General features: G+C 61.7%; 102 protein-coding genes, 3 tRNA genes and 3 pseudogenes (2 of these 108 only partly in view). 61 read left to right on the top strand and 47 right to left on the bottom strand.

Features of this window, described 5'->3' with window-relative positions:
* Both ACF8E5_RS03890 and ACF8E5_RS03885 read right to left on the bottom strand, forming a co-directional pair.
* On the bottom strand, nucleotides 1–402 hold the start of the coding sequence (locus ACF8E5_RS03890; RefSeq protein WP_058637810.1) for an ATPase domain-containing protein. Its footprint begins 1,044 nt before the window's first position; only the first 402 of its 1,446 coding nucleotides appear in the window; its start codon is at nucleotides 400–402; its stop codon lies off the left edge, out of view.
* Nucleotides 403–412: 10 nt separating this feature from the next.
* A complete protein-coding gene (locus tag ACF8E5_RS03885; RefSeq protein ID WP_058637811.1) occupies nucleotides 413–1,567 on the bottom strand; it encodes a nitrogen regulation protein NR(II) in 1,155 nt (384 codons plus the stop codon).
* Nucleotides 1,568–1,858: 291 nt separating this feature from the next.
* On the opposite strand from ACF8E5_RS03885, the gene ACF8E5_RS03880 reads away from it, so the two are divergent.
* Nucleotides 1,859–1,943 (top strand) — tRNA-Leu (locus ACF8E5_RS03880).
* 59 nt (nucleotides 1,944–2,002) lie between these two features.
* Here the strand turns inward: ACF8E5_RS03880 and ACF8E5_RS03875 are convergent.
* A complete protein-coding gene (locus ACF8E5_RS03875; RefSeq protein WP_078478384.1) occupies nucleotides 2,003–2,194 on the bottom strand; it encodes a hypothetical protein in 192 nt (63 codons plus the stop codon).
* A gap of 435 nt (nucleotides 2,195–2,629) precedes the next feature.
* Between ACF8E5_RS03875 and adhP the strand changes: the two genes are divergently transcribed.
* On the top strand, nucleotides 2,630–3,640 hold the full coding sequence (adhP, locus tag ACF8E5_RS03870; protein ID WP_058637813.1) for an alcohol dehydrogenase AdhP: 1,011 nt from the start codon (nucleotides 2,630–2,632) through the stop codon (nucleotides 3,638–3,640).
* Nucleotides 3,641–3,741: 101 nt separating this feature from the next.
* Here the strand turns inward: adhP and ACF8E5_RS03865 are convergent, their stop codons facing one another.
* Nucleotides 3,742–3,975, bottom strand: coding sequence for a hypothetical protein (locus ACF8E5_RS03865; protein ID WP_058637814.1), 234 nt, complete (start codon nucleotides 3,973–3,975; stop codon nucleotides 3,742–3,744).
* Nucleotides 3,976–4,340: 365 nt separating this feature from the next.
* Between ACF8E5_RS03865 and ACF8E5_RS03860 the strand changes: the two genes are divergently transcribed.
* The 5 genes from ACF8E5_RS03860 to ACF8E5_RS03840 all read left to right on the top strand — a co-directional run bounded on the left by ACF8E5_RS03860 (nucleotide 4,341) and on the right by ACF8E5_RS03840 (nucleotide 7,523).
* Nucleotides 4,341–4,562, top strand: coding sequence for a hypothetical protein (locus tag ACF8E5_RS03860; RefSeq protein ID WP_144964533.1), 222 nt, complete (start codon nucleotides 4,341–4,343; stop codon nucleotides 4,560–4,562).
* 36 nt (nucleotides 4,563–4,598) lie between these two features.
* Nucleotides 4,599–4,835 carry a hypothetical protein gene (locus ACF8E5_RS03855; RefSeq protein ID WP_392474930.1) on the top strand — a complete coding sequence of 79 codons (237 nt, stop codon included), beginning with the start codon at nucleotides 4,599–4,601 and terminating at the stop codon, nucleotides 4,833–4,835.
* A gap of 129 nt (nucleotides 4,836–4,964) precedes the next feature.
* Nucleotides 4,965–5,951, top strand: a complete 987-nt coding sequence (locus ACF8E5_RS03850) for a DUF1852 domain-containing protein (RefSeq protein WP_197843822.1) — start codon at nucleotides 4,965–4,967, stop codon at nucleotides 5,949–5,951.
* Nucleotides 5,952–5,978: 27 nt separating this feature from the next.
* Nucleotides 5,979–7,016 carry a methionine synthase gene (locus ACF8E5_RS03845; RefSeq protein WP_182138774.1) on the top strand — a complete coding sequence of 346 codons (1,038 nt, stop codon included), beginning with the start codon at nucleotides 5,979–5,981 and terminating at the stop codon, nucleotides 7,014–7,016.
* Nucleotides 7,017–7,088: 72 nt separating this feature from the next.
* The gene (locus ACF8E5_RS03840) at nucleotides 7,089–7,523 is read left to right on the top strand and encodes an N-acetyltransferase (protein ID WP_145254811.1); all 435 of its coding nucleotides are present in this window, start codon (nucleotides 7,089–7,091) and stop codon (nucleotides 7,521–7,523) included.
* 124 nt (nucleotides 7,524–7,647) lie between these two features.
* Here ACF8E5_RS03840 and hcnC read toward each other — a convergent pair whose 3' ends face one another.
* From hcnC to ACF8E5_RS03810, 6 genes are all read right to left on the bottom strand, one after another.
* On the bottom strand, nucleotides 7,648–8,886 hold the full coding sequence (gene hcnC, locus ACF8E5_RS03835) for a cyanide-forming glycine dehydrogenase subunit HcnC (protein WP_392474929.1): 1,239 nt from the start codon (nucleotides 8,884–8,886) through the stop codon (nucleotides 7,648–7,650).
* Between the two features lies 1 nt (nucleotide 8,887).
* Nucleotides 8,888–10,282 (bottom strand): cyanide-forming glycine dehydrogenase subunit HcnB, encoded by a 1,395-nt coding sequence (hcnB, locus tag ACF8E5_RS03830; protein ID WP_058637821.1) that lies wholly within the window; start codon nucleotides 10,280–10,282, stop codon nucleotides 8,888–8,890.
* On the bottom strand, nucleotides 10,279–10,584 hold the full coding sequence (locus ACF8E5_RS03825) for a (2Fe-2S)-binding protein (RefSeq protein ID WP_058637822.1): 306 nt from the start codon (nucleotides 10,582–10,584) through the stop codon (nucleotides 10,279–10,281). Before ACF8E5_RS03825 ends, hcnB begins: the two co-directional genes overlap by 4 nt.
* Before the next feature lie 184 nt (nucleotides 10,585–10,768).
* The gene (locus tag ACF8E5_RS03820) at nucleotides 10,769–11,464 is read right to left on the bottom strand and encodes a lipopolysaccharide kinase InaA family protein (RefSeq protein ID WP_078478381.1); all 696 of its coding nucleotides are present in this window, start codon (nucleotides 11,462–11,464) and stop codon (nucleotides 10,769–10,771) included.
* A gap of 207 nt (nucleotides 11,465–11,671) precedes the next feature.
* Nucleotides 11,672–12,946, bottom strand: coding sequence for a translesion error-prone DNA polymerase V subunit UmuC (gene umuC / locus ACF8E5_RS03815; RefSeq protein WP_392474928.1), 1,275 nt, complete (start codon nucleotides 12,944–12,946; stop codon nucleotides 11,672–11,674).
* Nucleotides 12,936–13,364 carry a LexA family transcriptional regulator gene (locus ACF8E5_RS03810; protein WP_058603391.1) on the bottom strand — a complete coding sequence of 143 codons (429 nt, stop codon included), beginning with the start codon at nucleotides 13,362–13,364 and terminating at the stop codon, nucleotides 12,936–12,938. Before ACF8E5_RS03810 ends, umuC begins: the two co-directional genes overlap by 11 nt.
* A gap of 103 nt (nucleotides 13,365–13,467) precedes the next feature.
* Between ACF8E5_RS03810 and ACF8E5_RS03805 the strand changes: the two genes are divergently transcribed.
* The gene (locus tag ACF8E5_RS03805; RefSeq protein WP_392474927.1) at nucleotides 13,468–14,199 is read left to right on the top strand and encodes an SOS response-associated peptidase family protein; all 732 of its coding nucleotides are present in this window, start codon (nucleotides 13,468–13,470) and stop codon (nucleotides 14,197–14,199) included.
* Nucleotides 14,200–14,310: 111 nt separating this feature from the next.
* Nucleotides 14,311–14,556, top strand: a complete 246-nt coding sequence (gene trbK / locus ACF8E5_RS03800; protein WP_392474926.1) for an entry exclusion lipoprotein TrbK — start codon at nucleotides 14,311–14,313, stop codon at nucleotides 14,554–14,556.
* Between the two features lie 226 nt (nucleotides 14,557–14,782).
* Here trbK and ACF8E5_RS03795 read toward each other — a convergent pair whose 3' ends face one another.
* Nucleotides 14,783–16,042: an MFS transporter gene (locus tag ACF8E5_RS03795; protein WP_058637827.1), complete on the bottom strand. Its 1,260-nt coding sequence runs from the start codon at nucleotides 16,040–16,042 to the stop codon at nucleotides 14,783–14,785.
* Nucleotides 16,043–16,398: 356 nt separating this feature from the next.
* On the opposite strand from ACF8E5_RS03795, the gene ACF8E5_RS03790 reads away from it, so the two are divergent.
* Both ACF8E5_RS03790 and ACF8E5_RS03785 read left to right on the top strand, forming a co-directional pair.
* Nucleotides 16,399–17,781, top strand: a complete 1,383-nt coding sequence (locus tag ACF8E5_RS03790) for a VOC family protein (protein ID WP_078478379.1) — start codon at nucleotides 16,399–16,401, stop codon at nucleotides 17,779–17,781.
* 81 nt (nucleotides 17,782–17,862) lie between these two features.
* Nucleotides 17,863–18,750, top strand: coding sequence for a LysR family transcriptional regulator (locus tag ACF8E5_RS03785; protein ID WP_058637829.1), 888 nt, complete (start codon nucleotides 17,863–17,865; stop codon nucleotides 18,748–18,750).
* 70 nt (nucleotides 18,751–18,820) lie between these two features.
* On the opposite strand, the gene ACF8E5_RS03780 is transcribed toward ACF8E5_RS03785, so the two are convergent.
* The 3 genes from ACF8E5_RS03780 to sohB form a co-directional block, all read right to left on the bottom strand.
* The gene (locus ACF8E5_RS03780; protein ID WP_058637830.1) at nucleotides 18,821–19,021 is read right to left on the bottom strand and encodes a hypothetical protein; all 201 of its coding nucleotides are present in this window, start codon (nucleotides 19,019–19,021) and stop codon (nucleotides 18,821–18,823) included.
* A gap of 492 nt (nucleotides 19,022–19,513) precedes the next feature.
* Nucleotides 19,514–19,587: transfer RNA gene (locus ACF8E5_RS03775), tRNA-Cys, on the bottom strand.
* A gap of 151 nt (nucleotides 19,588–19,738) precedes the next feature.
* The gene (gene sohB, locus ACF8E5_RS03770) at nucleotides 19,739–20,758 is read right to left on the bottom strand and encodes a protease SohB (RefSeq protein ID WP_196126547.1); all 1,020 of its coding nucleotides are present in this window, start codon (nucleotides 20,756–20,758) and stop codon (nucleotides 19,739–19,741) included.
* A 199-nt stretch (nucleotides 20,759–20,957) separates the two neighbouring features.
* Between sohB and ACF8E5_RS03765 the strand changes: the two genes are divergently transcribed.
* From ACF8E5_RS03765 to ACF8E5_RS03750, 4 genes are all read left to right on the top strand, one after another.
* Nucleotides 20,958–21,668, top strand: coding sequence for a histidine phosphatase family protein (locus tag ACF8E5_RS03765; protein ID WP_078479408.1), 711 nt, complete (start codon nucleotides 20,958–20,960; stop codon nucleotides 21,666–21,668).
* Between the two features lie 56 nt (nucleotides 21,669–21,724).
* Nucleotides 21,725–22,042 carry an SCP2 sterol-binding domain-containing protein gene (locus tag ACF8E5_RS03760; protein ID WP_058637884.1) on the top strand — a complete coding sequence of 106 codons (318 nt, stop codon included), beginning with the start codon at nucleotides 21,725–21,727 and terminating at the stop codon, nucleotides 22,040–22,042.
* A 200-nt stretch (nucleotides 22,043–22,242) separates the two neighbouring features.
* Nucleotides 22,243–23,310 (top strand): phosphotransferase family protein, encoded by a 1,068-nt coding sequence (locus tag ACF8E5_RS03755; RefSeq protein WP_058637885.1) that lies wholly within the window; start codon nucleotides 22,243–22,245, stop codon nucleotides 23,308–23,310.
* Nucleotides 23,311–23,347: 37 nt separating this feature from the next.
* A complete protein-coding gene (locus ACF8E5_RS03750; RefSeq protein WP_058637886.1) occupies nucleotides 23,348–24,115 on the top strand; it encodes an SDR family oxidoreductase in 768 nt (255 codons plus the stop codon).
* Here the strand turns inward: ACF8E5_RS03750 and ACF8E5_RS03745 are convergent, their stop codons facing one another.
* A complete protein-coding gene (locus ACF8E5_RS03745) occupies nucleotides 24,116–24,937 on the bottom strand; it encodes a bifunctional 2-polyprenyl-6-hydroxyphenol methylase/3-demethylubiquinol 3-O-methyltransferase UbiG (protein ID WP_145254792.1) in 822 nt (273 codons plus the stop codon).
* Between the two features lie 104 nt (nucleotides 24,938–25,041).
* On the bottom strand, nucleotides 25,042–25,392 hold the full coding sequence (locus ACF8E5_RS03740) for a hypothetical protein (RefSeq protein WP_058637888.1): 351 nt from the start codon (nucleotides 25,390–25,392) through the stop codon (nucleotides 25,042–25,044).
* 116 nt (nucleotides 25,393–25,508) lie between these two features.
* Here ACF8E5_RS03740 and ACF8E5_RS03735 point away from each other — a divergent pair, with 116 nt between their 5' ends.
* From ACF8E5_RS03735 to ACF8E5_RS03725, 3 genes are all read left to right on the top strand, one after another.
* Nucleotides 25,509–25,799 carry an RcnB family protein gene (locus tag ACF8E5_RS03735; RefSeq protein ID WP_058603420.1) on the top strand — a complete coding sequence of 97 codons (291 nt, stop codon included), beginning with the start codon at nucleotides 25,509–25,511 and terminating at the stop codon, nucleotides 25,797–25,799.
* Nucleotides 25,800–25,952: 153 nt separating this feature from the next.
* On the top strand, nucleotides 25,953–27,782 hold the full coding sequence (locus ACF8E5_RS03730) for an SLC13 family permease (RefSeq protein WP_392474925.1): 1,830 nt from the start codon (nucleotides 25,953–25,955) through the stop codon (nucleotides 27,780–27,782).
* Between the two features lie 119 nt (nucleotides 27,783–27,901).
* Entirely contained in the window at nucleotides 27,902–29,323 is a 1,422-nt protein-coding gene (locus ACF8E5_RS03725) for a diguanylate cyclase (protein ID WP_326383521.1), read from the top strand.
* 657 nt (nucleotides 29,324–29,980) lie between these two features.
* Here ACF8E5_RS03725 and ACF8E5_RS03720 read toward each other — a convergent pair.
* A complete protein-coding gene (locus tag ACF8E5_RS03720; protein WP_058637891.1) occupies nucleotides 29,981–30,334 on the bottom strand; it encodes an SH3 domain-containing protein in 354 nt (117 codons plus the stop codon).
* A 212-nt stretch (nucleotides 30,335–30,546) separates the two neighbouring features.
* Between ACF8E5_RS03720 and ACF8E5_RS03715 the strand changes: the two genes are divergently transcribed.
* From ACF8E5_RS03715 to ACF8E5_RS03700, 4 genes and pseudogenes are all read left to right on the top strand, one after another.
* The gene (locus ACF8E5_RS03715) at nucleotides 30,547–30,732 is read left to right on the top strand and encodes a hypothetical protein (protein WP_145254783.1); all 186 of its coding nucleotides are present in this window, start codon (nucleotides 30,547–30,549) and stop codon (nucleotides 30,730–30,732) included.
* A gap of 407 nt (nucleotides 30,733–31,139) precedes the next feature.
* A pseudogene (locus ACF8E5_RS03710) lies at nucleotides 31,140–31,625 on the top strand (MCP four helix bundle domain-containing protein); the annotation flags it as partial.
* 138 nt (nucleotides 31,626–31,763) lie between these two features.
* Nucleotides 31,764–32,765, top strand: a pseudogene (locus ACF8E5_RS03705) (methyl-accepting chemotaxis protein); the annotation flags it as partial.
* Nucleotides 32,766–32,985: 220 nt separating this feature from the next.
* Nucleotides 32,986–33,513: a ProQ/FINO family protein gene (locus ACF8E5_RS03700; protein ID WP_078478373.1), complete on the top strand. Its 528-nt coding sequence runs from the start codon at nucleotides 32,986–32,988 to the stop codon at nucleotides 33,511–33,513.
* A 76-nt stretch (nucleotides 33,514–33,589) separates the two neighbouring features.
* On the opposite strand, the gene ACF8E5_RS03695 is transcribed toward ACF8E5_RS03700, so the two are convergent.
* From ACF8E5_RS03695 to nicC, 7 genes are all read right to left on the bottom strand, one after another.
* On the bottom strand, nucleotides 33,590–35,806 hold the full coding sequence (locus ACF8E5_RS03695; RefSeq protein WP_196125765.1) for a TonB-dependent siderophore receptor: 2,217 nt from the start codon (nucleotides 35,804–35,806) through the stop codon (nucleotides 33,590–33,592).
* Between the two features lie 195 nt (nucleotides 35,807–36,001).
* A complete protein-coding gene (locus ACF8E5_RS03690) occupies nucleotides 36,002–37,294 on the bottom strand; it encodes an OprD family porin (protein WP_196127698.1) in 1,293 nt (430 codons plus the stop codon).
* A 137-nt stretch (nucleotides 37,295–37,431) separates the two neighbouring features.
* A complete protein-coding gene (locus ACF8E5_RS03685; protein ID WP_058637896.1) occupies nucleotides 37,432–38,745 on the bottom strand; it encodes an MFS transporter in 1,314 nt (437 codons plus the stop codon).
* A gap of 211 nt (nucleotides 38,746–38,956) precedes the next feature.
* Nucleotides 38,957–39,598, bottom strand: coding sequence for an N-carbamoylsarcosine amidohydrolase (locus tag ACF8E5_RS03680; RefSeq protein WP_058603430.1), 642 nt, complete (start codon nucleotides 39,596–39,598; stop codon nucleotides 38,957–38,959).
* A 15-nt stretch (nucleotides 39,599–39,613) separates the two neighbouring features.
* Nucleotides 39,614–40,366, bottom strand: coding sequence for an Asp/Glu racemase (locus ACF8E5_RS03675; protein ID WP_058603431.1), 753 nt, complete (start codon nucleotides 40,364–40,366; stop codon nucleotides 39,614–39,616).
* 13 nt (nucleotides 40,367–40,379) lie between these two features.
* Nucleotides 40,380–41,186: an N-formylmaleamate deformylase gene (gene nicD, locus ACF8E5_RS03670; RefSeq protein ID WP_392474924.1), complete on the bottom strand. Its 807-nt coding sequence runs from the start codon at nucleotides 41,184–41,186 to the stop codon at nucleotides 40,380–40,382.
* Nucleotides 41,183–42,331, bottom strand: coding sequence for a 6-hydroxynicotinate 3-monooxygenase (gene nicC, locus ACF8E5_RS03665; protein ID WP_392474923.1), 1,149 nt, complete (start codon nucleotides 42,329–42,331; stop codon nucleotides 41,183–41,185). The genes nicD and nicC overlap by 4 nt, the downstream gene beginning before the upstream one ends.
* Nucleotides 42,332–42,657: 326 nt before the next feature.
* On the opposite strand from nicC, the gene ACF8E5_RS03660 reads away from it, so the two are divergent.
* The 4 genes from ACF8E5_RS03660 (at nucleotide 42,658) to ACF8E5_RS03645 (ending at nucleotide 48,489) form a co-directional block, all read left to right on the top strand.
* Nucleotides 42,658–43,710: a 2,5-dihydroxypyridine 5,6-dioxygenase gene (locus tag ACF8E5_RS03660; protein ID WP_058603434.1), complete on the top strand. Its 1,053-nt coding sequence runs from the start codon at nucleotides 42,658–42,660 to the stop codon at nucleotides 43,708–43,710.
* Between the two features lie 69 nt (nucleotides 43,711–43,779).
* On the top strand, nucleotides 43,780–44,256 hold the full coding sequence (locus tag ACF8E5_RS03655) for a MarR family winged helix-turn-helix transcriptional regulator (RefSeq protein WP_196185309.1): 477 nt from the start codon (nucleotides 43,780–43,782) through the stop codon (nucleotides 44,254–44,256).
* A gap of 199 nt (nucleotides 44,257–44,455) precedes the next feature.
* A complete protein-coding gene (locus ACF8E5_RS03650) occupies nucleotides 44,456–44,929 on the top strand; it encodes a (2Fe-2S)-binding protein (RefSeq protein ID WP_392474921.1) in 474 nt (157 codons plus the stop codon).
* Nucleotides 44,926–48,489 carry a molybdopterin cofactor-binding domain-containing protein gene (locus ACF8E5_RS03645; protein WP_392474920.1) on the top strand — a complete coding sequence of 1,188 codons (3,564 nt, stop codon included), beginning with the start codon at nucleotides 44,926–44,928 and terminating at the stop codon, nucleotides 48,487–48,489. Before ACF8E5_RS03650 ends, ACF8E5_RS03645 begins: the two co-directional genes overlap by 4 nt.
* 2 nt (nucleotides 48,490–48,491) lie before the next feature.
* Here ACF8E5_RS03645 and ACF8E5_RS03640 read toward each other — a convergent pair whose 3' ends face one another.
* Nucleotides 48,492–49,130 carry a TetR family transcriptional regulator gene (locus ACF8E5_RS03640; protein ID WP_058637905.1) on the bottom strand — a complete coding sequence of 213 codons (639 nt, stop codon included), beginning with the start codon at nucleotides 49,128–49,130 and terminating at the stop codon, nucleotides 48,492–48,494.
* Nucleotides 49,131–49,346: 216 nt separating this feature from the next.
* Nucleotides 49,347–49,434 (bottom strand) — tRNA-Ser (locus tag ACF8E5_RS03635).
* Nucleotides 49,435–49,567: 133 nt separating this feature from the next.
* Here ACF8E5_RS03635 and ACF8E5_RS03630 point away from each other — a divergent pair.
* From ACF8E5_RS03630 to ACF8E5_RS03595, 8 genes are all read left to right on the top strand, one after another.
* Nucleotides 49,568–50,239 (top strand): Bax inhibitor-1/YccA family protein, encoded by a 672-nt coding sequence (locus tag ACF8E5_RS03630; protein ID WP_023534840.1) that lies wholly within the window; start codon nucleotides 49,568–49,570, stop codon nucleotides 50,237–50,239.
* 225 nt (nucleotides 50,240–50,464) lie between these two features.
* On the top strand, nucleotides 50,465–51,844 hold the full coding sequence (locus tag ACF8E5_RS03625) for a nucleobase:cation symporter-2 family protein (protein WP_392474919.1): 1,380 nt from the start codon (nucleotides 50,465–50,467) through the stop codon (nucleotides 51,842–51,844).
* A gap of 68 nt (nucleotides 51,845–51,912) precedes the next feature.
* Nucleotides 51,913–52,305: a sulfurtransferase complex subunit TusD gene (gene tusD / locus ACF8E5_RS03620; protein WP_058637907.1), complete on the top strand. Its 393-nt coding sequence runs from the start codon at nucleotides 51,913–51,915 to the stop codon at nucleotides 52,303–52,305.
* A complete protein-coding gene (tusC, locus tag ACF8E5_RS03615) occupies nucleotides 52,306–52,665 on the top strand; it encodes a sulfurtransferase complex subunit TusC (RefSeq protein WP_100851859.1) in 360 nt (119 codons plus the stop codon).
* Nucleotides 52,665–52,961: a sulfurtransferase complex subunit TusB gene (tusB, locus tag ACF8E5_RS03610; protein WP_058603446.1), complete on the top strand. Its 297-nt coding sequence runs from the start codon at nucleotides 52,665–52,667 to the stop codon at nucleotides 52,959–52,961. The genes tusC and tusB overlap by 1 nt, the downstream gene beginning before the upstream one ends.
* Nucleotides 52,958–53,293, top strand: a complete 336-nt coding sequence (locus ACF8E5_RS03605; protein WP_058637910.1) for a TusE/DsrC/DsvC family sulfur relay protein — start codon at nucleotides 52,958–52,960, stop codon at nucleotides 53,291–53,293. The genes tusB and ACF8E5_RS03605 overlap by 4 nt, the downstream gene beginning before the upstream one ends.
* Complete coding sequence (locus ACF8E5_RS03600) at nucleotides 53,290–54,291, top strand: glycosyl transferase family protein (protein ID WP_392474917.1); 1,002 nt, start codon at nucleotides 53,290–53,292, stop codon at nucleotides 54,289–54,291. The genes ACF8E5_RS03605 and ACF8E5_RS03600 overlap by 4 nt, the downstream gene beginning before the upstream one ends.
* Before the next feature lie 94 nt (nucleotides 54,292–54,385).
* Nucleotides 54,386–55,348: a glutathione S-transferase family protein gene (locus ACF8E5_RS03595; RefSeq protein ID WP_058637912.1), complete on the top strand. Its 963-nt coding sequence runs from the start codon at nucleotides 54,386–54,388 to the stop codon at nucleotides 55,346–55,348.
* Nucleotides 55,349–55,375: 27 nt separating this feature from the next.
* Here the strand turns inward: ACF8E5_RS03595 and ACF8E5_RS03590 are convergent, their stop codons facing one another.
* Nucleotides 55,376–56,158, bottom strand: coding sequence for an SDR family NAD(P)-dependent oxidoreductase (locus ACF8E5_RS03590; protein ID WP_058603450.1), 783 nt, complete (start codon nucleotides 56,156–56,158; stop codon nucleotides 55,376–55,378).
* A gap of 87 nt (nucleotides 56,159–56,245) precedes the next feature.
* A complete protein-coding gene (locus tag ACF8E5_RS03585; protein WP_100851862.1) occupies nucleotides 56,246–57,277 on the bottom strand; it encodes a sigma-54-dependent Fis family transcriptional regulator in 1,032 nt (343 codons plus the stop codon).
* A gap of 158 nt (nucleotides 57,278–57,435) precedes the next feature.
* Between ACF8E5_RS03585 and ACF8E5_RS03580 the strand changes: the two genes are divergently transcribed.
* A complete protein-coding gene (locus tag ACF8E5_RS03580) occupies nucleotides 57,436–58,359 on the top strand; it encodes a LysR family transcriptional regulator (RefSeq protein ID WP_058637914.1) in 924 nt (307 codons plus the stop codon).
* Between the two features lie 276 nt (nucleotides 58,360–58,635).
* Here ACF8E5_RS03580 and ACF8E5_RS03575 read toward each other — a convergent pair whose 3' ends face one another.
* The 3 genes from ACF8E5_RS03575 to ACF8E5_RS03565 are packed head-to-tail and all read right to left on the bottom strand — an operon-like array spanning nucleotide 58,636 to nucleotide 62,351.
* On the bottom strand, nucleotides 58,636–59,427 hold the full coding sequence (locus ACF8E5_RS03575; protein WP_058603452.1) for an SDR family NAD(P)-dependent oxidoreductase: 792 nt from the start codon (nucleotides 59,425–59,427) through the stop codon (nucleotides 58,636–58,638).
* A 12-nt stretch (nucleotides 59,428–59,439) separates the two neighbouring features.
* Nucleotides 59,440–61,320 (bottom strand): TRAP transporter large permease subunit, encoded by a 1,881-nt coding sequence (locus ACF8E5_RS03570; protein WP_058603453.1) that lies wholly within the window; start codon nucleotides 61,318–61,320, stop codon nucleotides 59,440–59,442.
* Nucleotides 61,320–62,351 carry a TRAP transporter substrate-binding protein gene (locus ACF8E5_RS03565; RefSeq protein ID WP_196125899.1) on the bottom strand — a complete coding sequence of 344 codons (1,032 nt, stop codon included), beginning with the start codon at nucleotides 62,349–62,351 and terminating at the stop codon, nucleotides 61,320–61,322. The genes ACF8E5_RS03570 and ACF8E5_RS03565 overlap by 1 nt, the downstream gene beginning before the upstream one ends.
* Before the next feature lie 388 nt (nucleotides 62,352–62,739).
* Between ACF8E5_RS03565 and ACF8E5_RS03560 the strand changes: the two genes are divergently transcribed.
* From ACF8E5_RS03560 to ACF8E5_RS03540, 5 genes are all read left to right on the top strand, one after another.
* Nucleotides 62,740–63,909: an acetyl-CoA acetyltransferase gene (locus ACF8E5_RS03560; RefSeq protein WP_058637917.1), complete on the top strand. Its 1,170-nt coding sequence runs from the start codon at nucleotides 62,740–62,742 to the stop codon at nucleotides 63,907–63,909.
* Nucleotides 63,906–65,486 carry an acyl-CoA synthetase gene (locus ACF8E5_RS03555; RefSeq protein WP_230384526.1) on the top strand — a complete coding sequence of 527 codons (1,581 nt, stop codon included), beginning with the start codon at nucleotides 63,906–63,908 and terminating at the stop codon, nucleotides 65,484–65,486. Before ACF8E5_RS03560 ends, ACF8E5_RS03555 begins: the two co-directional genes overlap by 4 nt.
* Nucleotides 65,483–66,034: a hypothetical protein gene (locus ACF8E5_RS03550; protein ID WP_058603456.1), complete on the top strand. Its 552-nt coding sequence runs from the start codon at nucleotides 65,483–65,485 to the stop codon at nucleotides 66,032–66,034. The genes ACF8E5_RS03555 and ACF8E5_RS03550 overlap by 4 nt, the downstream gene beginning before the upstream one ends.
* Entirely contained in the window at nucleotides 66,031–66,429 is a 399-nt protein-coding gene (locus tag ACF8E5_RS03545) for a PPC domain-containing DNA-binding protein (RefSeq protein WP_078478347.1), read from the top strand. The genes ACF8E5_RS03550 and ACF8E5_RS03545 overlap by 4 nt, the downstream gene beginning before the upstream one ends.
* Nucleotides 66,430–66,494: 65 nt before the next feature.
* Nucleotides 66,495–67,820, top strand: coding sequence for an OprD family porin (locus ACF8E5_RS03540; protein ID WP_058603458.1), 1,326 nt, complete (start codon nucleotides 66,495–66,497; stop codon nucleotides 67,818–67,820).
* Nucleotides 67,821–68,063: 243 nt separating this feature from the next.
* Here the strand turns inward: ACF8E5_RS03540 and cysG are convergent, their stop codons facing one another.
* From cysG to ACF8E5_RS03510, 6 genes are all read right to left on the bottom strand, one after another.
* Entirely contained in the window at nucleotides 68,064–69,455 is a 1,392-nt protein-coding gene (gene cysG / locus ACF8E5_RS03535; protein ID WP_196186772.1) for a siroheme synthase CysG, read from the bottom strand.
* Nucleotides 69,456–70,736 (bottom strand): serine--tRNA ligase, encoded by a 1,281-nt coding sequence (serS, locus tag ACF8E5_RS03530; protein WP_058637921.1) that lies wholly within the window; start codon nucleotides 70,734–70,736, stop codon nucleotides 69,456–69,458.
* A gap of 29 nt (nucleotides 70,737–70,765) precedes the next feature.
* Nucleotides 70,766–71,140, bottom strand: a complete 375-nt coding sequence (gene crcB, locus ACF8E5_RS03525; protein ID WP_196132549.1) for a fluoride efflux transporter CrcB — start codon at nucleotides 71,138–71,140, stop codon at nucleotides 70,766–70,768.
* On the bottom strand, nucleotides 71,137–72,462 hold the full coding sequence (locus ACF8E5_RS03520; RefSeq protein ID WP_197843840.1) for a replication-associated recombination protein A: 1,326 nt from the start codon (nucleotides 72,460–72,462) through the stop codon (nucleotides 71,137–71,139). The genes crcB and ACF8E5_RS03520 overlap by 4 nt, the downstream gene beginning before the upstream one ends.
* A 12-nt stretch (nucleotides 72,463–72,474) precedes the next feature.
* A complete protein-coding gene (gene lolA, locus ACF8E5_RS03515; RefSeq protein WP_058603462.1) occupies nucleotides 72,475–73,098 on the bottom strand; it encodes an outer membrane lipoprotein chaperone LolA in 624 nt (207 codons plus the stop codon).
* Nucleotides 73,099–73,159: 61 nt separating this feature from the next.
* Nucleotides 73,160–75,724 carry a DNA translocase FtsK gene (locus ACF8E5_RS03510; RefSeq protein WP_392474916.1) on the bottom strand — a complete coding sequence of 855 codons (2,565 nt, stop codon included), beginning with the start codon at nucleotides 75,722–75,724 and terminating at the stop codon, nucleotides 73,160–73,162.
* 423 nt (nucleotides 75,725–76,147) lie between these two features.
* On the opposite strand from ACF8E5_RS03510, the gene aat reads away from it, so the two are divergent.
* From aat to infA, 3 genes are all read left to right on the top strand, one after another.
* Nucleotides 76,148–76,828 (top strand): leucyl/phenylalanyl-tRNA--protein transferase, encoded by a 681-nt coding sequence (aat, locus tag ACF8E5_RS03505; RefSeq protein WP_078478344.1) that lies wholly within the window; start codon nucleotides 76,148–76,150, stop codon nucleotides 76,826–76,828.
* A 56-nt stretch (nucleotides 76,829–76,884) separates the two neighbouring features.
* A complete protein-coding gene (locus ACF8E5_RS03500; RefSeq protein ID WP_058603464.1) occupies nucleotides 76,885–77,592 on the top strand; it encodes an arginyltransferase in 708 nt (235 codons plus the stop codon).
* Nucleotides 77,593–77,693: 101 nt separating this feature from the next.
* Nucleotides 77,694–77,912, top strand: coding sequence for a translation initiation factor IF-1 (gene infA, locus ACF8E5_RS03495; RefSeq protein ID WP_002553999.1), 219 nt, complete (start codon nucleotides 77,694–77,696; stop codon nucleotides 77,910–77,912).
* A gap of 85 nt (nucleotides 77,913–77,997) precedes the next feature.
* Here infA and clpA read toward each other — a convergent pair whose 3' ends face one another.
* Both clpA and clpS read right to left on the bottom strand, forming a co-directional pair.
* Nucleotides 77,998–80,268 carry an ATP-dependent Clp protease ATP-binding subunit ClpA gene (gene clpA / locus ACF8E5_RS03490; protein ID WP_058637924.1) on the bottom strand — a complete coding sequence of 757 codons (2,271 nt, stop codon included), beginning with the start codon at nucleotides 80,266–80,268 and terminating at the stop codon, nucleotides 77,998–78,000.
* A gap of 30 nt (nucleotides 80,269–80,298) precedes the next feature.
* Entirely contained in the window at nucleotides 80,299–80,661 is a 363-nt protein-coding gene (gene clpS, locus ACF8E5_RS03485) for an ATP-dependent Clp protease adapter ClpS (protein WP_023534830.1), read from the bottom strand.
* A gap of 230 nt (nucleotides 80,662–80,891) precedes the next feature.
* On the opposite strand from clpS, the gene cspD reads away from it, so the two are divergent.
* The 11 genes from cspD to ACF8E5_RS03430 all read left to right on the top strand — a co-directional run bounded on the left by cspD (nucleotide 80,892) and on the right by ACF8E5_RS03430 (nucleotide 94,137).
* Nucleotides 80,892–81,152, top strand: coding sequence for a cold shock domain-containing protein CspD (gene cspD, locus ACF8E5_RS03480; protein ID WP_145254748.1), 261 nt, complete (start codon nucleotides 80,892–80,894; stop codon nucleotides 81,150–81,152).
* Between the two features lie 462 nt (nucleotides 81,153–81,614).
* The gene (locus ACF8E5_RS03475; RefSeq protein ID WP_392474915.1) at nucleotides 81,615–83,840 is read left to right on the top strand and encodes an NADP-dependent isocitrate dehydrogenase; all 2,226 of its coding nucleotides are present in this window, start codon (nucleotides 81,615–81,617) and stop codon (nucleotides 83,838–83,840) included.
* Between the two features lie 95 nt (nucleotides 83,841–83,935).
* Complete coding sequence (locus ACF8E5_RS03470; protein WP_058603468.1) at nucleotides 83,936–84,376, top strand: NUDIX hydrolase; 441 nt, start codon at nucleotides 83,936–83,938, stop codon at nucleotides 84,374–84,376.
* A gap of 58 nt (nucleotides 84,377–84,434) precedes the next feature.
* Entirely contained in the window at nucleotides 84,435–85,559 is a 1,125-nt protein-coding gene (gene mnmA / locus ACF8E5_RS03465) for a tRNA 2-thiouridine(34) synthase MnmA (protein ID WP_058603469.1), read from the top strand.
* On the top strand, nucleotides 85,556–86,182 hold the full coding sequence (gene hflD, locus ACF8E5_RS03460) for a high frequency lysogenization protein HflD (RefSeq protein ID WP_058637928.1): 627 nt from the start codon (nucleotides 85,556–85,558) through the stop codon (nucleotides 86,180–86,182). Before mnmA ends, hflD begins: the two co-directional genes overlap by 4 nt.
* A gap of 271 nt (nucleotides 86,183–86,453) precedes the next feature.
* Entirely contained in the window at nucleotides 86,454–87,824 is a 1,371-nt protein-coding gene (gene purB, locus ACF8E5_RS03455; RefSeq protein ID WP_058637929.1) for an adenylosuccinate lyase, read from the top strand.
* Between the two features lie 81 nt (nucleotides 87,825–87,905).
* Nucleotides 87,906–89,072, top strand: a complete 1,167-nt coding sequence (locus ACF8E5_RS03450) for a cupin domain-containing protein (protein WP_145254738.1) — start codon at nucleotides 87,906–87,908, stop codon at nucleotides 89,070–89,072.
* Nucleotides 89,065–89,499, top strand: a complete 435-nt coding sequence (locus tag ACF8E5_RS03445) for a GNAT family N-acetyltransferase (protein ID WP_058603472.1) — start codon at nucleotides 89,065–89,067, stop codon at nucleotides 89,497–89,499. The genes ACF8E5_RS03450 and ACF8E5_RS03445 overlap by 8 nt, the downstream gene beginning before the upstream one ends.
* A 299-nt stretch (nucleotides 89,500–89,798) precedes the next feature.
* Nucleotides 89,799–91,769, top strand: coding sequence for a DNA topoisomerase III (locus ACF8E5_RS03440; protein ID WP_167339611.1), 1,971 nt, complete (start codon nucleotides 89,799–89,801; stop codon nucleotides 91,767–91,769).
* Between the two features lie 81 nt (nucleotides 91,770–91,850).
* Entirely contained in the window at nucleotides 91,851–93,224 is a 1,374-nt protein-coding gene (locus tag ACF8E5_RS03435; RefSeq protein WP_326383504.1) for a glutamine synthetase family protein, read from the top strand.
* A gap of 133 nt (nucleotides 93,225–93,357) precedes the next feature.
* Nucleotides 93,358–94,137, top strand: a complete 780-nt coding sequence (locus ACF8E5_RS03430) for a TSUP family transporter (protein WP_058603474.1) — start codon at nucleotides 93,358–93,360, stop codon at nucleotides 94,135–94,137.
* 66 nt (nucleotides 94,138–94,203) lie between these two features.
* On the opposite strand, the gene nudC is transcribed toward ACF8E5_RS03430, so the two are convergent.
* Both nudC and ACF8E5_RS03420 read right to left on the bottom strand, forming a co-directional pair.
* Nucleotides 94,204–95,037 carry an NAD(+) diphosphatase gene (nudC, locus tag ACF8E5_RS03425; protein WP_145254729.1) on the bottom strand — a complete coding sequence of 278 codons (834 nt, stop codon included), beginning with the start codon at nucleotides 95,035–95,037 and terminating at the stop codon, nucleotides 94,204–94,206.
* A gap of 35 nt (nucleotides 95,038–95,072) precedes the next feature.
* Nucleotides 95,073–95,885, bottom strand: coding sequence for a crotonase/enoyl-CoA hydratase family protein (locus tag ACF8E5_RS03420; RefSeq protein WP_145254726.1), 813 nt, complete (start codon nucleotides 95,883–95,885; stop codon nucleotides 95,073–95,075).
* Between the two features lie 184 nt (nucleotides 95,886–96,069).
* Here ACF8E5_RS03420 and ACF8E5_RS03415 point away from each other — a divergent pair, with 184 nt between their 5' ends.
* Both ACF8E5_RS03415 and ACF8E5_RS03410 read left to right on the top strand, forming a co-directional pair.
* Complete coding sequence (locus ACF8E5_RS03415) at nucleotides 96,070–96,630, top strand: lipocalin family protein (RefSeq protein WP_058603477.1); 561 nt, start codon at nucleotides 96,070–96,072, stop codon at nucleotides 96,628–96,630.
* A 30-nt stretch (nucleotides 96,631–96,660) separates the two neighbouring features.
* Nucleotides 96,661–97,620, top strand: coding sequence for an MBL fold metallo-hydrolase (locus ACF8E5_RS03410; protein ID WP_392474914.1), 960 nt, complete (start codon nucleotides 96,661–96,663; stop codon nucleotides 97,618–97,620).
* Between the two features lie 334 nt (nucleotides 97,621–97,954).
* Here the strand turns inward: ACF8E5_RS03410 and ACF8E5_RS03405 are convergent, their stop codons facing one another.
* On the bottom strand, nucleotides 97,955–99,238 hold the full coding sequence (locus ACF8E5_RS03405) for a Zn-dependent hydrolase (RefSeq protein ID WP_058637934.1): 1,284 nt from the start codon (nucleotides 99,236–99,238) through the stop codon (nucleotides 97,955–97,957).
* A gap of 77 nt (nucleotides 99,239–99,315) precedes the next feature.
* Nucleotides 99,316–100,806 carry an NCS1 family nucleobase:cation symporter-1 gene (locus ACF8E5_RS03400; protein WP_058637935.1) on the bottom strand — a complete coding sequence of 497 codons (1,491 nt, stop codon included), beginning with the start codon at nucleotides 100,804–100,806 and terminating at the stop codon, nucleotides 99,316–99,318.
* 336 nt (nucleotides 100,807–101,142) lie between these two features.
* Between ACF8E5_RS03400 and hydA the strand changes: the two genes are divergently transcribed.
* The 3 genes from hydA to preA all read left to right on the top strand — a co-directional run bounded on the left by hydA (nucleotide 101,143) and on the right by preA (nucleotide 105,364).
* Entirely contained in the window at nucleotides 101,143–102,582 is a 1,440-nt protein-coding gene (gene hydA, locus ACF8E5_RS03395) for a dihydropyrimidinase (RefSeq protein ID WP_078478334.1), read from the top strand.
* Between the two features lie 139 nt (nucleotides 102,583–102,721).
* Nucleotides 102,722–104,089: an NAD(P)-dependent oxidoreductase gene (locus tag ACF8E5_RS03390; protein WP_392474913.1), complete on the top strand. Its 1,368-nt coding sequence runs from the start codon at nucleotides 102,722–102,724 to the stop codon at nucleotides 104,087–104,089.
* Nucleotides 104,090–105,364: an NAD-dependent dihydropyrimidine dehydrogenase subunit PreA gene (gene preA, locus ACF8E5_RS03385; RefSeq protein ID WP_392474912.1), complete on the top strand. Its 1,275-nt coding sequence runs from the start codon at nucleotides 104,090–104,092 to the stop codon at nucleotides 105,362–105,364. It begins immediately after the preceding gene.
* Nucleotides 105,365–105,663: 299 nt separating this feature from the next.
* Here the strand turns inward: preA and ACF8E5_RS03380 are convergent, their stop codons facing one another.
* From ACF8E5_RS03380 to gnd, 4 genes are all read right to left on the bottom strand, one after another.
* Nucleotides 105,664–106,284, bottom strand: a complete 621-nt coding sequence (locus tag ACF8E5_RS03380) for a TetR/AcrR family transcriptional regulator (protein ID WP_078478331.1) — start codon at nucleotides 106,282–106,284, stop codon at nucleotides 105,664–105,666.
* A gap of 147 nt (nucleotides 106,285–106,431) precedes the next feature.
* Nucleotides 106,432–108,225, bottom strand: coding sequence for a glycoside hydrolase family 15 protein (locus ACF8E5_RS03375; RefSeq protein WP_058639580.1), 1,794 nt, complete (start codon nucleotides 108,223–108,225; stop codon nucleotides 106,432–106,434).
* A 91-nt stretch (nucleotides 108,226–108,316) separates the two neighbouring features.
* On the bottom strand, nucleotides 108,317–109,825 hold the full coding sequence (gene zwf, locus ACF8E5_RS03370) for a glucose-6-phosphate dehydrogenase (protein WP_196127881.1): 1,509 nt from the start codon (nucleotides 109,823–109,825) through the stop codon (nucleotides 108,317–108,319).
* Complete coding sequence (gene gnd / locus ACF8E5_RS03365; RefSeq protein ID WP_058639578.1) at nucleotides 109,822–110,805, bottom strand: phosphogluconate dehydrogenase (NAD(+)-dependent, decarboxylating); 984 nt, start codon at nucleotides 110,803–110,805, stop codon at nucleotides 109,822–109,824. Before gnd ends, zwf begins: the two co-directional genes overlap by 4 nt.
* A 662-nt stretch (nucleotides 110,806–111,467) precedes the next feature.
* Here gnd and glgA point away from each other — a divergent pair.
* Nucleotides 111,468–113,027 carry a glycogen synthase GlgA gene (gene glgA / locus ACF8E5_RS03360; RefSeq protein WP_392474910.1) on the top strand — a complete coding sequence of 520 codons (1,560 nt, stop codon included), beginning with the start codon at nucleotides 111,468–111,470 and terminating at the stop codon, nucleotides 113,025–113,027.
* A 13-nt stretch (nucleotides 113,028–113,040) separates the two neighbouring features.
* Nucleotides 113,041–113,185: pseudogene (gene treZ / locus ACF8E5_RS03355) on the top strand (malto-oligosyltrehalose trehalohydrolase); its annotated part runs 1,589 nt beyond the window's last position; the annotation flags it as partial.

The raw sequence follows: 113,185 nt of genomic DNA, 5'->3' as shown, positions 1-113,185 counted from the left end.
GGCATGTACGCGAGCATTGAGTACGCCATCGACGATCAGCAGGCTGGCCTTGTGTCGACTGATCTCCTGCCTGAGCAACCGGACCACGGCATCAAGGCCATCCTGTTCCAGGGTATCGAAAGCGCTAACGAACTGAATCTGGTCGCCGACCATCGAAGGGTCGAAGAAGTCCAGCGTGCCCAGGTACTGAAATAACCGCTCATGGGACTCGCTGAGCAAGGTTGCCACCAGCGCCCGCCCTCCCTTGCGCACATGCTCGCAGGCCATCTGGTTGGCCAGGATGGTCTTGCCTGCCCCAGGTGGGCCCTGCACGATATACGACGCCCCTGTCACCAACCCACCTTTGAGCAGGGCATCGAGCCCGTCGATACCTGTCAGCAATCGCTTGAGTGTCTGAGTCATGCTGCGCCCCTTACGGTTCGATACCTGGCTGGCTTGAATGGACGGGCAAATATAGCCGCATGCGGGTGCCGACCCTCAGCTCGCTGTGCACACTGATGGCACCGCCGCTTTGCCTGGCAAATCCGTACACCTGGCTCAGGCCCAGGCCGGTGCCCTTGCCGAACGGCTTGGTGGTGAAGAAGGGTTCGAAAATACGTGGCAGCACATCCACCGCCATGCCCTCGCCGCTGTCCTGCACCTCGAAGCACACGAAGCGGCCATGCAGGCCGTCGACCTCGCCTGTCAGCAACACCGCTTCGACGGTCAGGACGATGTGGCCTTCCTCGGCAATGGCATCCCGGGCATTGAACAGCAAGTTGAGCAGCACCATTTGTAACTGACCAGCATCCACTTCAATGCTGGGTAGATCAGGCTGCACCCGCGCATCCAGTGTGACCGAACTGGGCAGTGCATGAACAAGCAATCCATGGGTAGCGTCGATCAATTTGGCCGGCTCGATACAGGTCACCTCAAACTTGCGATGACGGGCAAAGCTGAGCAGTTGACGGGTCAGGTCGGTGCCGCGTTGGCCAGCCTCGAGAATATTGTGCAGCATGCGCTGAGCGCGTTCTGGGTCGGGTGCAGCAAGGGCCAAGCGCGCAGAGCTGAGAATGATGGTCAGCAGGTTGTTGAAATCATGTGCCAGCCCCCCGGTCAGCTGACCCAGCGCCTCGAGCTTCTGGGCCTCGAACAATTGCGCTCTAACGGCGTCCAGCTGCATCGCCGACTCGCGCCGATCGGTAATGTCCCGCGTGACCTTGGCAAGCCCGACGATCTGGCCTTGATCATCGCGCACCACATCGAGGGCCACCAGTGCCCAGAAGCGCGTGCCGTCTTTGCGCTGGCGCCACCCTTCATGCCGCGACACGCCGTGTTCAAGCGCTTGACGCAGCAATTGCTCCGGCTTGCCTTCGGCGCAGTCTTCAGGCGTGAAGAACAGAGAAAAATGACGGCCCACCACTTCATCGGCGCTATAGCCCTTGATTCTCTGGGCGCCAGCATTCCACGAGGCGATATGACCGGTGGTATCCAGCATGTAGATGGCATAGTCCACCACGGACTGGACCAATTGCTCGTAACGATGAGCAGGCATTTCTGAATTGACCTGGCAATCAGTTGAAACCATGCGAGCTCCACCGGTACGGCAGGTAAACATAATCCAAACGACTACATCTCAGGCATTGACACACGCTGTTCACCGTCGTTGCGCAGTCGTCAGCCCGACCATCACATCCAGTGACTTGGCTAACATTGGGCCAAGCTCATGCCACTGTCAATCGGCTGCTCGCGATGGGATGTGATGTGCGGAATACGTCAGCCAAGGTTGACTCTGCTATAACGGTGGGTTATAAAGCCGCCTTGATTGCACAGCCCTTCTGTCTGAAGCGAGCCGGCCACCCGTGGCCCTTTCAAGCGTGCGAGTGTGGTGGAATTGGTATACACAGCAGACTTAAAATCTGTCGGCGTGAGCCTTGCGGGTTCGAGTCCCGCCACTCGCACCACATCCTGAAGAAGGCGCCTAGGGCGCCTTTTTTGCTGCCTGCCTTTTGCTAGCCTGCCACTACTCATCATCGCAGTCGTCGAACCACGCAGGATGATTGCGCTCGTCCTCTTCGAGTTCCTCAAACGACGGCTCCTCGATCTCGTCTTGCGCCCCATGAGCATCCGGCTCGAACGCGTCTTGTTCGTCATGAAGAAACTCATGATCCAGCAAATGATCATGCTCAGGTTCGTGCAGTTCGTCGTCGTGCATATGGGCCTCAATTCAAGTGGCACGCTTGTATAGGCTCAACTGCCTCTGAGGTCAACGCCGCAGTGATTTAATTCCAGGTTAATTCCACGCGTCCAATGTAGCGGCTCTCCCTTCAAAACGTCCTTGGCCCGCTGATTCCTGGCGGGCGTTTTTTTGTCGGTCGCTCAGCAGGGCCCGTCACCGCCGTCTCGTACATTTTCTTGGCGCACGACGCATCCATCACCTTCCCTTCACGAAATGATGACATTCACCTTGGCAATCTGAACCTGCTCCGTATGTTCTTGCAGCCCGCCGCATTCTTGCCGCGGGCTTTTCTTTTTGTCCCCGCCCTCCACGCCCCTGACTTTCTATGACCTGCGGCAGTTTCCCACATGCACGGTGGCGCTATTGTGCGTGGGCTATTTTCAAGTCAACCGGATAGACACGGAGGTTCACATGAAAGCTGCTGTCGTAGCCCCAGGCGGTCGCGTTGAGGTGGTCGAAAAAAGTATTCGCCCACTCGAATACGGCGAGGCGTTGTTGAAAATGCAGTGTTGCGGCGTTTGCCACACTGACTTGCACGTCAAGAACGGCGACTTCGGCGACAAGACGGGTGTTGTGCTGGGCCATGAAGGCATTGGCGTGGTGCAAGAAGTCGGTCCTGGCGTAAGCTCCCTCAAACGAGGCGACCGCGCCAGCGTGGCCTGGTTTTATGAGGGCTGCGGTCACTGCGAGTATTGCACCAGCGGCAATGAGACGCTGTGCCGACAGGTCAAGAACGCCGGTTACACCGTAGACGGTGGCATGGCCGAAGCCTGCATCGTCAAGGCCGACTACTCGGTAAAGGTACCGGAGGGGCTAGGGTCCGCCGCGGCCAGCAGCATTACCTGCGCAGGCGTGACGACTTACAAGGCAGTAAAGACATCCAATATCCGTCCCGGCCAATGGATCGCGATCTACGGGCTTGGCGGACTGGGCAACCTGGCACTGCAATACGCCAAGAATGTTTTCAATGCCAAGGTCATTGCGGTCGATGTCAACGAAGAACAACTGCGCTTTGCGACAGAAATGGGTGCCGATCTTGCCATAAACCCTTCCAGCCAGGATGCCGCGAAGGTCATCCAGGCACAGACCGGTGGCGCCCATGCCGCTGTGGTTACCGCCGTGGCCAAGGGCGCTTTCGATTCGGCCGTTGACGCGCTGCGTGCCGGTGGGCGACTGGTTGCCGTAGGGCTACCATCGGAAGCGATGAACCTGAACATCCCCCGCCTGGTACTCGATGGCATTGAGGTCATCGGTTCGCTGGTGGGGACGCGCCAGGACCTGCAAGAGGCCTTCCAATTTGCTGCCGAAGGCAAGGTGGTGCCAAAAGTCAGCTTGCGTCCCATCGAGGACATCAACCAGATTTTCGAAGAGATGCTCGATGGGCGCATCAAGGGCCGAATGGTGATTCAGTTCGAGGGTTGAACCAGGGGCACTTCACTCGAGCTCTGCGCAATAGGCAGCGGCCCTGCCCGTCAGGGCCGCAGGCCACTGCGGTGGCGGTTGTAGACTGATGAGCGCCGCGCTCAACGACCATGACTTCGAACCGCGTAGGCTGATGTGGGAGCTTTACGGCTGCGCCCCTCATATACCCACACTTGAGATACTGGCAGCTGTGCCATGACCTCGGCATCCTCCGCTTCGGTATGCGGCTTTTTACCTGTGTCCTTGGCCTTTACACACGCCTGCACACGCTCACGCTCGTCCGATGCCGCCTCGAGCATCTTGTTCAAAGATTCGACCATGCTGGAATAGTCCATTGCCTGACTCCTTTGCGGAAGGTGTTCACCTGATGAGCCTGATCATAGCGAGCCAACCTTTCAGAAACTGGCAACGCAAAACGCAATAAATCGTGGGTCTCCTACTTGATGACCCCTACTGCCGCGCGAGGTTCAGCCAAAGCGATCAACAGGTACCTTGAGACTAGCAGCCCTTGCTGTGTTTATCTGTCCCGACATCACATCAGCCCTGATCTACGCCGGCCTTGAACAGCTATCAGGTCTGTTACGTTCGTCGGAGAAGGTCACCAAGGGCCACATACTGCGCTCTACTTAAACAGGCATCCCCGTTTCCGGTCCAGAATCCACGGAACGTGGACGTCTCTGATTCAACAGGAGCCATTGTCATGACAGAAGAAGAAGCGCGCGATGTTGTAGAACGAATCCAACATGAACTCAGCCACCAGGCGCGGGTTGCCACGCGCATTGAAATACATGATTTGGGCCTGTGGGCGCGTCTGGAGAAGGCGCACTTCACAACAAGCACTCACGGCAACCTGTTGTTCGAAAAACCGGTCGTAATCGTACCCAAGTGTGATGCGTCCTACACCATCCTCTACACCTGTTGAGCCCACTCATTCAACCGTTCAATACAGGAGTCTCGGATGAGTATCCGTAGCCTTACGAGGAACCTGCCTGCCGATCCTTACAATCCAGGGTGGGTACTGGGGTGGGGCGTATTGAGAGACCGTCATCCGTGGCACTTTGTCGACGTTTACGCTGATCAGCTTACGGCCTATATCGAAGCCCAGCGCCGAGGGACGGGGTATGTGGTGGAATATGGCGCTCATCGCCTGGGCTCGAACGAATTTGTCTGTGGTGTCAGCCTTCCTGAAGGCTGACACGTGCGCCTGGCTTCATGAGCAGTCTTGATCCTGTGCTGAAATCAATTCAGTAGGGACACGGGTGCGCTCACTCTAAGATGGTCCCAACTTTACAGGGACAGACTCGACGAGTGGACCTCAATACTCATGACGCCTCAGAACATTACCTACTCGCTCAAACGCACGCGCTTTGACGAACATTATTGCCCGTGCCAAAACACGCGGCTGACCACAAACTTTGCCAACCTGGCCAGGGGTTCTCGCCGCGAACAGAACCTTCGCCAAACACTGGACATGATCAATAATCGCTTCAACGCGCTGGCGCACTGGGATAACCCTGCCGGTGACCGCTACACCGTGGAACTGGATATCGTATCGGTGCACATGCATTTCACAGCCGGGGTCACGAATACGCTGCTGCCCTTGATCGAAATACTGTCCACTACGGTGATCGATCATCATGCAGGCAAGCGTTTACCGGGTGTAGTCGGCAACAACTTTTCGTCCTACGTGCGCGATTATGATTTCAGTATTGTGCTGCCCGCCTATAACGCTCATCGCCCAAACTTCAGTGCCCCTGCCGATTTTGGAGCGCTCCACGGCAAACTTTTCAAAGGGTTTGTGGGCTCAACCGTTTACCAACAAACCTTCATCAAGCCGCCGGTCATTTGCCTGAGCGTGTCAAGTAGCAGAACCTATGAGCGCACGGGGCATTACCACCCCGTATTAGGGTACGAATACCGGCAAGACGAATATTCTTTGACCGATGCGTATTTCCAGAAAATGGGCTTGCGTGTTCGTTATTTCATGCCTGCCGGCAACAGGGCGCCGCTGGCCTTGTACTTTTCCGGCGACTTGCTCAATGACTACACCCCCTTGGAGCTGATCAGCAGCCTGAGCACGATGGAGACTTTTCAGAAAATCTATCGCCCCGAGATTTATAACGCCAATGCAACGGCTGGCGCCACCTATCAGCCCAGCTTGCAACACGAAGACTACTCCTTGACGCGCATTGTTTACGACCGTGAAGAGCGCAGCCGTTTGGCCATTGAACAAGGAACGTTTGCTGAAGCCCACTTCATCAAGCCTTATCACATGCTGCTCGAACAATGGTCTGCACACTTCGCAGACTGATCGCCTCTTCGCACAAGGTCGAATTTCATGAACAAATTGCTTCCCACCTCTACCGCTGGCAGCCTGCCTAAGCCGACCTGGCTCGCTCAGCCCGAAACCCTCTGGTCGCCTTGGAAACTGCACGGCGATGCCCTGCTAGAAGGCAAGCAGGACGCACTGTGCCTGGCGCTGCAGGAGCAGTCGAGCGCTGGGATAGACATCGTCAGTGACGGCGAACAGACGCGCCAACATTTCGTGACCACCTTCATCGAACACTTGAGCGGCGTGGACTTCGAGAATCGGCAGACTGTACGCATTCGTGATCGCTACGACGCCAGCGTCCCGACAGTGGTGGGTACGGTCGCCAGGCGCAAGTCAGTATTCGTCGACGATGCCAGGTTCCTGCGTAAGCAGACTCGACAGCCCATCAAGTGGGCGCTCCCAGGGCCCATGACCATGATCGACACGCTGTACGACAGCCACTACAAGAGTCGCGAGAAGCTCGCGTGGGAGTTTGCCGTACTGCTCAACCAGGAAGCCAGAGAGTTGGAAGCTGCGGGTGTCGACATCATCCAGTTCGACGAGCCCGCCTTCAACGTGTTCTTCGATGAAGTGAACGACTGGGGCATTGCCACGCTCGAGCGGGCATTGGAAGGCCTGAAGTGCGAGACAGCCGTGCATATCTGCTACGGCTACGGGATCAAGGCCAACACTGACTGGAAGAAAACGCTGGGTGCCGAGTGGCGCCAGTATGAAAAGGCATTTCCCAAACTCCAGAAATCCAGCATCGACATCGTGTCGTTGGAATGCCAGAACTCGCGCGTGCCCATGGACCTTATCGAGTTGATCCGTGGCAAGAAAGTCATGGTCGGCGCAATCGATGTGGCCACGCACATTGTCGAAACACCCGAGGCCGTTGCCGATACATTGCGCAAGGCGCTGGCATTCGTTGACGCCGACAAGCTCTACCCCTGCACCAATTGCGGCATGGCGCCCCTGCCCCGCTCGGTTGCCCAAGGCAAGTTGCGGGCCCTAAGTGCGGGTGCTGCAATCGTGCGGCAGGAATTGTCAGGTGCAGATCAGTAATAGGCGCACGTCAACTTGCGTTTGACGTTAGGGTCGCTTAGGGTCCTGCGGCGTCAAACAGGAGGTCATGACATGCTACGCCCCTATGTACTGCCGGATACCGATGCGGTACTGCAGATCTGGCTCGATGCATCGGTCCAAGCTCACCACTTCGTGCCTCGCGCCTTCTGGGAGGGCCAGCTCGAAGCGATGCGGACCGTTTACCTGCCCGCTTCGGAGACGTTCGTCTTCGAGCAGCACGCAACCGTCGAGGGCTTCATTTCTCTACTCGGGGAAACGGTAGCTGCGCTGTTCGTCGCGCCTGCGTCACAAGGCATGGGCATCGGTAGCCGCCTGCTCGACTACGCCAAGCAGCGCTCGGCACGCCTGGAATTGAAGGTGTACAGCGCTAATGAAAGCGCGGTCGCGTTCTACCAACGTTCTGGCTTTTCAATCGTGGCCCATGGTGAAGATGAACACACCGGTGCCACTGAGCTGACCCTTCAGTGGCTGGCGGCGACCTCTTGAATCCATAGCTTGCGCTTCACTGCCTGCCGCACCCTTTGCCATGGGTCAACCGAGTAGCCACATTTTAATGCATTGCCTGACGCACAGCCTGGCGAGCCGCTTTCACACGACCCGCCAGCCCCTCTCATGCCGGCATTGCCGCCTTGCTGAACCGCTCCGCCAGAAACGGGGTGATGTCCAATGGCAACGCCTCCTCGTGGATCACCTTGTCCAGCATTACCCCCGTGATCGCCGAGGTCAGCACCCCGGTGCGGAAATGCCCGCAGGCGTTGAAGTAACCCTGCATGTCATCCACGGGCCCGAGGATGGGTAGCTCATCGGGCGAGCCTGGCCGCAGGCCGGCCCAGGTACGCTTGAGGTTGACCTGTTCGAGTGCCGGCACGCAGCGTATGGCGCCCTGGACCAGGCTGCTTATCTCCGGGAAGGTCGTGGTGACATCGAAACCTTTCTCCTCGGTAGTGCTCCCGATGAGAATCTCCCCATTGTCCTTCTGCGCCATGTAGCAGTCACTGGTGGTGATGCAGCCATCAAGCAGCTTGGGTAGGCGCTCGGTCAATACGATCTGCCCCTTGACGGGTTTGACGGGGATGGACGTGCCCGTGGCCCACTCACTCAATTCGGCGGCCCAGGCGCCAGCCGCATTGATCAGTGTGTCGCAGTGGAAGTCACCAGCCTGTTCGGTACGAACTCCTTTGATACGTCCGCCCTGGTGCAACACGTCGGTGACACGTGTGTTGAGATACAGATCGACCCCGTTCTGCCGCGCGCCTTCCATGTACGCGTCGCCCAGGCGAAACGGGCTGAGCTGGTGGTCGCAGAGAAACTCCAGCGCACCGTGCGCGCTTTCGGTGATCGATGGCTCCGCCTTGCGAAGTGCCTGGCGGTCAAGCCAACGGATCTGCGACTGCAGGTGAGGGATGTGCTTGACGATGTGCTCGGCGTAAAGCTGATCTTCATCGTCCTGGATTACGTACTTGAGCCCAGTGCGTTCGAACTTGAAGTCCATCCCATGGCGCTCGATCAACTCCTGGTGCAGTTGCGGGTAAAGCGCGTTGGACTCAAGCGCCAGATCGAAGAAGCATTGCGGCAGGATATGCGGTGTGCTCGAGTCCACGGCCACCGCCGCGCCATGGGCCTGGCGCTTGGCCAGGGAAGACAGCATGCGAAAGAAAATCACCCCACAGCCCAGGCCCACCGATTCGCCGATGGCCCACAGCCCACCTGCCGAGGCACGCGTGGCATTGCCGGGGCGCTTGTCGTCGATCAGGGCGATGCGCAGGTTGCCGCGCTTGGACAACTGGTACGCGCAGGACGCGCCAATTACACCGGCACCGGCAATCACGATGTCATAGGTCTTGTTCATGTCAGGCCTCCGTGCCCACGTGCTTGAATGCCGAAAACGGTACCGGGTCTACTGGGAATCGAGGACGCAACCAACCTACGTCAGCGCGGCCTGTGGCGGCGCGCAGTCGATCGCTGCAATAGCCCACGCACATGCGCCCTTGGCAATCCCCCATGCTCACCCGCGTGCGCATCTTCAGCCCGGCCATGTCTTGAACCCCCTGCTCCAATGCCAGATCGATGGCGTCGCGCGTCACCTGCTCACAGCGGCAAATCACTGTGTCAGCCTGTGGCAACTCGACCTGCGCTGGCCCCCGCGCGGTATAGCGCTCGACGCCGGAGCGGAAACGCTTGATGCCTGCCAACTGGCCCAGGTAACGCTCGCGCCGTTCAATGGCCTGCGCGGCGTTCAGCACGCCACGCTGCTGCAGAATTGACACAGCCGCGATACGCCCGGTCAGCATGGCCGCCTCCCCGCCGCGGATGCCGGCCATGTCGCCTGCCAGGTGAATATGTTCCAGGCTGCTTTGCTGCCATACGTTGCACTCGGCGCGCAGATAGCCATCGGTGCTGTAGCCATGGGCAAGGCCCAATTGCTGGCTGAGCTGCGTACGCGGAATGAAGCCGTAGCCTACCGCCAGCGTCTGCACCGACTCGCGGCGCACCTGGGTCATGTCCGCCCTCCAGGCATCGTCGTAGGGCGCCACGCTGACTTCGGCCAACTCACCTTCGCCCCGCGCCTGGACCACGCCCCAGCCGTAGTGCATGGGAATGCCGTGCAACTTCAGGTAGGCCAGCATGCTCAGGCCGTCGAGGAACAGCTGGGGCTTGTTCATCAGCGCCAGGCTCTGGCGCGCGATACGGTTGAACGCACAGGCCTCGTACACACCCGCCACCTTGGCACCGGCGGCGTGCAACTGACAGGCAACCAACGGCAGTAAAGGGCCTGTGCCAGCGATCAGGGTCGTGCCCAGTGGCTTGACCACGTTACTTTTGATCTGCAGTTGCAACCCGCCGAGCAGAATGACGCCCGGCAGGGTCCAGCCTGGAAACGGCACATTGCGCTCATGGCAACCGGCTGCCAGGATCAGCTGCTCGAAGGCCAGCGGCTGCAACTGCTCCTGCTCGTCGAGCACTACCAGGCTACGGTCATCACCGCCCACGACGCGGCTATTGAGCCGCAGGTCGATAGACTGCGCACGGGCGGCGAAGTCGGTGTGCAGTTTACCCAGGGCCTTGCTGTAACGAGCGCCCAGGTAGCCCAGGTCGACACCTGCGCGCAGCGGGCCACGATAGACCACCCCGCCGGGGCGCGATGCCTCGTCGATCAGCGTGCAGCGCACGCCCGCGTCCGCCAGCTCGATGGCGGCAGCCATCCCCGCCGAGCCCCCTCCGACAATGACTGGATGCCCACTCATACCCGCGCCTCCCCGACAACCGCATTGACCTGGGTTTCGATGCGCATGCCAGCCCGCACCAGCGTCTGACAAGCGCGCCGCTTGGGGCGTCCGTCGATAGCGACCAGACAGCAATGGCACACCCCCATGCCGCAGAAGGCGCCACTGACTTGGCCATGGTCGTTGAGGGCGAGCTGACGCACGCCCACGGCATTGAGCACACTCAGAACCGTTTCGCCAGGGGCGGCAGTCACGGCAGTGCCATTGATGGAAAGGGGGATTTGTTCAGCCGGGAGTGGCTGTATATCGAGGGTTCGTTCCATGAAATGTCGTCTGCCTTCCGTGATTGAAAGACAGACAGACTACGGGAGGCGTCAGGCCGAAAAATTGACCTGGGACGGGGTTTTACGACGCAACCTTGCCACTTGGTGAGAAACGTCTGTAAGCGAAGTCGCCTTCTACCAGTGGAATCAGCGCTTCAAAACCCCTGACACTTCTAACATGGCGTCAGAGAAATCGCTCCACATCCATGCCGAACACTTGCCGATACCCCCTGCAAAATGCCTCCCATTCGGTCGGTGCCCAGTCAGACCTGCGCTTGACCTGTCGTAAGTCGTGACGGCTAGCTTTCATCGCGGTCAGCCGCTGCCTGGCCTTTTCGAAATCCAGCAGCGCGATCTTGATGCCAGACTCGTCGAAGGCGACGAACACATGCTTCAAATACAGGCAACCATGCTGCCAACGCCCGAGATTCAGCGTGGCCAGCGCACGCCCATACGCTTCGAGAATATCGTGGTGCAGCTTGGGCTCGATGGTCTTGTCCAGGCCTTGGAGGTAGAAGTCTTCAAGCGATACATACCCGTCCAGCCCTGCCGTGACCATCACCGCACGCCACTCACCGTCCTGCTTGTGGACGTCACTGTGCAGCAGTAGCGGCGTAGCGACGCCCAGCGCGGCAGCGGCACGCAGCGCCTTGGCCTCACGGGCCACCGTAGGATAGCCGAATGGGTGGACCAGGCTGCGGTAGATATGGCCGACCTGCTGCTTCTTGTAGAACGTGAAGCCGTCGAGCTCGACCTTCAATACACCGCTCTCGCCGCCCCTGCGGATATTTGGCGGCTCTACCCACATCCCAGGAGCACTCAGAATGGCTTGTACCGGCGGATGAGAGGCCTCAAGGCCAGACGCGCTAACGTGTTTCATTAAAACCTGCTGAATATTGAGCCACACTGCGGCAAGGGGCGAAATATATCAGTCAAATCTGAAAGAAAGCGATTACTGCGACACGGCGTTGATCGTTTTTTTCAGGCATGAACGGACAAAACTGCGGGCGCAATCGCCATTGTCAGACAATCCGGCAGCCGTAAGCTTAAGTTTGCGCCAGTTCGCCGAAGTCGAGCCACCTCCCGCTCACCCCCTGACAGTCCATAGCTGATCGATTCGGGTGGTGTAGGACTGGCTCATCATCTCCCGTTTCATGCCCCAGTCCGGTGCGGCTGGCACGCTGGCCGCACGGACCGTTCCCCTGCCCCAACGCTCATTGATACTGTCCATTACTTCCATGAGCCGATCGCGCGCCACCGATTGCCTGGGGGCGAACAAGTCACCCGAAAAATCACCTGGTTGACGCAGGTCCATCAGCAACACCTCCGCCTTGCTGTAACGAAGCCCCGGCCGGAAGATCCGCTCCACGGCATCGGTAGCCAATCGGGTCAGCAGCAGCGTGTCACAGGTCGGATAGGGAAGCTCCACCCAGGCGCCTTGGGCATGGTGCACTTCGTTCGGGTTGAACATGCCCGTGCGGATGCTCACCCGCATGCGCTTGCACACCGACCCCTGGGCCCTGAGCTTTTCGGCAGCACGGCCGACATAGGTGGCCACCGCCTGCTTGATCGGCGCCAGCTCGCTCAGGCGCATGCCGAACATTCGGCTGCTGCAGATTTCCTGCTTGGGCGGTTCGACATCGTCCAGTTCCAGGCAAGGAGTGCCCGCCAGCTCCCTGGCCGTTTTTTCCACCACCACGTTGAAGCGTTGTCGCAACGTCCAGGCATCGGCGCGGGCCAAATCCATTGCCGTACGAATGCCCATGCCCTCCAGGTGCGCGGTCATCTTGCGCCCGATGCCCCACACCTCCTTGACCGCGGTATTGCGCAGCACCCAGTCCCGTTTGACCGGGTCGGTGATGTCCACCACGCCGCCCGTGTGGCTCTGTAGCCGCTTGGCAGTGTGGTTGGCCAGCTTGGCCAGGGTCTTGGTGCGTGCGATACCCACACCGACAGGAATGCCGGTGCACTGGGCGATGCGCAAGCGCAGCCGGTGCCCGAACAGCGTCAGGTCCTGGGCCATGCCAGTGAGCTCAGCAAAACATTCGTCGATGCTGTAGACCTCGGTAGCAGGCACCATCGATTCGATCAGCGTCATCACCCGCTCACTCATGTCGCCATACAACGCGTAATTGCTACTGAATGCCACGACACCGTGCCGGCGGAGTTTTTCCCGCGCCTGAAAATAAGGCTCGCCCATTTTCACGAATGGCTTGGCGTCATAGGACCGGGCAATGACGCAACCGTCGTTGTTGCTCAGCACCACGATCGGCGTCTTCGCCAGATCGGGCCGGAACACGCGCTCACAGCTGGCGTAGAACGCGTTGCAGTCGATCAGCGCAAATATCGGCTCACTGTGCATGGTCGCGGACGCTATAGCGCACCACGCCCCAAATGAGCAGATCATCACCCTCCATGACATAGCGCGGCGGGTAAGCTCGGTTCTCAGACTTCAAGATCACCACACCGTCACGTCGGTGCAGGCGTTTGCACACCGGCTCACAGTTGATGGCCGCAATCACGATATCCCCGTGCTCGGCCTCGCGCCCCCGGTCCACCACCACGATATCGCCCGAATAGATGCCAGCGCCTTGCATGCTGTCACCCTCCACTTTCACCAGATACACATGCGGTGCGCGGATGTCGAATAGCTCATCAAGGGATATGTGGCCTTCAAGATGATCCGCGGCAGGCGATGGAAAACCGGCCGGAACGTAGTACGAATAAATCGGGAGTGGTTCAGAGCTGCCACATGGCGCGCCCAGGAAGGTGATGGTCATGAGAGAAAGTCCAATGCAAACTGTATGCATATACAGTTAAACTGGCTTCGGCGAATGGGTCAATCCTGAACGTGTGAATTTCTGACGGACGAGAGGTGGATACATGTGCGGACGCTACTCGATCTACGAGTCGATGGATCACTACTTGCGACAACTGGCGCTGGATCTGGTCGTGATCAACGGCTATGACCATGAACCGATTGATCGCTATAACGTGGCGCCTTCTACCCGTGTCGAAGTTATACGCCAGGCTGAGGATGGCCTGCATGTAGACAAAGTGAAGTGGGGATGGTCGCCTCACTGGGCCAAAGGCAAGCGACTCGACCCCATCAATGCCCGGGCCGAAACCGTAACCACGGGCAAGTTCTTCAAGAGTCTCTGGCCACATGCACGAGCGCTCGCCCCCGCCAATGGCTGGTTTGAATGGCTGCCAGATGCGCAAAACCCCAAGCGCAAGCAACCCTACTACATCACCAGTGCCGACGGTGCACCGCTCTACTTTGCCGCGCTTGCCGAAGTTCACCAGACCCTTGAACCGGACGAGCGCGATGGTTTCGTGATCATCACGGCAGCCGCTGACCAAGGCTTGATCGATATTCATGACCGAAAGCCCCTGGTTTTGGCACCGCACCTTGCCAGGGAGTGGTTAGACCCTGCCACTTCAGCGCAGCGCGCCGAGGCGATCGTGACGGCAGGCTGCCGTCCGGCCACTGACTTTCGCTGGCATCCGGTCGACAAAGCCGTTGGCAATGTTCGTAATCAGGGTGCGCAACTGATAAGGCCGATTGCCAAAGAGAGCAGGCAGGGTGATCTCGAGTTCCGAATAGAACGTTAGGCGGGGGTGTGCTAGCCAAATAACACAGCTGGCCTGATAGGCTGCGCACCCGCAGGCTGGGTAACAAACAGCTTGCACGCACTTTGAAAGAGACCGACGAAGGATTACGTCATGGACAGCAAACGCTCCCACCTCCTCCCGCTTGTTGGGTTGATTACCCTGCTGGCAGGCTGCACCGAAGAAAAAGTGCCCGAGCCAACGGCAGACAACTGTGGCCCGCAGTTGTACGAAAAAAACCTTGCCAGTTTGTCAAAAGAAGCCAAGCGCAAGGAATTCATTGCCAACTGCGAGAGTTTCCTGGCAGCGAAAAAAATGACGGAATGGAAGTTCGAGAAAAGTCCCAAGGGCAAGTACTGATCAGCTGGTCCAGATAATTGCAGATACGGTGATCTAACCCAGGATCGTCAAGCTTACCGAACACGAACGCCGCTTTTATAGACGGCGTTTTCTGGCGGACTCAGGACTCACAGGCTTTTGCGTACGGCACACATTTAGCGAAAGCGGTGAATGCACGTGGTCATTTCTTCAAAACGTGAGTCAAGCTTTGCCTAGCAAGCGCCCCGCCCCTATCGGCTATCACCGATCATTCCCGAGCCGGGTCGAATTGTTTCTCGCGGATGCACAGCAGCGGAATCATGCCGCAAAGGAAATACGCAGCACCGACGATCAGGAAACCGACACCGATCGAGCCCTGGCTGGCGAAGAAGCCAATGGCAGCCGGCGAGACCGCTGCACCAATACGCCCGATATTGTAGGCACCCCCAACCGCAGAGCCACGGAACTTGGCCTCGAAGCTTTCCGTCATGTACGTGGCGTTGACGCTGTAAGGCACGCCATAGAGGAAGCCGAAGACAATCAGCAGCCAGAGAATGTTTTCCGGCTGGTTGAACAGCACGATGATCGGCAGGAACAGCGCCGTGCCCAGGCAACCAGCGGCAAACACCTTGCGCCGCCCGAACTTGTCCGCCGCCATGCCGGCGATGACCTTGCCGAGGATCGAAGCGGTGTAGGTGCCGACCAGGAACGTGGTCATCTGCTTGAACGCCATGCCCAGCTCGGTTTCCAGGTAGCTGGGCATCCAGTTGTTGACACCGTAGTTACCGAACTGCAGGAAGCCGGCGGTCAGTGACCAAAGGACGAACATCTTTGCGGCATTAGGGTTGGCGAAGATCTGTTTGTACTTGCCGCCCTCTACGCGCTCACGCGCCTTGCGCTCTGCGCGATCAGCACTCTGCAGGCGGGTCCAGGTAGAAGGTTCCGGCACCATCTTGTGCATCAGCACGGCCAGAATCACCGGCGTGACGCCCACGAAGAACAACGTGCGCCAGCCGTAGCTTGGCAATATCCAGGCAGCGAGCAGCGTTGCAACGATATAGCCGACCGACCAGCCCGCTTGCAGGCTGCCAAGAACGGTATTTCGAAACCGGGTAGGTACGTACTCGGCCATGAGTGTATTACATGCAACGTACACCGAACCCAGGCCGAGGGCCGAGACAAAGCGAATGATCGCAAACTGCACATAGTTCTCGGTAAAGCCCAACAGTCCCGTACCAAGGCTAAACAGCAGCACACTGAGCACCACGGTACGTACCCGCCCGAGACGGTCGGTCGCCCAACCACCGTAAATGCCCCCAACAGCCATGCCGGCCAGGGTGCAACTGCCGAGCATGCCAGCCTGCAGGCCAGTCAGGCCGAATTCCGTTTTGAGCGTGGCCAGGCTATAGGCCAGGATCATGACATCGGCGCCATCAATGACCATCGTCAGGAAGCAAAACACGAAGGCTGTGATCCAGGTCCGCTCGGTGGACGCGGCGGTGACCCCGGCGGGGTTAGGGTTGTGCATGTTTTATCCTTATTATGGCGGGTTACGGCGTGCCTGTTCCGGCACTACACGGCGCTGCGGCAACAGCGCGAGCGGCGGGCACAGCCCACCGCCAAAGGCCGTCACAACCTGCGGTAAAACCTGTATTCACGCAAACGAAAAAATGTCGGGCCTGCATTCCCGATAGGAATGGCCTGGTTTGCAAGGCGCAAGGCGCAAGCCGCTGTCGCTGACGACTCGGCATGCCGTGGTACAGCAGGTGCATGTACCTGAGGCCAGGCATGCGAAAAAGTCAGGCAGCGATTCGGTTAATTCGTTTGCCAGGACGGCGCGTCACCGTGATCAATGCAGGCCTCGAATTTCCCAGGAGGCTCACCATGGACCCGGTCCGTTTCATGCACCCCGACGCAATCCGCGCGCTTTTCAGTAGCGCCCTGTCAGCGATGTACAAGCAGGAGGTACCGCTGTATGGCGATTTGCTGGACCTGGTCGCCGAAGTCAATACCCAGACCCTGGCCGCCCAGCCCGCGTTGGCAGAACGACTGCGTAGCAGTGGGGACGAGCAACGCCTGAGCGTGGAACGCCATGGCGCTATCCGTGTTGGAACGGCCGAGGAACTGCGAGGCTTGCGCCGACTGTTCGCGGTCATGGGCATGTCGCCAGTCGGCTACTACGACCTGAGCATCGCCGCCGTGCCGGTGCATGCCACTGCGTTCCGACCGATCGAGGCCGCATCGCTGCGCGCCAATCCGTTCAGGGTGTTCACCTCGCTGTTGCGGCTCGAATTGATCGAAGACCCACAACTGCGTGAACAGGCCTGCCAGTTGCTGAACGCGCGGACCATTTTCACCCCTGGTGTAATGGCGTTCATCGATCGCCACGAACGTGACGGCGGGCTTACCGATACGGACGCTCAAGCGTTCGTCCAAGAGGCCCTGGAAACCTTTCGTTGGCACCAGAGCGCGACGGTCAGTGCCCAGCAATACCGCGCTCTGCATGACCAGCATCGCCTGATCGCTGACGTGGTGGCGTTTCGTGGGCCGCACATCAACCACCTTACGCCCCGCACGCTCGACATCGACCGCGCGCAGGCCCAGATGCGTTCGCGCGGCATGACCCCCAAGGCAGTCATCGAAGGGCCACCGCCGCGCCAATGCCCGATCCTGTTGCGCCAGACAAGCTTCAAGGCCTTGCAGGAAGCGGTGACCTTCGCTGGTGGTGATGGAGCCCCGGGTCATCACACGGCTCGCTTCGGAGAAATCGAGCAACGAGGCGCGGCGCTGACACCTGCGGGCAAGGCGCTGTATGACCGGCTGTTGAGCCAAGCCCGGCAAGCCCTGGGCGCAGCACCATGCGCAGATAACGCTGAGCAGTACGCGCACATACTCAACACAGTATTCAGCGCTTTTCCTGACGACTACGCCTCGCTGCGCACGCACAAGCTCGCTTACTTCAGTTACTACGTGAGGGATGCGACCAAAGCGCGTGGGACGAATCTGGAAGCACTGATCGAACAAGGTGCAGTCGGCTTCGAGCCATTGGTGTATGAGGACTTCCTGCCTGTGAGCGCCGCCGGGATCTTTCAGTCCAACCTCGGCGACAGCGCCAAAGCCGAGGCCATGACGCAAGGTAACCAGCAGCAGCTGGAGGCAGCACTGGGTGCACGCGTGATCGACGAGACGACTCTGTACGCCCAGGCCCAGGCGCAATCCATCGCGTCCTGCCTGCACGCGCTTGAAATCCCGGCGACCAGCGCATAGATTGGCCGACCGCCCAGCCGCCCTGGCCCAGGCGGCTCGTCCGGCCTGCCTGGCCATAGTTTTAGGTGATGCCTGCAAGCCATGCACAAGAAATTGCTTCCGTCCATGATGTCGCTGCAGTGCTTTGAATCCACTGCCCGTCATGCCAGCTTCACCCTCGCTGCCCGTGAACTGAACCTGACGCAAAGCGCCGTCAGCAAGCAGGTCGCTCAGCTTGAGCAGATGTTGCAGCGCCGGCTGTTCAATCGGTTGCGTGGCGGCTTGCAACTGACCGCCGTGGGCGAGCTGTACCTGAGCGAAGTTGGCAAGATTCTGAGCCAGACGGACATCTCGACGCGCTTCATCCTGACGTTCGATGGCCAGGCAGAAACCTTGAGAATCGCAACTCAACCGACATTCGGCTCGCGCTGGTTGATTCCTCGGTTGCCGGCCTTCAGCGCAGCGTTCCCGCACGTACGGCTAAGCGTGCGCAATGAGCTGGAGCCATTCGACCTGTTGCAGGCCAAGGCGGACGTTGCATTTTTCTATGGCCGCGGCACCTGGCCCGGCGCCCAATGCGTCGAGCTGTTTCGCGAAGACGTCGTGCCCGTGTGCGCCCCTGCTCTGCTGCTGCACCGGCCGCTGAAGGCTATCGATGACATTCACAGCCATACGCTCTTGCAGTGCGTTTCGCGACCCGAGGCTTGGCATGACTGGCTGGGTGCCCAGGCAATGACGTCCAGAAACAGCTACAGGGGCCCGCAGTTCGACACCTTCGACCTGTGTATTCGCGCGGCGATCGCAGGCTTGGGTGTGGCCTTGGTACCCAGGTTCATGGTGACAGAAGAACTGCAGCGCGGGGCCTTGTTGATCCCCCTGCACTACTATGCACCAAGCCCGGATGCTCATTACGTGGCCTATGCGACCCAGAGTCACGATTCACCGAAGATTCGCAATTTCGTGGACTGGGTGTGCGAGCAGACGCCTTGAGCGGACCTACGTCCGGATCTCATGCACCTTCGATGTTGCAGATACAGTCAGCCACCTTACATGACCGGGGTTACCACCTGTCCGCCATGTAAAGCATGCCGCCACCCAGCGCGGTCAGGAACAGCCCTCCCAGCACGTCTGTCAGGGGGGCTTGGCCATGAATGTACGCTTCGATTTGAGTGGCAAGATACAACACGGCCAATACCAGAACCACGGCCGATATGCGTCGCTGAATCTTGAACCTGGATTTTTCGGGGCCGATCCACCACATGCGCGTTTTCCTTGGGCGGGGTGAGTACTGAACCTTAGCTACATCATGGGCCCTTAGCCAATGACCAGACGTGAACGCTGCCGGCCAGTGACTGGTTTGAAGGGTAGACACACTGCGCCAGCAGAGCAGTATTACAGGGTCGTCATGAGAAACGCCGCAAAGCCCTTGGCCACGCGCCAGGGCTTCAAGGCGGACAAGTGATCGAACACTCGACTGGAGTTGCCTGCCAGCCCTGCAAGTACAAGGTAAACGACCCACTTTCGCAGCGCCCTTGAGATTTTTCTTTTCATGACTCGAAACAAAGGGCACGCCTCGGGGAAATTCTGCCGCTTGAAGCGAAGAAGCCCACATCATGCTGGGTTCCAACGTTGCTCTTTTAATCGCACGGGCTTGGGTATGAATAACAACATCCGACCCATGGCAACCGAAGGGCAAAACCCATAGGCATTAAAAAAGCCCCGCAACCTAAATGGCTGCGGGGCTTTCGAATGGTGGAGGCCGAGGTCGGAATCGAACCGGCGTAGACGGATTTGCAATCCGGAGCATAACCACTTTGCTACTCGGCCTCAAAGTCAGGATCTAGCAGCTTACGCTTCGCTATCTCCCCGAAACACCGCACCTTTAAAGCTTGCTGCGTTTCGATGGGCGCCATTATGTCTACATTCACTTAACCGTGCAACCCCCTGAACGAAAAAAAATTTCAGCAGGTTCAAGGTGTTAGCGCAGGCGGCCAAGTTTGCTCCATAACCCCACCAGCGTATTCTCCACGGTGCCGCTGGCCGCCATGCCAATACGCTCCTGCAGGCTCTTGCGCTCTGCGAAGTGCAGGTGGAACAGGTTGGCACTGCGCGCACGCTCGCTGAGGTATTCATCGCTGGTCTGCAACGTATCCACCAGCTTGCGGTTCAGGGCTGCAATACCCAGCCACACTTCACCGGTGGCTACTTCATCAATAGGCAGCTGGGGACGGTAGCGGGCGACGAAGTCCTTGAACAGTTGATGGGTCACATCCAGGTCTTCCTGAAACTTCTCCCTGCCCTTTTCGGTGTTTTCACCCAGCACGGTGAGGGTGCGCTTGTATTCACCGGCAGTCAGCATCTCGACATCGATGTCGTGCTTCTTCAACAGGCGATTGATGTTGGGCAACTGTGCCACTACCCCGATGGAGCCGAGCACAGCAAAAGGTGCGCTGATGATCTTCTCGCCAATGCAGGCCATCATGTATCCGCCGCTTGCAGCCACCTTGTCGATGCACACCGTCAAGGGGATGCCGGCCTGGCGAATGCGGACCAGCTGGGAGGCAGCCAGGCCATAGCTATGTACCAGCCCGCCCCCGCTTTCCAGGCGTAGTACCACCTCGTCTTGAGGGGTGGCGAGGGTGAGCAGTGCGGTGATTTCGTTGCGCAGGCTTTCAGTTGCAGATGCTTTGATGTCGCCGTCGAAATCGAGCACGAAGACCCTGGCTTTTTCTTCTGCCTTGTCCTTGCGGGTTTTCTTTTCGGTCTTGGCCTGCTGCTTGCGTAACGCCTTGAGCTGAGCCTTGTCGAGCAGGCCTGATTCCAACCGCTCGCGCAGGTCCTTGTAGAACGCGTTCAGGCGGGTAACCTGCAATTGCCCACCCGGTTTGCGCCGCCCTTTACCGCGCAAGCCGGCAATGGCCGACAGCACGATGAGAACAGCGATGACCAGGGTGGCGGTTTTGGCGAGAAAGCTTGCGTATTCGGCAAGAAACTCCACGGTGACTCCTTCGATAGCTGCGCCAGAGGGCGCGTGAATGGTACAAGCATACCGGTGCACCTAAAGCGCTGCCAGGGGATGTAAACGCTGGCAATACCTTTCAAACGACCTTTTCAAACGCTTGTATGTTTTTCGTTGACAGCGCCGTGCACCGCACCCTAACCTCAGCAGCAACCTTCAATGGCGGAAGCGTTCGTTCGTGGGCAACCTCTACCTGATTCGACACGGCCAGGCCTCCTTCGGCGCACAAGACTACGATGTGCTGTCGCCCGTTGGCGTGCGCCAGAGTCAGGCGCTGGGTGAGCACCTTGCTCAGCTAGGGGTACGGCTGGAGCGGTGTGTGGCAGGTGATCTGCGTCGCCAGCAGGACACTGCCCGCCTCGCCCTTCAAGCAATGCAGGCCGGTGGCAACGCCGTGCCGGCTGTTGAGACCGACGCGGCTTTCAACGAATTCGACGCCGATGGGGTGATCCGTGCGCTGTTGCCTGGTTTGTCGATAGACGAACCCAACGCGCCAGCCATCCTGAGCAACGTCGCGCAGCACCGCAGCGAGTTTCAGCGCCTGTTCGCGCTGATGGTGCAACGCTGGCACTCAGGAACCCATGGCAGCGACGAGTTGGAAACCTGGGAAGCGTTCACTGCCCGCGTGCGCGAGGGGCTGAACCGCGTGCTGGACAGCGCAGGCAGTGGCGACAACATTGCCATTTTCACCTCCGGTGGCACCATTGCCGCCTTGCTGCACTTGGTTTCAGGCATTACCCCGGATCAGGCATTTGCCTTGAACTGGCAGATAATCAACACGTCGCTGAGCCAATTGAAGTTCAGAGGCCGCGACGTGGCATTGGCTTCTTTCAACAGTCAAGCCCATGTGCAACTGTTGAGGACGCCGGAGCTCATCACCTACCGGTGAGCCCGGCCTGTTGTGTCCCTGCGGGGACGTGAAAATCACTCTATAAGGAATGCGCCATGACCTCCGTAGCTGATGCCGTCAAAAAGATGCAAGAGAAATTCAACCCATCCGCTGCCCAAGGCCTGGACCTGGTATTCGGCTTCAACATCACCGATGAAGACAAGCACTACGCCCTGATCGTCAAGGACGGCACCTGCGAACTGCAGGAAGGCGAGAACCCGGACGCCAACTGCACGTTGGTAATGGACAGCGAAACACTCAAGGGCATCGTCAGCGGCGAAACCGACGGTATGCAGGCTTTCATGGGCGGCAAGCTGCGCGTGGAAGGCGACATGATGCTGTCGATGAAGCTCAGCGAACTGTTCCCATCCTGAGCAGCATCCCTGGATGACCCTGAACCGAAGCCCATGAGGCTTCGGTTTTTTTTTGGTCCGGCGCTTACCGGCACGGCAAGCATCAAAGGCGTTGATCGACCGGCAACACCCTGGCCAATAGCGACCTGGGACGCTTGTCCCAACCGAGCGCAAGCATTAGATTGCAAAATAGTCCGAGTGATCGAGAATAAGGAAAACCCATGACGCTCACCGACCAGTCCACGCAAGTACGTTCCGGCGAGGAGCTTGACCTGGCAGCCATCGACCGCTACCTCAAGGCGCACATTGACGGCTTGACCGGTGCGCCCGCCGTCAGCCAGTTCCCGGGTGGTGCGTCCAACCTCACCTACCTGGTCAAATACGCTGACCGAGAACTGGTCTTGCGCCGTCCGCCGTTCGGGCAAAAAGCCAAGTCGGCGCACGACATGGGGCGTGAGTTTCGTATTCTCAACCAGCTCAACAATGGGTTTCCCTACTGCCCCAAGGCCTATGCGCACTGCACCGATACCCACCTGATCGGCAGTGAGTTCTACGTCATGGAGCGCGTCAAAGGGGTCATTCTGCGCTCGGACATCCCCACTGCACTTAACCTCGATGCTGCACGCACCACGGCGTTGTGCAAAAGCTTCATTGACCGCTTGGTGGACTTGCATCGCGTGGACTACAGCGCCTGCGGCTTGAGCGACCTGGGCAAGCCGGACGGTTACGTGCAACGCCAGATAGAAGGGTGGGCCAGCCGCTACGACAAGGCCATGACCCCCGACGCACCGCGCTGGGAGCAGGTCAAAACTTGGTTGCGCGAGAAAATGCCTGCCGACCACGTCACACCTGCAATCGTGCATAACGACTACCGGTTCGACAATGTCATCCTGGATGCCGACAACCCGATGCGCATCATTGGCGTGCTGGACTGGGAAATGGCCACCTTGGGCGACCCCTTGATGGACCTAGGCAACAGCCTGGCGTACTGGATCCAGGCAGACGACCCGGCGCCGGTACAACTGATGCGTCGTCAGCCGAGCAACGCGCCGGGCATGCTTACCCGGCGCCAGTTCGTGGACCATTACGCCGAGCGTGCAGGCATCGACCTGGACAACTTCGATTTCTACTACTGTTACGGTCTGTTCCGTCTGGCCGGCATCGTCCAGCAGATCTACTTCCGTTATTTCCATGGCCAGACCCAGGACAAGCGTTTCGCCCAATTCATTCACATGAACCGGCTGCTGGAGCAGATGACCTTGCAAGTCATTGCCAAGTCCAGCCTTTGATCACCAACGCACCTTACGACAACAAGGGACCAGCAGCATGCCGCAGACCCACCTGTTCGACCTTCAGGGCAAGATCGCTTTTGTTTCCGGGGCCAGCCGAGGCATTGGCGAAGCGATTGCACACTTGCTGGCGCAGCAAGGTGCACATGTGATCGTCTCCAGCCGCAAGCTCGAGGGCTGCCAACACGTTGCCGATGCCATCATCGCTGGCGGCGGCAAGGCCACAGCAGTGGCGTGCCACATCGGCGAACTGGAGCAAATCCAGCGGGTATTCGCCGGTATACGCGAGCAGTTCGGACGCCTGGACATCCTCGTGAACAATGCCGCGACCAACCCGCAGTTCTGCAATGTGCTGGACACGGATCCGGCGGCATTCCAGAAAACCGTGGATGTGAACATTCGCGGCTATTTCTTCATGTCGGTGGAAGCAGGCAAGCTGATGCGCGAGCACGGCGCCGGCAGCATCATCAACGTGGCCTCGATCAATGGCGTTTCACCTGGCCTGTTCCAGGGCATCTATTCGGTGACCAAGGCGGCGGTTATCAACATGACCAAGGTGTTTGCCAAGGAGTGTGCGCAGTTCGGGATTCGCTGCAATGCCTTGTTGCCGGGCCTGACCGACACCAAGTTTGCATCGGCACTGGTCAAAAACGAGGCCATCCTCAATACCGCGCTACAGCAAATCCCCCTCAAGCGCGTGGCAGACCCGAAGGAAATGGCCGGGGCTGTGCTGTACCTGGCAAGCGACGCCTCCAGCTATACGACCGGGGCGGCGCTCAACGTGGACGGTGGCTACCTGTCCTGATCAGGCTTTGACGGCTGTCAGGGTATAGCTCAGCGGCAGGCGGGCCGGTTGCTCGCGCAGCCGCCACTCCCCGTCCGGGCCCTTGGCCATTTGCCCCGGCAGCGCTTCCCATGGCACGCTTTGGTGTTCTAACAGCGCTGTGAGCTGCAACCCGTTGGCCATCAGCGCGGTGATCAACTCGCCCAGCCCGTGGTTCCACTCATGGGTTTGGGTGTTCGCTAATCGCTGCGAGGTGGCCACATAGGTCTCGTCGCTCTGCCATACAGTTGGCTGCTCGCATTCGAAATAGGGATAGTCGAGCTGCAGGCGGTCCTGATGGCTTTCATTGACCGCCCAGAGCATGGGGTGCCCCTCGCGCAAGAAAAGCCGGCCGCCGGGTTTGAGCAGGGCCGCCACGGTCTGTGCCCACGGCGCGATACGGGGCAGCCAGCACAGGGCGCCGATGCCGGTATAGACCAGATCGAACGTACCTGCTGGCAACACCTGGGCTGCGGCGTACACATCGGCCTGATGGTAGTCGATGGGCATAGCGCACAGGGTCGCCAGCCGCTTGGCCTGCGCCAGGGAGGCCGCAGAGAAGTCCAGGCCGCACACATCGGCGCCCAGCCGGGCAAGCGAGAGCGTGTCTGTGCCGATGTGACACTGCAGGTGTACCGCTCTCAGCCCCTCGACATTGCCCAGCATCGGCAGGTCGAACTGAACTGTCTGTGACAGGTGCGCAGGGTGTTGGACGTACTGATCGAACTGGTAGTCCTGTGAGGCTGCGTGCAGCGGTGCGCGCTCGTCCCAATTGGCCTGGTTCAGCTGTAATGAAGGGTTCACGTCGACATCCTCGATGGGCGATGCCGCAGTCTAGCGGCCGATGCCACACACCTGGCAGCGTTCTGATGCAAAAAAGTGTAAAGCCCTGGCTCGCACGTTACCCGTCAGAGACAGGTTGCGGCCGCCGCCCGGCGCTGCAACGAGACTCCGTTGTCGTTCTGTGTGTAGTAATCGATACGCGTACCGCCGTCCTGCGGGTAGACATCGACGAACGTCTCGGCCTCGCGGGTATAAACCGTAAAGCCGCCTTGCTTGCGCGGCTCCAGGTAGCCGCTGGCGTCCTGGCCGAATACGCGCTCTTCCTGCCACCCGTACTGGATGCACTGGGCAACGCGTTCAGGCGCCTTGCGCGAGTTCATGTGCGTAGTGGGTTGGCCGCTGCGGGCCGCATCCATGGTCGCAGAAGCACAACCGACCAGCAGCACGGCTGCGGCCAGGGGCAAAATCACACGCATGGTCCATCCTCTAAATCATTAAGAAGGAGGCGACTCTAGCACTGGCATGGACGCGAGTGAATTGTGGTGCGACTTCCGCTGTCTTAGCACAAACACCACGCAACAAGGAAACCGCCATGAAACTGCACTACCTGCTCCTCGCTGCCCTGCCCTGCCTGCCGATGGTCGCCACTGCAGCAACGTCCACCGACGATAGCGTGCAGAATTCGGCCACCCACAACCGTGAACTGAAAGAAGGCGATAAAGCCCCGGATCAATACAAGCGCGACGAAGCGGCCATCAAGGACTGGAAAGCCAAGGGCCTGCCGGCACCGGAAAAAGAAAGCCATTGGGTACGCATGGGCGATCGCTACGTCCTCGTACAAACGACCAATGGCGTGGTTCTGGCCATCCAGCACGTCAAATGACCCATTGCTCGGCGGGTGTCAGGCACCCGCCGAGCAAGCCCCCGCATCGCCTCTCCTCGTTAAACACTGCAATACATCAACACCTCGTACACGCTCAGGTGGCACACTACCGGCTATTGTTCATGTGCCCTGTGTGAAGGAACACCTCTCCCGATGAATCTAGAGCTGACATGGGTGCTGGCCCTGCTTGCCATTGTCGTTGTGCTGTTCATCATCAACCGTCCACGCATGGATGTCGTAGCGCTGCTGGTGATCGTAGCGTTGCCACTGTCGGGCGTGCTGACGATCGACCAAGCGCTGGCAGGTTTCAGCGACCCGAACGTCGTGCTCATCGCTGCCCTGTTCGTCATCGGTGAAGGCTTGGTGCGCACCGGTATCGCTTATCGCATCGGTGAATGGATGAGCGAACGGGCAGGCAACAGCGAGGCGCGCCTACTGGTACTGCTGATGGTCGCGGTGGCCGGCCTGGGTTCGGTCATGAGCTCCACGGGGGTAGTGGCCATCTTCATACCGGTCGTGCTGAGCATTGCTGCGCGCTTGAAGCTCTCTCCCAGCCGCCTGATGATGCCGCTGAGTTTTGCCGGCCTGATCAGTGGCATGCTCAGCCTGGTGGCGACCCCGCCCAACGTGGTGGTGCACAGCGAACTGGTACGCCATGGTGAACAAGGCTTCTCGTTCTTCAGCTTCACGCCCTTCGGGTTGGTGGTCCTGGTACTGGGTGTGGGCTACATGCTTCTGACGCGACACTGGCTCAATGGCGAGGCGCGCAAGGACGGACGTGTCGAGACCCGGCGCACGCTGCTGGACCTGGTTCTGGACTACAAGCTCAATGGTCGCGAGCGTCGCTTGCGCATTCGCCCCCATTCACCGCTGATCGGCCATACCCTAGGCGAGCTGGAGCTGCGTACCCGCCACGGAGCCAACGTCATCGGTATTGAACGTCAGCACAAGTTCACCACGCGGGTTATTGCGCCAGACTCCAACACCGTGCTGCACCAGGGGGATGTGCTGCTGCTGGACCTGTTTGCCAACCGCGACGATCTGCGCAGCCTGTGCCAGACCATGCAACTGGAACCCTTGCACTTCAAGGCCGCCTACTTCATCGACCAGTCGCAGGAGGTAGGCATGGCCGAGGTGTCCCTGCCGCCGGGCTCGCAACTGATCGGCAAGAGCATCCTGGAGCTTGGCTTTCGCTCGCGTTACGACCTTAACGTGGTGGGCTTGCGGCGCGACCAGGCGGCCGTGCAAGACCAGTTGGTCGAAGAAAAGCTGCGTCTGGGCGATACCCTGCTGGTGGTCGGGCCGTGGAAGGCCGTACGCCAGCTACAAGGCAAACCGCGCGATTTTCTGGTGTTGAGCTTGCCGGCCGAGGTCGATCTGGTGGCACCTGCTCGCCGGCGCGCGCCCCAGGCGCTGCTGAGCCTGGCGGTGATGGTTGGCTTGATGGTCAGTGGCGCGGTCCCTAATGTCACAGCAGCGCTCATTGGTTGCCTGTTGATGGGCGCAGGCCGCTGCATCGACATGAACAGCGCCTACCGTTCGATCCATTGGCAAAGTTTGATCCTGATCGTGGGCATGTTGCCCTTTGCCCAGGCCTTGCAGAAAACCGGTGGCATAGACCTGGCAGTCGGGGCGCTGGTGAATGTGCTGGGCGACGCCGGGCCCAGCGCCATGCTGGCCTGCCTGTTCGCGGTCACGGCTGTGATCGGGCTGTTTATCTCCAACACGGCGACCGCGGTGCTGATGGCGCCGGTCGCCATCTCGACCGCAGGGCAGCTGGGCATGTCGCCCTACCCCTTTGCGATGACGGTGGCGCTGGCGGCCTCGGCGGCCTTCATGACGCCGGTGTCTTCGCCGGTGAACACGCTGGTGCTGGGCCCAGGGCAATATCGGTTTGCGGACTTCGTGAAGATAGGGGTGCCGTTCACGCTGTTGGTGATGGGGGTCACGGTGGTCATGGTGCCGTGGTTCTTCGGGCTGTGAGGTTGGCGGCACGCGCAAAACCTTCCAGCTGGGCAGATTGACATCAACTAGCCGGAACAACACACTGATGCGCAATTGCCCCAGGTGCGTTCAGCGGTCGTCCTGGATATCGTTTCCGCTTGCCGGTCGAGCCCATGGTTTTTCCAGCCCAATCGCGCTTGTTGCCCTACGCCGCACTGTTCAGCCTGACCTTCGCGCTTACCATTGGCGGCATCCTGGCTCGCCCGATCGAATCCCTGTCCTTGTTCTGGCCAGTCAATGCCGCACTGGCAGGTGTGTTGCTGCGCTATCCCCGCCAGGCAACTGTGTCCGGGTTCGTGCTGATGTGGTTGGCCATGGTTGGCGCCGACCTGCTCTGTGCCAGTGCCTTGGCGCCGGCGCTGTGGTTCAACCTGTGCAACATGGGCGTTGTGGTCACCCTGTGGCAATTGCTTTCGCGCTTGCCGCGCCTGCATCGGCGCATGCGCACGCCCCATGGGGTGCTATGCGTATTCGGCGCCTGCGCGGCTGGGGCCTCAGTGGCTGCGAGCCTGGCCTCGGTGATGGCCGCGCCCTGGTTCGAGCAGTCCCTGCGCAGCACCTGGCTGGCCTGGTTCAGCGAGCAGTTTTCCACCGCGGTGCTGGTATTGCCGGTGATGCTCACCGCACCGGCAGCGCGTACCTTGTTGCAGGGCGGGAGCCAGAAGATTCGCCTCGCCCCGCTGTTGGTCATGCTGGTGTCGCTGGCGTTCAGCATCGCGTTCGGCGGCCCGGGCGCCATCGCGTTTCCGATCGCCGCCCTTTTGTGGTGTGCCTGGACGTACTCGCCCTTTCTGGTTTCGTTGTTGACGCTGACCGCCGGTAGCACGTTGATCGTTGCCGTTGCCCAGAGCCTTATGCACTTCAGCGTGCCGCAGAGCGAGTCGGGTGTGACGGCGCTGATGTCTGCGCGCCTGGGCATCGCGATGTTGGTGTTGGGGCCGCTGGTGGTGGCCTGCGTGACCCAGGCCAATCGCAGCCTGCTTGCCCGTCTGGCACACCAGGCCACCACCGACCACCTTACGGGTACCTTGAGCCGCAGCGCCTTTACCCAGCGTGCAAACGCGCTGCTGGAAAGTCGTCAGCATCAGCAGTTCCTGCCACTGACGCTGATGATGCTGGATATCGATCACTTCAAGTCCATCAACGATGCCCACGGGCACGCCGTTGGCGACCAGGTGCTGCGCCAGTTCGCCGATGCGTTGCAGGAACAGTTGCACAGCGGCGAAGTATTCGCGCGCATGGGTGGCGAGGAGTTCGTGATCATCGTGCCAGGGCTTGCACCGGACAGGGCGCAATTTACGGCCGAGCGCCTGCGCCGTGCCGTTCAGGACCTTCAGGTGGAGCAAGCCGGGCAGCGTTTGCAGATCACGGTCAGTATCGGTCTGGCAGGCTGCGACGAAGGCATGCCGACTCCTGATCTGACCGCATTGCTGGCCAGTGCCGACAAGGCGCTGTACCTGGCCAAAGCGAAGGGACGCAATCGCGTGGAGCAAGCTGAGCCGCAGCGTCGGGCCATTTAAGCCTATTGCTGTGCGCTCATTGAAATCAGTAGCTTCACCCGGCAAATCAAGATTATCGCCGGCACGTCAAGCCGGCCGCTCAGGCGATTTGAGCAAGGACCTGTGCGACGGCCCCGCTCGATCAGGCAGTCCAAAAGCCAGACAAAATGTTGCTCAATTTCTGCTCAATTTAACGGAGCCCGCCGGGCGCTTGGGTTGCAGCACGTTATCCACAGACCTACCCACTTTTTCTGTGGACAGATTTCCCAGCCTGGAGAACGACTTATCCCACTTCGACCCTTGAATGAATGAGCCGTGCACAGCGGGGGCTGTGAAGACACCAGGCTTGAAGAATGACAGTTGAGCAGCGCTGGGCTGTGGCACAAATCAAAAGCCCGCCTGGGCAATGGAACCCGGCGGGCTGGAAGGAGGGAAACGCTCATGCGATCAACTAGGAGGAATGGTTCCCAGCAGCCCGATCATGATGGTCAACAGCAGGAAACCACCCAGGAACAGCGCCAGCTTGCTCATTGAAACCTCGACAGTGTGATACGGAATGACGTCATTTTCCGTTTTTCACTGATACGGTTACAGATTCAGGTTTGTAGAAAAAAAGCAGATCAGATGAAGGGTAGACACCCTTCGTACCCGTCCATCCCGCCGCTGGTTCGCTTACGTTCATATAAGTTGCTGGAGCTTGCCGGCAGGCAACCATCCCAGCTCCCCATCCCCGTGACGACGACACCACAGCCAGCCGTTGAGCAGATGCAACTGCTGCACCAATTGACCCGGGTCCACATCCAGCTCATGGGCGCAATAGTGATCCAACGCCCTACCCTGATTGAAATCCAGGCGTTCAATAAGCTGCTCCGGTACCCAACCCGGCTCTTGGCCCGTGCAACTGCACAAGTACCAGTCCCGCATGCCCGGCTCACTCTCGTAACGCGGGCCCACTTCCAGCAGCGTGCCTTGAGCGAAACGAAGGGGGCGTCGGTAAGCACTGCGATGCCGCTCGATCACGATGAAATGCACAGGCCTCTCCTTGGCCGGAAATCTTCGAGCCTAGCAGAAGCTGTGGAAGTTGCTGCTTTGCGGCCTCTTTGTGGGAATATTTGGCGCGTAATGTAGGAGATTTCCTCAGGCTTCATTTCCGCTGTATGAAAGATCAGTTTATGGGGTGGATCTGAGCTGTTACGGTCAGCCTTTCCTACAACAGCAAGGACGCTTTTCGTCAAGAGAACTATATGGACGACTACAATGAGCCGGCGTTGCGACTTCAAAAAACCCTGTTGAACCTGCGCCGCGAGCGGGACAAGCTCAGCAGTGAAGGCAAGCACGAAGAAGCGAGCGCACTGGCGGGATCGATAGCGCGAATCGAAACCACACTGGCACAACTACCGGGTGCGTTTAAGCCTGAGACGCTGCAATAGCCCCCTGGCCCCGGCCTCCAACAGGGTCGGGGCTGCCCGTGGTTCCTGAAGCTCACAGCAAGAGGCCGGCACTCGCCTGCTTCAACCGAACCTGGGTTAAAGAATACTTCGAAGACCTGCGGTCGATCTGATCAACATTTGATTGATCCAGATCAATGCGAAATAAATTGTTACCTAAACAGCACTGCGCGGTAACGAAATAAATAGGCTCGCTGCTTGCTGAAAGTCACTCAACTGAGCGATCGGATGGCGGACTGCGCCGTTCGTAGACTGCTTATGTTTATTCTTAAAGTTTATTGCCCAAGGTGCCGATAGCTGTTTCAACGAGAGGGCTGCAGCCTTATTTTCACGGTCACCCTGCTGGACTTGCTTAGCCTAGCAAGCATTGCTACACCAAGGAGCTACACATGTATTTTCGGAACTTGAAAATTGGCACGCGCGCGGCGGTCATCTTCACGCTGGTCGCCCTCCTCGTACTGATCCTGGGGCTGGCATCGTTGTACCGCATGCACACGATGGACAAGGCCACTGACGAAGTGCGCACCGAATGGTTACCCGCAATCATGCTGCTGGACGAGGTCAGCATGAACCTGGGCCGCGCCCGAGCACTGACCTTGCGCAGCGTTTTGGAAGAAAGCCCCAGCGCCAGGGCCGCGACACTGGACAAGATCGCGGACATTTCCAAGCACTACCAGGAACAAATCGAAACGTACAAGGCAACAGCGACAGAGGAACGAGACCGGGCCCTGTACGACGCATTTCTGGTCAGAAGCGCGACCTACCATACGTTGCAGGACGCAATTCTTGACGCCGTACGCAGAAACGACATTGCAGAAGCGACTCGCCTGATCAATGGTGAATTGGCCAACTACGCCGACGCGATGATGAAGTCGCTGATCGAGCTGACCCAGTACAACTCCAACGGCGCAACCAACGCCTCCCAGGTCAGTACTGAGGCCTATGAGCAGTCCTTCTCGATTATCACGGCGACGATCGTCGGCATCATCGTACTGATGATCGCGCTGGCCATCATGCTGACCCGCAGCATCGTGCGGCCTTTGAGCGAAGCGGTGGCCGTCGCCGAGCGGGTGGCCTCGGGTGAGCTCAACCAGGTCATCGAGGTGACGGGTAGTGACGAGCCCGCGCTGTTGTTGCACGCCTTGTCCAGAATGAAAGACAGCCTGCGCGAGACGATTGCCGGCATCGCTGCCGCCTCCGACCAGCTCGCCTCGGCATCCGAAGAGCTGTTCACGGTGACCGAAGACACCAGCCGCGGCCTGCATCAGCAAAGCGCCGAAATCGACCAGGCGGCCACGGCGGTGAACCAGATGACCGCAGCGGTGGAGGAAGTGGCCAGCAATGCCGTCAACACCGCCGATGCCTCCAAAGGTGCAGACCAGACCACCCGTGAGGGGCAGCAACGGGTCAACGATGCGCTGCAGTCCATTGGTCAGCTCGTTGGCGATGTCACGACCACTTCGCAGGAAATCGAACAGCTGGCCACCAGCGCCAACGAAATCAGCCGGGTATTGGATGTCATCGGCTCGATCGCAGGCCAGACCAACCTGCTTGCGCTCAACGCTGCCATCGAGGCTGCGCGCGCCGGTGAAGCAGGCCGTGGGTTTGCCGTGGTCGCCGATGAAGTCAGGGCGCTGGCGCACCGAACTCAACAATCGACCGCCGAGATCGAAAGCATGATCACAGGCATCCAGTCGGGCACCGAGTCTGCAGTCGGGGCCATGCACGCAAGCAAAGGGCGCGCCTCAGGCACCCTGCAAATCGCCCAATCCGCAGGTCAGGCACTGAACACGATTGCCGAGGCCATTTCGTCCATCAACCAACGCAACCTGGTGATCGCCAGCGCCTCCGAAGAGCAGGCCCAGGTGGCCCGCGAAGTGGATCGAAACCTGGTGAACATCCGGGACCTGGCGATGCAGACCTCGGCCGGCGCGAACCAGACCAGCGCCGCCGCCCAGGAATTGTCACGCCTGGCGGTGGACCTGAACGCAATGGTCGCCAAGTTCAAGGTCTAGGGCTTGATGACAGAGGGGATGCGGCCTGCCAGGAAAGCTTGCACCGTGCCCCTGGGGCAGGGATTCGCGCGATTGTGTGACGCAAATACCGCTGCCCCGGAGCAAGGCCGTCGTGAGTTTCTGTAAAAAAAGCGACGATTTGTGCCTTTTGGGCTGCTCACCGGGGCTGCATCGCATATCCTTGCACCACGCAATCAACCTTGAAGCAGTGAATTGAACGATGAGCTTTGAACAACTGGCAGCGCTACGGGATCGCCTGCGGGCTGAAAAAGAGCAGCAACAGGCAAGCGCCCCAGCGCCGGCCAAGCGCAAGCCGCCCCAGAAGACCAAGCCGCGTGAACTGGACCCGGCAGTGGCCGCCATCTGGCCCCTGCAGAAGCACTTCCCGTTGGCCTTCCCCGTCAACCCTGCGCCCAAGGTGCCGCTCAAGGAGGGCATCTTCAAAGATGCCGAGCAACACCTGGAGCTGCTGGGCATCACCCGTGAGCAACTGAAGCTGGGCATTTCCACCTGGTGCCGGGGCAACCGCTACTGGACCAGCATGGTGGAAAACGCCCCGCGCCTGGACCTTAACGGCCAGCCGGCGGGCGTGGTGACTGCCGCCCAGGCGATCCATGCCAAGCGTCAGGCAGCCCAACAGCGTAACCAGGAACGCCGCAAGCGGGCCCAGGCCAAGGCACAGACCGCAGCGCCTGCAGAACAGGGCGAGGCTGCAGTCGAGCCGGCAGTGGAACAGGCCGCGGAGTAAAGGCCTGGTCTGAGCAGCGCCCACCGCCCGTTCGCCGAGCGCGCGGGTGGTGGGCGCTGCGGGCTAGCACATGGTCTCAGAGTCTCCAATCCAGGCTGACCATCATCGTGCGTGGCTCACCGTGGTACACGCCGTTGTAGAAGCCGACGTTGTTGTAGTAATGCTCGTCGAACAGGTTCTTGACGTTGACCGAAGCGCTCAAGTGCTCATCGATCTGATAGCGCGCCATCAGCCCAACCACCGAAAACGCCTTCTGGCCGATCTCATCCTTGGCCGTGATGATTCGATCACCGTCGCGCCCCACTGGTCGGTTGGCCAGCCTGAAATTGTCGCTCTGCCAGTCCAGGCTTGCCCCCACAGTCAATGCTGGGGTTAGGGCATAGGTGCTGGACAAGCGCACCAGGTTCAAGGGTTGCTCGGTGTTCTTTCGCTTTTTCTCGGCCGTGGCTGCATGCGTATAGCTGTAGCCCAGGCTCATCTGCCACCCGGTCATCACCTCGCCTGCAACTTCAGCTTCGAAGCCTTCGACAACTACGCCCTTGCCACCGCTTTTGTAGAACACCTCGTTGCCATTGGGCGGCACAGAGTCGTCCTGTTCCGCCACGTTATCCTGCTTGCTGCGAAACACTGCCGTGCTCAGGTTCAGGCGTTCAGCGAACAGGCTGCCCTTGAGGCCCACCTCATAGACCTTGCCTACGATAGGCTCAAGGTACTGCTTGTTGACGTCTCTCACGGTCTGCGGGTTGAAGATATCGGTATAGCTGACATAGGCGGTGAACTGATCGGTCAGATCGAAGAGTACGCCGGCATAGGGCGTCCATTGGTCATTCTGGACCTGCTTGGTAGTGGACTGATCGGCGACTTCCAGGGCATCACCGTAATCCCACTCCCGCTGCTGCGTCTGCCAACTGCCGTAGCGGCTGCCAATCACGATATGCAGGCGGTCCGTAGGGTTCAGGCGTGTTGCAATGTAGCCGGCCTTCTGACGAATGCTGGAGCGCGAGCTGTCGAGCCCGGTTTCGAGGTCGTAGAACGTAGGGGTGTTCCCCATGTACTTCCAATCCGCAATATTTTCGTAACCGTCGGGTACCGGTAGACCAAGGCGATAGGGTTCACTGTCGCGTCGTCGCGACTCGCCGTAACCGATCATGAAATCATGGCTGCGGCCCAGCAATTGGAAAGGGCCGGCGAGGTTGAAGTCCAGCGCGTCCATCTGCTCGGAGCCCCCGAAGTGCGAGTACCAGGCTTTCATGCCACTACGGTCGGCCTCAGGAAAACCATTGCCGCCATAGTAGACCTTTCCGTCGCTGTCGCTTTGCCGGTGGGTGTACGCCACTTTCATGACCCAATCGTTGCCCAGATACTGGTCAAGAGTAGCGAACACCGTCTGGTCTTTTAGTGGCCAGGAAGACCAGGGGGCACTGAGGTTAGTGGAACGGGGCAAGTTGGCTTTGCTGCCGTCGGCGTTCCAGAACGGCACCGTACCCCATGATGACCCTTGCACATGCTTGTTCTGATAGTCATACCCCACCGCCAGCACGGTGCTTGGCGTCAGGTCAGCTTCGAGCACGCCGTAGGCCACTTCACGCTGGGTGGCGTACTTGTCCATGAATGACTTGTTGTCACGGTACGCCAGCACGGTGCGTCCGCGCAGACGGCCGTCCCAGCCCAGCGGGCCACCGACGTCCAGGTAGCTGTAATAATTGTCGAAACTGCCCCCGCTCACGCCACTCTTTACTGCCAACGCGTGCGTCGGGCGCTTGCGAACCATTGCGATGGTCCCCGAGGGATCGCCGGCGCCTGTGGTCAGGCCGGTGGCCCCACGCACGACCTCGATTCGATCGTAGATGATGGTGTCCGAGTCGGACTTGAGCCCCGAGAAGGTGTTGAGCATGCCATCGATCTGGAAATTGTTGATTGCGTAACCACGCGAGTAGTAGCCCGGTCGCTCCGAATCATTGCGTTGTACCGTGACCCCCGTGACGTGAGCCATGGCCTCGGACAGGCTGTTGAGCTGGAAGTCGTCCAGTTGCTGGCGGGATATGACCGAGACCGACTGGGGTGTCTCCTTGATCGAGAGGTTCAGCCGGGTGGCTGCGCTCATGCTACCGGTGGTGTAGGAGCCACTGTGTTCGGTGACACTGCCAAGGCCAGTGGCAATCACATCGGTTGCGCCCAGCTCGAGCACGGCGTCGTCTCGTCTTGCCTGGGTATCGGCCAGGGATGGAGGGCAGATCAAGCAAGCGTACAGGCCAAGGGTGACTGTGGTGGGGTGGGACATGAACGGGGGCATTGCGGGCTGACTCCTTGCGCGTAAAAATCCGTGCGCGCAAATCTACATCATAATCATCCTCACATGATAATTAATCTCATAAGACCTCCCTCACGCCGCACCTGAGCGCAGCTGTACGCCTGGTCGCTTATAGCCGGCCAGGTGCACGCCTGAGCTCATCGTTCTGCGCACTCGCTTGGTCGTGCGCTACAGCCTCTAGAACAGCTTGACCGTATAGCTGAGCACCACGCGGTTCTCGTCGATATCGGTTCGGTAATTGGAGCGAGCCATCACATTGCGCACGCGCACGCCGAGCCCTTCCAGCGGCCCACTTTGCACCACATAGGCCAGGTCCAGGTCTCGCTCGCGGTCGCGCCCTTCAAAGCCCAGCCCGGTTTTGACATCCCGGCCTTGTACGTAGCGCAATGTCGAGGTCAGCCCGGGGATGCCCCATGCCGCGAAGTTGTAGTCATGCCGCACCTGCCAGGAACGCTCCCCTGGCGCCGAGAACTCGTAGGTCGGCAGGGTATTACCCATTGGGTTGGTGTTGGCGCCCACCTGGATGAAACCGTCCTCACCGCCAATTTGCTGGTAGCCCACGTAAAACGTATGCCCGCCCGTTCTTGCCGAGAACAGGCTGAACAGCGCATGGTTGTCATAGTTGCCGGCAAGCTTGCGCCCATCCTCGCGCGCCTGAAAATAGCCGGCATTCACACCCAAGGTCCAGTTACCCAGGGGTTCGGCGTGCTTGAGGCTGTAGAACCGTTGCTGATAGATGTCCTGCAGTTGCGCCTGCCAGACCCCCACGCTGGTGCGGTTGTCGTTGAAGGCATAGTCGGCGCCCAGGTAATTGAAGCGGTCACTGGTAAAGCGGGCCAATCGTGCGGGGTTGATGGGGTCGTTGACCAGCGCATACATTTTCTGACTGTTGGACGAATCGCGCAGGCTGGTGGAGCGAAATTGGCCGGCACTGAGCGTCAGCCCCGCAAACTCATGCGACTCCAGCATTGCGCCCTGGTAGGTCGGCGGCAGCAGGCGCAGGTCGCTAAACAGCAACACAGGCAGATTGGGCATCAATTCGCCCACCTTCAACTCAGTCTGGGAAACCTTGAACTTGAGCGCCGCGCCCACGCGGCTGTACTGGTCGGCGGACGTGCCGCTGTCAAGGCTTGGCAGTAGGCCTGAGCGTGCGTGCTCAGGGCTGCTGTCGAGTTTGAAACCCAACAGGCCGATCACATCGACACCGGCGCCTAGGACGCCCTGGCTATAACCTGAACTGGCGTTGAGGATGAAGCCTTGCGCCCACTCTTGAGTGCGCGATTGGGTGCTCGCCCCCTTGATATCGGCGTAGTCTCGGCTGAAGAAATAATTGCGAGCCTGGAGTGTCGCACGGGCGCCTTCGATAAAACCGACCTCTTCAGCCGGTGCCTCGGTACACAGCGCGGCTGCGATGCAGCCGCCGGCCAGGCGTGCTTTCGGGAAAAAACGCGGTGCAGTGCAAACGTGCATGGGGCGATTCCTGAATGTCGGGCAACAGCAATCCACCGGCCAGACGAACGCCCGCCGACGTGCAGATTGCGTCGAGAATGGGTGTGGGCAGGCCGGCACCCGCCCGCCTGCCCTATCGGGCGTGAAGCGCTGGACCGCTAGCGGTTGACCAGCTTCGCTGGCAGGGCGATGACCAGGAAGCAACTCAGGAGCAGGCAGCCAGCGAACACCCACAGCGCCGCGTGGGAAGTGCCGGTCCAGTCGGTGACCAGGCCCATCAGCGAGTTGCTGACCAGCCCGGCGATGTTCGCCACCGAACAGGCCAGGGCAAACCCGGTAGCGGCCGCGGTCCCTTTGAGGAAGGTCGCCGGCAGGCTGAAGAACACCGGCACCGCACCAATGATCGCGGCCGAGGCGACTGCGAACAGGAATACGGTCATGACCAGGTTCTGGCTGAACAATGTACTGCTGGCCATGGCGATGGCGCCGACGATGAATGGGACGATGATGTGCCAACGACGCTCACGGTGACGGTCGGAGCTCGCGCCGATCATCAGCATGCCGGCCAGTGCGGCCAGGCTCGGGATGGCAGTGAGCAGGCCGATGTGAAACGTGTCGCTCACCCCTGCATCGCGGATGAAGGTCGGCATCCAGAAGCCCATTGCGTAGGCGCTGAGCAGGATCGAGAAATCGATACCGCCGAGCATCCACACCTTGAGGTTGAAGAACCCGTCACGGAAACTGTGCTTGCTGTCCTTGCCCTCTGCATCGTCCGCGGCAAGGTCTGCTGCCAGCTGAGCCTTGTCTTCGCTGGACAACCACTTGGCCTGCTGGAAGTGATTGGGCAAGGCCCAGAAGGTCAGAATGCCGAGCAGCACGCTGGGGATGGCCTCCAGCAAAAACAGCCACTGCCAGCCATGCAGGCCGTGCACCTGATCGAAATGCCCCATGATCCAGCCCGAGATCGGTCCACCAATCACGCTCGACAGCGGCAGCCCGATCATGAACAGGGCAATGATGCGCCCACGCCGGTACGTGGGGTACCACATGGTCAGGTAGAACAGCACCCCTGGCAAGAAGCCTGCTTCGGCAGCCCCGAGCAGGAACCGCAGGATATAGAACTGGGTGGTGGTGCTGACGAACATGGTGCACGCCGACAACAGCCCCCAGGTGATCATGATGCGGGCGATCCACAGCTTGGCGCCGACGCGCTGCAGGATCAGGTTGCTGGGGACCTCGAAAATGATGTAGCCGACGAAGAACAGCCCGGCACCCAGGCCATAGGCGGCAGTGCTGAACTGCAGATCCTCGAGCATCTGCAGTTTGGCGAAGCCGACGTTGATACGGTCCAGGTAGGCGGCAAGGTAGCAAAAGCACAGGAAGGGAATGAGCCTCCAGGTGATCTTGCTGTACAGCGCTTTGGTGCCCTGATCGATGTCGCTGTGGACCGTGGTTGCATTCGCAATTGGCATTTCCTGTCTCCTGGCGGGCGACTTTGTGGTTGTTTTTAAGGCCAGCAGTTTTCGACGCACCAGTACCGTCGCGCGCTACACGCGACGTGCCCAGGCCACGCCTGAAAAAACCCCGAGTGCTCCTGCGGGGCGACCACCCGGACAGCAGGCGATCATGAACGTGCTTCCGGCACCGTTCCTCGATTGTTATTGGGTAGGCCCCCTGCCGGTGTCAGCCGGTCGATTGCCTCAATTGCGCCATCGCTTCCTGGCGGGAAACCACATCGCCGTACTTACTGTCGATGTCGAACAGGTTGGCGTGGTGCGGGTCATCATGGCGATCACCCACACATTCGCGCACCACGATGGTTCGAAAGCCATGCTGCATCGCATCGACCGCGCTGGCGCGGATGCAACCGCTGGTGGAGCAGCCGGCCAAGACCACGGTATCCACCCCTTGGGCGTGCAGCAGCGGCGCCAGGCTGGTGCCGAAGAAAGCGCTGGCGTACTGCTTGCTCAGCACCAACTCCTCCGGCTGTGGGGCAACGGCCTCGCAGAACGCAGCCAAGGGGTTGCCCTCGACCATGTCCTTCATCACCGGCGCCTTGCGCACCCAGACACCGCCATCGACAAAATGCGGAGGCTGGTAGCGGATGTTGGTATGCACCACCAGAATGCCGCAATCGCGGGCTAGCGCCAGCAGGTCTGCGGCCTGCTCCACTGCCGCGACGACGCCTGGGGCGTACAGCGCAGCCCCCGGCGTGGTGTAGCCCTGCATGAAGTCGATCATCAGAAGCGCCGGTGCGCGACCAAAGCCGATACGCTGCCCCCATACACCCTGATAGTTGTCCCGAGCACTTTGTGCCTCGCTCATGTCCACCTCCCGATTTCAATAAGCGCCCGACAGCAAGGCACCGGCACCTGGCACCACCGCTTCCAGGTCCAGCGCCTTGAGCATGGCGTAGGTGGTGGCGATGGCAGCGGTGACCACAGGCTTGCCGGTCTGTGCCTCGACCTTGGCCACGGCCGGCAACGACTGCATCTGCACGCAAGCCGACAAGACCACCACATCCACCCCTTCAAGGTTCATGCCGGCTACGATGCCTGGCAGGTTGGCGGGGTCGTGACGGGCTACGGCCAGGTTGTCGGGAATCTCCAGGGCGCGCCAGTCCTGCACCTCAAAGCCTTCTTCGCGGATGTAGTTCACCACCAGCTCGGTCAGCGGCTTCATGTACGGGGCGACGATGGCGATGCGCTTGGCCTTCATCACATGCAAGGCTTCGACCAGCGCTCCGGCACTGGTGATGACCGGCGCCAGTGCGTCGTTGTCGGCAGTCGCCTGCCTGAGGCGCTGTTCGGATTGCCGGTGATAGCCAAGGCCCATGGCCATGATTGCCACCAGGCAGGCGTAGCCCAGTACATCGACCTTGGCATCGGACAGCTCCAGCGCACAGCGGTCGGACTCGGCATCCATGGCCGCCAGCTCTTCCTTTCTCACCTGCTTCATGCGCATGCGGCTGGAATGAAAGGTAAAGCGCTCCGGGCGGATGGCTTGGCGCGCGTTGAGCATCGCCGGTATCTCGGTTTCCATGGTGGTGTTGGAACTCGGCACGATCTGGCCGATGCGGTATAGCGTGGTCATGTCTGGTGCTCCTTCAGGCAACGGATCGGTCGAGGAAAAGGCCGAATGCGGCAAAGAAACCATCGAGATCGTCCCACGGGATCATGTGGCCAGCGTTGGCAACCTGTACGACCTGAATGTCTGGCTTGAGCTCACGGATTTCATCGATGTCGCACGGCTCGATCACCCCGCCGCGCCCAGCCACCATCAACAACGCCGGTTGGCGTACGGCGGGCAGATACTGATGGATGTCCACCTCGTGAAAGTCGTCGAAGGCCCGCACGATCGCAGGCTCGTAGCAGGTGTGCAGCCACTCGGCCCTGAGCGCCAGCTGCTCGTCGCTCCAGGTGGCGCAATAGGTGCGCATGTCCTCGCCACTCATACCCAGGCTGGCCTGGCGAATGGAGTCGACATACCAGGGCAGCTTGCTTGGGTAAGCGCGGCGCCCTGGCCCGGATACCGGTGGGTCGACCAACACCAGCTTCTGCAGGCCTGGCGCGCCGTTGGCAGCGGCACGAATCGCAAACCGTGCGCCCATCGAGTGGCCGATCAGGTGATAACTGTCCAGGCCCAGCGCGGCGGCAAAGGCGGGAATGTCGCTGGCACAGGCATCGGTGCCATAGTCCAGATCAGGGCCACTTGATGACAAACCGCGCCCGCGTGCATCCAGTACGTAGGTATCGAAGTGCTGGCCGAGGCGCTCGGCGACGAACCCCCAGGTAATCGCCGGGCTGGTGATCCCCGGCACCACGATCAGCGCATGCCCCTTGCCGCCATAGCGCAGGTAATGCTGACGGATGCCATTGGCGCTTACATGACCGCCGTTGAGGAAGGTAGTCATGCGGCCTCCCCGCTCTTGAGCGGCTGGCCATAGAGGTCATAGCCGTATACCCAGGCCGGATCCTCCTGCGTATAGAGCCAAGTGTTGGCGTTGGACACCGACTGCACCTGCGAGGCTCGCTCTTTACGGTTGGCCTCGTACAGGGCAAAGGCGGTGCGGTGGTCCGACAAACCGGTCTCCTGCAAGCAGCGGGTCAACATGGCCGCATCCTCGATGGCCATGCAGGCGCCTTGGGCCATGTGCGGTTTCATCGGGTGACAGGCGTCGCCGAGCATCACCAGACGCCCACGGCTCCAGAGCGGCAGCGGGTTGCGGTTGCGCAGCGGCCACTTGGTGATCGATTCGGTAGCATCGATCAGCTTCTGGACGGTGGGGTGATAGCCCTCGAAGGCAGCGCGCATTTCTTCCTGGCTGCTGTCCACGTAGGCGCCCTGGAAGTCCCACGCTTCGTGGGGCACACCGGTCACGAAGTAGTATTCGTCGCGCTTGGCCGTGGTGTAGTAGACCATCATGTGCCGGTCTTCGGACCACCACTTGACGCAAGGCTCGAATGCGTCGGCATGCTGCGCCAAGTTGACCCCACGAATCAACGCCCGGTGCGCCACCCAGCCGCTGTAGTTCGGCGCTTCGGCGCCCAACAACTCTTCGCGGATCTTGGAGTGGATGCCGTCGGCTCCGATGACGATGTCCGCGACCGTGTGGGTGCCATCGGCGAAGTCCAGACGCACCTGATCACCCGCGTCGATGATCTTTTCCAGGCGCTTGCCGAAGTGCACGGTGCCGGGCTTGATGGCGTCGATCTGCAGCGCATGCAAGTCCCCCCGGTGGATGGTGATGTAGGCCGCCCCGTATTCGCGGCGAGCATGCTCACCCAGTGGGATACGCGAGAGGTAATCGCCGCTCTGACCGTCGCGGCTGAACCAGAAGTCCGGGTGCGAGCCCATCAGCTCCAGCCTCTGTTCCAGCCCCATCCGCCGAAAGATCTTCATGACGTTGGGGCCGATGTGGATACCGGCACCCAGGCGGGTGAACGCCGGGGCCTGTTCGTACACCTCCACATCGAAGCCGGCCTGCTGCAGCAACGTTGCCGCTGCCGCCCCACCTAAACCCGCGCCGACGATTGCGATTTTTTGGCTTCCCCGCATGGAGAGTCTCCTGTTGTTCTGATGTGTGGCAAGCGGCATGGCCGCGAGTCATTTACAGCGTATACACTTTAAATGGCTCTTAGGAATAGGCCCATGAAAATATTTTCAAACAAGCGATCGAAACTCAAAAAGATCATAATGTTACCGATTAATGGGGGATTGGGTTGAATGGTAACGTTCTAAAGATCACTTGCGTCAATCCAATGAATGCGTTTTCATCAAACCAGTTATGGTGTACACACTATTGTTTTGCACCATGACAAAGCGTCGAGCACTGCGATGGTGCACCGCTTTATTCCGCCAGAGACTGCCTAGGAGAAACCAGGATGCCGGTGAGCAATGCACAATTGACCCAGATGTTCGAGCACGTACTGAAGCTGTCCCGAGTGGACGACACCCAGAGCGTTGCCGTCCTCAAGAGCCATTACTCCGATCCGCGCACGGTCAATGCCGCGATGGAAGCGGCGCAGCGACTAGGGGCGAAGGTCTACGCCGTGGAATTGCCGGCATTCAATCACCCCACCGCCATGGGCCGTGACATGACCGCCTACTGCGGCGATACGGCACTCACCGGCAACCTGGCGGCACAGCGCGCGCTGGAGGCCGCCGACCTGATCGTCGACACGATGATGCTTCTGCACTCCCCCGAGCAGGAGCAGATTCTCAAGACTGGCACCCGCATTCTGCTGGCAGTGGAACCCGCCGAAGTGCTGGCGCGCATGCTGCCCAACGAGGACGACAAGCGCCGGGTACTGGCTGCCGAAACCCTGCTCAAGCAGGCGCGCAGCATGCATGTGCGATCCAGGGCCGGCAGCGACTTCCATGCACCGCTCGGCCAGTACCCGGCAGTCACCGAGTACGGCTACGCCGACGAGCCAGGGCGTTGGGATCACTGGCCCAGCGGGTTCCTGTTCACCTGGCCGAACGAGGACAGCGCCGAGGGCACGCTGGTCCTGGATGTAGGCGACATCATCCTGCCGTTCAAGAACTATTGCCGTGAGCGCATCACGCTCGAGATTGAAAAGGGCTTCATCACCGGCATTCATGGCGGCTTCGAGGCCGAGTACCTGCGCGACTACCTCAAGTACTTCAACGACCCGGAGGTCTACGGCATCTCGCACATCGGCTGGGGCTTGCAGCCGCGCGCCCAGTGGACTGCCATGGGCCTGCACGACCGCAACGACGGGATGTGCATGGATGCCCGCGCGTTCTACGGCAACTTCCTGTTCTCCACGGGCCCGAACACCGAAGTGGGCGGCAAGCGCAAGACCCCTTGCCACCTGGACATCCCGCTGCGCAATTGCGATATCTACCTGGACGATCAGGCCGTGGTCATGGCCGGGGACGTGGTCGCGCCCCAGCAATCACTGGCGCGATAACAGTTATACTGGCCGGGCGCTCCGCTATTGGCGGCCGGCCAGCTCCTTTCCACCAGCCCAAGCCCTCCCATGCCGAACAAGACTTCCCCCAGCAGCCCCCTCCACGACACCGCCCCTTACGACGTTACCGAACAGGTGGGCCACTTACTGCGCAAGGCTTATCAGCGGCACACGGCGATCTTCCAGCAGCAGGCGTGCGACCCACAGTTGACCTCCATTCAATTCGTCACCCTGTGCGCCCTGCGCGACCATGGCCCCAGCTCTCAGGCCGAGTTGATCAAGGCCACGGCCGTGGACCAGGCGACCATTCGCGGCATCGTCGAGCGCCTGAAAGCCCGTGAACTGGTGCAGCTCTCGCCAGACCCGGGAGACCGGCGCAAGGTGATCGTCACGCTCACCGACAGCGGTGCGGCATTGCTCGATGCGATGATCCCTTGCGCCCGGCAGATCAGTGAACTGAGCATGGGCAGCCTCAATGCCGCTGAGCGCGTGGCCATCTTGTACCTGCTGCGCAAAATGATCGACAGCGACGACGGCACGGCCTGAGCCGCACCACGGCTGGACAGCCTCCTCTTCTTACGCCCTGCCTGAGCCACCGATTCGGTGAGCTCATTGCCCCTGCCCTGCTCATCCGTATCCCTGGCCTGCTTCTTGCTCATTCATTTCATGTAGTGAGTACTTACCGAAATGCACGCCACCTGTGGGTGCTTCGGTAGCGCAAGTCACCTCCAGAGATGAGCCCATCATGCAAACAACCCTCTGCGTGCAGGTCAACGGCCAGTCCTTCGACGTCGACGCCCCGCCTGAAACGCCCTTGCTGCTGATCCTGCGCAACGACCTGTGCCTGAACGGCCCCAAGTACGGCTGCGGCCTGGGTGAATGCGGCGCGTGTACGGTGATCATCGACGGCGTGGCCGCTCGCTCCTGCATCATCCCCCTGGCCGGGGCCGTCGGCCGCGAGATCACTACCCTCGAAGGGCTGGGCTGCAAGCGTGCGCCGCATCCTGTGCAACAGGCGTTCATCGACGAGCAGGCAGCCCAATGCGGCTACTGCATGAACGGCATGATCATGATCGCCACGGCCCTGCTCGATCGAATCCCACAGCCCAGCGATGAGCAGATTCGCAACGAACTGTCCGGCAACCTGTGCCGCTGCGGCACCCACGTCGAAATCCTGCGCGCCGTGCGCCGCGCCGCCGACACCCGGAGGAAAGCATGAACCACTCGCAACAGGTGCCCAGCCGTGACCAACTGCTGGCCAAGACCGGCGTGCTGCTGATCGTCGATCAGATCACCCCGCCTTCCGGCCCGGTGGCCAAGGGTGTAACGCCCGTGCCCCGGGAGCGCGAACTGGCGCTGTTCATCGCCGTCTGCGACGACGGCAGGGTCTATGCCTTCAACGGCCACGTCGACCTGGGTACCGGTATCCGCACCTCGCTGGCGCAGATCGTCGCCGAAGAGTTGAACCTGCGCATGGACCAGGTGCACATGGTGCTGGGCGATACCGAGCGGGCGCCCAATCAAGGCGCGACCATCGCCAGCGCAACCCTGCAGATTTCAGCCGTGCCCTTGCGCAAGGCTGCGGCGACTGCACGCCGTCATTTGCTGCAACGGGCGGCGCTGCGCCTTGGGTGCGAGCCCACGTCGCTGCGTATCGAAGAAGGCACGGTAATCACCAGCGACGGCACCACGCTGGGCTACGCCGAACTGGTAGCGGGTGAAAACCAACAGTTGCACATTGCCGAGGATGCGCCGCTCAAACCCATCGAAGACTACACGTTGGTCGGGCGCAGCACCGCCCGCGTGGATATTCCCGGCAAGGCCACCGGTGAACTGACCTACGTTCACGACATGCGCCTGCCCGACATGCTGCACGGGCGAGTGATCCGTCCGCCCTATGCTGGCCACGACAGCGGCGACTTCGTGGGCAACAGCCTGCTGGCCGTCGATGAATCATCCATTGCCCACGTACCGGGCGTCGTGGCGGTGGTCGTGATCCGCGATTTCGTCGGCGTGGTTGCCGAGCGCGAGGAGCAGGCCATCCGGGCTGCTCAGGACCTGAAAATCAGCTGGAAGCCCTTTACCGGCAAGCTGCCCGACCTGAGCGATGTAGCCCAGGCCATCCGCAACAACCCAAGGGTTCAACGCACGGTGCTGGACCAAGGCGATGTCGATGCCGGCCTTGCCAATGCCAGCCAGCGCCTGAGCCGTACCTATTTATGGCCGTATCAGCTGCATGCTTCGATTGGCCCATCGTGCGCGCTGGCCGACTACACGCCTGGGCAGATCCGCGTGTGGTCCGGCACCCAGAACCCACACCTGCTGCGCGCTGATCTGGCCTGGCTGCTGGCCTGCGGCGAGGAGCGCATCGAAATCATCCGCATGGAGGCTGCCGGTTGCTATGGCCGCAACTGCGCCGACGACGTCTGCGCCGACGCCGTGCTGCTGTCGCGCGCCGTGCAACGCCCTGTGCGGGTACAGCTGACCCGCGAGCAGGAACACGCCTGGGAACCTAAGGGCACAGCCCAACTGATGGAGATCGACGGCGGCCTGAACGCCGATGGCAGCGTGGCTGCCTATGACTTCCAGACCAGCTACCCGTCCAACGGCGCGCCTACCTTGGCCCTGCTGCTCACCGGGGCGGTGGAACCCGTACCGGCCCTGTTCGAAATGGGCGACCGCACGTCGATTCCACCGTATGACTACGAGCACATGCGCGTGACCATCAACGATATGACGCCGCTGGTGCGCGCTTCGTGGATGCGCGGCGTATCGGCCATGCCCAACAGCTTTGCCCACGAGTCCTATATCGATGAGCTGGCGTTCGCAGCGGGTGTCGATCCGGTGGAATACCGCCTCAAGCACTTGTCCGACCCACGTGCCATCGACCTGGTCAAGGCTACCGCCGCGCGCGCCGACTGGCAGCCGCATACCCAGCCCATGCAAAGCCAGGGCGAAGGTGACGTGCTGCGCGGGCGCGGCTTTGCCTACGCGCGCTACATCCACAGTAAATTCCCAGGCTTTGGCGCCGCGTGGGCGGCCTGGGTGGCTGACGTAGCCGTTGACCGGCGTACCGGTGAAGTCGCCGTCACCCGCGTGGTGATCGGGCATGACGCCGGGATGATGGTCAACCCCGAGGGCGTGCGCCACCAGATCCACGGCAATGTCATCCAGTCCACCAGCCGGGTGCTCAAGGAGCAAGTCAGTTTCGAAGAGTCGACCGTGGCCAGCAAGGAATGGGGTGGCTACCCGATCCTGACCTTCCCTGAGCTGCCTGCCATCGACGTGATGATGCTGCCGCGTCAGCACGAAGCACCGATGGGCAGCGGCGAATCGGCTTCGGTACCCAGTGCCGCTGCCATTGCCAACGCCATCTTCGACGCCACCGGGATCCGCTTTCGCGAGCTGCCGATCACCGCCGAACGGGTGCGCGCCGCCCTGGGTGGCGATGGCCAGGGGCCTGGGCCATCGACTCCGATGCAGCCTGCAAGTAAACGTTCAAAGTGGTGGTTCGGCGGCTTGGCCGGGGTGTTGGGCGCAGCCCTGGGCATGCTTGCCACCGCCCTGCCCTGGCGCAGTGAAATCGCACCGGTTACCCCGCCCGGCGCTGGCAGCTGGAGCGCCGCGATGCTCGAACGCGGGCGCCAGGTGGCAGCGGCCGGCGATTGCGCCGTGTGCCATACGGTCAGCGGTGGCAAGGTCAATGCCGGCGGCCTGGCCATGCAGACGCCCTTCGGCACGCTCCACACCACCAACATCACGCCCGATCCGGAAACCGGCATTGGCCGCTGGTCATTCGCCGCCTTCGAACGGGCCATGCGTGAAGGCATCAGCCGTGATGGCCGTCACCTGTATCCCGCGTTTCCCTACACCTCGTTCCGCGCCATCAACGATGCCGACATGCAAGCACTGTATGCTTACCTGATGTCGCAGCCTCCGGTACGCCAGCAGGCGCCCGCCAACCAGATGCGCTTCCCGTTCAACCAGCGACCGCTGATGGCTGGCTGGAACGCCCTGTTTCTGCAGCGCGGGGAATACCAGCCAGACCCGCAACGCAGCGCTCAGTGGAACCGCGGCGCCTACCTTGTCGATGGCCTCGGCCACTGCACGGCCTGCCATTCACCGCGTAACCTGATGGGCGCCGAGAAAGCTGGCAGCAGCTACCTGGCCGGAGGGATGGTCGATGGCTGGGAAGCACCGCCCCTCAATGCGCTGGGCAAATCAACCACCCCGTGGACTGAAGACGAGTTGTTCAACTACCTGAGTACTGGGTTTTCTGAAAAGCACGGGGTGGCGGCAGGCCCCATGGGCCCGGTGGTCAGCGAGCTGGCGACGCTGCCCAAAAGCGACGTGCGTGCCATCGCCCACTACCTCCGCTCACTCGATGGCGAGCCTCAGTCGCAGGCGGCCAAGGCCCCGCAGCCGGCTGAAACCCACGTGTCATTGAGCAATGGCGAGCGCGTGTTCAAAGGCGCCTGCATGGCCTGCCACAGCGATGGACAGGGGCCGAAACTGTTCGGCGTCAGCCCGTCGATGGCGGTGAACAGCAACGTTCACAGCGAGCTGCCAGACAATCTGCTACGGGTGATACTGCACGGCATCCCTACCCCAGCTACCCGCGACCTGGGCTACATGCCGGGCTTCAAGGACAGCTTGTCGGACCGCCAGATAGCCGATCTTGCGGCATACCTGCGCCAGCGTTTTGCAGGTGACAAGCCCGCCTGGCCAGGGCTCGCCGCCAAGGTCGCGCAGGTGCGCGCCAACCCAGGCAGCCATTGAAGTCACAGGCGCAGGCCGCGCAGGACAAGGTCGCTGATGAAGGCCAACCAGTCGGCCTTGGCCTTGGGGTCAGCCAGGTCCACGGCCAGGAACGAACTGAGCGTATGGCGGTTGGAGTTGTAGAAATAGCAGAGCGAAGCAATCATCAGGTAGGCGTGGGTAATGTCAATGTCGTCACGAAACAGGCCCTTCGCCTGGCCCGCGTCGATGATCGGCCGCAGCACGCCAACCGCCTCGCCCGACAAGGCCTTGAGGTTCTGCGACTTGCGCGCATGCTCGCCTTGGTGAAGGTTCTCAGTGGCCAGTAGGGTGACGAATTCGGGGTGTTGCACGTAGTAATCCCAAATGAATGCCACCAGCGTGCGCACCGCCTGTTCAGGGTCGTCCAGGTCCAGTTGCAGCCCGGCTTCGGCCTGGTTGAAGCTGGCATAGATGTGCTCCAGCACACTGATGAACAGCTTTTCCTTGTTGCCGAAGTAGTAATAGATCATTCGGTCGTTGGATTTGGCCAGGGTGGAAATCTGCTCGACGCGCCCACCGGCGTAGCCTTCCCGGCTGAAGACCTGTACAGCCGCCTTGAGGATGTTGTCTCGGGTGCGGTCGGCCTGTTGGGCACGGATACCGGTTTTGCGCGTTTGCATGGGGGTCTCTGTGAGGCTGGCGAGGGGAACCACACTGCCACATTAGGGGGGGTGTTGCGTAGTTTTTCGGCGAGGGGATCGGTGCGAGCGAGGGAGGGAGGTGCTACTCAAATGCTGCGATTGGCAAACGGCGAACACTAGCAAGGCTTGGTCACAAGCCGGAAACCGGCCTAACACAAAAAAGCCCTGATAAATCAGGGCTTTGATGAAGAATAGTGGCGGAAGCGTAGAGATTCGAACTCTAGGATAGTTGCCCATCGACGGTTTTCAAGACCGTTGCCTTAAACCACTCGGCCACGCTTCCAACTGCTTTGCGGCCGCCATAATACCGGAATGAAACACGCTGTCAAACTCTCTGTGTCGCGGCTTGCAGGAGCTCTGGTAGACTCCTACCATCTTCGACGTTTCATATCACAGGTTCACCAAGGAGTGTCGCCATGCGCGAACAGGATTATGCCGTACATCACGGCCAGCAGGTCGAGCAGCAGGAGATCAGCAAGGTCCTGCGCAACACGTACAGCCTGCTGGCACTTACCCTCGCATTCAGCGGCCTGATGGCCTTCATCTCACAACAGATGCGGTTCGCCTACCCGAACGTGTTCGTCGTGCTGATCGGCTTCTATGGCTTGTTCTTCCTCACCGCCAAGCTGCGCGACTCGGTGTGGGGCCTGGTTTCCACCTTCGCCCTCACCGGTTTCATGGGCTTCATTCTCGGCCCTATCCTCAATCGCTACCTGGGTATGAGCGGCGGCGCCGAAGTGGTCAGTTCGGCCTTTGCCATGACGGCGCTGGTGTTCGGTGGCCTGTCGGCCTACGTGCTGATCACCCGCAAGGACATGAGCTTCCTCAGCGGCTTCATCACCGCAGGCTTCTTCGTCCTGCTGGGTGCGGTCGTGGCCAGCTTCTTCTTCCAGATCAGCGGCCTGCAACTGGCCATCAGCGCCGGCTTCGTGCTGTTCTCGTCGGTATGCATCCTGTTCCAGACCAGTGCCATCATCCACGGTGGTGAACGCAACTACATCATGGCGACCATCAGCTTGTACGTTTCGATCTACAACCTGTTCATCAGCCTGCTGCAGCTGTTCGGCATCATGGGTCGTGACGACTGAACCAACGTGTGTCCAAAGAAGCCCGCTTACGCGGGCTTTTTTGTGCCTGCGTTTTTTACCGAACTTGCACGGTTTGAAAGCGGTACTGCGCCCATACTTATTGACCTAAAAGTCAGGTAACAAAGGCGCTGATCGTCGAACAGGCGGCTAACCGGTATTCCCCTACCGTATTCCCTATTCTGCCCGTAGAATGCGCTCCTTTTTATAGACGGGCAGCGCTGCGCAATGAGCTCACAGGAACACAGCCCAGGTGCAACAGCGCCTGACAACGAACTGGTACTGGGTCTGGAAGACAAGCCACGGCTGCTCATCGGCTTGCTGGCAGCGCTGCAACATCTGCTGGCGATCATTGTGCCGATCGTCACCCCTGGCCTGCTGATCTGCCAGGCGCTGGGCGTCTCGGCCCGGGATACCAACCTGATCGTGTCCATGTCTCTGGTCATCTCCGGCATCGCCACCTTCATCCAGTGCAAACGCTTCGGCCCTTTCGGTGCCGGCTTGCTGATCGTGCAAGGCACCAGCTTCAACTTCGTCGGCCCGCTGATTGCTGGCGGGGCCTTGATGGTCAAGCAAGGCACGCCTGTGGAAGGCGTCATGGCCGCCATTTTCGGCGTGGTCATTGCAGGCTCTTTCGTCGAGATGGGCGTGTCTCGCATCCTGCCCTTCGTCAAACGGCTGATCACTCCGCTGGTGACCGGCATCGTGGTGCTGATGATTGGCCTGACCCTGATCAAGGTCGGCCTGATCAGCATGGGCGGTGGTTTTGGCGCCATGGCCAACGGGACCTTTGCCAACGGCGAAAACCTGCTGCTGTCAGGCGTGGTCCTGGCGATCATCGTCATCCTCAACCGCATACCGGTGGTCTGGCTGCGCAGTTGCGCCATCGTCATCGCGCTGGCAGCGGGCTATGCCCTGGCCGGCTATCTGGGCCGCCTGGACTTCACCGGCATGCACGAGGCCGCGCTGTTCCAAGTGCCGACACCCTTGCACTTTGGCCTCGGTTTTTCCTGGGCACTGTTCATCCCGATGCTGGTGATCTACCTGGTGACCTCTCTGGAGGCCATCGGTGATGTAACCGCCACCAGCAAGGTCTCGCGCCAGCCCGTGGAAGGCCCGGTGTGGATGCAGCGCATCAAGGGTGGCGTGCTGGTCAACGGCGCCAACTCACTGCTGGCTGGCGTGTTCAATACGTTCCCAAGCTCAATCTTCGCCCAGAATAACGGCGTCATTCAGCTGACCGGTATCGCCAGCCGTCACATCGGCGTATGGATTGCGGGGATGCTGATACTGCTGGGCTTGTTCCCCAGTGTTGCCGGGATGATCCAGGCGGTTCCAGAGCCTGTGCTGGGCGGCGCGGCCATGGTCATGTTCGGCGCAGTGGCAGCCTCGGGTATCAATATCCTGGCTAGCACCCGGCTCGATCGCCGCGCCTTGTTGATCATCGCCGTATCGCTGGCCTTGGGCCTGGGCGTAGCGCAGGTACCCGAATTCCTTGCCCATATGCCAGCGGCGATTCGCAACGTGATGGAGTCAGGAGTTGCTACCGGAGGCATCTGTGCCTTGGTACTCAACTGGTTCCTGCCCGAGGGCAAGGAAAAGCCCTGACTACCACAGGCCTGCAGCAGCCAGGCCTTTTTGTTTATCATGGCGCGATTCCATAGCACGAGTTCGCCATGAAATTTGCTATCGCGGTGTTTTCCCCCGCACAGGCACCCGCTTCCCGCCGGGCGCTGCGCTTCGCCGAGGCAGCGCTGGCTGCGGGGCACGGCATCACCCGCTTGTTCTTCTACCAGGACGGGGTGCACAGTGCATCGTCCAACGTGGTAGCCCCTCAGGACGAACAGGACATTGCGCAGCAATGGCGCACGTTCGTTCAGGCCAATCAGCTCGATGCAGTGGTGTGCATCGCCGCCGCCCTGCGTCGTGGCGTACTGGACGAACGCGAAGCCAGCCGCTATCAACGCCCTGCCGTGAATCTGCAGCAACCCTGGGAACTGTCCGGGCTTGGTCAGTTGCATGAAGCGGCGCAAACGGCCGACCGGCTGATCTGCTTTGGAGGCGATTGAATGGCCAAGTCCATGTTGATCATCAGTCGCCAGGCGCCCTGGAGCGGGCTGTCTGCCCGCGAAGCGCTGGATATCGTCCTGGCCGGCGGCGCCTTCGATCTGCCGCTGGGCGTGCTGTTCCTGGACGATGGCGTGTTCCAGCTGGCCTGCGACCAGCACCCCGCCGCCCTCGAGCAAAAAAACCTGGCTGCCAACCTGCAGGCACTGCCCATGTTCGGCGTAGACGCGTTGTACGTCTGTGGCCATAGCCTGGCTCGGCGCGGCATGACGCACGCAAGCCTTGGCCTGCCGGTAGAGGTACTTGACGATGCGCAGCTTGCGGCTTTGATCGCACAGTTCGACGAAGTGGTGACGCTCTGATGACAACCTTGCATGTAATAGCCCACTCCCCGTTTGGTGACGAACGCCTTCACAGCTGCCTGCGCTTGCTCGGCAGCGAAGACGCCGTGCTGCTGTGTGGCGATGCGGTCTACGCCCTGCTCCCAGGCAGCGAGCCGTTGCGTTTGCTGGAGCAGGCCCAGTTAATCGGACGCCTCTATGCACTGGAAGAAGACATTCAGGCCAGGGCCATTGCGCCCTCGCTGGCAACGACGGTCGACTACCCAGGCTTCGTTGCGCTGTCCCTGCACCATGACAAGGTCAACAGCTGGTTATGAACACACTCGATATCGAAGGCAAGGCCATTGCCCTGGACAAGGACGGCTTTCTGGTCAACCTTGAGGATTGGTCACCGGCCACCGCGCAAGGCTTGGCCACCCGCGAAGGCATTGACCTGACGCCTGACCACTGGGAAATCCTGTCATTGCTGCGCGCGTTCTACCTGGAGTATCAGCTCTCGCCCGCCACGCGTCCGCTGATCAAATACGCAGCGCTCAACCTGGGCCCGGAAAAGGGCAATAGCGCCCATCTCAATCGCCTGTTCAATGGCACTCCCGCCAAACTTGCCGCCAAACTGGCGGGCCTGCCCAAGCCGACCAATTGCATATGACCAGCCTACGCCCGCTTACCCTGGAAACCCCCGCTGAACACCCCTTCGCCGAGTACGTGCGCATCCTCGGCAAAGGCAAGCGTGGCGCGCGCGGCCTGACACGCGAAGAAGCCCGCGCCGCCATGGCCTTAGTGCTTGAGGGTAAAGTCGAAGACGCGCAGCTGGGCGCCTTTCTCATGCTGCTACGGCACAAGGAAGAAAGCGCAGAAGAGCTCGCCGGCTTCACCGAAGCGCTGCGCGCGCACTTGCAAGCGCCTGCCATGGCCGTGGACATCGACTGGCCGAGCTATGCCGGCAAGAAGCGCCATCTGCCCTGGTACCTGTTGGCCGCCAAGTGCCTGGCCGGCAATGGGGTGCGTATCCTGATGCACGGTGGCGGTGCGCACACCGCAGGCCGCCTGTACAGCGAGCAACTGCTCGCGCTGCTGCACATACCTCTGTGCCGCGGTTGGCAGGCCGTCAGTGAGGCCCTGGACCAGCACCACCTGGCCTTTTTCCCACTGCAGGACTGGGCGCCTGAACTTCAGCGCATGATCGACCTGCGGAACATTCTGGGCCTGCGCTCGCCGATCCACTCCCTCGCACGGGTGCTGAACCCGCTCGGCGCACGCTGTGGCCTGCAGAGCATCTTCCACCCGGGTTACCAGGCCGTACACCGCGAGGCCAGTCGCTTGTTGGGCGATCATGCGATCGTGATCAAGGGTGATGGTGGCGAAATCGAGGTGAACCCGGATGTGCTCAGCCATCTCTACGGCACCACTGACGGCAAAGCCTGGGACGAAGAATGGCCTGCCCTGAGCGAGCGGCGCCACGTCAAGCCGGCAACGCTTGAGCCTGAGCACATGCTGGCCTTCTGGCGAGGTGAGGTTGAAGACAGCTATGCCCAAAAAGCAGTGCTGGCCACCATGGCACTGGCGCTTCGTGGGTTGGGGCAAGACCGCGAGCAGGCGTTTGCCCGCGCGCAAGCGTGGTGGGCTGATCGCAATCGATCGATTTAACCGATCATACCGCCCCACTCTTTGCGCTATTGCTTCGAACGTCTTTCTCTAGACTGGGCTCCAAAGACAAATCGCTTTTGTTAAGGAGCTCATCATGGGCCTGTTGGTCGACGGTCGCTGGCATGACCAGTGGTACGAAAATGGCAAGGATGGCGCGTTCAAGCGTGAGGACTCACAGCGGCGCAACCCATTGCCTGCCGCTGAGCCGGGGCGTTACCACCTGTATGTTTCGCTGGCCTGCCCCTGGGCTCATCGCACGCTGATCATGCGCGCGCTCAAAGGCCTCGAGCCGCTGATCGACGTGTCGGTGGTCAGCTGGTTGATGCAAGGTGACGGCTGGACCTTCGACCGCCAGAACGGCTCTTCGGGCGATCACCTCGACGGGCTCCAGTACCTGCACCAGCGCTACACCCAGGACGACCCTCATTACACCGGGCGCGTGACCGTACCGGTGCTGTGGGACAAACAAGAGAACCACATCGTCAACAACGAGTCGGCGCAGATCGTGCGGATCTTCAACCATGACTTCAATTCGCTGACCGGCAACCTGCTCGACTTCTACCCGCAACCGTTGCGAGCGGACATCGACGCCTTGAACGAACGCATCTACCCGGCCATCAACAACGGCGTTTACCGCGCAGGCTTTGCGACGACACAGCAGGCCTACGAAGCGGCCTTCGACGAGGTGTTCAGCGAATGGGATCACCTCGAAGATGTGCTTAGCCGACACCGCTACCTGGCAGGCGAGTACCTCACCGAGGCCGACGTACGCCTGTTCACCACGGCGGTGCGCTTCGATGCCGTTTACCACGGCCATTTCAAGTGCAACCTGCGCCGTCTGAGCGACTACCCCAACCTGACCCACTGGCTGCGCGAGTTGTATCAATGGCCAGGGGTAGCCGACACGGTGAACATGCAGCACATCCAGAACCACTACTACCTCAGCCATACCACCATCAACCCCAATGGCATCGTGCCAAAGGGGCCGCTGCTGGACTTCAGGCTGCCCCATGATCGCGCACGCTTGCCCGGCAAGGGTATATGGGGTGGGAGCTGAACTAGCCTGTGCCCTGCCCAGACCGAATCAGTCGCGCATGAACCCGCCATCGACGTCCATGATCTCGCCGGTCACGAACCCGGCCTCCCGCGAGGCCAGGAAGCATACGGCGGCGGCGATGTCGCGGGGCGTGCCGGCGCGGCCAAGCGGCATCTGTGCGAGCACTTCGGCCCTGGCCTGAGGCGCCAGCGCGCTGGTCATCTCGGTGTCGGTCAGTGCCGGCGACACGGCGTTGACGGTGATGGCATAGGGGCCGGCTTCTCGCGCCAGTCCTTTGGTCAAGGCGATCACCGCGCCTTTGGCCGCCGCGTAGCAGCTATTACCCAGCAAGCCACCCCCACGCTTGCCTGCCACCGATGCGATATTGATGATGCGCCCGCTTTGGCGCGCCATCATGCCCGGCAGCACGGCCTTGGCGCAGAAAAACACGCTGTTCAGGTCAATGGCCATCACCCGGTTCCATTCCGCGGTGGTGACCTCCAGCAAAGGGCCAGTCGAGACGATGCCTGCGTTGTTGACCAGGATGTCGACCCCTCCCAACAAGGCTTCCACCTGGTTCACCATGGCCTGAACCTGAACCTCATCGGCAACATCCGCTCCCACGCCAACCGCCTCGATCCCGGCTTCTCGCAACCGAGCCGCAGCCGCCTCGGCCGCCTCGGCATCCAAATCGCACACCCCTACTCGGGCACCGGCCTGGCCCAGTGCCGTGGCGATCGCATGACCAATGCCACGGGCGGCGCCCGTTACCAGGGCCGTGCGGCCGGTCAGGGTGAAATTGAGTGCAGCATGCACAACGGGAGTGCTCATGGTCGTCATCCATCGAAAATGGCCGCAGCCAGGCGCGCCTGCTCATTGGCAGCAGGCGGTCGTCTAAGGTACTGGAGGGTCAGGGCATCACGCGGTGCCGCAGGCGCCGAGCGCCAACTGCTCCTTGAGCGGGGGAATGTCCAGCCGGCGCATCACCCGGTACAACGAGGGCCGGCAGATCCCCAGAGCGCGGGCCGCCGCCGACATGTTCCAGCGGCAGCTCTGCAAGGCCTGTAACACCTCACTGCGCTCATCGCCTGAAGGCGCCGCCCGGCGGATGGGCGTGATGTTGGCAGGCAACGCAGCCGGGGTCTGGCACTGCTCGATGAAGTCCAGCGGCAGATCGCTGCGCAGCATTCGCGGGCCTTCCATCACGGCGCAGGCGTAACGCACGACCGCCCGCATCTGGCGCAGATTCCCCGGCCAGGAGTGGGCCATCAGCAAGCTCCACACCGGCGCCAGTACCTGGCGTGGATCACAGCCTGGCAATTCATGGGCCACCATGTTGCACAACAGCTCGCCACGGTCCTGGCGCTCGCGCAGCGGCGGTAACTGCACCACGCCCGTGGCGATGCGATAGAACAGGTCCTCGCGGAAACTGCCCTCGGCAACCCGTGCCGAGAGGTCCTGGTGCGTCGCGCAAACCAGCGCAAAGTTGACTGGGATGCTGCGCTCGGCACCCAGGGGCGTTACCTCACGTTCGGCAATCACCCGTAGCAGGCGCGTCTGTTGTTCCAGGGGCATGTCGCCGATTTCATCGAGAAACAGCACGCCGCCATCGGCTTGCTGAACCTTGCCTTTCTTGCCGCCCGGTAAAGCACCCGAGAACGCCCCGCGGCTATAGCCGAACAGCTCGCTTTCGATGAGGGTTTCGGGAATGGACGCGCAATTGAGCGCCACCAGTTGTGCACCGCGGCGTTGACTGTGCGCGTGCAGGGCGCGGGCGAGAATTTCCTTGCCGGTACCAGTCTCTCCGCGGATCAGTACGGCAATGCCACGCTCCATCAGCCGCAAGGCCCGGTTAAAGGCTTGACGCACCACAGGGTCACTGTCTTGAGCGATGTTGCACGCCTCTACGACGGGTTGGGGCGCACGAACGGCAGGGTTACAAGCGGTCATTAGCGTCACCTTTTTCTTGTTCTATAGCTTTTGACTATGTCGACTGGCGGGCTTGTGACGCCGCCTCGGCCGAATGACGTTGCACGGTTCACATTAGGGAGGCGCAGTTATATTTTCCAATACATAATCATGCATCGACTGATACCTTCGAGAGCATCATGATTGAGCTCAGGCATCTGCAGTACTTCCGCACGCTGGCCGAAACCCTTCACTTCGGCCGAGCGGCCGAGCGCCTGCATATTTCACAGCCACCGCTGTCGCGGCAAATTGCGCTTCTGGAGGAAGAGCTTGGGGTCAAGCTGTTCGACCGCTCCCGGCGCAGGGTCGAGCTGACGGAGGCCGGCCAGCGCTTCTACCTCGATACCGGCACGGTGTTCGCAGCCTTCGAGCAAGCCAAGCGCAATGCACTGGCCGCCGCGCGCGGTGCGGCAGGGGCACTTTCCGTGGGGTTCATGATGTCCACCGCTTACAGCATCACACCGGCGATCACCCGCCGTTATGCCGCGCTGTTCCCCCAGGTGAACTTGAAGTTGACCGAGACGCTGCCATTGGACCTGGCCCAGGACATTACCAGTGGCAACAAGGATGTAGCGATCATGTACCGGCCTCAGGACTGCACAGGCCTGGAAACCGTCACGCTGTACCGCGAGGAAATGACCCTGGTACTGCCGCCCGGCCACCGCCTGGCCGAGCAAACCGTCGTGGAGCCACGTGAGCTTGCCGGTGAAACCTTCATCATCGTGCCACGGCGTATTGCCCCTGCCCTGCATGACATGATCTGCAACTACTGCCTACAGCATGGAGTCACCCCCAACATCGGCCTTGAGATCAACATGCAGCAGACCATCGTCAACCTGGTGGGCGAAGGCCTGGGGGTGGCGATGGTCCCCCGGTCGATGCGCAACATGCGCCTGGCCAGTACCAGCTTCAGGCCCCTGCGCGAAGCACCGGTGATCGAAGTGGTGGCCGTGTGGAAGGCCGACAATCACAACCCCTGCATCGCCACCTTCGTCGAAACGGCCTTGCAAGCCGGGGAACAGGCGACCCGAGAGGATGAGGCGCAACGCGGTTCAGAGCAGTGAGTATCTGGTCTGGAGGCCGGCGACCGGCCATGTGGGGCTGAAATCCTGGGGCCGCTGTGCGGCCCATCGCGGCGCGAGGCCGCTCCCACAGGTATTTGAGCTGCGCCCCAAATGTTGGACATCCGTCCACATTTGGGGCGCAGCTCAGACTTTGCTCTCTGTGGGAGCGGCCTCGCGCCGCGATGGGCTGCACAGCAGCCCTAGAATTTCGGCATTCACACCGGTCCAAACCCGTTTACCGCTACGACCCCGCCACCTCTCCCACGCTGCCCCCGCTTAAATCTCCAGAATCCCGGACGCCATGAACCCCCCATCCACCGGGATCACATGCCCACTGATGTAAGACGCATCATCGGACGCAAGAAACGCCACCGCCCCCGCCATCTCCGCCGGTGTGCCGTAACGGCGCAAAGGCACCGCACGGGCATAGGATTCGCGTGTCGCCGCAGAATGCAGTGCCTGTGTCAAAGGCGTGTCCACTGGGCCCGGGGCAATGCCGTTGACCGTGATGCCATGTTCGGCCAGCTCGATCGCCATCTGCCGAGTCAGGCCGATCACCGCTGCCTTCGACGTGCCATACGCAGTGCGCCCCATGCTCGCCCGCATGCCGCTGATGGAGGCAACGTTGATGATGCGCCCCCACCCGTGCTCGCGCATCACGTGCGCAGCCTGCTGGCTGCACAGCAGTGTGCCGGTCAGGTTGACGTTCATCAGCCGCTGCCAGCCTTCCAGGTCCGTGTCCAGAAACGACTGGGTGCGGGCGATACCGGCATTGTTGACCAGTACATCACAGCGTCCACAGCGTGCACGCAGCTCATCGAACAACGCCGTGATCGACGCTGCGTCACCAATGTCGATCGCCAGTGCCAAGGCATCGATGCCCTGCTCACGCAACCCCTCCACCCTGAGTTCGGCAGCCTGCAGGTCGATGTCGGCCACCACTACCGTGTGGCCATCATGCCCCAGGCGTTCGGCGATGGCCGCGCCGATCCCCATGGCCGCACCGGTGACCAGCGCCACGCGGCCCACGGCAGTTGCAGGCAAAGTCTTTTTTGCAAGTTGGCTCATGTCAGCGCTCTCTTAAAGGAAACCGATAGAAATCCATGGGAAACAGGCAACGATCACCAACGCCACCAGCAATGCCCCGAGGTACCCCCAGACGCGGCGAATGACATGATCGGACGACGTCTTGCTGATGGCGCAGGCAGCGTAGAAACCCACACCCAAGGGCGGTGCGAACAACCCGATGCCCATGGCCAGGATCACGACCATGGCGTAGTGCACCGGGTGAATGCCGAGCATTTCGGCCAGGGGGAACATCAGCGGGCCGAACAGCACGATGGCCGGGATACCCTCCAACACACTGCCCAGAATCAGGAAGGTGAGGATGGTGACCACCATGAAGCCCATCACCCCGCCTGGTATTTCCTCGATCAGTTCCACCAGCGACTGCGAGAAGCCCGACTGCGTCAGCGCCCAGGCCATCGCCGAGGCCATGCCGATGATCAGCAGGATCGCCCCGGACAAGGCCGCCGCTTCCAGCAACATCGGGTACAAGCGGCGCCATTCGATATGGCGCATGAACAGGTGCATCACCAGCCCCACCAGTACCACGTAGGCCACACCAATGGTCGAGACCTCGGTAGCGGTGGCCGCCCCTTCCAGCACCGCCACCCGGATCAGCAACGGCAGCGCCAGGGCCGGCAGGGCAATCAGGAACGTCTTGGCCACGCGGGACAAAGGTGCCCGCGCAATCGCCGGCGCCTCGTCCTTGCGCGAGCGCCACCAGCACACCACCGCAATGGCCAGGGTGGCCACCACCGCAGGCATCAACCCGCCGATGAACAGCGCCGTGATCGACACGCTGCACACCGCACCGATGGTGATCAGCACCAGGCTCGGCGGTATGGTCTCGGTCATCGCCCCCGTGGCCGACAACAGCGCTGCCAGCTCTTCAGGCTTTGAGCCGCGCCGCTTCATTTCAGGAAACAACGCCGGGGCCACTGCGGCCATGTCGGCAACCTTCGACCCTGAAATACCCGACACCAGGAACATCGCCCCCAACAGCACGTACTGCAGACCGCCACGCACGTGCCCCAGCAGCGAAGCCATGAAATCGATCAGCGTGCGGGCCATGCCCGACAATTGCAGCACCACACCCAGCAACACGAACAGCGGCACGGCCAGCAGGACCATGTGGGACATGCCCTCGTCCATGCGGCCGACCACGATCGACAGGGGCGCGTGGGTCGCCAGGGCCAGGTAGGCCATGGTCGCCGTGCCGAACGCAAAGGCGATAGGGATGCCGCCAAACACGCAGGCGCCCAGCAGCACCAGGAAGAACACCACCAGGTTGTAATTGCCCATCGCTGCCAGTATGGGCTGCGCCAGCCACAAGGCCGCGGCCACCGTGGCCACCACCGCCAGCCCGGCCATGAACTGGCGCACGGTCGAATAACGGGCCATACGCGCGACGGCCGCCAGCAGCATCAGCACAGCCCCTACCGGCAGCGCTGCAGCACGCACGCCGTCTGGAATCCCCAGCGCCGGTGTGGTGATCCACATCTGTTCATGGGAATGCTGCATGGCCGGCGAGATGATCATCGCCACGAACAGGCAGACGATCAGCGCCGACAAGGTTTCGCTGAATCCGCGCCAAGCCTGCGGCAGCTTGTTGACCAGCGCCGACATGCGCATGTGCTCGCCACGGTCCAACGCCAGCACCGCGCCGAACATGGCCAGCCAGATGAACAGTGACGAGGCCAGTTCGTCGGACCAGACCAACGGGCTATGCAGCACGTAGCGGGCAATCACGCCGGCCAGCAGCACGAAGGTCTCGATCACCATCAGGGCAACCGCGATCACGCCCACTAGGCGCATGGCCCACTGGTTGAGGCAGATGAGCACCCGGGCCGGCAGGCGCTGCGAAACGGTGGAGGCCGGTAGCGCTGGCGCGCGCATCACGCCAGCTTCCCGGCGTATTGCTCAAGGATGCCCCAGGCCTGGTCGCCGAACTTGTCGTGCCACTGGGCGTAGTAATTAGCACTGCGCAGCTTGTCGCGAAACGGATCGGCAGGCGCCTCGACCAGTTCCAGGCCTTGCCCTTTCAAGGTATCGCGGGTACTGCCCTCGAGCTTGGCCAGGTCCTGGCGTTGACCCATCACCGCCGCGTCGATGTGCTTGCGCAGGATCGCCTGCATATCCGCCGGCAGGCGCCCGATCGAGGCACTGTTGCCGAGCATCCAGAAGCCATCCCACACGTGATTGGTCAGCGAGCAATACTTCTGCACTTCATACAGCTTGGCCGTCGACACCAGGGTCATGGGGTTCTCCTGCCCTTCGACGATGCGGGTCTGCAAGGCCGAATACACCTCGGCGAAGTTGATGCTGGTCGGCGCAGCATCCAGGGCGCGGAAGATCGACATGATGATCGGGCTAGGCGGAACACGCAGCTTCATGCCGCGCAGGTCGTCCGGGCTTGCGACCGGCCGGGTGCTGGTGGTGGTGACGCGAAAGCCGTTGTCCCACATGTGGTCGAATGCGAACAGGGTGCCGGTCTTGGCGATCTCCGCACGCACATGCTCGCCCAAGGCACCGTCCATGGCGCTCCACACTTGCTGGTAGTCCTTGAACGCAAAGCCCACAGCGCTGATCTGCACCGATGGAACCAGGGTGCCCAGGATCACGGGCGAGAGGGAAAACAGATCGACCGCACCGGAGCGCACCTGAGCAAGGGTATCGGTGTCGCTGCCCAGCTGGCTGCTTGGAAACACCTGCACCACCAACGCGCCGTTGGTCTCCTCCTTGATGGCCTTGGCCATGGCCCGAGCACGCACGTTCATGGGGTGGCTGATGGGCAGGTTGTTGGCAAACTTGAGTTTGAAGTCGGCAGCCCGGGCGCCAGTGCTGTAGAGGCCCAGGCCGGCAGCGGCGACGGCGGCCGATGCCAGGGAGGCCGTCTTGATGAAGGAACGGCGGGTGAAATCGCTCATGAAGCTCTCCTGACCTATTTGTTCTTATTGATCGAGTGGGATACGGCGATGGTGCAGATGACATTGCAATTGAGGTGCCACACTCAAGCGGGTGCACGGGATAGCGTAGTGGGCATCCACAAAGCGCGCTTAACTGACTGATTTTGAAGTGCTAAATAAAATCTCCTGGGGCATGGTGCTGCGCCAATGGGCATTTCGGGCCTGCTTGAGGGTGTAACAGGTGTCTCCCTTGAGTGTCGCCTGCCACGTCACTGCGACACCTGTAGCACGTGTTCGCTACCCGCAGCCACCGTCGAACGTGCCACGAATGCGCATGGCAGAGCGCTTGCCGCAGGCCTGGCACCGTTCTTGCCATCGACCTCGCCAACCCCGAGCGAGGATTACTCTCATGCATTCACCCCTCATCAACGGCTGGTACCACGCCCCCTTCGGCAAGTTTCCCGACATCGACCCCGAGCGCATGATGGCTGACGCGGCCCTGGGCGCCCTCGACCACGCAGGGCTCGATGCGCAGCAGATCGATTCGGTACACGTAGGCCACTTCAATGCAGGGTTTCTCTACCAGGACTTTCCATCCGCGCTGCTCGCCAATCACTTGCCAGCGCTGCGTTTCACCCCGGCCGTGCGCGTGGAGAACGCCTGTTCCACCGGTTCGGCAGCCATTCACTCGGCCTTGCACGCCGTACTGAGCGGACAATCGCGCCATGCCCTGGTGGTGGGTTTTGAAAAAATGAACAGCCTGCCTACCGCCGAGGTGGGCAAGATCCTGCTCAAATGTTGCTACACCCCCGAAGAAGCCAACATCGAGAACGGCTTTGCCGGGGTGTTCGGCAACATCGCCAGCGCCTACTTCGAACGCTACGGTGATCAGTCCGATGCACTGGCCATGATCGCCGCCAAGAACCACGCCAACGGCGCACTCAACCCGTATGCGCACATGCGCCGCGACGTGGGCTACGACTTCTGCCGCACACCTTCGGACAAGAACCCCTTCGTGGCGGGCCCCCTCAAGCGCAGTGACTGCTCGCTGATCAGCGACGGCGCGGCCGCCCTGGTGATCAGCAGGGGCGATCAACCGACCGGGGGCGGTCAAGCCGTTCGTTTTCGCGCGGCCGTCCAGGTCAACGACTACCTGCCATTGTCACGGCGCGACCCCACGGTCTTCGAAGGCGCTGCACGGGCCTGGCAGCAGGCGCTGAGCCAGGCGCGCCTCACACTGGACGACCTGTCCCTGGTGGAGACCCATGACTGCTTCACCATTGCCGAGCTGCTCGAATACGAGGCCATGGGCCTGGCCGAGCGCGGTCAAGGCGCACGGGTGATCGCCGAGGGCGTGAGCCGCAAGGACGGCAGGCTCCCGATAAACCCCTCCGGCGGCCTCAAGTCCAAGGGCCACCCCATTGGTGCGACCGGCGTTTCGATGCACGTGATGGCGGCCATGCAGCTCACCGGTCAGGCCGGCGACATGCAACTGCCGCGCGCAGACCGGGCTGGCGTGTTCAACATGGGCGGGGCGGCCGTGACCAACTACGTGAGCATTCTGGAGAGCGTACGATGAACGGAATCGACAATGTCATGAACCTGGGGGAGCTGCTGGGCCAGGTGGCTCGGCGTTTGCCTGACCTGCCGGGCTTCATTCGCGGCGAGCAACAGGTGTCCTGGCGTCAACTGCTGCACCGTGTAGACAGCGTCGCTGCCGCGCTGCGTGCACGCGGCCTGGGCAAGGGCGACCGCTTGCTGGTGCACTCGCGCAACAACCTGCCGCTGTTCGAAAGTGCCTGGGTGGCCTTTCGCCTGGGGATGGTCTGGGTGCCCACCAATGTGCGCATCACCCCCCCTGAAGCTGCCTACCTGGGCAGTTCCAGCGGCGCAGTGGCGATGCTCTACGACGAGGGCTTTGAGCATTACGTGGACGCTGTGCGCCAGGCATCACCGGCACTGCGGACCGTGATTGCCATGGCTGCGCCCCGCGCGGGTGAACTGGCCTACGATGCCCTGCTCGATGAAGGCGCCCCGCTTCAGCCTGGTTTTCGCCCGGCTGAGGTGAACTACAACGATCCGCTGTGGTTCTTCTACACCTCCGGCACCACCGGGCACCCCAAGGCAGGGGTACTGACCCACGGGCAAATGGCGTTCGTGGTCAACAACCACCTGGCCGACCTGATGCCCTGCCTGAGCCAGCAGTCACGCTCGCTGGTGCTGGCCCCCTTGTCCCACGGGGCCGGTATCCATGCACTGGTCAACGTAGCCCGGGGTGCTGCCTGCGTACTCCCTGTCGGGGACCGGCTGGACTGTGACGAGGCCTGGCGCCTGGTGCAGCAGCACCGTATCGACAACCTGTTCACGGTGCCGACCATCGTCAAGATGCTTACCGAAGACCCGGCCGTCAGCCGTTACGATCACAGCAGCCTGCGCTACGTGATCTACGCAGGTGCCCCCATGTACCGCGCCGACCAGTGCCATGCGCTACGCACATTGGGCAAGGTGCTGGTGCAGTATTACGGCCTAGGCGAAGTCACCGGCAACATCACGGTGCTGCCCGCCGACTGCCATGATGCCGACGATGGCCCTCAGGCCAAGGTCGGTTCCTGCGGCTACCCACGTACCGGCATGCAGGTGGCCATACTCGATGAGCAAGGCCGCGAGCTGCCCACCGGTACGGACGGCGAAATCTGCGTGCGCGGCCCGGCCGTGTTCGCCGGCTACTACAACAACCCCCAGGCCAATGCCGAATGCTTCCGCCATGGCTGGTTCCATACCGGCGATCTGGGGCATGTGGACGAGCACGGTTACCTGTTCATCACCGGGCGCGCCTCGGACATGTACATCTCCGGCGGCTCGAACGTGTACCCGCGCGAAGTGGAGGAAGCGTTGCTGACCCACCCTGCTGTCACCGAAGTGGCCGTGCTCGGCATGCCGGACGACAAATGGGGCGAATGTGGTTGCGCGGTGATCGTCACCACTGCCCAGGTCAGCGATGACCAACTGCTCGCGCACCTGGAGCCCCGCCTGGCACGCTACAAATGGCCCAAGCAGTTTATACGCTGGCATGAGATGCCAAAGTCCGGCTACGGCAAGATCGTCAAGAAACACATCCGCACGTTGCTCGAGACCAGCACGGAGCAACCGGCATGACGCCCCATTTCGAACTGCGCGGCGGGGTGCGCCACTTCAACCATGCAGGCCCGGCCCGCCTACCCAGGCTGCTCGACTGTGAAGTCGCGTGCAGCCAGGAGTTGCGCGTCGAGCTTGCCCCCGGCAGCCAGGTGGGCGAAAGCCTGCTGTCAGTGCTCGAGCGCTGTCGCTACCAGAGTGCAGTCGGCCGCGTGTTGTGGGGCAGCGCGTGCGCCTTGGCCTACCACCGCATGGTGACCACAAGCGACAGCCAACGCCCTTACGACTACGGCAAGCCCGTGGTGCTTACAGGCCCTGTCACCTTCATCAGTGGTGCATTGACTGTCGGCAGGGATGCCAGCGGCGCCCCGCTGCTGCATTGCCATGCCGGCATGCTCGACAGCCTTGGGCAACAGCACGGCGGGCATCTGGTATTGCAGCGAGTCGTGGTCGGTAGCGAACCCCTGGTACTGCGGCTATGCCTGTTCGAGCATGTCGCCTACCAGGTACAGCCAGACACCGAGACCCAATTCAACCTGCTGCACCCTGTGCTCAAGGAGGCCTCATGACACCTGCCCTGCCCTCTACTACCACGCAGGTCCAGCAAGGCCGTCTCGGGCGGCTGGTAGTCGCCCGCCTAAAGCCCAACGAGGATGTGATCGACAGCGCCGAAGCCCTCTGCGCCAGCCACGGCATCGCCTGCGCCGTGGTCCGTGGCGGGCTGGGCAGCCTGATCGACGGCGAACTGCGTTACCACGGCGAGCGCGGCCATCAAGCCATTCATGTACCCGGGCCTGGTATCGAGATCCTCAGCTTGAGCGGTGAGGTCATCGCCGGCCGAAGCCACCTTCAGGCAGTGCTCGCCGATGCCGACGGCAAGCTCTTCGCCGGCTGCCTGCAACGGGGTCGGAACCTGTCCTTCATTACCGTGGAGCTCACCCTGCAGGAGTGGCTGCCGGACTGACTGCCCACACTGCAGCACCCTTTGCGCCCGCTCTCTGGGCGCCTATCACCCTCAGGAAGAAAACAATGACAAGAAAGCCCTACGTGCCCCTGTACCTACTCACCTTGACCACCCTGGCCGTTCCGGCTGCCAAGGCGGCCTTCATCGAGGACGGCAAAGCCAACCTGCACCTGCGCAACTACTATTTCAATAACGATTACCGCGACCGCCCCGGCCCTGCCGGCCAAAGCAAGACGGCCGAATGGGCGCAGGGTTTCATGTTCGACTACAAGTCCGGTTTCACCGACGGCACCGTGGGGTTCGGCGTTGACGCCCTCGGCTTGCTGGGCCTACGCCTGGATGGCGGTGCAGGCAATCACCGAGGCAGTTCGATGATTCCGGATGCCAGCGATGGCAGCGCGGTGGACGAATGGAGTCGCCTGGGCTTGACCGGCAAGGTCCGTTTTTCCCAGACCGAGGCACGCTACGGCACGCTGCAACCGAAACTGCCGATTCTGGTGGCCAACGATGGGCGCTTGCTACCGCAGACCTTCGAAGGCGGGATCGTCACCTCGAAAGAAATCGATGGCCTGACCCTGACCGGAGGCCGCCTGGAGCATACCACCGGCCGGGGCTCGACCAACCGCTCAGGCCTGGCCGTGGCGGGGGGTACACGCGAGAGTAATGCGTTTGTGTTTGCCGGGGCCGATTACCAGCTCACCCCCGCCTTGAAGCTGCAATATTACGGCGCCCAGCTGGAGGATTACTATGTCCAGCATTTTGCGGGGCTCGTGCACACCTGGGCCCTGAGCGACAACCAGTCGCTGACCACCGACCTGCGCTACTTCAAGACCGACGCGGATGGACGCAACGACTCAGCCAGCGGGCGCGCGGCAGGGTATCGCGTCACCGGCCTGGGCGATACCGCAGGCAAAATCGACAATGATACCTGGAGTGCCATGTTCACCTACGCCATAGGTGGCCACTCGGTCTTGCTTGGCCATCAGCGTGTCTCGGACAGTGGCAACTTCGTGCAGATCAACCAGGGCAATACAGGCGAAGGCGCAGCTGGCTCGAGCCTGTATCTGTTCACCGACCGGCTGGTGACCAGTTTTACCCGTGCAGGTGAACGCACCACCTTCGGCCAATACAGCTACAACTTTGCGGCATTGGGCATGCCCGGCCTGATTGCCTCGCTCACCTACCTCAAGGGCACGCACATCCGCACCGCTGCCGGCGGTGACGAAAAGGAATGGGAGCGTGACATTGCCCTGGACTATGTGGTGCAGGACGGTGCGCTCAAGGGGCTGGGCTTGAGCTGGCGCAACGGCATGCTGCGCAGTGGGTTGCCCAGCGAGTGGGCACAGGATCAGAACCGGGTGACCGTCAGCTACACCGTGCCGTTGTTCTAGGGCACGGATGTCCGTGTTCAAGCAGCCTTGTGTGTGCTCAGCCTTGTGTGGGAGCGGCCTCGCGCCGCGATGGGGCGCGAAGCGGCCCCAGGATTTCAGCGTCGCCGCTAACGTTGCCGGGGCCGCTTTGCGGCCCATCGCGGCGCAAGGGCCGCTCCCACAGGAGGGCTGCATTGGATCTGCAGGCTTGAGGACCATGAGGGACAACTGCCTTGTTCACCCCCTCAAATCGTTCGCAGACTGTCAGCCGTGCTGTGCCCCCTCGAACCACGCCAGCTTCTCGCGCAGTTGCACCACCTCGCCCACGATGACCAAGGTAGGCGCATGCACTTCATGGCGTGCAACCAGCGCAGGCAAATCGGCCAAGGTGCCGGTGAACACACGCTGGTTGCGCGTTGTGCCTTGTTGGATCAACGCGGCCGGCGTGCTCGCTGCCCGCCCGTGGCGGATGAGTTCTTCGCAGATGGTCGGTAAGCCGACCAGGCCCATGTAGAACACCAGCGTCTGGGCAGGCGCGACCAAGTCGTCCCAAGGCAGGTTGCTGCTACCGTCCTTCAAGTGCCCGGTGACAAAGCGCACCGACTGGGCGTGATCGCGGTGGGTCAGCGGGATGCCGCCGTAAGCGGCACAACCGCTGGCAGCGGTGATGCCCGGCACCACCTGAAACGGGATGTTGTGCTCGGCCAGCTCCTCGATCTCCTCGCCGCCACGGCCGAAGATGAACGGATCACCGCCCTTCAGACGCAGCACGCGCTTGCCTTGCTGGGCAAGGTCCACCAATAGCCGGTTGATCTGATCCTGGGGAACGGCGTGCTCTGCACGACGCTTGCCGACATAAATGCGCTCGGCATCCCGACGGCACATGTCGATGATCGCAGGCGCCACCAGGCGGTCGTAAAGCACCACATCGGCCTGCTGCATCAACCGCAGCGCGCGAAACGTCAGCAGGTCCGGGTCTCCCGGGCCAGCACCGACCAGGTAGACTTCGCCGCCCTGCTGCACCGGCGCGCCATCGACCATCGTCTGCAGCAACCGCTCGGCCTCTGCGCCCTGCCCGGCCAGTTGGCGCTCGGCAATCGGCCCCTGGAAGACGGTTTCCCAGAAACCCCGGCGCTGGTTTACATCCGGGTACAACGACTTGACCGTATGCCGGAAACGCGCCGCCAACCCGGCCAACTCACCGTAGGCAGCAGGGATCCAGGCTTCGAGCTTGGCCCGGATCAGGCGTGCCAGGACCGGTGCATCGCCCCCGCTGGACACCGCGATCACCAAAGGCGAGCGGTCGACGATGGCCGGAAAGATGACCGTGCACAAAGCCGGCGCATCGACCACGTTGACCGGCAGGCTCAAGGCCTGGGCATCGGCCGATACCTGGGCATTGAGCCCAGGATCGTCCGTGGCGGCGATCACCAGCCGGCAACCTGTAAGGTCACCCGGCTGGTAACCGCGCACCAGCACCTGGCCACCGCCTTCACGCGCCATGCTGGCCAGCTGGCCATCGATTTCTGGCGCCACCACACGCAGCGCGGCGCCAGCATCGGCCAGCAGACGCGCCTTGCGCAACGCGATCTCGCCACCACCAACCACCAGCACCAAGGCGCCCTGCAGTTTGTGGAACAGCGGCAGGTAGTCCATTTAGCGGATCACCTCAACGCCACCCATATAGGGCTTGAGCACTTCGGGCACCCGGATCGAGCCGTCGGCCTGCTGGTAGTTTTCCAGCACCGCGACCAACGTGCGGCCCACGGCCAAACCGGAACCGTTGAGGGTGTGCACCAGTTCCGGCTTGCCGGTCTCCGGGTTGCGCCAGCGCGCTTGCATGCGGCGGGCCTGGAAGTCGCCGCAATTGGAGCACGAGCTGATCTCGCGGTATTTGTCCTGGCTGGGCACCCACACTTCCAGGTCAAAGGTCTTGACAGCGCTAAAGCCCATGTCACCGGTGCACAGTGCCAACACGCGGTACGGCAACTCGAGCAGCTGCAGCACACGCTCGGCATTGGCCGTCAGGCCTTCGAGCGCTTCCATCGACTTGCCGGGCTCCACCACCTGCACCATCTCGACCTTGTCGAACTGGTGCTGGCGGATCATGCCGCGCGTGTCTCGGCCCGAAGCACCGGCTTCACTGCGAAAGCACGGCGTGTGCGCCACGAACTTGAGCGGCAGTTGCTTGGCGTCGAGAATTTCCCCAGCCACCAGGTTGGTCAGGGACACCTCGGCGGTCGGGATCAGGTAGAAGTCCGCCTCGCCTTCGCGGGTGATCTTGAACAGGTCTTCCTCGAACTTGGGCAACTGGCCAGTGCCCTGGAGGGCTGGCGCCTGCACCAGGTACGGGGTGTAGTGCTCTTCGTAGCCATGCTCACCGGTGTGCAGGTTGATCATGAACTGCGCCAGTGCGCGGTGCAGGCGTGCGATTGGGCCGCGCAGTACGGCAAAACGCGCGCCAGACAGCTTGGCCGCCGCTTCGAAGTCCAGGCCGCCGCTGAGTTCGCCCAGGGCGACGTGGTCCTTGATCTCGAAATCGAACGACTTGGGCGTGCCCCAGCGACGCACTTCGACGTTCTCGTCTTCGCTGGCACCGACCGGCACACTGGGATCGGGCAGGTTGGGAATGGTCAGCACGATGCTGTCCAGTTCTGCCTGGATACCGTCCAGCTCGGCTTTGCCGGCGGCCAGCTCATCGGCCATGCGCTCCACATCAGCCATCAGCGGGGCAATGTCCTCGCCCTTGGCCTTGGCCTGGCCGATGGATTTGGAACGGGCATTACGCTCGGCCTGCAGTTGCTCGGTACGGGTCTGCACCGCCTTGCGACGCTCTTCCAGTGATTCGATGCGCGCGACATCCAGGCTGAAGCCACGGGAGGCCAGGCGATCCGCCACTTCCTGAAGTTGGCCGCGTAACAGTTTGGAATCGAGCATATCGTTCTCTCGTTATGTGTAGGTGTTGGTCAGAATCGAGTGAGGGACAATCCCGCCCAGGTCGCGAGCAGCCCGCCCACGACACTGATGGCCGAATAGCCCAACGCCAGAGGCACCTGCCCGCTTTCCAGCAAGCGTACGGTGTCCAGCGAAAAAGAGGAAAACGTGGTCAGGCCGCCTAGAAACCCCACGATCAAACCAGCCCGCAACTCGGCCGGGACCATGGGTTTGTGCAGAAACAGGCCATACAGCAGGCCGATCAACAGGCAGCCCACCAGGTTGACGGCAAGCGTACCCACATAGAAGTGCCGAGGCCAGTGGGCGACCACCCAATTGCCTGCGGCAAAGCGCAACAGAGTACCGGCGATACCGCCGGCACTGACGGCGGCGATCAGCGTGATCATGGCTTTCTCCGCTGTCGCGGGCTACAGCGATCAAGATCGGCCAAGTGCCGGAGTTTTTCGCCAATCTTGAGCTCGAGCCCGCGCGGCACGGGTTGGTAATACTGGCGTGGCTCCAGCGCTTCGGGAAAGTAGTCTTCACCGGCCGCGTAGGCATCCGGTTCGTCGTGGGCATAGCGATACTCATCGCCGTAACCCAGCTGTTTCATGAGTTTGGTTGGCGCATTGCGCAGGTGCAGCGGCACCTCCAGCGAACCATGCTCGGCCGCCTCGCGCAGGGCGGTCTTGAAACCGACGTAAACGGCGTTGCTCTTCGGGGCGCAGGCAATGTAGGTGATGGCCTGTGCCACTGCCAGCTCACCTTCAGGGCTGCCCAGCCGCTCCTGCACGTCCCAGGCAGCCAGGCACAGGCTCAGGGCGCGGGGGTCGGCGTTACCGATGTCTTCGCTGGCCATGCGCACCACCCGGCGCGCAATGTAGAGGGGGTCGCAGCCGCCATCGAGCATGCGCGCAAACCAGTAGAGCGCCGCGTCAGGGTCCGAACCCCGTACGGATTTATGCAACGCCGATATCTGGTCATAGAATGCTTCCCCGCCCTTGTCGAACCGGCGACGACTGTCTCCCAGCAGGCTTTGCAGCAGATCGACGTCGATCTCACTGCCGTCCTCGGCCAGGTCAGCAGCATTTTCCAGGAGGTTGAGCATGCGCCTTCCGTCACCATCGGCGGCAGCCCTGAGCATGTCGAAGGCCTTGTCGCCAACGCGCAAGTGACGTTTGCCTAGCCCCCGCTCCTCGGTGAGGGCGCGGTCTACAAGCTTGCGCAGCGCAGGCTCATCCAGGCTCTTGAGCACGTAGACACGCGCCCGTGACAACAGCGCGTTGTTCAGTTCGAAGGACGGGTTTTCGGTGGTAGCCCCGATGAACAGCAAGGTGCCGTCTTCCACGAAAGGCAGGAAGGCATCCTGCTGAGACTTGTTGAAACGGTGCACTTCGTCGACGAACAGGATGGTACGACGCCCGTACTGGCCGGCCTGCTGCTTGGCCACTTCCACCGCCTGGCGGATTTCCTTCACGCCCGCCAGTACCGCCGACACCGTTTCGAAATGCGCATCGCAAAATTGCGCCAGCAGCCGCGCCAGGGTCGTCTTGCCAACCCCCGGCGGGCCCCAGAAGATCATGGAGTGCAGTGCACCCTGCTCCAGTGCTTCACGCAGCGGTTTACCGCGGGCAAGCAGGTGCTCCTGGCCGACATACTCGTCCAGGTTGGACGGGCGCAGACGGGCGGCCAGGGGCTGGGCGACAGGTTCGCTTCGAAACAGGTCCATAACAGGCTCTGGTTACTCCTTGATGACGTCTGCACCTTTGGGGATGTCGAACTTGAAGGTACTGTCCGCCACCGCCTGGTTGGCCTTGACGCCATTGAACAGGATGTTGGTACGCTGGCCAACGCTGTCGATCAGCTGCATGTCATTGATCAGCCCCTTGCGGAACGATACACGCAGCGAGTCGAACAGGGTGTCCTTGGTCTTGGGCTTGAGGGTAAAGTCCATCACATCGCCCTGCTGACGGGAGACGATATCGAAGCTCTGGCTGATCTTCGACACATCACCGGAAAGCAGCAGCGCCGGCGTCTGGTTCAGGCGCACGTCGAGTTTCTTGACGGTAGCCTGCTCGAGGTCCGGGTCCCACAGGGTGACGTTCTTGCCGTCCGATACCACCACCTGCTCCTGGGGCGCATTGGTGTGCCAGTAGAACAGGCCTGGGCGCTTGACCGTCATCTTGCCAGACGTTTCCTGCAGGCTGGTGCCGCCTGCATCCAGGGTCAGCTGGGAGAAATTGGCTTCGATGGTCTGCGACTTTTCCAGCAACTGGGTCAGGCGCTGGACATCCTGCTCGCCGGCGAACGCCGAGACCGGGCCCAGGGCAAGGGCCGAAACCAACAGCATGCGAATAGCGCGCATGGGAATCCTCATTGAGCGTTGAATGGGCCGAGCACCACCGTTGGCGCCCGGCAGGGTGATATCAATCGCGTGGGCCGCCTGGAGCAATCACTTCCCGCGAGCCGTTGCTGTTCATCGGAGTGACCACGCCGGCCATCTCCATGGCTTCGATCATGCGGGCCGCCCGGTTGTAGCCGATCTTGAGCTTGCGCTGCACGGCGGAAATGGACGCGCGGCGGCTCTCGAGCACGAACTGTACAGCTTCGTCGTACAGGGCATCGCTTTCGGAATCGTCGCCATCACCACCGCCACTGCCACCTTCGAAGCCGCTGCCGGCTTCTTCAACACCGTTGAGGATGTCGTCGTTGTAGTCAGGGGCACCGCGCTGCTTCCACGCCTCGACCACACGGTGCACTTCATCATCGGACACGAATGCGCCGTGGACACGGATCGGCAGGCTGGTGCCAGGCGGCATGTACAGCATGTCACCGTGGCCCAGCAGCTGCTCGGCACCGCCCTGGTCGATGATGGTACGCGAGTCGATCTTGCTCGACACCTGGAACGCCATGCGCGTCGGGATGTTAGCCTTGATCAGGCCGGTGATCACATCCACCGACGGTCGCTGGGTCGCCAGGATCAAGTGGATACCGGCAGCCCGCGCCTTCTGCGCGATGCGCGCAATCAGTTCCTCGACCTTCTTGCCGACGATCATCATCATGTCAGCGAATTCGTCCACCACCACCACAATGGTCGGCAGCGTCTTCAACGCAGGCGGTTCATCCTCCATGCTTTCGCGGCGATACAGCGGGTCGTGGATGATTTCGCCGGCTTCCTGGGCATCCTTGACCTTGCGGTTGAAGCCCGCCAGGTTGCGCACGCCCATGGCGGCCATCAGTTTGTAGCGCCGCTCCATTTCCGCCACGCTCCAGCGCAGGGCATTGGCCGCGTCCTTCATGTCAGTGACCACGGGGCACAACAAGTGCGGAATGCCTTCGTAGATCGACAATTCGAGCATTTTCGGGTCGATCATGATCAGCCGTGCATCTTCGGGGCTGGATTTGAACAGGATCGACAGGATCATCGCGTTCACGCCCACCGACTTACCCGAGCCGGTCGTACCCGCCACCAGCAAGTGCGGCATCTTCGCAAGGTCGGTGACGACCGGTTTGCCGCCGATATCGTGGCCCAGGGCCAGGGTAACCGGCGACTTCTGTTCGTCGTACTGCGGGGTGGCAAGTACTTCGGAGAAGCGCACCATCTGGCGATTTTCGTTGGGAATCTCGATACCCACAGTGGTCTTGCCCGGGATCACCTCGACCACCCGCACACTGGTCACGGCGAGCGACCGCGCCAGGTCCTTGGCAAGGTTGGCGATGCGGCTCACCTTCACCCCGGCGGCCGGTTGGATTTCGTACCGGGTAATCACAGGCCCTGGATGAATGGAGTCCACCGCTACCTCGACACCAAACTCCTTGAGCTTGATTTCCAGCAGTTGACCAACACCAGCCAAGGACTCGGGGGAATACTCGATCTTTTTCTGTTCAGCCGGGTCCAGGATTGAAATCGGCGGCAAGGTGCCTTCCACTGCGCTGTCGATGAATTGCGGCGCCGGGGTTTCTCTGGCGATGCGCTTGACTGGCTCGGGCGCCTTGGCAGCCGAGGGTGGCACGATGTTGGAGATCAGGGCCGGCGCGGCCGCTGCCGCGGGCGCCGAAGGCCGGGCCGGTGCCGGTTCGCGTGTGATCACAGGTTCGCGCTGCACCACCCCTTGCTCACGCGCAACCGGGTCACGCATCGTCACAGGCTCACCGCCCAGGGTCGGTTCGCGCGGCTCGGGCTGAGCAGGCGCAGGCTCGCGCTTGAACAAGCGTTCGCGCAGTGCAGGCTTGGCCGGCTCACGGGGTTCGGGCGCCACAGGCTTGGCCTTGACGACGGGCTCGTCCTCGCGCAGCTGCGCTTCCAGGCGCTTGCGTTCGTTACGCGCCTCCCACCAGCGCGAGGCCGCGCCCTGCACCAGTTCCAGCAGATCCAGCGTGATCTTGCCGGTCATGTCCATCACCTTGAACCACGACAGGTCGGTGAACACCGTCAGCCCGAACAGGAACAGGGCGATGAACATCAGGGTGCTGCCCTGCACGTTCAGGAAGTTGCGAGCCAGGTCGCCCAGGCTTTCGCCCAGGGCGCCGCCGGCCGAGAACGGGATGCTTGCCGGAGGATGGAAGTGGATATGGGCCAGCGCGGCCCCGGACAACACCAGGAATATCAGGCCTATCAACCGCCAGGAGAACAACCAGCCGCTCCAGTCCCAGGGCTGATGGCGCTGGCGGAAAATCTGCCAGGTCTTGATCGCCAGCAGCAACGGGAAGATGTAGGCGAAGTAGCCCAGCACCATGAACAGGATATCGGCGAAATAGGCGCCGGCTCGCCCGGCGGCATTCTGCACCTGGTCGACGGTGGCGGTGTGGCTGAAGGCCGGGTCCGAGGTGTCGTAGGTCAGCAGCGCCATCCACAGGTACAGGCACAGGGCGCCGACAGCGATCAGCGCACCTTCCTTGAGGCGGTAGTGCAGCTGCTGCCGCCACAGGGGTACGGGCAAGGGAGCTGGGGTTGCGGTGGATTTCTTCAAAACGCGTCTATTCCTGCGCATGGTGCGCGTCCAATAGTGATCGGCCAGGGCCGAAGCCAACGGATCACTACTTTTAACATTACTGCCCGCCAGCCGCCATGGCGGCACGCCGTCTGGGGATCTGGCCGGGGGCGACTTTCCAATAGCTGCAATTTGAGCACGCATTGTCTTCTGTGACAAAGGCTTATGCTGTGTTTTTGCACAGGTGTGACAGCAAATGTCGCCGATGGTGCCGGCCGTAGCTGCAATGTGTCCGAAATTGCCCAGATCACTGCGAGACACTGCCTACACCGGCCCTGCCCATGGCCCGCAGTTCAGCACGAGCCACCCGATCACTGGCGCAGCGATCAACCACGCAGCGCCCAATTGCGACCTCGAAGCGATTGACCCCATTTGCCCGTCGCGCCATGCTGGCCACCCCCCTCCCCTACCGCATGACCGACCATGTTGACCTGGCTGAAACGCGATTCCTTGACTTTCCCTGCGCTGGACCGCGCCTTGCAAGAGCCCAACGGCCTGCTCGCCGCAGGCGGCGACCTGACGCCCGAGCGGCTTGTCCAGGCTTACCGTCACGGCTGCTTTCCGTGGTACCAGGATGGCCAGCCGATCCTGTGGTGGTCGCCTGACCCGCGCACCGTGCTGGCGCCTGCTCGATTGCATGTGTCGCGTTCGTTGGCCAAATGGATGCGCCAAGGCCGCTACCAGGTCAGCTTCGACACCGACTTCGCCGCAGTCATCGCAGCCTGCGCGGCGCCGCGCGATTACACCAACGGCACCTGGATCACCGACCCCATGCGCATGGCCTACTGTGAACTGCACGCACGCGGTATTGCCCATTCGGTCGAAGTTCGCCAGGACGGTGAGCTGGTGGGCGGCCTTTATGGCCTGGCCATGGGGCAGCTGTTTTTCGGGGAATCCATGTTCAGCCGCGCGGACAATGCCTCGAAGGTTGGCTTCGTGACGCTGGTCCGGCACCTGGAAGCAGCCGGCTTCGTGCTGATCGACTGCCAGATGCAGACCGATCACCTGCAGAGCCTGGGCGCCCATGCCATCAGTCGGCGTGAATTCGCAGGCTACCTGGCACGCTACCTCGATCAGCCCAACACCGCCACCTGGGTTTGCTAGGCGCGTTTTCCACACCTGGCTTACACTTAGGCAAAGTCTCACCGAAGGGGTTGACCATGACAGAGCTGGCGCGGTTGAAGTTCTATGCCACTCAACCCCACACCTGCAGCTATCTGCCCGACGAGCAGGCCACCACGTTGTTCCTGGATCCCAGCCAGCCAATGGACGTTAACGTGTATGCCGACCTTTCGGAAATGGGGTTTCGCCGCAGTGGCGATCACCTTTATCGCCCTCATTGCCAGAACTGCAACGCGTGCGTGCCTGCGCGCATACCGCCGGCACGGTTTGTGCCCAGCCGTCAGCAGCGTCGAATTCTCAAGCGCAACGCCGATGTAACGGTGACCGCTGCACGTCCCGCCTTCAAGGAAGAGTATTTCGATCTGTACCGGCGCTACATCGAGGCGCGTCACGCTGATGGGGACATGTATCCACCCAGCCGCGATCAGTTTTCCACGTTTCTGGTTCGCCAATTACCGTTTTGCTGGTTCTACGAATTTCGCGCCAGCGGCCGGCTGCTGGCAGTCGCCGTCTGCGACCTGCTGCCCAATGGCCTGTCTGCCGTGTACACCTTCTACGAGCCTGATGAAGAGCGCCGCAGTCTGGGCCGGTTTGCCATCCTCTGGCAGATTGGCGAGGCGTTGCGACTCGATCTGGACGGCGTTTATCTCGGCTACTGGATCAAGAACTGCAAGAAAATGAACTACAAGACGCAGTATCGGCCTATCGAGTTGTTGATAAACCAGCGTTGGGTTGCCCTCAACTGAAAGCATTGGCTTGACACACAGTTTTCGGGCATAATCCACGCCACTTTTTTGCCCGGTGCGGTTATGCGTCGGGCCAACACTGGATCCGAGGGCTCTACTGCATGTCGAAAGAAGACAGCTTCGAAATGGAAGGCACTGTCGTCGACACCCTGCCCAACACCATGTTCCGCGTGGAGTTGGAAAACGGGCACGTCGTAACCGCGCACATCTCCGGAAAGATGCGCAAGAACTACATCCGTATTCTCACTGGCGACAAGGTTCGCGTCGAACTGACGCCGTATGACCTGAGCAAGGGCCGCATCACGTACCGTGCGCGCTAAGCTCCAGCCATGAAAAAGCCCGGCATGTGCCGGGCTTTTTTGTGCCTGTGTGGATAAGGAAGGGGCCGCATGCGGCCCCTGAGGCTTAGGCCACCTCGGCAGTGGTCTCGTAGTCGAAGACCAGTTCGCCATCGCGCAGGTCCACGTGCACCACACCACCGTGCTCGGCCAATTCGCCGAACAAAATCTCCTCGGCCAAGGGCCGCTTGATCTTGTCCTGAATCAGTCGACCCATCGGCCGCGCCCCCATCTGCACGTCGTAGCCCGACGCCGCCAGCCAGCCACGCGCCGCGTCGCTGACCTCCAGAAGCACGCGCTTGTCCTCAAGTTGCGCCTGCAGCTCGATGAGGAACTTGTCAACGATACTCTTGATGGTCTCGGTGCTCAGGCGGCCGAACTGGATGATGGTATCCAGGCGGTTGCGGAACTCCGGTGTGAAGCTCTTGCGGATGACTTCCATGGCATCGGACGCATGGTCCTGGTGGGTAAAGCCGATGGACGCCCGCGCAGCGGTTTCAGCACCCGCGTTGGTGGTCATGATCAGGATCACGTTGCGGAAGTCCGCCTTGCGCCCGTTGTTGTCGGTCAGGGTACCGTGGTCCATGACCTGCAGCAGCAGGTTGAAGACTTCCGGGTGGGCCTTCTCGATCTCATCGAGCAGCAACACGCAGTGCGGCTGCTTGGTGATGGCCTCGGTCAACAGACCGCCCTGGTCGAACCCGACGTAGCCAGGTGGCGCACCGATCAGGCGCGACACGGTGTGACGCTCCATGTACTCGGACATGTCGAATCGCACCAACTCGACCCCCAGCGCCTTGGCCAACTGACGCGCTGCCTCGGTCTTGCCCACGCCGGTAGGGCCGGCAAACAGGAACGAACCCACAGGCTTGTCAGGCGACTTGAGCCCTGCACGCGACAGCTTGATGGCGGTCGCAAGCGAATCGATGGCTGCGTCCTGACCGAACACGGTCAACTTCAGATCCCGCTCCAGGTTACGCAGCAACTCCTTGTCGGAACTGGTGACATGCTTGGGTGGAATACGGGCGATCTTGGCGACGATGTCCTCGACCTGAGGGACGTCGATCCGCTTCACGCGATTGGCCTCAGGCTGCAGGCGCTGGTAGGCGCCAGCTTCATCGATGACGTCGATGGCCTTGTCGGGCATGTGTCGGTCATTGATGTAGCGCGAGGCCAGCTCCGCCGCTGCGCGCAGCGCTTCGTCGCTGTACTCGATGTTGTGGTGGCTTTCGAAACGCCCTTTCAGGCCGCGCAGGATACCAACGGTGTCCTCCACGGAAGGCTCGCTCACATCGACCTTCTGGAAGCGCCGTGCCAGCGCCCGGTCCTTCTCGAAAATCCCGCGGAATTCCTGGAACGTGGTGGAACCGATGCAGCGGATTTCGCCCGACGACAACAACGGCTTGAGCAGGTTGGAGGCATCCATGACGCCGCCAGACGCTGCGCCGGCACCAATGATGGTATGGATTTCGTCGATGAACAGGATGGCCTGTGGCCGCTTGCGCAGCTCACCGAGCAGCGCCTTGAAGCGCTTCTCGAAGTCGCCGCGGTATTTGGTACCGGCCAGCAAAGCACCCAGGTCAAGGGAATAGACCACGCTCTGAGCCAGCAGATCAGGCACCTGGCCGTCGACGATGCGCTTGGCCAGGCCCTCGGCAATGGCAGTTTTGCCCACGCCGGCCTCACCTACCAGCAGGGGATTGTTCTTGCGGCGCCGAGCCAGGATTTGCGCCACGCGCTCGACTTCCTGTTCGCGCCCAACTAACGGGTCGATACGCCCGGCACGGGCCAACTCGTTGAGGTTGCTGGCGTAGGCGTCCAGTGGATTGCTCGAAGAGGTGGTTTCACCGCCCTCATCGTCCGGCATTTCCTGGTCGCTGTCCGAATGCGGCCCATGGCCGGGCACCTTTGAGATGCCGTGGGCGATGTAGTTGACCACATCGATGCGGGCCACGCTCTGCTGCTTGAGCAGGAACACGGCCTGGCTTTCCTGTTCGCTGAAGATCGCCACCAGCACATTGGCACCGGTGACCTCGCGCTTGCCGGAGCTTTGCACATGGAACACCGCACGCTGCAGCACGCGCTGGAAACCCAGGGTAGGCTGCGTCTCGCGGTCTTCGTCGCTGACGGGAATCAAAGGGGTCGTAGAATCGATGAACTCTTGCAGGTCATGCTTGAGCTTGTCGAGATTGGCGCCACAGGCGCGCAGAACGGTCGCGGCAGCCTCATTGTCAAGGAGCGCCAGCAGCAGATGCTCGACCGTCATGAACTCATGACGCTTCGAACGGGCCTCCTTGAAGGCAAGATTGAGGGTGACTTCGAGCTCGCGGTTTAACATAGCTTCACCTCATACCCAAGTGGTCGGCGATTAACCGTCCTTCTCGATTTCACAGAGTAGCGGATGCTGGCTTTCCCTGGCGTATTGGTTGACCTGCATGGCCTTCGTTTCGGCGATGTCGCGGGTAAACAATCCGCATACTGCCCGCCCCTCGGTATGGACGGTCAGCATGATCTTGGTCGCCAGCTCGCGGTTCAGATTGAAAAACGTTTCGAGCACTTCGACGACGAAATCCATCGGCGTGTAGTCATCGTTGAACAAAACCACCTTGTACATAGGTGGCGCCTGCAGGATCGGCTTGGCTTCCTGAACCGCCAGACCAGCGCCATCGTCCTCGTTGGATTGAGGGCGATCCTGATTGAATGTTAGTCGAATCTGGCTGTGTGCATGCATGGAAAGAATTTCATCACATCGACAGGATAAGGTTATGGGTTGACCCTGCAGCAAGCGGTACGGCCTGGCCGCTGCATGACCTTGACTATCGGCAAAACGGTGTTACAACCAATAGGAACACACCGTGGTCAAGAAAGATCCGCGCAGTCAACCCGATTTTTTCCGAAGGTTCGTATGCGGATGACGTGGATGATACTCCAGTGATGGAGTCCTTGCAGAGGGACATGGGGATGGCAAGCGGTAAAGTCAAGTGGTTCAACAACGCCAAAGGGTATGGATTCGTGGTCGAGGACGGCAAGAGCGAAGACCTCTTTGCCCATTTTTCCGCAATCCAGATGGATGGCTACAAGACACTCAAGGCCGGGCAGTCCGTTCAGTTCGATGTCATCCAGGGCCCGAAGGGACTGCATGCTGTCAACATCCGTACCGAGGAAGCCGTGCAGGCGCTGTCACGTGACGCGACGCCGGTAGCCAGCACTGTGGGTGCGTGACGCCCGTATTTCCATCCTCGGAGGATCGTACGCACGATGATCACCAGCGTGCGGCGTATCTGTACGCATGAAGTTACAACTTCTTCATCCAGACTATCCTTAGCGCCTGCACGGGCTGTGATGCAGCTCCGTGCGACAACCGGTCACATTGTCGCTACGTCTTTGGTCTTATAAATGGGCCGATATCACTCAGTCTTGATGATTAGGCTGATTGGTTTGATATACTGCCCCGCGACCGCAGGGTCACCGGGGCGATCCCTAGGAAAATGCGGACCGTCCCAGGCCATCTCAGGCCACTAAGCCCGGGTTGTTACCGCAGCTCGGCACTTGACGCTCGACTGATGCATCCACCATCACAGCTCGCAGCCTCTCGACTTTCCGCCCATGGCGCTGCCAGGGCGGTGCGCCTACCCGGTGCACCACGAGACTCGAGCACGCTCAGCACACAGAGAGTTAGCCCGCATGCCCACCCGTTCCAAGATCATCTATACCTTCACCGACGAAGCTCCCGCCCTCGCCACCTACTCGCTGCTGCCGATCATCGAAGCCTTCACCGCTTGCGCTGACATTGCCGTCGAAACCCGCGACATCTCCCTGGCAGGCCGTATTCTTGCAGCCTTCCCGGAGCAACTCGGCGCAGAGAAACAGGTAGGCGATCACCTGGCGGAACTGGGCCAGCTGGCCACCACCCCTGAAGCCAACATCATCAAGCTGCCTAACATCAGCGCCTCGGTCCCGCAGCTCAAGGCTGCGATCAAGGAGCTGCAAGGCAAGGGCTTCAACATCCCGGACTACGCCGACGAACCGGCTACCGCCGAGGAAAAGGAATCACGCACCCGCTACGACCGCATCAAGGGTTCGGCCGTGAACCCGGTCCTGCGCGAAGGCAACTCCGACCGCCGCGCACCGCTGTCGGTGAAGAACTACGCACGCAAGCACCCTCACAAGATGGGCGCCTGGGCGGCCGACTCCAAGTCGCACGTGGCTCACATGAGCCAAGGCGACTTCTACGGCAGCGAGAAGGCTGCACTGATCGAGGCTGACGACAGCCTGCGCATCGAGCTGGTCGGCGCCGACGGCACCACCACCGTCCTGAAAGAAAAAACTGCCGTCAAGGCAGCTGAGATCATCGACTGCGCCACCATGAGCCGCAAGGCCCTCAAGGCCTTCGTCGCCGAGCAGATCGCCGACGCCAAGGCATCGGGCGTGCTGCTGTCGGTGCACCTGAAAGCGACCATGATGAAGGTTTCCGACCCGATCATGTTCGGCGTCATCGTCGAAGAGTTCTATAACGATGTACTGGCCAAGCACGCTGCCGCCCTGGCCGACGTAGGCTTCAATGCCAACAACGGCATCGGCGACCTGTACGTCCGCATCAAGGACTTGCCAGCCGAGAAGCAGGCCGAAATCGAAGCGGATATCCAGGCCCTGTACGCCGAGCGCCCTGCCCTGGCGATGGTCAACTCCGATAAAGGCATCACCAACCTGCACGTGCCAAGCGACGTGATCGTCGACGCCTCGATGCCGGCCATGATCCGTGATTCGGGCAAGATGTGGAACAGCGCAGGCGAGCTGCAGGACGCCAAGGCGATCATCCCTGACCGCTGCTACGCTGGCATCTACCAGGCCACCATCGAAGACTGCAAGGCCAATGGCGCCTTCGACCCGACCACCATGGGCAGCGTGCCGAACGTTGGCCTGATGGCGCAGAAAGCCGAGGAATACGGCTCCCACGACAAGACCTTCCAGATCAAGACCGATGGCGTGGTGCGCGTTGTCGACACCAAGGGCAACCTGGTGCTGGAACAGCAGGTCGAAGCGGGCGACATCTTCCGCATGTGCCAGGTCAAGGATGCGCCGATCCAGGATTGGGTCAAGCTGGCTGTCAACCGCGCCCGCCTGAGCGATACCCCGGCCGTGTTCTGGCTGGACCCGGCTCGCGCCCACGACAGCGCCATGATCGAGAAGGTGCAGACCTACCTCAAGGACCACGACACGTCCGGCCTTGATATCCGCATCATGTCCCCGGTCGAGGCCATCAAGTTCTCCCTGGCTCGCATCCGCGAAGGCAAGGACACCATCTCGGTGACCGGCAACGTGCTGCGCGACTACCTCACCGACCTGTTCCCGATCATGGAACTGGGCACAAGCGCCAAGATGCTGTCGATCGTACCGCTGATGAATGGTGGCGGTCTGTTCGAAACCGGCGCTGGCGGCTCGGCACCCAAGCACGTGCAGCAGTTGGTGGAAGAGAACTTCCTGCGCTGGGACTCGCTGGGTGAATTCCTGGCCCTGGCCGCATCCCTGGAGCACCTGGGCAACACCTACGACAACCCACGCGCCAAGGTGCTGGCCCAGACCCTGGATCAGGCGACCGGCAAGTTCCTGGACACCAACAAGTCGCCTTCGCGCAAGGTCGGCGGCATCGACAACCGCGGCAGCCATTTCTACCTGACCCTGTACTGGGCACAAGCACTGGCAGCCCAGGACGACGATGCGGCCCTGAAAGCTCGCTTCGCTCCGCTGGCCAAGGCCTTGAGCGACAACGAAGAAAAAATCGTTGCCGAACTCAACGCTGTCCAGGGCAAGCCAGTGGACATCGGTGGCTACTACGCCCCTGACGCCGACCTGACTGCCAAGGTCATGCGCCCAAGCCAGACCCTGAACAGCGCCATCGCTGCCCTGTAAGGCTCGCTTGACGTAACCCACGAACCCCGGCCACGCACCGGGGTTCGTGCTTTCTGGGCCGCAGAACGGCCAACTCGCTCACCCTGGAGCATTGCATGACCTGGCACCCCCATATCACCGTCGCCACCGTTGTCGAAGACAACGGCAGGTTTCTGTTTGTCGAAGAGTTCAAGGCCGGGAAACATGTTTTCAACCAGCCTGCCGGTCACCTGGAACCCAATGAAACCCTGGCCCAGGCGGCGCTGCGTGAAACCTTGGAAGAAACGGCCTGGGAAGTCGAGCTGACCGGACTGGTTGGCATCTACCTGTATACGGCCCCGAGCAACGGCGTGACCTACCAGCGCATCTGCTTTGCCGCCCGCCCGGTCCGTCATCGGGTCGACAGCCCCCTGGACAGCGATATCGAGCGCGCCTTGTGGCTGACGCGTGACGAGCTGCTCGCCGACCCCGCGCGCTGGCGCAGTGAACTGGTGCCACGCTGCCTTGACGACTACCTGCAAGGCCCGCTGCACAGCCTCGACCTGCTGCGCGACTGACGCGCCGCTGCGGGTTTGGTAGTATCGGCGTTTTTCCTCTTGATCTACATCGGTAACCATGACCAGCCCAGCACTCAAAGACCCCGCCAAGACCCGCGTCATCGTCGGCATGTCCGGCGGCGTGGACTCTTCCGTCTCCGCCCTTCTGCTCATGGAGCAGGGCTACCAGGTGGAAGGGCTGTTCATGAAGAACTGGGAAGAGGACGACGGCACCGAATACTGCACGGCCCGTGAAGACTTGGCAGATGCCCAGGCTGTTTGCGACCGCATCGGCATCACCCTGCACACCGCCAATTTCGCGGCCGAGTACTGGGACAACGTGTTCGAGCACTTCCTTGAGGAATACAAGGCCGGCCGCACCCCGAACCCCGACATCCTCTGCAACCGCGAGATCAAGTTCAAGGCCTTCCTGGACTACGCCCTGTCCCTGGGCGCCGACCTGATCGCCACCGGTCACTATGTGCGCCGCCGCGACACGGGCGAGCTGACCCAATTGCTCAAAGGCCTGGACCCGAACAAGGACCAGAGCTATTTCCTGCATGCCGTGGGCGGCAAGGAAATCGCCCGCACCTTGTTCCCGGTGGGTGAGTTGGAAAAACCCGAGGTGCGCGCCATTGCCGAGAAACACGGCCTGGCCACAGCCAAGAAGAAAGACTCCACCGGCATCTGCTTCATCGGTGAGCGGCGTTTCAGCGACTTCCTCAAGCAGTACCTGCCGGCCCAACCCGGCGACATCGAAACCACCGACGGTGACGTGATCGGTCGCCATCATGGCCTCATGTACCACACCATTGGCCAGCGCCAGGGCCTGGGTATCGGCGGTCTGAAGGATGCCGGGGACGAGCCTTGGTATGTACTGCACAAGGACCTGACCCGCAATGTGCTCGTGGTCGGCCAAGGCAATGAACACCCTTGGTTGTTCTCCCGCGCCCTGCTGGCTTCCGAAATCTTCTGGGTGAACCCGGTCGACCTCGACAGCCCACGCCAGCTCACTGCCAAGGTTCGCTACCGACAACACGACCAGCAGTGCACCCTTCACCGCACGGCCACTGGTTATCGGGCCGTGTTCGATGAGCCGCAGCGCGCCGTCACGCCTGGCCAGTCGGTGGTGTTCTATGACGGCGAGGTCTGCCTGGGCGGCGGTGTGATCGAAGCAGCCGAGCCCTGGAGCCCACGCTCGTGAACCGCGTGCAGGAACAGTTGATCGCGCTGGGTGGCGTGTTCCAGGCGGCCGTGCTGGTGGACCGCATCGCCCGTACCGGGCAGGCCAGCGAAGCCGATATCGGCTGCATGCTGGGCAGCCTGCTGGTGCGCGACCCCAAGGATACGCTGGAGGTATTCGGTGGCGACGACCTGAACTTGCGCGACGGTTACCGCGCACTGGTCGGGGCGCTGGAGCGCGACCCCAGCAGCCTGCAGCGCGAGCCTTTGCGTTATGCCTTGTCAATGCTGGGCCTGGAGCGGCAGTTGAACAAGCGCGGCGACCTGCTCGAGACCATCGGCAACCGCCTGCCGCAGATCCAGTCCCAGGCCGACCACTTCGGCCTGGTGCACGAGAACGTCATCGCGTCGAGCGGCGCGCTGTACCAGGACACCTTGAGCACCTTGCGTCAGCGCATCCAGGTGCACGGCGACATGCGCTTCCTGCAACAGCCCAACAACGCCTCCAAGATCCGTGCGTTGCTCCTGGCCGGTATCCGCGCTGCACGGCTATGGCGTCAGCTGGGCGGGCACCGCTGGCAATTGGTGTTCAGCCGGCGCAAATTGCTCAAAGAGCTTTACGACATGATGCGCACAGCGCCCTGAGACCCGCCCACCTACCCAGGCGCGCAGACCCGAACCTTTTTGGCTGACCACATCCCTGGTAGGAGGGGCCTTGTGCCCCGATGGGCTGCACGGCAGCCCCGGCGCGCGCTCACAGAGATCAGTCATGGCGTTTTCCCCGCTACCGAATCGGTGCAGCGCCCGCTCAGCAAACCGAGCAGATTCAAGCAACCTTTGGTCAGCCCCCCGACTCCAGCGCATTTTTCATGTATGATATGCGCCCTCCAAAAGCCTGACTGTCCGAGAACACCCCATGCAGCTTTCTTCGCTCACTGCGGTTTCCCCTGTAGACGGCCGTTACGCCGGCAAAACCCAGGCCTTGCGCCCCATCTTCAGCGAATTCGGCCTGATCCGTTTCCGCGCCCTGGTCGAAGTGCGCTGGTTGCAGCGCCTGGCCGCCCACCCGCAGATCAGCGAAGTGCCGGCGTTCTCCGCCGAAGCCACCGCGCTGCTGGACAACCTGGCCACCGATTTCAAGCTCGAGCACGCCGAGCGAGTCAAGGAAATCGAGCGCACCACCAACCACGACGTCAAGGCGATCGAATACCTCCTCAAGGAGCAGGCCGCTCAACTGCCTGAGCTGGCCAAGGTCAGCGAATTCATCCACTTCGCCTGCACCAGCGAGGACATCAACAACCTGTCCCACGCCCTGATGCTGCGCGCCGGCCGTGACGAGGTGCTGTTGCCGCTGATGCGCCAGATCGCCGACGCCATTCGCGCCCTGGCCCATGCCCACGCCGACGTGCCGATGCTCTCGCGCACCCATGGCCAGCCTGCCTCCCCGACTACCCTCGGCAAGGAGCTGGCCAACGTCGTGTACCGCCTGGAACGCCAGATCGCCCAGGTCGCTGCCGTGCCGCTGCTGGGCAAGATCAACGGCGCCGTGGGCAACTACAACGCCCATCTGTCGGCCTACTCGCAGATCGACTGGGAGCAGAACGCCCGCGCCTTCATCGAAGACGAGCTGGGCTTGCAGTTCAACCCCTACACCACCCAGATCGAGCCGCACGACTACATCGCCGAGCTGTTCGACGCCATCGCGCGCTTCAACACCATCCTCATCGATTTCGATCGGGACGTGTGGGGCTACATTTCGCTGGGCTACTTCAAGCAGAAGACCGTTGCCGGCGAAATCGGCTCTTCGACCATGCCGCACAAGGTCAACCCCATCGACTTCGAAAACTCCGAAGGTAACCTGGGCATCGCCAACGCCCTGTTCCAGCACCTGGCCAGCAAGCTGCCGGTTTCGCGCTGGCAGCGTGACCTGACCGACTCCACCGTGCTGCGCAACCTGGGCGTGGGCTTTGCCCATAGCGTCATCGCGTATGAAGCCAGCCTCAAAGGCATCGGCAAGCTTGAAGTGAACCATGCCCGCATCGCGGCCGACCTGGATGCCTGCTGGGAAGTGCTGGCCGAGCCGATCCAAACCGTCATGCGTCGCTTCAACATCGAGAACCCCTACGAGAAGCTCAAAGAGCTGACCCGCGGTAAAGGCATCACGCCAGACGCCCTGCTCAGCTTCATCGATGGGCTGGACATGCCCGCCGAAGCCAAGGCCGAACTCAAGCAACTCACCCCCGCTACCTACATCGGTAACGCGGCAGCGCAGGCAAAACGCGTCTAACGCGCGCTCTGCGCCCAACGCCCGGCCTGGCCGGGCGTTTTTATTCCCGTCTGAAAATTACGTTTTTTCAATAGGTTGAAGATGAATCCTGATACTCCACTGCAGCTGCTGGGCGGCATTACGGCCCGTGAATTCATGCGCGACTACTGGCAGAAAAAGCCGCTGCTGGTGCGCCAGGCCTTCCCCGATTTCATCAGCCCGATCGATCCGGACGAGCTGGCTGGCCTGGCGCTGGAGGATGAAGTCGAGTCCCGTATCGTGCTCGAGCACGGCGCGCACCCGTGGGAGATGCGCCGCGGCCCGTTCAACGAGGACACGTTTGCCGAGCTGCCAGAACAGGACTGGACGCTGCTGGTACAAGCCGTAGACCAGTTCGTGCCGGAAGTTGCAGAGCTGCTGGAGAACTTCCGCTTCCTGCCCAGCTGGCGCATCGACGACGTCATGATCAGCTTCGCAGCCCCCGGCGGCAGCGTTGGTCCGCACTTCGACAACTACGACGTGTTCCTGCTGCAAGGCCATGGGCAGCGCAACTGGAAGATCGGGCAGATGTGCGACAGTGACAGCGCCCTGCTCGAACACAGCGACCTGCGCATCCTGGCCGATTTCGAGCAAAGCGGCGAGTGGACCCTGGAGCCTGGCGACATGCTGTACCTGCCGCCGCGCCTGGCTCACTACGGGGTTGCCGTCGACGAATGCCTGACCTACTCGGTCGGTTTCCGCGCACCGAGCGCCGCCGAGGTGCTCACCCACTTCACCGACTTCCTCGGCCAGTTCCTGCCGGACGAAGAGCGCTACAGCGACGCCGATGCACAGCCGGTCAGCGACCCTCACCAGATCCAGCATGATGCCCTGGACCGCCTCAAGGCCCTGCTGGACAAGCACATGGGGGACAAGGATTTGCTGTTGACCTGGTTTGGCCAGTTCATGACCGAGCCGCGTTATCCGGAGCAGATCGTTGGCGAAGAATTGTCCGAGCAGGAACTGCTCAACGCCTTGCAGCAGGGCGCCATCCTGATTCGCAACCCGAGCGCCCGTATGGCCTGGTCCGAGTTCGAGAGCGATTTGTTGCTGTTCGCCAGCGGACGTAGCTGCCCGCTGCCTGGAAAGCTGCGCGACCTGCTCAAGCTGGTATGTGCTGCCGACGCCTTGCATATCGAGAATCTCGGCCAGTGGTTGCAGGATGAAGATGCAGTGATGCTGATCCAGCAGTTGGTCAAGCAAGGCAGCCTGGGTTTCGCCGATGAATAAGATTCGGGTGCGCTTGGCCGATTGGGTCAAGGACAACGCCGACATTCGCCGCATCCGTGAGGCGGTGTTCGTCGCCGAGCAGCACATCCCGGTCGAACTGGAGTTCGACTCCGAAGACCAGGATGCCTTGCATTTCCTGGCTCTGGAGGGCGACTACCCGATCGGCACCGCGCGCTTGCTCGCCGATGGCACCATCGGCCGAATCTCGGTGCTCAAGGATTGGCGCGGCTTGAAAGTGGGCGACGCGCTGGTCAATGCCGTCATCACCGAAGCGCAAGGCCGTGACCTCAAGCCGCAACGGCTAAGCGCGCAGGTGCACGCCACACCGTTCTATGAGCGGCTGGGCTTCAAAGTGGTCAGCGAGGAGTTTCTCGAAGCCGGCATCCCTCACGTAGACATGGTGCGCGAGTCGCACTTGCCTTCGTGAAACGTGCCAGGCCTGCGTGCCTCTGAACCACGGCGTGCTGGGGTGATTGCCGCTCTTGTCCATACGGGAGCGGCTCGAGCTCACGTGCCCAGGTGTCCCGGTCAGAAGCTGCTTGCCGGCCGCAGGCTGACCGGTAGCCGTATTCAATCACGCTGATATCGCGCCAATCCTGTGCCGGCTCTAATCGGCCGGCACATCCGGATACGCCTTGCACTGTACATCCATCCACATAAAACTTGCCTACTTCGTTGCGCACCCGCATCCTAGCGCTCATATCCATCGATGAAGCGTCAGTGGCCATGCGGCTGTTTCTGTGTGAAAAACCCTCCCAGGCAAAAGACATCGCCAAAGTGCTCGGCGCCAATCGCAAAGGCGATGGCTGTTGGCAAGGCACCGACGTGTGCGTCACCTGGTGCATTGGCCATCTGCTGGAAACGGCCCCACCCGACAGCTATGACGAGCGCTACAAGCGCTGGACCCTGGCCGACCTGCCGATCATCCCGCAACAGTGGAAGATGCTGGTCAAGCCCAAGACCGCCAGCCAGTACAAGGCGGTTAAGCGTTTGTTGGGCGAAGCCCGCGAGTTGGTCATCGCAACCGATGCCGACCGCGAAGGCGAAATGATTGCCCGCGAGTTGGTCGAACACTGTCGCTACCGTGGCCCGGTACAACGCCTCTGGTTGTCCGCGCTCGATGATGCGTCGATTCGCAAGGCGCTGGCCCGCCTGCTGCCGGGGCAGGAAACCTTCAACCTTTACCACTCGGCGCTGGGCCGTTCACGTGCCGACTGGCTGATCGGGATGAACATGAGCCGGCTGTTCACGCTGCTGGGGCGTCAGTCCGGCTACCAGGGCGTACTCCCGGTGGGTCGTGTGCAAACGCCGACCCTGCGCCTGGTAGTGGACCGAGACCGCAGCATCGCACAGTTCGTACCCGTGCCCTTCTGGGCCATCGATGTCCGTCTAAGCCACGCCAACCAGGCGTTCATGGCCCAGTGGCGGGCGCCGGAGGATGCCTGCGACGACCAGGGTCGCTGCCTGAACCAGGCATTGGCGCAGCAAGCAGCTGCCGCCATCGAGCAGGCCGGTGTTGCCCAGGCCGTTAAAATTACAACGGAACGTGTACGCGAAGCCGCACCCCTGCCCTTTGACCTCGGTACCCTGCAAGAGCTGTGCTCGAAAAAGTTCGGCCTGGGCGCTCAGGAAACCCTGGATATCGCCCAGGCGCTCTACGAGACCCACAAGCTGATCACCTACCCGCGCAGCGACTGCGGTTACCTGCCGCTGAGCCAGCACGGGGAAGCGCCGGCCATTCTGGCGGCGCTGCAGCGGGCCGATGCCAGCCTGGCCCCCTTGCAACCTCATCTTGAGCCCCAGCGCCGTTCACGTGCCTGGAACGATACCAAGGTCAGTGCCCACCACGGCATCATACCGACGGTCGCCGCCAGCGACCCAGGGCGCCTGCCAGCCAAGCACAAGTCGGTGTACACCCTGATCCGTGCGCGTTACCTGGCACAGTTTCTACCCCACCATGAATACGACCGCACCCAGGCAGACTTCGACTGCGCAGGCCACGCCTTGCGCGCCGTGGGTAAACAGATCGTCGAGCCAGGCTGGCGTCGCGCCTTGCCAGAAGCGTTGACGCCAGCCAAGGGCCGCGAAGCCGCCCCGCCCCAGGTACTTCCAACGTTGCGCGAAGGCCAAGCCTGCGCGGTCCAGGATGTCCAGCTCAAAGACCTGTGGACCCAACCACCCAAGCCCTTCACCGAAGGCGACCTGATCAAGGCCATGAAGAACGTGGCCAAGCTGGTGGACGACCCTCGGCTTAAGCAGAAGCTCAAGGAAACCACTGGGATCGGTACCGAGGCCACCCGTGCCAGCATCATCCAGGGCCTGCTGGACCGAGGTTACCTGGTCAAAAGTGGCAAGGCGCTGGCAGCAACGCCTGCCGCTTTCAGCCTGATCGACGCCGTACCCCGCGCCATCGCCGACCCCGGCACCACTGCCATCTGGGAGCAGGCACTGGACATGGTGCAAAGCGGCGACATGAGCCTGGAAGAATTCGTGGCCCGGCAATCGGCCTGGATGGGCAAGCTGGTAGAACGTTGCCGCGGTCTGCGCATGACCATTACTGGGCCGGCGGCGGGCGCTGCCCCGCCCTGGAAGAAAAAGCGCAGAAGCAGCGGTAAGGCCCGATCAACGTCAGGTAAGGCAGCAGGCCCCAAAAGTGGCGCAAGTAAAGCCAGGCAACCGAGGAAGAAGCCCACATGAACCTGTGGGTGCAGGCCATAGCGGGCGGATTGGGCGGCATCTGCTAGATTTCCCTGGACCTGTTCCACTGTGGAGTCGCCCATGAGCCTGGACTCGGAACGCACGCCTGCGCAAACGAGCTTCCCGAATGTACTCGCTGAAGTTCGCACCTTTCGTGCCCGGTATCCCGACGTGCACCATGTCGACCTGATCAGCCTCGACATCCCAGGCCATTTCTATGGCAAGCGCTACCCGATCGACATGCTTGAGAAGGTCGCCGCCGGTAGCCCGCTCAAACTGCCCCAGAACGCGGTGCTGCTCGGCACCCAGGGTGGCCTGTTCCAGATCGGCGACTACTGCTTCAACGACGGCGACCCTGACGCCCTGCGCCGGCTGGTGCCCGGCACATTGAAGCCCGTCACATGGGAAGCGCAGCCCTTGGGGCAGATGCTGATCAGCAGCGACGCAACGCCAGCGCCCATCGCGTTCGAGCCTCGTGAGGTGCTGGCGCGTGTTCTGCAACGCCTGGCAGGCCGCGGGATTCATCCGGTCGTGGCGTTCGAGCTGGAGTTCTATCTGTTCGACCGCGCGCTCAAAGCGGGCCTGCCGCAGTTTCCTCGCGACCCGCTGAGCGCCGATGAGGACGACCAGCCCAACTTGCACATTGAGCGCTTGAGCCGCTTCGCAGACGTACTGCATGACATGGTTGCCACAGCCAACGTGCAGGGCGTGGATGCCAACGTCATCACCGCCGAGCTGGGGCCAGGCCAGTTCGAGATCAATTTCGGACACTGCAATGACGGGCTGCAAGCGGCGGACTGGGCGGCGTTGTTCAGCCGTAGTACGCGCGGTGTCGCGCGCAAGCACGGCCACCGCGCCTCGTTCATGAGCAAACCCTACCTGCATGCGCCCGGCAGTGGCATGCATGTGCATGTCAGCCTGTATGACGAGGGAGGCAACAACCTGCTGGCCGCTGATGGTCAGCGTCCGCTGCGCCATGCAGTAGCCGGATGCCTGTCTCTGCTGCCCTATTGCATGCCAATCTTCGCCGCCAACCACAATGCATTTCGCCGTTACGGCGCCATGGTCAACGCCGCCAGCCGGGCCAGCTGGGGGTACGAAGACCGCGATGCCTGTATTCGCATCCCCGAATCCGATGCCCGCAACTTGCGCATCGAACATCGTCTGGCCGGCGCCGATGCCAACCCCTACCTGGTGCTGGCCGCCATCCTGTGCGGCCTGGTACAGGGCCTTGACGCCGCGCAGGAACCCATCGCACCGTTAAACGACGACCGCACCAGCGGCATCGACTTTCCTAAGGACATGCTCAGCGCAGTGACGGCCATGCAGCACGCGCCTGCGGTGATCGAAGGCTTGGGGGCCGAATTCGTTAAGGTGTACTGCGAAAACAAGCGCCAGGACCACCTGGCGTTCATGCATGAGATCAGTGCTCGCGAGTACCGCTGGTTTCTGTGATCACGACCGTATCGTGCTGGCGCGGGCACCTCGATCAACCCCCGCGTTGGCACTTGCACGGTAGGGGTATTAACATGTCCCGCTTATCGCGCGGCGTTTTGTCGCATACCGTCACATTGCCTGCCAGATTCCCATGCCTTTCGAACTTACCGTAGAACCCTTGACCCTGCTCATCCTGGCAGTGGTCGCTTTCGTCGCCGGCTTCATCGATGCCATTGCTGGCGGCGGCGGCCTGCTGACCACGCCCGCCCTGCTGACAGCCGGCATGCCGCCTCATCTGGTACTGGGCACCAACAAGCTCAGCTCCACGTTCGGCTCGGCCACGGCCGGCCTGACGTACTACAGGCGCAAGCTCTTTCACCCGGTGCAGTGGCGTCGTGCCCTGTTCGGCACCTTGGCCGGGGCCCTGCTAGGGGCGGTCGTTGCGCACTACATGCCCGCCGAATGGTTGAACAAGATGCTGCCGGTGATCGTGTTCGCCTGCGGCCTGTACCTGTTGTTCGGCGGTACGCCAAAGGCGCCACTGGACGCCGATGCCCCGATTCGCAAGAAGTGGCAGCTGCCGCAAGGCCTGACCCTGGGCTTCTATGACGGCGTGGCTGGGCCGGGTACAGGTGCGTTCTGGACGGTCAGTACCCTGCTGCTCTATCCCATCGACCTGGTTCGCGCCAGTGGCGTGGCCCGCAGCATGAACTTCGTCAGCAACATCGCAGCCCTGACGGTGTTCGTGATTTCCGGGCAGGTGGACTACATCGTCGGCCTGTGCATGGGCCTGTCAGTCATGGTCGGCGCCTTCTTCGGCGCCAGAACGGCAATCAGCGGCGGCAGCAAGTTCATCCGCCCTGTGTTCATCACCGTGGTGCTGGCCCTGACCGTGCGCCTGGCCTGGCAGCACTGGTTTGGCCAGGCGTGATACGCCAGCCAGGGACTGCACGCATAACGGCTTAGGAGCCGCGCCCTCTGGAGCGGGCCTGATCGGTCACTGTCCGGGGAAAGCAGGTTCGGCATGGCCCAGTCGGCGGGCTACGTACAGGTCGATCAGGTAACGGGCAATCGACCGCCCCGCCGGCAGCGGCGGCAGGTCGTGCACATTGAACCAGCGGGCGTCCTCGATTTCATCCGGCTGCATGACGATGTCGCCACCGGCGTATTGGGCATGAAAGCCCAGCATCATCGAGTGCGGGAAGGGCCAGCACTGGCTACCCACGTACTGGATGTTCTTGACCTCCAGCGCCACCTCTTCGCGCACCTCGCGCACCAGGCAGTCTTCGGCCGACTCGCCGGGTTCGGCGAAGCCTGCCAGGGTACTGTACACACCTGCCACGAAACGCGGCGAGCGTGCCAACAGGACCTCGTCGCCCCGTGTAATCAACACGATCATGCTGGGCGAGATGCGTGGGTAGCTGCGCAGGTCGCACGCGCTGCAGTGCATGGCGCGCTCCCAGCGAATTTGCGACATGGGCTGGCCGCAACTGCCGCAGAATCGATGTTCGCGCGCCCAAGTGCCGATCTGCGCGGCATAACCCAGGACCGTGTAGGTCTCGGCATCCCCTTCAAGCATGAACGTACGCAGGCCGCGCCAGCTGCAACCGGCTATTTGGGCGGCCTTGGCGAGCTCAAGTAGAAACACCGGCTGGCCGTCGAAGTGGCCGATGCCGTGCTCGCACAGCACATCCAGCCCCTGGCGCTTGAGCCAGTCGCGCTGGAACAACGCGCCCTCTTCCCCAACCAGAAAACCCTCCGGGCTGTGGGCCACGGCCAGTCCGGCGGGCGTTTGCGGGTCGAGTACTGCGGTCGTCCAGCGTGCTGACATAAGGGCATTCCTGTGAGGTGCGCCCGTCGACTCTGTCAGTCGGCGAACGACGGTTTGTGTTTGTTCATGTGTGCGGCCATGGCCAGGCGCATGTCTTCGGACTGCAACATCGCCGCATTCCAGGTGGCGATGTACTCAAGGCCGTCGTCGATGCGGTGATCACGCATGTAGCTGAGCATGTGCTTGGTACCCGCCACGGCGATCGGTGATTTGGCTGCGATGTCCCGGGCAATGGCGAACACACCTTCGAGCAAGGCGGCCTGGTCATCGTAGACCCGGTTTACCAGGCCGATGCGCAGCGCCTCTTCGGCTTCGACGGTGCGTCCCGTGTAGGCCAGTTCCCGCATGATGCCGTCGTTGATGATGCGTGGCAAACGCTGCAGTGTGCCGACGTCCGCGGCCATGCCCATGTCGATCTCCTTGATGGAGAACTGCGCGTCACGGCTGCAATAGCGCATGTCGCAGGCTGACAGCAGGTCGATGGCCCCGCCGATGCAGTAGCCCTGCACCGCCGCCAGCACGGGCTTACGGCAGCGGTCGACGGCGTTGAACGAGGCTTGCAGGCTCAGGATGGTCTTGCGCAACGTCCGGGCGTTGCGCGAAGGGTCCTTGCCCATCTGCCCCGCGACCGAGGCCAGCATGGCCAGGTCGATACCGGCCGAGAAATGTTTTCCAGCGCCGCTGATGACCACGGCCCGTACCGCGTCGGTGTCATCCACCCACTGGAAGATCTCGATGATTTCCTCCCAGAACGCGGCATTCATGGCGTTGAGTTTTTCCGGGCGGTTGATCTGAACGTGGGCAATGCTCTCGTTCAGCTCGACCTTGAACGCGCTGTACTGGGTCACGGGCGACACTCCTGTGGGCTCTGGCAATGACAGCGATGGTAGCGCAGCCCGGTTGCCGTGCGTCTGCCAAAAGCGGGACTGCCGGAACGGGCGGACGGTCGAGGCCTGGCAACGAACGCGCGTACAACTTTTGCTCAAGGCAGGCATCGAATCTGTGTAAGCACTCACTCTCAGGAGAAACACAATGGCGATACGCAAGGCATTGATGCTTTCCTGCATGGCCCTTGCCCTGGTTGGCTGCGCCGGCAATGATCACCCTGCCCCACCGCGCACGCAGCAGGTGGACCTGCAACGCTACCAGGGCACCTGGTACGAGCTGGCAAGGTTGCCGATGTTCTTCCAGCGCAACTGTGTGCAATCAGAAGCCCACTACGCCCTGCGCACCGATGGCCGAATCGATGTGACCAACCGCTGCAGGGAGAAAGACGGCCAGTGGAACGAGGCCAAGGGTATCGCCGAAGCTCAGCAGCCGGGCAGCACCGACAAGCTCTGGGTACGCTTCGACAACTGGTTCAGCCGTCTGGCGCCTGACCTGACCAAGGGTGAGTACTGGGTGCTCTATCACGACAAGGACTACCGCGTAGCGCTGGTCGGCCATCCTAACCGCGAGTACCTGTGGCTGCTGTCCCGCACCCCGGCCATTCCGGACAAGACCCGTGACCAACTGCTGGACATTGCCCGCGAGCAAGGCTATGACACCAGCAAACTGGTCTGGCGCCAGGCTGACAGCACAGGCGTCGAATAAGACTTTGATGGCGCATGACAAGGAGTAGACATGGACCTGCTGTTTCTGGGCACCAGCGCCGGTGCCCCGACCAAGGCCCGCAACGTGAGCGCAACGGCGCTGCTGGAAGCGACGGGTAAACGCTGGTACTTGATCGATTGCGGTGAGGGCACTCAGCATCGTCTGCTGCACACATCGCTGTCGACCCATGACCTGGGCGGCATTTTCATCACCCATGTACATGGCGACCACTGCCTGGGTTTGCCCGGCCTGCTGGCCAGTGCAAGCATGAACGGGCGGCGCCAACCGTTGGATGTGGTGCTGCCCCGGGCCTTGCACGATTGGATGCGCGTCAGTTTGGCGGTTACCGACAGTCATCTGTCCTTCGATCTGCGGCTGTTGCCCGTCGAAGAGTTCAGTGGCTGGCACAACGCGGCCGTAACGGTGAGCACCGTCACTTTGTCGCACCGCGTGCCTAGCGTGGGCTACCTCTTCGAGGAGCGCTGCCCCGAGCCACGGCTGGACAGCAGGCGCCTTGATGCCGAAGGCGTGCCTCGTGGGCCGCTGTGGGGAGCACTGGCGAAAGGCCTGGCAGTGAATCACCAAGGTCGTGAGCTGCAAGCGGCGCACTACCTTCAGCCTGGTCGAGCTGCCCGCCGCATCATGATCTGCGGCGACAACGACACGCCCGAACTGCTGGCCGAGGCAGCGGCAGATGCCGACGTGCTGGTGCATGAAGCGACCTTTACGCAACCTGCGGTGGAGCGATCCGGCGTGACATATGGCCACAGTACTGCGGCGGCAGTGGCTCGGTTTGCCGAAGCGGCCGGAGTGCGTAACCTGGTGCTGACGCACTTCAGTGCGCGCTACCAGGCTGACAATCGGCGCAGCCCCTCGATCGATGACATCAGGCAGGAGGCTGCCCTGCACTATGCCGGCAACCTCACATTGGCCGCGGACCTTCAGCGGTATCATTTGGGGCGTGAGGGTGTTTTGTTGCCAGTCGATTGAGCGACCTGCATGTGCCCGGGTGGTATTGGAATGGGTATGAGTCGCCTTGGACTTCCTGGGTGAATTATAGATCGTGGGGTCCGCTGCGCGGCCCATCGCGGCACTAGGCCGCTCCCACAATGGATCTGCGTAGTCCTCACATTTCTGCAAGCACCGCTACCCGTTGTGGGAGCGGCCTCGTGCCGCGATGGGTCGCGCAGCGGACCCGGCAATGTAAACCGCGAAGCTGAAACCCAGAGACCGCCCCACCGCCCACAGCTTCATCCTCGCAGCGCCTGTCAACCAGACTGCTATAGCGTCCACAGCGTCCACAACAGCGTGAACAGCCCCGCAGCTAAGCCGCCATTCGCCCCTTGGCCACCGCTTCGGACGCCGCCAACATGGCGCGCAGCAGCACGGCACACCCCGCCGCCAGATCCTCTGGCGTAGCGTTCTCGATTTCGTTATGGCTGATGCCGTTTTCGCACGGCACGAAGATCATGCCAGCGGGCCCGAGTTCAGCCAGAAAAATCGCGTCGTGCCCTGCCCCGCTGACGATATCCATGTGCGGCAAACCCAGTGCCTGGGCCGATTCACGTACCGCACCCACGCAGCCGTTGTCGAAATACAAGGCCGGAAAATCTGCGGTGGGCACCAGCTCATACGTCAGCCCATGCCGCTCGCAGGTCTGTTCGATCACGCTGCGGACCTCGGCAATCATTCCCTCTAGCCGGTCCCCCTCGAGGTGACGCAAATCCAGGGTCATGCGCACTTCGCCTGGAATCACATTGCGCGAGCCAGGATAGGCTTGCAGGCAGCCCACTGTACCGCAGGCGTGAGGCTGGTGGCCCAGGGCGGCGCGGTTGACCGCTTCGACCACGGCAGCGGCGCCGACCAGGGCATCCTTGCGCAGGTGCATGGGTGTTGGCCCGGCATGGGCCTCCACCCCACGCAACGTCAGGTCGAACCATTTCTGGCCCAGGGCGCCGAGCACCACGCCGATGGTCTTGGCCTGGTCTTCCAGGATCGGGCCTTGTTCGATGTGGGCTTCGAAATACGCCCCCACCGGGTGGCCGGTCACCGCCCGGCTCCCGGCGTAGCCGATTTCATTCAACGCTTCGCCCACGCTGATCCCTTGGGCATCGCGTTTCGCCAGCGTCTGCTCGAGACTGAACTTGCCGGCAAAGACCCCCGAGCCCATCATGCACGGCGCAAAGCGCGAGCCTTCCTCGTTGGTCCATACCACCACTTCCAGCGGTGCTTCGGTTTCAACGCCCAGGTCGTTGAGGGTGCGGATGACCTCCAGCCCGGCCATGACCCCATAGCAGCCATCGAACTTGCCACCGGTGGGCTGGGTGTCGATGTGGCTGCCCGTCATAACCGGCGGCAGCGCTGCGTTGCGCCCTGGCCGGCGGGCGAACAGATTACCCACCCCGTCGACCGTCACCGTGCACCCTGCCGCCTCGCACCACTGCACGAACAGGTCGCGGGCCTGTCGATCCAGATCGGTCAAGGCCAGGCGACACACGCCACCCTTGGGGGTGGCCCCCAGGCGCGCCAGGTCCATGAGCGATTGCCACAGGCGTGCGCTATCGACATGCCGGGCAGTCGATTGAAGAACGTCTTGAGCGCGGGTCATAGGTTTCTCCTCAGGCTTTTCTTGTCGGATGTGTAAGCCACAGCGCGGGCCTGCCCGCACTGCGACGAGCAGGTTACTCAAGGCAAAGGCTTGGCCATGCGCGCCGGGCTGCGGGCGGCCATGGCGGCGAAGACGTAATACAAGCCAGCGCCAAGCAGCGAGCCGGTGAACCAGCCATAGTCGTAGAACCAACTGAAGTGACTGTTGCCAATGGCCATTACTGTGAGCGCCACGGGCAACGCAAAGGCCGCAAAGCCGGGCCAGTGCCAGGCGGGATAGACGTCATCGCGGTACAGCCCGGCCAGGTCCAGGTACTGACGCCGGACCAGGAAATAATCCACCACCATGATCCCGGCAATGGGCCCCAGCAGGCTGGAATACCCCAGCAACCAGTTGGAATAGACGCTTTCAAGGCTGATGTCGGAAACGATCCAGCCCAGCTTTTTGAGCAGCTCGTGGCCCATCAGCGCCAGCCCGATGAACCCGGTCAGCCACACCGCCCGGCTGCGGCCGATCAAGCGCGGGGCAATGTTCTGGAAATCGTTGGTGGGCGAGACGATGTTGGCCGCCGTGTTGGTGGACAAGGTAGCGATCACGATCAGGGCCATGGCCAGCGCTACCCAGAAGGGGCTCTGAATCTTGCCGATCAGCGTCACCGGATCGGAAACGGTCTCGCCCACCAGCGAGGCCGAGGCCGCCGTCAACACCACACCCAGCGAGGCGAACAGGAACATGGTCAGGGGCAGGCCGAATATTTGCCCCAGAATCTGGTCCTTCTGGCTACGGGCATAACGACTGAAGTCCGGGATGTTCAGCGACAGGGTGGCCCAGAAGCCCACCATGGCAGTGAGCCCTGCGCAGAAGTAGCCCACCACGCTGGCCCCTTGCGGACGCTTCGGTGGCTGGGCCAGCAACTCGGTCATGGACATGTGCGGCAGCGCCCACACCAGCAGCCCGATACCCACCGATACCAGCAAAGGTGCGGACAAGGTTTCCAGCCACTTGATCGATTCGGCGCCGCGCAGCACCACCCATAGGTTCAGGCACCAGAAAATCACGAAACCGATCACCTCGCCGGTGCCGCCCAAGGCCTTCCAGCCCTCGAATACCGAGCCCAGGAACAGATGAATTGCCAGCCCACCGAACAGCGTCTGGATCCCGAACCAGCCGCAGGCGACCACCGCTCGCACCAGGCAAGGCACATTGGAACCCAGGATGCCGAAGGATGCACGCAGCAGTACCGGGAAGGGTATGCCGTACTTGGTACCGGGGAAGGCGTTGAGCGTCAGTGGAATCAGCACGATGAGGTTGGCCAGCAAAATGGCCAGCAACGCTTCACCCACGCTCAGGCCGAAATACGCCGTGAGAACGCCGCCCAGGGTGTAGGTGGGCACGCAGATGGACATGCCTACCCACAGGGCGGTGATGTGCCACCTGTTCCAGGTGCGCTGATGCACCTTGGTGGGAGCGATGTCGGGGTTGTAGCGCGGGCTGTCGAGCACGTCGGCGCCTTCGCACAGCTCTACCAGGCCGTTGCGATCAACCACGTGCGATCTGCTCTGTTGCATGGGGCCTTCTCCAGAATGTTGTTGTAGTTGTTCGCTCATCGGGGCGAGTCGATGGCCGGAGTACACACGCAGAATGTGGGTAGAAATTTCGACCAAATTTGGATCTTGTCAAGTACGTCAGCCTGATCCGAAACGCCTATGCTAGAGCCACCCTCATTTTTATTTCCTTATTAATCAGCAGGTTAAAAACCACAAATTCCGTGTGATTTATTTCTTGCTGAATCCAGAATCTGCATCTAGCCTCGAATCTTGTCAGCGATGACAGGATCGCTCTGCCACCCTGGCCTACCAATTCCAAGAACCGGCACAGACCGGTCAGCCTGCGAGGAAAACGGCATGTCCCTGTTGATCCGTGGCGCCACCGTGGTCACCCACGAAGAAAGCTTCAGCGCCGATGTCCTGTGTGCAAACGGCCTGATCCAGGCCATCGGCCAAGACCTCGACCCACCGGCCGGTTGCAAGGTGCTCGATGGCAGCGGCCAGTACCTGATGCCCGGCGGGATCGACCCGCATACCCACATGCAGTTGCCATTCATGGGCACCGTGGCCAGCGAGGACTTTTTCAGCGGCACCGCCGCCGGGCTCGCAGGCGGTACCACCTCCATCATCGATTTCGTGATCCCCAATCCCCAGCAGTCGTTGATGGAGGCGTTTCACACCTGGCGCGGATGGGCAGAGAAGAGCGCCAGCGATTACGGCTTTCACGTGGCCATCACCTGGTGGAGCGACCAGGTAGCCGAGGAAATGGGTGAGCTGGTTGCCCACCATGGGGTGAACAGTTTCAAGCACTTCATGGCCTACAAGAACGCGATCATGGCCGCTGACGACACCCTGGTCGCCAGCTTCGAGCGCTGCCTGCAACTGGGCGCCGTGCCCACGGTGCACGCCGAGAACGGCGAGCTGGTGGATCACCTTCAACGCAAGTTGCTGGCCCAGGGCCTGACAGGGCCTGAGGCGCATCCGTTGTCACGTCCGCCCCAGGTCGAGGGCGAAGCGGCCAGCCGCGCCATCCGTATCGCAGAAACCCTCGGTACGCCGTTGTACCTGGTGCATGTCTCCAGCCGCGAGGCGCTGGATGAGATTGCCTACGCTCGCGGCAAGGGGCAGCCGGTCTACGGCGAGGTCTTGCCTGGCCACCTGCTGCTGGACGACAGCGTCTACCGCGACCCGGACTGGGCCACGGCAGCAGGCTATGTGATGAGCCCGCCCTTCCGACCGCGTGAACACCAAGAGGCGCTGTGGCGCGGCCTGCAGTCAGGCAACCTGCACACCACCGCCACCGACCATTGCTGTTTCTGCGCCGAGCAGAAGGCCATGGGACGCGACAACTTCAGCCGCATTCCCAACGGCACGGCCGGTATCGAGGACCGCATGGCGGTGTTGTGGGATGCCGGTGTGAACACAGGTCGCCTGTCGATGCACGAATTCGTCGCCGTCACGTCCACCAACACGGCGAAGATCTTCAACCTGTTCCCACGCAAAGGCGCCATTCGTGTCGGCGCCGACGCCGACCTGGTGCTGTGGGATCCACAGGGCACGCGCACGTTGTCGGCCAAGACCCATCACCAGCAGGTGGACTTCAACATCTTCGAAGGCCGCACCGTGCGCGGCGTGCCCAGCCACACCATCAGCCAGGGCAAGGTGGTGTGGGCCGACGGTGACTTGCGCGCCGAAGTCGGTGCCGGACGGTATGTCGAACGCCCGGCCTACCCGTCGGTGTACGAACTGCTCGAGCGTCGGGCCGACCACCATCGGCCCATCCCCGTGCCCCGCTAGCCGCTGACACTGATCGACCGGCTTTCATTGCAAGACCGACTCGTCAGGCCAACCCGTGCCTGGGGCACGGCGTGCCGGTGAGCGGGGCCACCTGCGCTCTACCCTTTCAAGCCCACGACAAGAAAGAGAGGCTACCACCGTGATCGACGCACTGAACCATTTGCCGCGCCCCAGGGCCGGCAGCGACCAGCTGGCCGAGCATTTCAGCGACCTGGTCCCACCACTGACCGCGCGCCAGGCCGCCGTGGAGAGCGCGCGCTGTCTGTACTGCTACGATGCCCCGTGCATCAACGCCTGCCCCAGCGACATCGACATTCCGTCCTTCATCCACCGCATCAGTGATGAAAACCTGGAAGGTGCTGCCGAACGGATTCTGTCGGCCAACATCCTCGGCGGCAGTTGCGCCCGTGTCTGCCCGACCGAAATCCTTTGCGAACAGGCCTGCGTGCGCAACAACGCGCAGGAATGCGCGCCGGTGCTGATTGGTCAGTTGCAGCGCTATGCCCTGGACAACGCCCAGTTCAGCGGGCATCCCTTCCAGCGCTCTGTGGCGACCGGCAAGCGTATCGCCGTGGTCGGCGCAGGCCCGGCGGGCTTGTCCTGCGCACATCGCCTGGCCATGCACGGGCACGATGTAGTCGTCTTCGAAGCCAGTGAAAAACCGGGTGGTCTGAACGAGTACGGCATTGCCCGCTACAAGCTGGTGGATGACTTCGCCCAGCGTGAAGTGGCGTTTTTGCTGGGCATCGGTGGCATCGAGATCCGCTACGGCCAGCGCCTGGGCAGCAACCTGGGGCTCGGTGACTTGCGGGATCAGTACGATGCCGTATTTCTTGGCCTTGGGCTCAGTGCCGTGCGGCAACTGGGCCTGCCCGATGAGCAGGCGCCGGGCCTGCTGGCTGCCACCGACTACATCCGCGAGCTGCGCCAGGCGGATGACCTCAGCCGCTTGCCTTTGGCCGACCGCTGCCTGGTGATCGGCGCCGGCAACACGGCGATCGACATGGCCGTGCAGATGAGCCGCCTGGGGGCACGCGACGTCAACCTGGTGTATCGCCGTGGGGCGCCCGACATGGGCGCCACGGGCCACGAGCAAGCCATCGCCAAGGCCAACCAGGTGCGCCTGCACACCTGGGCGCGCCCCGACGCCGTACTGCTGAGCGACGATGGCAACGTACGCGGCATGCGCTTCGCGCGCACGGCGATGGTGGACGGTCGCCTGGGTGATACCGGGGAAACCTTCGAACTGGCTGCCGACGCGATCTTCAAGGCCATCGGGCAGTGCTTGGAAGACCAAAGCCTGGCTGACCCGGTCGCCGCGCAACTGGCCCGCGATGGGGAGCGCATCCGCGTCGATGAGTGCATGCAGACCAGCTTACCGGGCGTGTATGCCGGCGGTGACTGCACTGCCCTGGGCCAGGACCTCACCGTGCAGGCCGTACAACATGGCAAAGTGGCGGCCCAGGCCATCCATGCCCAACTCATGCTCAATGTGGAGGCCGCGTAAATGGCTGACTTGTCTATCGTCTTCGCCGGCATTCGCGCCCCCAATCCCTTCTGGCTGGCCTCCGCCCCGCCCACCGACAAGGCCTACAACGTGGTACGCGCCTTCGAAGCGGGCTGGGGTGGCGTAGTCTGGAAAACCCTGGGGGAAGACCCTGCGGCGGTGAACGTCTCGTCGCGCTATTCGGCGCACTTTGGCGCCAACCGCCTGGTTCAGGGCATCAACAACATCGAGTTGATCACCGATCGGTCATTGGAGATCAACTTGCGGGAGATCACCCAGGTCAAGAAGGATTGGCCGGACCGGGCACTGATCGTATCGCTGATGGTGCCGTGCGAGGAGGCATCGTGGAAATCCATCCTGCCGCTGGTCGAGGCCACCGGGGCCGATGGCATCGAGCTGAACTTCGGCTGCCCCCACGGGATGCCCGAGCGTGGTATGGGCGCGGCGGTGGGCCAGGTGCCTGAGTATGTGGAGATGGTCACGCGCTGGTGCAAGACCTACTGCTCGCTGCCGGTGATCGTCAAGCTCACTCCCAACATCACTGACATTCGCCAGTCGGCCCGAGCCGCGCGCCGGGGTGGCGCCGATGCGGTGTCGCTGATCAACACCATCAACTCCATCACCAGCGTGGACCTGGACCGCATGGTGGCCCACCCGATTGTCGGCGAGCAGAGTACACACGGCGGTTACTGCGGCTCGGCCGTCAAACCCATCGCACTGAACATGGTCGCGGAGATCGCCCGCGACCCGGCCACCCAGGGCTTGCCGATCTGCGGAATCGGCGGTATTGGCAGTTGGCGTGACGCTGCCGAGTTCATTGCCCTTGGCAGCGGCGCGGTGCAAGTCTGTACGGCCGCCATGCTGCATGGCTTTCGCATCGTCGAGGATATGAAGGACGGCCTGGCACGTTGGATGGATCAGCATGGGCATGCCCGTCTTGAGGACTTCCGAGGCCAGGCGGTCGGCCACACCACCGACTGGAAGTACCTGGACATCAACTACAAGTCCATCGCGCACATCGATCAGCATGCTTGCATTGCTTGCGGCCGGTGCCACATCGCCTGCGAGGACACCTCGCACCAGGCCATCGCCAGTACGGTGAAGGCCGACGGGACCCATGCCTATAGCGTGATCGAGGAAGAATGCGTGGGCTGCAACCTGTGCCAGATCACCTGCCCCGTGGAAGACTGCATCGAGATGGTTGCGCAGGACACTGGCAAGCCGTACCTGAACTGGACGCAGGACCCGCGCAACCCCTATCGGGAGGCTGGCTGAGGGTGGGAGTGTGAATGCAGGCGCCGTTTTGCCAGGCGCTGGATCCGTCGCGGTGGGGCGCACATGGGCCTTGATGATTGGGATTCAGGGCTGAAATCGTGGGGCCGCTGCGCGGCCCATCGCGGCACAAGGGCCGCTCCTACAAGGGGTAGCTGCAGCGCAACGTTCGATTTCCAAAATTCGAGAAGACATCCGCTTTCTATCGGATCTGGAGGCTATCGAATTCAGTGCAGGAGCGGCCTAGTGCCGCGATGGGCCGCGCAGCGGCGCCACGATTTCAGCCCTGCATGGTAGTTCGCTCAAGGCTCCAACCCAATGCCCCTCAGGATTACGCTGGTCACCGTCTGCACGGCGCTTTCGAAATCCCGGTCGGACAGCGGCTCGCCGTCGTTGAGCAAGGCCACCTGGTATCCGAAGTCGGCATAATGCTGGGTCGATGCCCAGATCATGTACAGCAGCGCCGACGGCTGCACTGGCAGAATGCGCCCCTGCTCCACCCAGCGGCGGATCTTGGCTTCCTTGAGTCTGGCCCAGGGCACCAGGCTTTCATCCAGGTTGGCCCTGAGCACCGGCGCACCGTGCAGCATCTCCTCGGCCCAGATTTTCGAGCCCAGCGGCCGTGAACGGGAGTGTGCCATCTTCGCGCGTATGTAGCTGGTCAACACGACGCGGGGGTCATCGAAGTGCTCGAAACTCAGGGCATCCTGTTTCCAGACTTCAAGCAAGTCCTGCAATACCGCACGAAACAGGTCGTCCTTGGTCTTGAAATAGTAATGAAGGTTCGAGCGCGGCAGCTGCGCCTGCTCGGCGATGTCGCCCATGGACGTGGCAGCGAAGCCCTTTTCGGCGAACACACGCTCGGCGGCCTGCAGAATCTTCTCGATGTTACGACGACGGATTTCAATCTTGTGGTTGGCCATCAAGCGCTGACCGTGAACGGGATGTTGTCGATCTGCCAATCCATACCGCCAATGCCCATGGTTGCTCCGTGCTCTCGCAAATGTCCCGTAGTCTACTCCGCTTGCGCAGCGAAACCATCAGCCGGCGCAAGCGCCGGCTGCCAAGCTTCAGGCACTGGCGCGCACGCGCGCAGGGCACTGCGCACGGTGCAGGTTGAGCGCGGTATTGATGATGCCGATATGACTGAACGCCTGCGGGAAGTTGCCCAGCATGCGCTTGCCTACCGGGTCGTACTGCTCAGCCAACAGGCCCACATCGTTGCACAGGTCTGTCAGCCGCTGATACAGCGCATGCGCTTCGTCCTGGCGTCCCAGCAGCACGTACACGTCGGCCAGCCAGAAGGAGCACACCAGAAACGTACCCTCGCCCGCCGTCAGGCCATCGGTACAGCTGTCGGTGTCGTAGCGCAGCAACAGGCCGTTGTGCAGCAGGCGTTTTTCGATCTGGGCCAGGGTGCGCAGAAAGCGCGGGTCATGGGCCGGCAGAAAGCCGGTCAGCGCGATGTGCAGCAGGCTGGCATCCATCTCTGAAGAACCGTAGGCCTGCACAAAGTGCTGGCCCTGGGCATCGAGGCCCTGCTCGCACACTTCGCGGCGGATCTGATCAGCGACCTGCCGGTAGTGAAGGCCCCGTTCACGGTCCTCCTCGGTGGTGTCGGCAAGCTCTGCGGCGCGGTCGAACGCCACCCAGGCCATGACCTTGGAGTGCACGAAATGCTGCCGACCACCGCGCACTTCCCAGATGCCTTCATCAGGTTCACGCCAGATGCTTTCCAGGTAAGGCATGATCACCCGGCTAATGGCCGCGCTGCGCGGGTGCCTGGGCAGACCGCCGCGGATGGCCTGGCTCATGGCGTCGGCCAGCTCACCGTAAATGTCCAGCTGGGTCTGCGCGGCGGCTGCGTTGCCCACCCGCACCGGCTGGGAGTGCTCGTAGCCGGCCAGCCAGGGCAAGGTGTATTCCTGAAGATCACGCTCACCGGCCAGGCCGTACATGATCTGCATCTGCTCCGGGTTGCCCGCCACCGAACGCAACAGCCATTCGCGCCAGGCCTGGGCTTCTTCGAAGTAGCCCAGGTTCATGAAGGCCAGCAAGGTCATGGTGGCATCGCGCAGCCAGCAGAAGCGGTAGTCCCAATTACGCTCACCGCCCACGCGCTCGGGCAACGAAGTCGTCACTGCCGCCACAATCCCGCCCGTTGGGGCATAGGTCATGGCCTTGAGCACCAGCAACGAGCGCCGCACCAGGGCCGTGTACGGCCCCACGTCGGGGCACTTGGCTGCGAAGACCTGCCACTGATCCACGGTGGCCTTGAGGCAGGCATCGATGTCCTGTTCGGCGGGCACCGGCAGGTGGGACGGGTGATGACGCAAGCTGAACACGTGGCGCTCGCCCTCGCCTACCCGCACACGCGCCACCGTGTGGTGATCGCGGGCATGGGGCGCCACGGTCGAGGACAGGACCAAGCGGTCCGGGCCTGCCACCGCGCTGAGGGTCAGCGGGTCGAGCCGCTCCACCCAAGGGACGCTGCGCCCGTAGTCAAAGCGCATCACCAGGTCCATTTCGAACGTGGTCTGCCCCGAAAGGCCTTCGACGATGCGCACCACTGCGTTCTCGTCACCCAAGGGCATGAAGTCCAGCACCCGCGCCTTTCCCGAGGCCGTGACCCAGACGGTCTCAAGCACCAGCGTGTCGTCCAGGTAGCGCCGGGTGCGTTCTATCACAGGGTCCGAAGGCGCCAGGCGCCAACGGCCATTTTCCTCGTTACCCAGCAAGGCCGCGAACACCGCTGGCGCATCGAAACGCGGCAGGCACAGCCAGTCGAGCGAGCCGTCGCTGCTGACCAGGGCTGCGCTGCGGCAATTGCCCAGCAGGGCATAATCTTCAATATGGGCAGGCATCGAGACTCCAGAAATTCAGTGCGTCCATTGTGCCGAGCCTGCCTTCACCGACAGGCCCGGCACCACGCGATCGGATCATAACGGTGCGCTATCAACCCAGCCGGTGCCACTCGCGCTTGTCCCGGGCCAGCAGTTCGCCGCCCGCCTGCGGGCCATCCTGGCCGGCCTCGTAGTCATGCACTTCCCCGCCCTGGGCCCAGGCATCGAGAAACGGCTGGACGGCGCGCCAGCCGTTCTCGATGTTGTCGGCACGCTGGAACAAGGTCTGGTCGCCCGTCAGGCAGTCATAGATCAAGGTCTCGTAGCCGGTGGCCGGGGTCATCTTGAAAAAATCCTTGTAGGCAAACCCAAGCTCTACGTTCTCCATGACAAGCTCCGGCCCTGGCCGTTTGGCCTGCAGGTCGAACCACATGCCTTCATTGGGCTGGATCTGAATCTTCAGGTAATTGGGCTTGGGCCTTTGCAGCGCGGACTCACGGAACTGGGCATACGGCGCCGGCTTGAAGCAGATGGCGATTTCCGTATCGCGCACGCTCATGCGCTTGCCGGTGCGCAGGTAAAAGGGCACACCGGCCCAGCGCCAGTTATCGATCATGATCTTCATGGCCACGAACGTTTCGGTCTGGCTGTCAGGCTCCACCTTGGTTTCCTGACGGTATCCCGGCACGTTCTTCCCATCCAGGGTGCCGGCTACGTACTGGCCCCGAACCGAGTTCTTCAACGCCATCTTGGTCGACCACGGGCGGATCGCGCCGATCACCTTGGCCTTCTCCCCGCGAACCGCGTCAGCGGCAAACGCCGCAGGCGGCTCCATGGCCACCATCGCCAGCAGCTGGAACAGATGATTGGGCACCATGTCGCGCATCGCACCGGTGCTGTCATAGAACGCACCGCGGGTTTCGACCCCTACGGTTTCAGCGGCGGTGATCTGCACATGGTCGATGTAGTGATTGTTCCAGAACGACTCGAACAGCCCATTGGAGAAACGGCTGACCAGGATGTTCTGGACGGTCTCCTTGCCCAGGAAATGGTCGATCCGGTAGATCTGACGCTCGCCCATTACGTTCAGCAGACAAGCGTTGAGCGCCTCGGCGCTGGCAAGGTCGTGGCCGAACGGCTTCTCGATGACCACCCGGCGAAACCCGCCGCCCGACTCGTCCAGCAACCCGGCCTCCCCAAGGCGTTTGGCCACTTCTGGGAAAAACCGTGGAGACGTCGCCAGGTAGAAAATCGCGTTGCCATGGCTGGTCTTGTCGATGCGCTTGGCAATAGCCTCATAAGTCGCAGCGTCGAGAAAGTCCCCGGTCTGGTAGTCCAGGCGCTTGGCAAGGCTGGCCCAGAGCTTTTCGTCCAGGTTCGCCGGGGCACCCTCTGCGCCTTTGTCGCGCTCGGCCATGAACGCGTGCAAGCGTTCAGCAAATGCCTCGGCACTGACCGCGTTGTGGTCGACACCCACGATGCGCAGGTCTTTATCGAGCAGGCCGTCGCGGCTGAGGTTGTAGAGTGCGGGCATCAGCAGGCGCTTGACCAGGTCGCCATTGGCACCGAACAGGAACAACGTGCAGGGTGGAGCAGCAGGCGTTGCCGGTTTTTTGCTCATTCAGGTTTCTTCTCGACGTGTCCACCGAACCCAAGGCGCATGGCCGAGAGAATTTTGTCGCCATAAGTGCCTTGTTGCTGTCGCGAACGAAAACGCGCGAACAGTGCACTGGACAGCACCGGAACCGGCACCGCCTGCTCGACGGCCGCATCGATGGTCCAGCGCCCTTCCCCGCTATCGGACACCGAGCCGCTGAACTGAGCCAACTGCGGGTCGGCCACCAGTGCGTCGGCGGTCAGGTCCAGCAGCCAGGACGTGACCACGCTGCCACGGCGCCACACCTCGGCGATCTCGGCCACGTTCAGGTCAAAGCGCTGGTCCTCAGGCAGCTCGGCACCGCCTTTGCTGCGCAGCAGGTCGAAGCCTTCGGCGTAAGCCTGCATCAAGCCGTATTCGATACCGTTGTGCACCATCTTCACGTAATGCCCTGCGCCCGGCGGGCCGGCGTGGATATAGCCATGCTCGGCGCGCTGGTGTTCACCGGTGCGCCCGTGGGTGCGTGGGATATCACCGACACCGGGTGCGAGCGCTGCAAACAGTGGCTCCAGACGTTCGAACACGTCCTTTTCCCCGCCGATCATCATGCAGTAACCACGCTCCAGCCCCCATACCCCGCCGGAAGTACCCACATCCAGGTAATGCAGCCCACGCTGCGCCAGTTCTGCAGCGCGGCGCATATCGTCTTTATAGAAGGTATTGCCACCGTCGATGATCGAGTCGCCAGGTTCCAGCAAGTCAGCCAGCTGGGCAATGGTCTGCTCGGTAGGCGCCCCAGCGGGAAGCATGACCCAGACGGCACGAGGCGCCTGGAGTTTCTCGACCAGTGCGGCCAGGTCAGCCGCCCCCACGCTACCTTCGCCCTCAAGGGCGGTGATCGCTTGTGCGTTGCGATCGTGCACCACCGTGTGATGGCCGGCGAGCATAAGCCGCCTTGCAATGTTGCCGCCCATGCGGCCCAGCCCGACAATTCCCAATTGCATGAGCAGGTGCTCCCCTTCTGGAATGAGTGACGACGTTTCGCCTTTCAGGTTAGTCCAGTGGACTGCATGAGGGTTCAGCGACGGGCGGTGTGTTCATGTTCGTTCGCTGGGGCCGAAGTACCTTTCTCTTCGCCCGTTCGGGGCGCCAGAGGCATTCAGCAGCGCTGAATCAATCAGAGCGCTGTCATGCAGCACCGACCGCACCATTAAGGTGCAAGGCACTGGGCAAAGCGCCACTCGTCGCCTAGCGATCGTGTGTGTTCAACGCGCTCGGCATATGCGGCGGGCGAATGCCAACGTCTGCGTCTAGCACGCGGGCCGCCTGGAATGACCGTTCGGTCACATTTGTAATATTTCTCTCCTACACTCAGGTTCCGGCCCGCCATTTGCTCAATGGAAGAGCAACGGAAAAAAAGTCGAACTTTAAGGAAAGACGGCAGGTCAGGAACTAAGCAGGCCAGATGAAATGGGTTATTCCCACGCATGGCCCGCCCACCCCAACCAGTCCACTCGCCTTTTGGCCAGAATGCCGAATGCGCTGTGCCTGTGCGCACGACTCGGGGGCAAGGATTGCATTACGCAGAATTCGCAAAGAGAGAATCAACACGAAAGACCGCCGCGGTTTATCAGTGCCCGGCCAAGCTTAGGGACGGAGAGAAACAATGATCAGTGCCGCTGTCGCGACTCAAGTAGCTACCTTTACCTCGGAACATCGCGAACCGCTCATCCCGGAGCTCGCCAAGACAGGCAAGGCACCTCGCGCCCAGCGCCAGAACAACCCGAACAAACGCAAGATCCTTTTCGTCACCTCGGAAATCGCTGACCTGGTGAAGACCGGTGGCTTGGGCGACGTCTCCGCTGCGCTGCCACGGGCACTGGCGCACCTGCACGACGTGCGCGTGCTGATCCCGGGCTACCCGCAGGTCGTCGAAAGCGACAACCCCATCCACATCGTCGGCGAGCTGGGCGGCCACGCGGCCTTGCCACCTTGCAAGATTGGCCGGATGGACTTGCCCGACGGCCTGGTGATCTACGTGTTGATCTGCCCGGAGCTCTACCAGCGCCCTGGCACGCCCTACGCAGCAGAAAACGGTCGCGACTGGCCGGACAACCATATCCGTTTCGCCCGCCTGGGCCTGGCGGCTGCAGAAATCGCAGCCGGTGAAGGCATGATCCACTGGAAACCGGAGATGGTGCATGCCCATGACTGGCCAGCGGGCCTGGCCCCTGCGTACATGCACTGGCGCGGCTTGAGTACGCCGACCCTGTTCACCATTCACAACCTGGCGTATCAAGGTGTCTACAGCCGTGGCTGCAGCCCGGAGCTGGCCATTCCCGACCATGCCATGCAGCAGGAAGGCATGGAGTTCTACGGCAAGCTCTCCTTCCTGAAAGCTGGCCTGGCCTACTCCAGCCACATCACCACGGTCAGTGCCACCTACGCCCAGGAAATCACCACGCCCGAATTCGGCTGCGGCCTGGACGGTTTCCTGGCCAGCAAGGCGCAACAAGGGCTGTTGGGCGGCATTCCCAACGGTATCGACGAAAGCTGGGATGCGGCGACCGACAAGCACCTGCAGCATAATTTCAGCATCAACGACTGGGAGGGCAAGGCGCGTAATGCCCAGGCGGTGCGCGAGCTGTTCCAGCTGGACCCTTCCGAGGGGCCGCTGTTTGCCGTGGTCTCGCGCCTGGTCTACCAGAAAGGCCTGGACCTGACCCTGGGCGTTGCCGAGTACATCGTCGAGCAAGGCGGCCAAATTGCAATCATCGGCCGCGGCGAACCCGAGGAAGAGCAGGCCATGCGCGAACTGGCCCTGCGTCATCCCGGCCGCGTTGGTGTGCGCATCGGCTTCAACGAAACCGATGCACGCCGCATGTTCGCCGGCAGCGACTTCCTGTTGATGCCCTCGCGCTACGAGCCCTGTGGCCTGAGCCAGATGTACGCCCAGCGTTTCGGCTCGCTGCCCGTTGCGCGCAAGACCGGCGGGCTGGCCGACACCATCGAGAACGGCGTTACAGGTTTCCTGTTCGATGAATCGACGGTGGAAAGCTACCGCGAGGCGCTCAGCCGGGCGTTCTACATCTACCAGAAAAAAGACCTGCTCAATGCCATGCGCTGCCTGTCCATGACCCAGCCATTCAACTGGTGCCAGGCAGTGGAACCCTACGCACGCCTGTACGAAGACCTGGTCAAGCAAGCCCAGCTGGCTCATTACTGAAGAGAGGTCGAAGATGCAAAGGCATGGCGCACACTTAGAGGACGCCACGTCGGCGCGCTTCGCCCTCTGGGCACCCGACGCGCGCAGCGTGAGTGTGGAATTGCAACACCAGGAAGCCGTCGCCCTCGCCCCCGAGGCCGATGGCTGGTTCACCGGCA

This window comes from Pseudomonas sp. WSY_20 (assembly GCF_043104335.1).
Taxonomy (GTDB): domain Bacteria; phylum Pseudomonadota; class Gammaproteobacteria; order Pseudomonadales; family Pseudomonadaceae; genus Aquipseudomonas; species Aquipseudomonas parafulva_B.
This window is presented reverse-complemented; position numbering and strand designations above follow the sequence as displayed.

Coding starts and splice junctions, on each gene's coding strand:
- ACF8E5_RS03590 (WP_058603450.1), bottom strand. CDS start 56,158: ATGAGCACTCCCGTTGTGCATGCTGCACTCAATTTCACCCTGACCGGC.
- ACF8E5_RS03885 (WP_058637811.1), bottom strand. CDS start 1,567: ATGGTTTCAACTGATTGCCAGGTCAATTCAGAAATGCCTGCTCATCGT.
- ACF8E5_RS03445 (WP_058603472.1), top strand. CDS start 89,065: ATGAATAAGATTCGGGTGCGCTTGGCCGATTGGGTCAAGGACAACGCC.
- ACF8E5_RS03440 (WP_167339611.1), top strand. CDS start 89,799: ATGCGGCTGTTTCTGTGTGAAAAACCCTCCCAGGCAAAAGACATCGCC.
- ACF8E5_RS03415 (WP_058603477.1), top strand. CDS start 96,070: ATGGCGATACGCAAGGCATTGATGCTTTCCTGCATGGCCCTTGCCCTG.
- ACF8E5_RS03550 (WP_058603456.1), top strand. CDS start 65,483: ATGACGCCCCATTTCGAACTGCGCGGCGGGGTGCGCCACTTCAACCAT.
- ACF8E5_RS03820 (WP_078478381.1), bottom strand. CDS start 11,464: ATGAAACACGTTAGCGCGTCTGGCCTTGAGGCCTCTCATCCGCCGGTA.
- ACF8E5_RS03600 (WP_392474917.1), top strand. CDS start 53,290: ATGACCAGCCTACGCCCGCTTACCCTGGAAACCCCCGCTGAACACCCC.
- ACF8E5_RS03520 (WP_197843840.1), bottom strand. CDS start 72,462: ATGGACCTGTTTCGAAGCGAACCTGTCGCCCAGCCCCTGGCCGCCCGT.
- infA (WP_002553999.1), top strand. CDS start 77,694: ATGTCGAAAGAAGACAGCTTCGAAATGGAAGGCACTGTCGTCGACACC.
- ACF8E5_RS03475 (WP_392474915.1), top strand. CDS start 81,615: ATGCCCACCCGTTCCAAGATCATCTATACCTTCACCGACGAAGCTCCC.
- ACF8E5_RS03435 (WP_326383504.1), top strand. CDS start 91,851: ATGAGCCTGGACTCGGAACGCACGCCTGCGCAAACGAGCTTCCCGAAT.
- ACF8E5_RS03570 (WP_058603453.1), bottom strand. CDS start 61,320: ATGCGCGCGCCAGCGCTACCGGCCTCCACCGTTTCGCAGCGCCTGCCG.
- ACF8E5_RS03875 (WP_078478384.1), bottom strand. CDS start 2,194: ATGCACGACGACGAACTGCACGAACCTGAGCATGATCATTTGCTGGAT.
- ACF8E5_RS03840 (WP_145254811.1), top strand. CDS start 7,089: ATGCTACGCCCCTATGTACTGCCGGATACCGATGCGGTACTGCAGATC.
- preA (WP_392474912.1), top strand. CDS start 104,090: ATGGCTGACTTGTCTATCGTCTTCGCCGGCATTCGCGCCCCCAATCCC.
- ACF8E5_RS03430 (WP_058603474.1), top strand. CDS start 93,358: ATGCCTTTCGAACTTACCGTAGAACCCTTGACCCTGCTCATCCTGGCA.
- nicD (WP_392474924.1), bottom strand. CDS start 41,186: ATGACTACCTTCCTCAACGGCGGTCATGTAAGCGCCAATGGCATCCGT.
- ACF8E5_RS03605 (WP_058637910.1), top strand. CDS start 52,958: ATGAACACACTCGATATCGAAGGCAAGGCCATTGCCCTGGACAAGGAC.
- ACF8E5_RS03850 (WP_197843822.1), top strand. CDS start 4,965: ATGACGCCTCAGAACATTACCTACTCGCTCAAACGCACGCGCTTTGAC.
- ACF8E5_RS03790 (WP_078478379.1), top strand. CDS start 16,399: ATGGACCCGGTCCGTTTCATGCACCCCGACGCAATCCGCGCGCTTTTC.
- ACF8E5_RS03545 (WP_078478347.1), top strand. CDS start 66,031: ATGACACCTGCCCTGCCCTCTACTACCACGCAGGTCCAGCAAGGCCGT.
- ACF8E5_RS03660 (WP_058603434.1), top strand. CDS start 42,658: ATGCCGGTGAGCAATGCACAATTGACCCAGATGTTCGAGCACGTACTG.
- ACF8E5_RS03825 (WP_058637822.1), bottom strand. CDS start 10,584: ATGGAACGAACCCTCGATATACAGCCACTCCCGGCTGAACAAATCCCC.
- ACF8E5_RS03855 (WP_392474930.1), top strand. CDS start 4,599: ATGAGTATCCGTAGCCTTACGAGGAACCTGCCTGCCGATCCTTACAAT.
- ACF8E5_RS03500 (WP_058603464.1), top strand. CDS start 76,885: ATGACAGAGCTGGCGCGGTTGAAGTTCTATGCCACTCAACCCCACACC.
- ACF8E5_RS03585 (WP_100851862.1), bottom strand. CDS start 57,277: ATGACCGCTTGTAACCCTGCCGTTCGTGCGCCCCAACCCGTCGTAGAG.
- ACF8E5_RS03700 (WP_078478373.1), top strand. CDS start 32,986: ATGAGCTTTGAACAACTGGCAGCGCTACGGGATCGCCTGCGGGCTGAA.
- ACF8E5_RS03735 (WP_058603420.1), top strand. CDS start 25,509: ATGAAACTGCACTACCTGCTCCTCGCTGCCCTGCCCTGCCTGCCGATG.
- ACF8E5_RS03780 (WP_058637830.1), bottom strand. CDS start 19,021: ATGTGGTGGATCGGCCCCGAAAAATCCAGGTTCAAGATTCAGCGACGC.
- ACF8E5_RS03695 (WP_196125765.1), bottom strand. CDS start 35,806: ATGCCCCCGTTCATGTCCCACCCCACCACAGTCACCCTTGGCCTGTAC.
- ACF8E5_RS03860 (WP_144964533.1), top strand. CDS start 4,341: ATGACAGAAGAAGAAGCGCGCGATGTTGTAGAACGAATCCAACATGAA.
- gnd (WP_058639578.1), bottom strand. CDS start 110,805: ATGCAATTGGGAATTGTCGGGCTGGGCCGCATGGGCGGCAACATTGCA.
- ACF8E5_RS03740 (WP_058637888.1), bottom strand. CDS start 25,392: ATGCGTGTGATTTTGCCCCTGGCCGCAGCCGTGCTGCTGGTCGGTTGT.
- ACF8E5_RS03730 (WP_392474925.1), top strand. CDS start 25,953: ATGAATCTAGAGCTGACATGGGTGCTGGCCCTGCTTGCCATTGTCGTT.
- umuC (WP_392474928.1), bottom strand. CDS start 12,946: ATGCACAGTGAGCCGATATTTGCGCTGATCGACTGCAACGCGTTCTAC.
- ACF8E5_RS03380 (WP_078478331.1), bottom strand. CDS start 106,284: ATGGCCAACCACAAGATTGAAATCCGTCGTCGTAACATCGAGAAGATT.
- trbK (WP_392474926.1), top strand. CDS start 14,311: ATGGACAGCAAACGCTCCCACCTCCTCCCGCTTGTTGGGTTGATTACC.
- ACF8E5_RS03795 (WP_058637827.1), bottom strand. CDS start 16,042: ATGCACAACCCTAACCCCGCCGGGGTCACCGCCGCGTCCACCGAGCGG.
- tusD (WP_058637907.1), top strand. CDS start 51,913: ATGAAATTTGCTATCGCGGTGTTTTCCCCCGCACAGGCACCCGCTTCC.
- ACF8E5_RS03810 (WP_058603391.1), bottom strand. CDS start 13,364: ATGACCATCACCTTCCTGGGCGCGCCATGTGGCAGCTCTGAACCACTC.
- nicC (WP_392474923.1), bottom strand. CDS start 42,331: ATGCGGGGAAGCCAAAAAATCGCAATCGTCGGCGCGGGTTTAGGTGGG.
- cysG (WP_196186772.1), bottom strand. CDS start 69,455: ATGGACTACCTGCCGCTGTTCCACAAACTGCAGGGCGCCTTGGTGCTG.
- ACF8E5_RS03845 (WP_182138774.1), top strand. CDS start 5,979: ATGAACAAATTGCTTCCCACCTCTACCGCTGGCAGCCTGCCTAAGCCG.
- hydA (WP_078478334.1), top strand. CDS start 101,143: ATGTCCCTGTTGATCCGTGGCGCCACCGTGGTCACCCACGAAGAAAGC.
- mnmA (WP_058603469.1), top strand. CDS start 84,435: ATGACCAGCCCAGCACTCAAAGACCCCGCCAAGACCCGCGTCATCGTC.
- ACF8E5_RS03755 (WP_058637885.1), top strand. CDS start 22,243: ATGACGCTCACCGACCAGTCCACGCAAGTACGTTCCGGCGAGGAGCTT.
- ACF8E5_RS03625 (WP_392474919.1), top strand. CDS start 50,465: ATGAGCTCACAGGAACACAGCCCAGGTGCAACAGCGCCTGACAACGAA.
- ACF8E5_RS03640 (WP_058637905.1), bottom strand. CDS start 49,130: ATGCAAACGCGCAAAACCGGTATCCGTGCCCAACAGGCCGACCGCACC.
- zwf (WP_196127881.1), bottom strand. CDS start 109,825: ATGAGCAAAAAACCGGCAACGCCTGCTGCTCCACCCTGCACGTTGTTC.
- ACF8E5_RS03450 (WP_145254738.1), top strand. CDS start 87,906: ATGAATCCTGATACTCCACTGCAGCTGCTGGGCGGCATTACGGCCCGT.
- ACF8E5_RS03680 (WP_058603430.1), bottom strand. CDS start 39,598: ATGAGCGAGGCACAAAGTGCTCGGGACAACTATCAGGGTGTATGGGGG.
- clpS (WP_023534830.1), bottom strand. CDS start 80,661: ATGCATGCACACAGCCAGATTCGACTAACATTCAATCAGGATCGCCCT.
- lolA (WP_058603462.1), bottom strand. CDS start 73,098: ATGCGCGCTATTCGCATGCTGTTGGTTTCGGCCCTTGCCCTGGGCCCG.
- ACF8E5_RS03375 (WP_058639580.1), bottom strand. CDS start 108,225: ATGCCTGCCCATATTGAAGATTATGCCCTGCTGGGCAATTGCCGCAGC.
- hcnC (WP_392474929.1), bottom strand. CDS start 8,886: ATGAACAAGACCTATGACATCGTGATTGCCGGTGCCGGTGTAATTGGC.
- tusB (WP_058603446.1), top strand. CDS start 52,665: ATGACAACCTTGCATGTAATAGCCCACTCCCCGTTTGGTGACGAACGC.
- aat (WP_078478344.1), top strand. CDS start 76,148: ATGTTGACCTGGCTGAAACGCGATTCCTTGACTTTCCCTGCGCTGGAC.
- ACF8E5_RS03470 (WP_058603468.1), top strand. CDS start 83,936: ATGACCTGGCACCCCCATATCACCGTCGCCACCGTTGTCGAAGACAAC.
- ACF8E5_RS03805 (WP_392474927.1), top strand. CDS start 13,468: ATGTGCGGACGCTACTCGATCTACGAGTCGATGGATCACTACTTGCGA.
- serS (WP_058637921.1), bottom strand. CDS start 70,736: ATGCTCGATTCCAAACTGTTACGCGGCCAACTTCAGGAAGTGGCGGAT.
- ACF8E5_RS03410 (WP_392474914.1), top strand. CDS start 96,661: ATGGACCTGCTGTTTCTGGGCACCAGCGCCGGTGCCCCGACCAAGGCC.
- ACF8E5_RS03690 (WP_196127698.1), bottom strand. CDS start 37,294: ATGCACGTTTGCACTGCACCGCGTTTTTTCCCGAAAGCACGCCTGGCC.
- crcB (WP_196132549.1), bottom strand. CDS start 71,140: ATGATCACGCTGATCGCCGCCGTCAGTGCCGGCGGTATCGCCGGTACT.
- ACF8E5_RS03675 (WP_058603431.1), bottom strand. CDS start 40,366: ATGACCACGCTATACCGCATCGGCCAGATCGTGCCGAGTTCCAACACC.
- ACF8E5_RS03655 (WP_196185309.1), top strand. CDS start 43,780: ATGCCGAACAAGACTTCCCCCAGCAGCCCCCTCCACGACACCGCCCCT.
- ACF8E5_RS03650 (WP_392474921.1), top strand. CDS start 44,456: ATGCAAACAACCCTCTGCGTGCAGGTCAACGGCCAGTCCTTCGACGTC.
- ACF8E5_RS03685 (WP_058637896.1), bottom strand. CDS start 38,745: ATGCCAATTGCGAATGCAACCACGGTCCACAGCGACATCGATCAGGGC.
- cspD (WP_145254748.1), top strand. CDS start 80,892: ATGGCAAGCGGTAAAGTCAAGTGGTTCAACAACGCCAAAGGGTATGGA.
- ACF8E5_RS03575 (WP_058603452.1), bottom strand. CDS start 59,427: ATGAGCCAACTTGCAAAAAAGACTTTGCCTGCAACTGCCGTGGGCCGC.
- glgA (WP_392474910.1), top strand. CDS start 111,468: ATGATCAGTGCCGCTGTCGCGACTCAAGTAGCTACCTTTACCTCGGAA.
- ACF8E5_RS03565 (WP_196125899.1), bottom strand. CDS start 62,351: ATGAGCGATTTCACCCGCCGTTCCTTCATCAAGACGGCCTCCCTGGCA.
- ACF8E5_RS03510 (WP_392474916.1), bottom strand. CDS start 75,724: ATGCGCAGGAATAGACGCGTTTTGAAGAAATCCACCGCAACCCCAGCT.
- ACF8E5_RS03560 (WP_058637917.1), top strand. CDS start 62,740: ATGCATTCACCCCTCATCAACGGCTGGTACCACGCCCCCTTCGGCAAG.
- ACF8E5_RS03630 (WP_023534840.1), top strand. CDS start 49,568: ATGCGCGAACAGGATTATGCCGTACATCACGGCCAGCAGGTCGAGCAG.
- ACF8E5_RS03405 (WP_058637934.1), bottom strand. CDS start 99,238: ATGACCCGCGCTCAAGACGTTCTTCAATCGACTGCCCGGCATGTCGAT.
- ACF8E5_RS03580 (WP_058637914.1), top strand. CDS start 57,436: ATGATTGAGCTCAGGCATCTGCAGTACTTCCGCACGCTGGCCGAAACC.
- ACF8E5_RS03865 (WP_058637814.1), bottom strand. CDS start 3,975: ATGGACTATTCCAGCATGGTCGAATCTTTGAACAAGATGCTCGAGGCG.
- ACF8E5_RS03760 (WP_058637884.1), top strand. CDS start 21,725: ATGACCTCCGTAGCTGATGCCGTCAAAAAGATGCAAGAGAAATTCAAC.
- hcnB (WP_058637821.1), bottom strand. CDS start 10,282: ATGAGTGGGCATCCAGTCATTGTCGGAGGGGGCTCGGCGGGGATGGCT.
- purB (WP_058637929.1), top strand. CDS start 86,454: ATGCAGCTTTCTTCGCTCACTGCGGTTTCCCCTGTAGACGGCCGTTAC.
- ACF8E5_RS03540 (WP_058603458.1), top strand. CDS start 66,495: ATGACAAGAAAGCCCTACGTGCCCCTGTACCTACTCACCTTGACCACC.
- ACF8E5_RS03400 (WP_058637935.1), bottom strand. CDS start 100,806: ATGCAACAGAGCAGATCGCACGTGGTTGATCGCAACGGCCTGGTAGAG.
- ACF8E5_RS03715 (WP_145254783.1), top strand. CDS start 30,547: ATGGACGACTACAATGAGCCGGCGTTGCGACTTCAAAAAACCCTGTTG.
- ACF8E5_RS03595 (WP_058637912.1), top strand. CDS start 54,386: ATGGGCCTGTTGGTCGACGGTCGCTGGCATGACCAGTGGTACGAAAAT.
- tusC (WP_100851859.1), top strand. CDS start 52,306: ATGGCCAAGTCCATGTTGATCATCAGTCGCCAGGCGCCCTGGAGCGGG.
- ACF8E5_RS03750 (WP_058637886.1), top strand. CDS start 23,348: ATGCCGCAGACCCACCTGTTCGACCTTCAGGGCAAGATCGCTTTTGTT.
- ACF8E5_RS03555 (WP_230384526.1), top strand. CDS start 63,906: ATGAACGGAATCGACAATGTCATGAACCTGGGGGAGCTGCTGGGCCAG.
- ACF8E5_RS03645 (WP_392474920.1), top strand. CDS start 44,926: ATGAACCACTCGCAACAGGTGCCCAGCCGTGACCAACTGCTGGCCAAG.
- clpA (WP_058637924.1), bottom strand. CDS start 80,268: ATGTTAAACCGCGAGCTCGAAGTCACCCTCAATCTTGCCTTCAAGGAG.
- nudC (WP_145254729.1), bottom strand. CDS start 95,037: ATGTCAGCACGCTGGACGACCGCAGTACTCGACCCGCAAACGCCCGCC.
- ACF8E5_RS03785 (WP_058637829.1), top strand. CDS start 17,863: ATGCACAAGAAATTGCTTCCGTCCATGATGTCGCTGCAGTGCTTTGAA.
- adhP (WP_058637813.1), top strand. CDS start 2,630: ATGAAAGCTGCTGTCGTAGCCCCAGGCGGTCGCGTTGAGGTGGTCGAA.